107 protein-coding genes, 3 tRNA genes, 2 pseudogenes and 2 riboswitches (1 of these 114 only partly in view) are annotated in these 111264 nt (G+C 65.3%); of the genes and pseudogenes, 57 read left to right on the plus strand and 55 right to left on the minus strand.

The window, feature by feature from the left end:
• The 4 genes from rpoB to IWX65_RS01320 all read right to left on the minus strand — a co-directional run.
• Positions 1-2839, minus strand: partial view of a DNA-directed RNA polymerase subunit beta gene (gene rpoB, locus IWX65_RS01305; protein ID WP_196880652.1) — the 5' portion only. 671 nt of this gene lie to the left of the window's left edge; 2839 of the gene's 3510 nt are visible here — the first part of the coding sequence; its start codon is at positions 2837-2839; the stop codon falls past the left edge of the window.
• Between the two features lie 249 nt (positions 2840-3088).
• Positions 3089-4720, minus strand: coding sequence for a phytoene desaturase family protein (gene crtI / locus IWX65_RS01310; protein WP_196880653.1), 1632 nt, complete (start codon positions 4718-4720; stop codon positions 3089-3091).
• Positions 4717-5688, minus strand: a complete 972-nt coding sequence (locus IWX65_RS01315; RefSeq protein WP_334683574.1) for a phytoene/squalene synthase family protein — start codon at positions 5686-5688, stop codon at positions 4717-4719. The genes crtI and IWX65_RS01315 overlap by 4 nt, the downstream gene beginning before the upstream one ends.
• Positions 5618-6685 carry a polyprenyl synthetase family protein gene (locus tag IWX65_RS01320; protein WP_196880654.1) on the minus strand — a complete coding sequence of 356 codons (1068 nt, stop codon included), beginning with the start codon at positions 6683-6685 and terminating at the stop codon, positions 5618-5620. The genes IWX65_RS01315 and IWX65_RS01320 overlap by 71 nt, the downstream gene beginning before the upstream one ends.
• A 112-nt stretch (positions 6686-6797) precedes the next feature.
• Between IWX65_RS01320 and idi the strand changes: the two genes are divergently transcribed.
• Both idi and IWX65_RS01330 read left to right on the plus strand, forming a co-directional pair.
• Complete coding sequence (gene idi / locus IWX65_RS01325) at positions 6798-7382, plus strand: isopentenyl-diphosphate Delta-isomerase (protein ID WP_196880655.1); 585 nt, start codon at positions 6798-6800, stop codon at positions 7380-7382.
• Between the two features lie 79 nt (positions 7383-7461).
• Positions 7462-8667, plus strand: coding sequence for an acetyl-CoA C-acetyltransferase (locus IWX65_RS01330; protein WP_196880656.1), 1206 nt, complete (start codon positions 7462-7464; stop codon positions 8665-8667).
• Positions 8668-8787: 120 nt separating this feature from the next.
• Here IWX65_RS01330 and rplL read toward each other — a convergent pair whose 3' ends face one another.
• From rplL to IWX65_RS01370, 8 genes are all read right to left on the minus strand, one after another.
• Positions 8788-9168 (minus strand): 50S ribosomal protein L7/L12, encoded by a 381-nt coding sequence (rplL, locus tag IWX65_RS01335; RefSeq protein WP_196880657.1) that lies wholly within the window; start codon positions 9166-9168, stop codon positions 8788-8790.
• A 57-nt stretch (positions 9169-9225) separates the two neighbouring features.
• The gene (gene rplJ / locus IWX65_RS01340) at positions 9226-9813 is read right to left on the minus strand and encodes a 50S ribosomal protein L10 (protein WP_196880658.1); all 588 of its coding nucleotides are present in this window, start codon (positions 9811-9813) and stop codon (positions 9226-9228) included.
• 286 nt (positions 9814-10099) lie between these two features.
• Positions 10100-10546 carry a hypothetical protein gene (locus IWX65_RS01345; protein ID WP_196880659.1) on the minus strand — a complete coding sequence of 149 codons (447 nt, stop codon included), beginning with the start codon at positions 10544-10546 and terminating at the stop codon, positions 10100-10102.
• A gap of 582 nt (positions 10547-11128) precedes the next feature.
• Positions 11129-11836, minus strand: coding sequence for a 50S ribosomal protein L1 (rplA, locus tag IWX65_RS01350; RefSeq protein ID WP_196820947.1), 708 nt, complete (start codon positions 11834-11836; stop codon positions 11129-11131).
• Positions 11837-11982: 146 nt separating this feature from the next.
• The gene (gene rplK, locus IWX65_RS01355; protein WP_196820946.1) at positions 11983-12414 is read right to left on the minus strand and encodes a 50S ribosomal protein L11; all 432 of its coding nucleotides are present in this window, start codon (positions 12412-12414) and stop codon (positions 11983-11985) included.
• Positions 12415-12549: 135 nt separating this feature from the next.
• Positions 12550-13413 carry a transcription termination/antitermination protein NusG gene (nusG, locus tag IWX65_RS01360; protein WP_196880660.1) on the minus strand — a complete coding sequence of 288 codons (864 nt, stop codon included), beginning with the start codon at positions 13411-13413 and terminating at the stop codon, positions 12550-12552.
• An 86-nt stretch (positions 13414-13499) separates the two neighbouring features.
• On the minus strand, positions 13500-13757 hold the full coding sequence (secE, locus tag IWX65_RS01365; protein WP_196880661.1) for a preprotein translocase subunit SecE: 258 nt from the start codon (positions 13755-13757) through the stop codon (positions 13500-13502).
• Positions 13758-13908: 151 nt separating this feature from the next.
• A tRNA-Trp gene (locus tag IWX65_RS01370) sits at positions 13909-13981 on the minus strand.
• Positions 13982-14228: 247 nt separating this feature from the next.
• On the opposite strand from IWX65_RS01370, the gene IWX65_RS01375 reads away from it, so the two are divergent.
• The gene (locus tag IWX65_RS01375) at positions 14229-15464 is read left to right on the plus strand and encodes a pyridoxal phosphate-dependent aminotransferase (RefSeq protein ID WP_196880662.1); all 1236 of its coding nucleotides are present in this window, start codon (positions 14229-14231) and stop codon (positions 15462-15464) included.
• Positions 15465-15490: 26 nt separating this feature from the next.
• Here the strand turns inward: IWX65_RS01375 and IWX65_RS01380 are convergent, their stop codons facing one another.
• Both IWX65_RS01380 and IWX65_RS01385 read right to left on the minus strand, forming a co-directional pair.
• Positions 15491-16165 carry a LuxR C-terminal-related transcriptional regulator gene (locus IWX65_RS01380; protein WP_196880663.1) on the minus strand — a complete coding sequence of 225 codons (675 nt, stop codon included), beginning with the start codon at positions 16163-16165 and terminating at the stop codon, positions 15491-15493.
• Positions 16149-17384, minus strand: a complete 1236-nt coding sequence (locus tag IWX65_RS01385; RefSeq protein WP_196880664.1) for an ATP-binding protein — start codon at positions 17382-17384, stop codon at positions 16149-16151. The genes IWX65_RS01380 and IWX65_RS01385 overlap by 17 nt, the downstream gene beginning before the upstream one ends.
• Before the next feature lie 145 nt (positions 17385-17529).
• Here IWX65_RS01385 and IWX65_RS01390 point away from each other — a divergent pair, with 145 nt between their 5' ends.
• The 4 genes from IWX65_RS01390 (at position 17530) to IWX65_RS01405 (ending at position 20324) form a co-directional block, all read left to right on the plus strand.
• Entirely contained in the window at positions 17530-18930 is a 1401-nt protein-coding gene (locus IWX65_RS01390) for a PspC domain-containing protein (RefSeq protein WP_196880665.1), read from the plus strand.
• On the plus strand, positions 18927-19154 hold the full coding sequence (locus IWX65_RS01395) for a hypothetical protein (RefSeq protein ID WP_196880666.1): 228 nt from the start codon (positions 18927-18929) through the stop codon (positions 19152-19154). The genes IWX65_RS01390 and IWX65_RS01395 overlap by 4 nt, the downstream gene beginning before the upstream one ends.
• A 63-nt stretch (positions 19155-19217) precedes the next feature.
• A complete protein-coding gene (locus IWX65_RS01400; RefSeq protein WP_196880667.1) occupies positions 19218-19457 on the plus strand; it encodes a PspC domain-containing protein in 240 nt (79 codons plus the stop codon).
• A gap of 78 nt (positions 19458-19535) precedes the next feature.
• Complete coding sequence (locus IWX65_RS01405) at positions 19536-20324, plus strand: carotenoid biosynthesis protein (RefSeq protein ID WP_196880668.1); 789 nt, start codon at positions 19536-19538, stop codon at positions 20322-20324.
• A gap of 2 nt (positions 20325-20326) precedes the next feature.
• Here IWX65_RS01405 and IWX65_RS01410 read toward each other — a convergent pair whose 3' ends face one another.
• Genes IWX65_RS01410 through IWX65_RS01420 form a run of 3 tightly spaced genes read right to left on the minus strand, consistent with a single transcriptional unit; the run spans position 20327 to position 23353 of the window.
• Positions 20327-21019: an LmeA family phospholipid-binding protein gene (locus IWX65_RS01410; protein ID WP_196880669.1), complete on the minus strand. Its 693-nt coding sequence runs from the start codon at positions 21017-21019 to the stop codon at positions 20327-20329.
• 49 nt (positions 21020-21068) lie between these two features.
• Positions 21069-22526 (minus strand): phytoene desaturase family protein, encoded by a 1458-nt coding sequence (locus IWX65_RS01415; protein WP_196880670.1) that lies wholly within the window; start codon positions 22524-22526, stop codon positions 21069-21071.
• On the minus strand, positions 22523-23353 hold the full coding sequence (locus tag IWX65_RS01420) for a UbiA family prenyltransferase (protein WP_334683587.1): 831 nt from the start codon (positions 23351-23353) through the stop codon (positions 22523-22525). The genes IWX65_RS01415 and IWX65_RS01420 overlap by 4 nt, the downstream gene beginning before the upstream one ends.
• 222 nt (positions 23354-23575) lie before the next feature.
• On the opposite strand from IWX65_RS01420, the gene IWX65_RS01425 reads away from it, so the two are divergent.
• Positions 23576-24601, plus strand: a complete 1026-nt coding sequence (locus tag IWX65_RS01425; protein WP_196880672.1) for a 6-phosphofructokinase — start codon at positions 23576-23578, stop codon at positions 24599-24601.
• The gene (locus tag IWX65_RS01430; RefSeq protein WP_196880673.1) at positions 24601-25326 is read left to right on the plus strand and encodes a GNAT family N-acetyltransferase; all 726 of its coding nucleotides are present in this window, start codon (positions 24601-24603) and stop codon (positions 25324-25326) included. The genes IWX65_RS01425 and IWX65_RS01430 overlap by 1 nt, the downstream gene beginning before the upstream one ends.
• 52 nt (positions 25327-25378) lie before the next feature.
• Here the strand turns inward: IWX65_RS01430 and IWX65_RS01435 are convergent, their stop codons facing one another.
• From IWX65_RS01435 to IWX65_RS01450, 4 genes are all read right to left on the minus strand, one after another.
• A complete protein-coding gene (locus IWX65_RS01435; protein WP_196880674.1) occupies positions 25379-25771 on the minus strand; it encodes an ankyrin repeat domain-containing protein in 393 nt (130 codons plus the stop codon).
• Complete coding sequence (ygfZ, locus tag IWX65_RS01440; protein WP_196880675.1) at positions 25768-26859, minus strand: CAF17-like 4Fe-4S cluster assembly/insertion protein YgfZ; 1092 nt, start codon at positions 26857-26859, stop codon at positions 25768-25770. The genes IWX65_RS01435 and ygfZ overlap by 4 nt, the downstream gene beginning before the upstream one ends.
• A 5-nt stretch (positions 26860-26864) precedes the next feature.
• The gene (locus IWX65_RS01445; RefSeq protein ID WP_196880676.1) at positions 26865-27464 is read right to left on the minus strand and encodes an FABP family protein; all 600 of its coding nucleotides are present in this window, start codon (positions 27462-27464) and stop codon (positions 26865-26867) included.
• A 202-nt stretch (positions 27465-27666) separates the two neighbouring features.
• Positions 27667-28413, minus strand: coding sequence for a hypothetical protein (locus IWX65_RS01450; RefSeq protein ID WP_334683588.1), 747 nt, complete (start codon positions 28411-28413; stop codon positions 27667-27669).
• Positions 28414-28613: 200 nt separating this feature from the next.
• Here IWX65_RS01450 and IWX65_RS01455 point away from each other — a divergent pair, with 200 nt between their 5' ends.
• The 10 genes from IWX65_RS01455 (at position 28614) to IWX65_RS01500 (ending at position 38538) form a co-directional block, all read left to right on the plus strand.
• A complete protein-coding gene (locus IWX65_RS01455; protein ID WP_196880677.1) occupies positions 28614-29315 on the plus strand; it encodes a winged helix-turn-helix transcriptional regulator in 702 nt (233 codons plus the stop codon).
• A 215-nt stretch (positions 29316-29530) separates the two neighbouring features.
• Positions 29531-30538: a mycothiol synthase gene (gene mshD, locus IWX65_RS01460; RefSeq protein ID WP_196880678.1), complete on the plus strand. Its 1008-nt coding sequence runs from the start codon at positions 29531-29533 to the stop codon at positions 30536-30538.
• 80 nt (positions 30539-30618) lie between these two features.
• Complete coding sequence (locus IWX65_RS01465) at positions 30619-32841, plus strand: RNA degradosome polyphosphate kinase (protein WP_196880679.1); 2223 nt, start codon at positions 30619-30621, stop codon at positions 32839-32841.
• Positions 32841-33809: an NUDIX hydrolase gene (locus tag IWX65_RS01470; protein WP_196880680.1), complete on the plus strand. Its 969-nt coding sequence runs from the start codon at positions 32841-32843 to the stop codon at positions 33807-33809. Before IWX65_RS01465 ends, IWX65_RS01470 begins: the two co-directional genes overlap by 1 nt.
• A 25-nt stretch (positions 33810-33834) precedes the next feature.
• A complete protein-coding gene (locus IWX65_RS01475) occupies positions 33835-34662 on the plus strand; it encodes a thymidylate synthase (RefSeq protein WP_196880681.1) in 828 nt (275 codons plus the stop codon).
• Positions 34659-35234 (plus strand): dihydrofolate reductase, encoded by a 576-nt coding sequence (locus IWX65_RS01480; protein WP_196880682.1) that lies wholly within the window; start codon positions 34659-34661, stop codon positions 35232-35234. Before IWX65_RS01475 ends, IWX65_RS01480 begins: the two co-directional genes overlap by 4 nt.
• Positions 35235-35272: 38 nt before the next feature.
• Positions 35273-36430: an aspartate-semialdehyde dehydrogenase gene (gene asd, locus IWX65_RS01485; RefSeq protein ID WP_196880683.1), complete on the plus strand. Its 1158-nt coding sequence runs from the start codon at positions 35273-35275 to the stop codon at positions 36428-36430.
• 101 nt (positions 36431-36531) lie between these two features.
• Positions 36532-36960, plus strand: coding sequence for a hypothetical protein (locus tag IWX65_RS01490; RefSeq protein ID WP_196880684.1), 429 nt, complete (start codon positions 36532-36534; stop codon positions 36958-36960).
• 61 nt (positions 36961-37021) lie between these two features.
• Complete coding sequence (locus IWX65_RS01495) at positions 37022-37378, plus strand: DUF7793 family protein (protein ID WP_196880685.1); 357 nt, start codon at positions 37022-37024, stop codon at positions 37376-37378.
• Between the two features lie 197 nt (positions 37379-37575).
• Positions 37576-38538: an acyl-CoA thioesterase gene (locus IWX65_RS01500; protein ID WP_196880686.1), complete on the plus strand. Its 963-nt coding sequence runs from the start codon at positions 37576-37578 to the stop codon at positions 38536-38538.
• Between the two features lie 52 nt (positions 38539-38590).
• Here IWX65_RS01500 and IWX65_RS01505 read toward each other — a convergent pair whose 3' ends face one another.
• The 6 genes from IWX65_RS01505 to IWX65_RS01530 form a co-directional block, all read right to left on the minus strand.
• Positions 38591-39718 (minus strand): UDP-N-acetylmuramate dehydrogenase, encoded by a 1128-nt coding sequence (locus IWX65_RS01505; protein WP_196880687.1) that lies wholly within the window; start codon positions 39716-39718, stop codon positions 38591-38593.
• Positions 39715-40155 carry a MaoC family dehydratase gene (locus tag IWX65_RS01510; RefSeq protein ID WP_196880688.1) on the minus strand — a complete coding sequence of 147 codons (441 nt, stop codon included), beginning with the start codon at positions 40153-40155 and terminating at the stop codon, positions 39715-39717. The genes IWX65_RS01505 and IWX65_RS01510 overlap by 4 nt, the downstream gene beginning before the upstream one ends.
• Positions 40156-40157: 2 nt before the next feature.
• Entirely contained in the window at positions 40158-40607 is a 450-nt protein-coding gene (locus IWX65_RS01515) for an FAS1-like dehydratase domain-containing protein (protein ID WP_196880689.1), read from the minus strand.
• A 61-nt stretch (positions 40608-40668) separates the two neighbouring features.
• Positions 40669-40899: a hypothetical protein gene (locus IWX65_RS01520; RefSeq protein ID WP_196880690.1), complete on the minus strand. Its 231-nt coding sequence runs from the start codon at positions 40897-40899 to the stop codon at positions 40669-40671.
• Between the two features lie 69 nt (positions 40900-40968).
• Positions 40969-41535, minus strand: a complete 567-nt coding sequence (locus tag IWX65_RS01525; RefSeq protein ID WP_196880691.1) for a type 1 glutamine amidotransferase domain-containing protein — start codon at positions 41533-41535, stop codon at positions 40969-40971.
• Positions 41536-41627: 92 nt separating this feature from the next.
• Positions 41628-42209 carry a helix-turn-helix domain-containing protein gene (locus tag IWX65_RS01530; RefSeq protein WP_196880692.1) on the minus strand — a complete coding sequence of 194 codons (582 nt, stop codon included), beginning with the start codon at positions 42207-42209 and terminating at the stop codon, positions 41628-41630.
• A 105-nt stretch (positions 42210-42314) separates the two neighbouring features.
• Between IWX65_RS01530 and IWX65_RS01535 the strand changes: the two genes are divergently transcribed.
• Genes IWX65_RS01535 through IWX65_RS01550 form a run of 4 tightly spaced genes read left to right on the plus strand, consistent with a single transcriptional unit; the run spans position 42315 to position 45417 of the window.
• Positions 42315-43397, plus strand: a complete 1083-nt coding sequence (locus tag IWX65_RS01535; RefSeq protein WP_196880693.1) for an NAD(P)/FAD-dependent oxidoreductase — start codon at positions 42315-42317, stop codon at positions 43395-43397.
• Entirely contained in the window at positions 43387-44037 is a 651-nt protein-coding gene (locus IWX65_RS01540) for a class I SAM-dependent methyltransferase (protein WP_196880694.1), read from the plus strand. Before IWX65_RS01535 ends, IWX65_RS01540 begins: the two co-directional genes overlap by 11 nt.
• Before the next feature lie 21 nt (positions 44038-44058).
• On the plus strand, positions 44059-44238 hold the full coding sequence (locus IWX65_RS01545; RefSeq protein WP_196880695.1) for a hypothetical protein: 180 nt from the start codon (positions 44059-44061) through the stop codon (positions 44236-44238).
• A 9-nt stretch (positions 44239-44247) separates the two neighbouring features.
• Positions 44248-45417, plus strand: coding sequence for an RtcB family protein (locus IWX65_RS01550; RefSeq protein WP_196880696.1), 1170 nt, complete (start codon positions 44248-44250; stop codon positions 45415-45417).
• A 10-nt stretch (positions 45418-45427) separates the two neighbouring features.
• Here the strand turns inward: IWX65_RS01550 and IWX65_RS01555 are convergent, their stop codons facing one another.
• Entirely contained in the window at positions 45428-46087 is a 660-nt protein-coding gene (locus tag IWX65_RS01555; RefSeq protein ID WP_196880697.1) for a DNA alkylation repair protein, read from the minus strand.
• A gap of 104 nt (positions 46088-46191) precedes the next feature.
• Between IWX65_RS01555 and IWX65_RS01560 the strand changes: the two genes are divergently transcribed.
• Positions 46192-46935: a TSUP family transporter gene (locus IWX65_RS01560; protein ID WP_196880698.1), complete on the plus strand. Its 744-nt coding sequence runs from the start codon at positions 46192-46194 to the stop codon at positions 46933-46935.
• Positions 46936-46957: 22 nt separating this feature from the next.
• Here the strand turns inward: IWX65_RS01560 and IWX65_RS01565 are convergent, their stop codons facing one another.
• Positions 46958-48142 (minus strand): FAD-dependent oxidoreductase, encoded by a 1185-nt coding sequence (locus tag IWX65_RS01565; protein WP_196880699.1) that lies wholly within the window; start codon positions 48140-48142, stop codon positions 46958-46960.
• Between the two features lie 181 nt (positions 48143-48323).
• On the opposite strand from IWX65_RS01565, the gene IWX65_RS01570 reads away from it, so the two are divergent.
• On the plus strand, positions 48324-49334 hold the full coding sequence (locus IWX65_RS01570; RefSeq protein WP_196880700.1) for a threonine/serine dehydratase: 1011 nt from the start codon (positions 48324-48326) through the stop codon (positions 49332-49334).
• Between the two features lie 12 nt (positions 49335-49346).
• Here the strand turns inward: IWX65_RS01570 and IWX65_RS01575 are convergent, their stop codons facing one another.
• Positions 49347-49988: a MerR family transcriptional regulator gene (locus IWX65_RS01575; RefSeq protein WP_196880701.1), complete on the minus strand. Its 642-nt coding sequence runs from the start codon at positions 49986-49988 to the stop codon at positions 49347-49349.
• An 86-nt stretch (positions 49989-50074) separates the two neighbouring features.
• Here IWX65_RS01575 and IWX65_RS01580 point away from each other — a divergent pair, with 86 nt between their 5' ends.
• Positions 50075-50596: a DUF2306 domain-containing protein gene (locus IWX65_RS01580; RefSeq protein ID WP_196880702.1), complete on the plus strand. Its 522-nt coding sequence runs from the start codon at positions 50075-50077 to the stop codon at positions 50594-50596.
• Here IWX65_RS01580 and IWX65_RS01585 read toward each other — a convergent pair.
• Positions 50571-51329 carry an SDR family NAD(P)-dependent oxidoreductase gene (locus IWX65_RS01585; RefSeq protein ID WP_196880703.1) on the minus strand — a complete coding sequence of 253 codons (759 nt, stop codon included), beginning with the start codon at positions 51327-51329 and terminating at the stop codon, positions 50571-50573. The two genes, IWX65_RS01580 and IWX65_RS01585, sit on opposite strands and share 26 nt — an antisense overlap.
• Before the next feature lie 188 nt (positions 51330-51517).
• Between IWX65_RS01585 and IWX65_RS01590 the strand changes: the two genes are divergently transcribed.
• The 7 genes from IWX65_RS01590 (at position 51518) to IWX65_RS01620 (ending at position 58216) form a co-directional block, all read left to right on the plus strand.
• Positions 51518-52618, plus strand: coding sequence for an SDR family oxidoreductase (locus IWX65_RS01590; RefSeq protein ID WP_334683575.1), 1101 nt, complete (start codon positions 51518-51520; stop codon positions 52616-52618).
• 186 nt (positions 52619-52804) lie between these two features.
• Complete coding sequence (locus IWX65_RS01595) at positions 52805-53746, plus strand: siderophore ABC transporter substrate-binding protein (protein WP_196880705.1); 942 nt, start codon at positions 52805-52807, stop codon at positions 53744-53746.
• Positions 53747-53806: 60 nt separating this feature from the next.
• Entirely contained in the window at positions 53807-54847 is a 1041-nt protein-coding gene (locus tag IWX65_RS01600; protein WP_196880706.1) for an ABC transporter permease, read from the plus strand.
• Positions 54840-55856, plus strand: coding sequence for an iron chelate uptake ABC transporter family permease subunit (locus IWX65_RS01605; protein WP_196880707.1), 1017 nt, complete (start codon positions 54840-54842; stop codon positions 55854-55856). Before IWX65_RS01600 ends, IWX65_RS01605 begins: the two co-directional genes overlap by 8 nt.
• Before the next feature lie 61 nt (positions 55857-55917).
• Positions 55918-56676, plus strand: a complete 759-nt coding sequence (locus IWX65_RS01610) for an iron ABC transporter ATP-binding protein (RefSeq protein ID WP_196880708.1) — start codon at positions 55918-55920, stop codon at positions 56674-56676.
• A 76-nt stretch (positions 56677-56752) separates the two neighbouring features.
• A complete protein-coding gene (locus IWX65_RS01615) occupies positions 56753-57268 on the plus strand; it encodes a toxin-antitoxin system HicB family antitoxin (RefSeq protein ID WP_196880709.1) in 516 nt (171 codons plus the stop codon).
• Positions 57269-57337: 69 nt separating this feature from the next.
• The gene (locus tag IWX65_RS01620) at positions 57338-58216 is read left to right on the plus strand and encodes a DUF4097 family beta strand repeat-containing protein (RefSeq protein ID WP_196880710.1); all 879 of its coding nucleotides are present in this window, start codon (positions 57338-57340) and stop codon (positions 58214-58216) included.
• An 89-nt stretch (positions 58217-58305) separates the two neighbouring features.
• Here IWX65_RS01620 and IWX65_RS01625 read toward each other — a convergent pair.
• From IWX65_RS01625 to IWX65_RS01645, 5 genes are all read right to left on the minus strand, one after another.
• Positions 58306-58379, minus strand: a tRNA-Met gene (locus IWX65_RS01625).
• Positions 58380-58434: 55 nt separating this feature from the next.
• A tRNA-Thr gene (locus IWX65_RS01630) sits at positions 58435-58506 on the minus strand.
• Positions 58507-58635: 129 nt separating this feature from the next.
• Positions 58636-60576: a DEAD/DEAH box helicase gene (locus IWX65_RS01635; protein WP_196880711.1), complete on the minus strand. Its 1941-nt coding sequence runs from the start codon at positions 60574-60576 to the stop codon at positions 58636-58638.
• 406 nt (positions 60577-60982) lie between these two features.
• Positions 60983-61630 (minus strand): MOSC domain-containing protein, encoded by a 648-nt coding sequence (locus IWX65_RS01640; protein ID WP_196880712.1) that lies wholly within the window; start codon positions 61628-61630, stop codon positions 60983-60985.
• A 9-nt stretch (positions 61631-61639) separates the two neighbouring features.
• A complete protein-coding gene (locus IWX65_RS01645; protein ID WP_196880713.1) occupies positions 61640-62983 on the minus strand; it encodes a glycosyltransferase 87 family protein in 1344 nt (447 codons plus the stop codon).
• 151 nt (positions 62984-63134) lie between these two features.
• On the opposite strand from IWX65_RS01645, the gene IWX65_RS01650 reads away from it, so the two are divergent.
• The 3 genes from IWX65_RS01650 to IWX65_RS01660 all read left to right on the plus strand — a co-directional run bounded on the left by IWX65_RS01650 (position 63135) and on the right by IWX65_RS01660 (position 65290).
• On the plus strand, positions 63135-64343 hold the full coding sequence (locus tag IWX65_RS01650) for an amidohydrolase (protein WP_196880714.1): 1209 nt from the start codon (positions 63135-63137) through the stop codon (positions 64341-64343).
• A gap of 8 nt (positions 64344-64351) precedes the next feature.
• Entirely contained in the window at positions 64352-64780 is a 429-nt protein-coding gene (locus IWX65_RS01655) for a hypothetical protein (protein ID WP_196880715.1), read from the plus strand.
• A gap of 116 nt (positions 64781-64896) precedes the next feature.
• Positions 64897-64965, plus strand: a riboswitch (guanidine-III (ykkC-III) riboswitch).
• A 10-nt stretch (positions 64966-64975) separates the two neighbouring features.
• The gene (locus IWX65_RS01660; protein ID WP_026532556.1) at positions 64976-65290 is read left to right on the plus strand and encodes a DMT family transporter; all 315 of its coding nucleotides are present in this window, start codon (positions 64976-64978) and stop codon (positions 65288-65290) included.
• Positions 65291-65443: 153 nt separating this feature from the next.
• On the opposite strand, the gene IWX65_RS01665 is transcribed toward IWX65_RS01660, so the two are convergent.
• Complete coding sequence (locus IWX65_RS01665) at positions 65444-66610, minus strand: cystathionine gamma-synthase (RefSeq protein WP_196880716.1); 1167 nt, start codon at positions 66608-66610, stop codon at positions 65444-65446.
• Positions 66607-68013: a cystathionine beta-synthase gene (locus tag IWX65_RS01670; RefSeq protein WP_196880717.1), complete on the minus strand. Its 1407-nt coding sequence runs from the start codon at positions 68011-68013 to the stop codon at positions 66607-66609. The genes IWX65_RS01665 and IWX65_RS01670 overlap by 4 nt, the downstream gene beginning before the upstream one ends.
• Positions 68014-68340: 327 nt before the next feature.
• On the opposite strand from IWX65_RS01670, the gene IWX65_RS01675 reads away from it, so the two are divergent.
• The 3 genes from IWX65_RS01675 (at position 68341) to IWX65_RS01685 (ending at position 70362) form a co-directional block, all read left to right on the plus strand.
• A complete protein-coding gene (locus tag IWX65_RS01675) occupies positions 68341-69006 on the plus strand; it encodes an SDR family NAD(P)-dependent oxidoreductase (RefSeq protein WP_196880718.1) in 666 nt (221 codons plus the stop codon).
• A 64-nt stretch (positions 69007-69070) separates the two neighbouring features.
• Positions 69071-70045, plus strand: coding sequence for a DNA-3-methyladenine glycosylase family protein (locus IWX65_RS01680; RefSeq protein WP_196880719.1), 975 nt, complete (start codon positions 69071-69073; stop codon positions 70043-70045).
• 26 nt (positions 70046-70071) lie between these two features.
• Positions 70072-70362 carry a putative quinol monooxygenase gene (locus IWX65_RS01685; protein WP_196880720.1) on the plus strand — a complete coding sequence of 97 codons (291 nt, stop codon included), beginning with the start codon at positions 70072-70074 and terminating at the stop codon, positions 70360-70362.
• Positions 70363-70476: 114 nt separating this feature from the next.
• Here IWX65_RS01685 and trxA read toward each other — a convergent pair whose 3' ends face one another.
• Positions 70477-70875: a thioredoxin gene (gene trxA / locus IWX65_RS01690; protein ID WP_196880721.1), complete on the minus strand. Its 399-nt coding sequence runs from the start codon at positions 70873-70875 to the stop codon at positions 70477-70479.
• Positions 70876-70957: 82 nt separating this feature from the next.
• Here trxA and IWX65_RS01695 point away from each other — a divergent pair, with 82 nt between their 5' ends.
• Together IWX65_RS01695 and IWX65_RS01700 are read left to right on the plus strand one after the other, a co-directional pair.
• Entirely contained in the window at positions 70958-71437 is a 480-nt protein-coding gene (locus IWX65_RS01695; RefSeq protein ID WP_196880722.1) for a DUF6314 family protein, read from the plus strand.
• The gene (locus IWX65_RS01700; RefSeq protein ID WP_196880723.1) at positions 71427-72338 is read left to right on the plus strand and encodes an alpha/beta fold hydrolase; all 912 of its coding nucleotides are present in this window, start codon (positions 71427-71429) and stop codon (positions 72336-72338) included. Before IWX65_RS01695 ends, IWX65_RS01700 begins: the two co-directional genes overlap by 11 nt.
• On the opposite strand, the gene IWX65_RS01705 is transcribed toward IWX65_RS01700, so the two are convergent.
• Entirely contained in the window at positions 72335-73336 is a 1002-nt protein-coding gene (locus IWX65_RS01705) for an acyltransferase (protein ID WP_334683589.1), read from the minus strand. The two genes, IWX65_RS01700 and IWX65_RS01705, sit on opposite strands and share 4 nt — an antisense overlap.
• Before the next feature lie 854 nt (positions 73337-74190).
• Between IWX65_RS01705 and IWX65_RS01710 the strand changes: the two genes are divergently transcribed.
• Together IWX65_RS01710 and IWX65_RS01715 are read left to right on the plus strand one after the other, a co-directional pair.
• Complete coding sequence (locus tag IWX65_RS01710) at positions 74191-75195, plus strand: acyltransferase family protein (protein ID WP_196880725.1); 1005 nt, start codon at positions 74191-74193, stop codon at positions 75193-75195.
• A 551-nt stretch (positions 75196-75746) separates the two neighbouring features.
• On the plus strand, positions 75747-75950 hold the full coding sequence (locus tag IWX65_RS01715; protein ID WP_196880726.1) for a hypothetical protein: 204 nt from the start codon (positions 75747-75749) through the stop codon (positions 75948-75950).
• A 209-nt stretch (positions 75951-76159) separates the two neighbouring features.
• On the opposite strand, the pseudogene IWX65_RS17635 reads toward IWX65_RS01715, so the two are convergent.
• The 3 genes and pseudogenes from IWX65_RS17635 to IWX65_RS01730 form a co-directional block, all read right to left on the minus strand.
• Positions 76160-76534, minus strand: a pseudogene (locus IWX65_RS17635) (OsmC family protein); the annotation flags it as partial.
• Between the two features lie 149 nt (positions 76535-76683).
• A complete protein-coding gene (locus tag IWX65_RS01725; protein WP_196880727.1) occupies positions 76684-78066 on the minus strand; it encodes a hypothetical protein in 1383 nt (460 codons plus the stop codon).
• A 343-nt stretch (positions 78067-78409) separates the two neighbouring features.
• The gene (locus IWX65_RS01730; RefSeq protein WP_196880728.1) at positions 78410-79126 is read right to left on the minus strand and encodes a TetR/AcrR family transcriptional regulator; all 717 of its coding nucleotides are present in this window, start codon (positions 79124-79126) and stop codon (positions 78410-78412) included.
• 211 nt (positions 79127-79337) lie between these two features.
• Here IWX65_RS01730 and IWX65_RS01735 point away from each other — a divergent pair, with 211 nt between their 5' ends.
• From IWX65_RS01735 to IWX65_RS01785, 11 genes are all read left to right on the plus strand, one after another.
• Positions 79338-80834 (plus strand): amino acid permease, encoded by a 1497-nt coding sequence (locus tag IWX65_RS01735; RefSeq protein WP_196880729.1) that lies wholly within the window; start codon positions 79338-79340, stop codon positions 80832-80834.
• Positions 80835-80901: 67 nt separating this feature from the next.
• Positions 80902-81777: an urea amidolyase associated protein UAAP1 gene (locus IWX65_RS01740; RefSeq protein ID WP_196880730.1), complete on the plus strand. Its 876-nt coding sequence runs from the start codon at positions 80902-80904 to the stop codon at positions 81775-81777.
• The gene (locus IWX65_RS01745; RefSeq protein ID WP_196880731.1) at positions 81774-82439 is read left to right on the plus strand and encodes an urea amidolyase associated protein UAAP2; all 666 of its coding nucleotides are present in this window, start codon (positions 81774-81776) and stop codon (positions 82437-82439) included. Before IWX65_RS01740 ends, IWX65_RS01745 begins: the two co-directional genes overlap by 4 nt.
• Positions 82436-86176, plus strand: a complete 3741-nt coding sequence (uca, locus tag IWX65_RS01750) for an urea carboxylase (RefSeq protein ID WP_196880732.1) — start codon at positions 82436-82438, stop codon at positions 86174-86176. Before IWX65_RS01745 ends, uca begins: the two co-directional genes overlap by 4 nt.
• Positions 86173-88023, plus strand: coding sequence for an allophanate hydrolase (atzF, locus tag IWX65_RS01755; protein ID WP_196880733.1), 1851 nt, complete (start codon positions 86173-86175; stop codon positions 88021-88023). Before uca ends, atzF begins: the two co-directional genes overlap by 4 nt.
• 264 nt (positions 88024-88287) lie before the next feature.
• Positions 88288-88890 (plus strand): helix-turn-helix domain-containing protein, encoded by a 603-nt coding sequence (locus IWX65_RS01760; protein ID WP_196880734.1) that lies wholly within the window; start codon positions 88288-88290, stop codon positions 88888-88890.
• On the plus strand, positions 88887-89627 hold the full coding sequence (locus tag IWX65_RS01765; protein WP_196880735.1) for a B3/B4 domain-containing protein: 741 nt from the start codon (positions 88887-88889) through the stop codon (positions 89625-89627). The genes IWX65_RS01760 and IWX65_RS01765 overlap by 4 nt, the downstream gene beginning before the upstream one ends.
• Positions 89628-89741: 114 nt before the next feature.
• Positions 89742-90671, plus strand: a complete 930-nt coding sequence (locus IWX65_RS01770) for an EamA family transporter (RefSeq protein WP_334683577.1) — start codon at positions 89742-89744, stop codon at positions 90669-90671.
• Between the two features lie 36 nt (positions 90672-90707).
• On the plus strand, positions 90708-91604 hold the full coding sequence (locus IWX65_RS01775) for a dihydrodipicolinate synthase family protein (RefSeq protein ID WP_196880736.1): 897 nt from the start codon (positions 90708-90710) through the stop codon (positions 91602-91604).
• Positions 91582-92877, plus strand: coding sequence for an MFS transporter (locus IWX65_RS01780; RefSeq protein WP_334683578.1), 1296 nt, complete (start codon positions 91582-91584; stop codon positions 92875-92877). Before IWX65_RS01775 ends, IWX65_RS01780 begins: the two co-directional genes overlap by 23 nt.
• A gap of 82 nt (positions 92878-92959) precedes the next feature.
• Positions 92960-93988, plus strand: a complete 1029-nt coding sequence (locus tag IWX65_RS01785) for a nitronate monooxygenase (RefSeq protein WP_196880737.1) — start codon at positions 92960-92962, stop codon at positions 93986-93988.
• Positions 93989-94380: 392 nt separating this feature from the next.
• On the opposite strand, the gene IWX65_RS01790 is transcribed toward IWX65_RS01785, so the two are convergent.
• Both IWX65_RS01790 and IWX65_RS01795 read right to left on the minus strand, forming a co-directional pair.
• Complete coding sequence (locus tag IWX65_RS01790; RefSeq protein WP_196880738.1) at positions 94381-94821, minus strand: GNAT family N-acetyltransferase; 441 nt, start codon at positions 94819-94821, stop codon at positions 94381-94383.
• A gap of 255 nt (positions 94822-95076) precedes the next feature.
• The gene (locus IWX65_RS01795) at positions 95077-95952 is read right to left on the minus strand and encodes a GNAT family N-acetyltransferase (RefSeq protein ID WP_334683579.1); all 876 of its coding nucleotides are present in this window, start codon (positions 95950-95952) and stop codon (positions 95077-95079) included.
• A 137-nt stretch (positions 95953-96089) separates the two neighbouring features.
• Here IWX65_RS01795 and IWX65_RS01800 point away from each other — a divergent pair, with 137 nt between their 5' ends.
• A complete protein-coding gene (locus tag IWX65_RS01800; protein WP_196880739.1) occupies positions 96090-96797 on the plus strand; it encodes a class I SAM-dependent methyltransferase in 708 nt (235 codons plus the stop codon).
• Between the two features lie 191 nt (positions 96798-96988).
• Here the strand turns inward: IWX65_RS01800 and IWX65_RS01805 are convergent, their stop codons facing one another.
• Together IWX65_RS01805 and IWX65_RS01810 are read right to left on the minus strand one after the other, a co-directional pair.
• The gene (locus IWX65_RS01805; RefSeq protein ID WP_196880740.1) at positions 96989-97951 is read right to left on the minus strand and encodes an aldo/keto reductase; all 963 of its coding nucleotides are present in this window, start codon (positions 97949-97951) and stop codon (positions 96989-96991) included.
• A gap of 16 nt (positions 97952-97967) precedes the next feature.
• Positions 97968-98324: a hypothetical protein gene (locus IWX65_RS01810; RefSeq protein ID WP_196880741.1), complete on the minus strand. Its 357-nt coding sequence runs from the start codon at positions 98322-98324 to the stop codon at positions 97968-97970.
• A 125-nt stretch (positions 98325-98449) separates the two neighbouring features.
• Here IWX65_RS01810 and IWX65_RS01815 point away from each other — a divergent pair, with 125 nt between their 5' ends.
• Both IWX65_RS01815 and IWX65_RS01820 read left to right on the plus strand, forming a co-directional pair.
• Complete coding sequence (locus IWX65_RS01815; RefSeq protein ID WP_196880742.1) at positions 98450-99061, plus strand: TetR family transcriptional regulator; 612 nt, start codon at positions 98450-98452, stop codon at positions 99059-99061.
• Between the two features lie 605 nt (positions 99062-99666).
• Positions 99667-101277 carry an SLC13 family permease gene (locus IWX65_RS01820; protein ID WP_196880743.1) on the plus strand — a complete coding sequence of 537 codons (1611 nt, stop codon included), beginning with the start codon at positions 99667-99669 and terminating at the stop codon, positions 101275-101277.
• Positions 101278-101307: 30 nt separating this feature from the next.
• Here IWX65_RS01820 and IWX65_RS17640 read toward each other — a convergent pair.
• From IWX65_RS17640 to IWX65_RS01855, 8 genes and pseudogenes are all read right to left on the minus strand, one after another.
• A pseudogene (locus IWX65_RS17640) lies at positions 101308-101409 on the minus strand (HAD family hydrolase); the annotation flags it as partial.
• A 331-nt stretch (positions 101410-101740) separates the two neighbouring features.
• Positions 101741-102964 carry an acyl-CoA dehydrogenase family protein gene (locus IWX65_RS01825; RefSeq protein ID WP_334683580.1) on the minus strand — a complete coding sequence of 408 codons (1224 nt, stop codon included), beginning with the start codon at positions 102962-102964 and terminating at the stop codon, positions 101741-101743.
• A 175-nt stretch (positions 102965-103139) separates the two neighbouring features.
• The gene (locus IWX65_RS01830; RefSeq protein WP_196880745.1) at positions 103140-104381 is read right to left on the minus strand and encodes an acyl-CoA dehydrogenase family protein; all 1242 of its coding nucleotides are present in this window, start codon (positions 104379-104381) and stop codon (positions 103140-103142) included.
• Positions 104378-105808 carry an LLM class flavin-dependent oxidoreductase gene (locus IWX65_RS01835; protein WP_334683581.1) on the minus strand — a complete coding sequence of 477 codons (1431 nt, stop codon included), beginning with the start codon at positions 105806-105808 and terminating at the stop codon, positions 104378-104380. Before IWX65_RS01835 ends, IWX65_RS01830 begins: the two co-directional genes overlap by 4 nt.
• A gap of 4 nt (positions 105809-105812) precedes the next feature.
• Positions 105813-106823, minus strand: a complete 1011-nt coding sequence (locus tag IWX65_RS01840) for an ABC transporter permease (RefSeq protein ID WP_196880746.1) — start codon at positions 106821-106823, stop codon at positions 105813-105815.
• Between the two features lie 101 nt (positions 106824-106924).
• Positions 106925-107932, minus strand: coding sequence for an ABC transporter permease (locus IWX65_RS01845; protein WP_196880747.1), 1008 nt, complete (start codon positions 107930-107932; stop codon positions 106925-106927).
• The gene (locus tag IWX65_RS01850; protein WP_196880748.1) at positions 107929-109527 is read right to left on the minus strand and encodes a sugar ABC transporter ATP-binding protein; all 1599 of its coding nucleotides are present in this window, start codon (positions 109525-109527) and stop codon (positions 107929-107931) included. The genes IWX65_RS01845 and IWX65_RS01850 overlap by 4 nt, the downstream gene beginning before the upstream one ends.
• Positions 109511-110479 carry a substrate-binding domain-containing protein gene (locus IWX65_RS01855; protein WP_196880749.1) on the minus strand — a complete coding sequence of 323 codons (969 nt, stop codon included), beginning with the start codon at positions 110477-110479 and terminating at the stop codon, positions 109511-109513. The genes IWX65_RS01850 and IWX65_RS01855 overlap by 17 nt, the downstream gene beginning before the upstream one ends.
• Before the next feature lie 204 nt (positions 110480-110683).
• Positions 110684-110787, minus strand: a riboswitch (SAM riboswitch).
• Positions 110788-111264 lie beyond the last annotated feature (477 nt).

Raw genomic sequence — 111264 nt, forward strand, 5'->3', positions numbered from 1 at the left:
GATCCCCCTCGATCTTCCAGCCCTGCTTGGCGGCCCAGCCGAGGTGGATTTCGAGGACCTGACCGACGTTCATGCGTCCCGGGACACCCAGTGGGTTCAGGACGATGTCGACAGGGGTTCCGTCTTCCATGAAGGGCATGTCCTCGATCGGCAGGATCTTGGAGATGACACCCTTGTTGCCGTGGCGGCCGGCCAGCTTGTCGCCGTCCGTGATCTTGCGCTTCTGCGCAACATACACGCGGACCAGCTGGTTGACGCCGGGGGGAAGCTCGTCGTCGTTGTCGCGGTCGAAGATCCGGACGCCGATGACGGTACCCGATTCGCCGTGGGGAACCTTCAGTGAGGTGTCGCGGACCTCGCGGCTCTTCTCACCGAAGATGGCGCGGAGCAGGCGCTCCTCCGGCGTGAGCTCCGTTTCACCCTTGGGGGTGACACGGCCCACGAGGATATCCCCGGCCTCGACCTCGGCGCCGATGTGGATGATGCCGCGCTCGTCGAGCGCACCCAGCACCTCTTCGGAGACGTTCGGGATGTCGCGGGTGATTTCCTCGGCACCGAGCTTGGTGTCGCGGGCGTCGACCTCATGCTCCTCGATGTGGATCGAGGTCAGGACATCGTCGGAGACGATGCGCTGCGAGAGGATGATCGCGTCCTCGAAGTTGTGACCCTCCCAGGACATGAACGCCACGAGCATGTTCTTGCCCAGTGCCAGTTCACCCTGATCGGTGGACGGGCCGTCGGCGATGATCGTGTTGTACTCGACGCGATCGCCTTCGGCGACCAGCACGCGCTGGTTGTAGGCGTTGCCCTGGTTCGAACGGGCGAACTTCATGATCGGGTAGTTCGTCTCGGTGCCGTCGTCGTTGAGGATCGCCACCAGGTCGGCGGAGACCTCCTTGACCACTCCGGCCTTCGTCGCCGTGACTGCGTCTCCGGCGTCGACTGCCGCGTTCTTCTCCATGCCGGTACCCACGAGCGGACGCTCGGAGCGCAGCAGTGGAACAGCCTGACGCTGCATGTTCGCACCCATGAGGGCACGGTTGGCGTCGTCGTGCTCCAGGAACGGAATCAGGGCCGTCGCGACCGACACCATCTGGCGCGGCGAGACGTCCATGTACTCGACCTCGGTCGGCGTAACGAGCACGGGCTCGCCGGAACCACCACGGGTACGCACGAGGACCATGTCCTCGACGAACGTGTTGTCGGCTGCGAGCGGGGCGTTGGCCTGGGCGATCAGGCGCTCCACCTCGTCGTCGGCGGTCAGGTAGTCGATCTGCTCGGTGACGAGGCCGTCGACGACCTTGCGGTACGGGGTTTCGATGAACCCGAATGCGTTGATGCGGCCATAGGACGCCAGCGAACCGATGAGACCGATGTTCGGGCCTTCAGGGGTTTCGATGGGGCACATGCGGCCGTAGTGCGACGGGTGGACGTCTCGGACTTCCATACCTGCGCGGTCACGGGAGAGTCCACCCGGGCCCAGCGCGGACAGGCGGCGCTTGTGCGTCAGTCCGGCGAGCGGGTTGTTCTGGTCCATGAACTGCGACAGCTGGGAGGTACCGAAGAACTCCTTGATCGCGGCGACCACGGGGCGGATGTTGATCAGCGTCTGTGGGGTGATCGCCTCGACATCCTGCGTGGTCATGCGCTCGCGCACAACGCGCTCCATGCGGGACAGGCCCGTGCGGACCTGGTTCTCGATGAGCTCGCCGACGGCGCGGATACGGCGGTTGCCGAAGTGGTCGATGTCGTCGACCTCGACGCGCAGTTCGACGTCGCCGCCGTCGCGCTTGCCGCCGAGGGTCTTCTCACCGGCGTGCAGCGCGACGAGGAACTTGATCATCGCGACGATGTCGTCGATGTTCAAGACCGACGCATCGGAGTCCCCGAGGTTCTTGTCGATGCCCAGCTTGCGGTTGATCTTGTAGCGGCCGACCTTCGCGAGGTCGTAGCGCTTCGAGTTGAAGTACAGGTTGTCGAGCAGCGTCTGGGCTGCCTCGACCGTGGGCGGCTCTCCCGGACGGAGCTTGCGGTAGATGTCGAGCAGGGCGTCCTCACGGGTTTCCGTGGCGTCCTTCTCCATCGTGGCGCGGATCGAATCGTACTGGCCGAACTCTTCGAGGATCTGGCCTTCGGTCCAGCCGAGGGCCTTCAGGAGGACGGTGACCGACTGCTTGCGCTTGCGGTCGAGGCGGACGCCGACCTGGTCGCGCTTGTCGATCTCGAGCTCGAACCAGGCACCGCGGGAAGGGATGATCTTCGCGCTGAAGATGTCCTTGTCGCTGGTCTTGTCGGCGGTGCGCTCGAAGTAGGCTCCCGGCGAACGAACCAGCTGGGAGACGACGACACGCTCGGTGCCGTTGATGACGAAGGTTCCCTTGTCGGTCATCAGGGGGAAGTCGCCCATGAACACGGTCTGCTGCTTGATCTCGCCCGTGTTGTTGTTCATGAACTCGGCCTTGACGTATAGCGGAGCCGAGTAGGTCGCGTCGCGATCCTTGCACTCGGCCATGGTGTACTTCGGGTCGGCGAACTCCGGCTCGGAGAAGCTCAGGGACATGGTGCCCTGGAAGTCCTCGATGGGAGAGATTTCTTCGAAGATGTCAGCCAGACCGGAGCTGGTGGCTACACCCTGCAGTCCCTTTTCCAGCGCTTCCTCAACGCGGGCCTTCCAGCGCTCGTTGCCGACGAGCCAGTCGAAGCTGTCCGTCTGGAGGGCGAGAAGATTGGGAACATCAAGCGGTTCGTGAATCTTTGCGAATGAGAGCCGGGGTGCGGCGCCGTCGGCGTCGACCTGGCTGGTAGCGGTTGCATTATTAGAGGTGCTCGGGGCGACCAAGAGGGATCCTTCCACAGACCGTCAGGCTTGTCAGCGCTCCGCACTCAGCACCGCCACCGCAGGTACGTGCGGGGATCTTAGTGCTAACCTGTGTCCAGTCCCGCCATCAAGAACCGAATGGCCCGTTAAACGACGAGAGCAGAACAAAGCCCACCGCTATATGAAGGCTGAGGTTTAGAGGGAAGACGCAAATCCCTACATTACGGTACGTCTACCGTAATGTCCAATGCCGCGTCAACCCCACCAAGCTCAACTCGACCGGACCCGCGGCTCCTTCAACGGCCCGGTGCTGGTGTCGCCCCGGAGCCGCTTGATGATCAGCTCGGCGCTGATGAGGCACATGGGGATGCCGATGCCGGGGACCGTCGAACTTCCCGCGTAGTAGAGCCCCTCGACCCTCGCGCTCCGGTTCGACCCGCGGAAGAAGGCGCTCTGCTTCAGGATGTGCGCCGGTCCCAGCGAGGTTCCCCGCCAGGCGTTGAGGTCCTCCGCGAAGTCCTGTGGTCCGTAGCTGCGCCGCACGACGATGCGCTCGGCGAGGTCCGGGATGCCGGCCCAGCCGGCGATCTGCGCGATGACCTCGTCGGCCAGGTCCTCGACGCGCGCGTCTCCCCCGCCTTCGAAGCCGCCCTTGCCGATGGAGACGTCGGCCGGGATGGGGACGAGGACAAAGACGTTCTCGGAACCCTCCGGCGCCACCGACCCATCCGTTGCGCTCGGCCTGCAGACGTAGAGGGACGCCGGGGACGGAATGGAGGTGTCAGCGCCGAAGATGCGGCCGAAGTTGTCCCGCCAGTCGGTGGTGAAGAGGAGGGTGTGGTGTTCGAGCTGCGGCAGTCCGCCCTTCACTCCCAGGTAGAGCAGCAGCGCACTGGGGCCCGGCACCCTCTTCTGCCAGTACTTTTCGGGGTACGTCTGCTGCGCGGGCGGAAGCAGCGTCGTCTCGGTGTGGTGCAGGTCAGCCGCCGACACCACCACGTCGGCGTCGACAATGTGGACCGTCTCCCCCGTCCGGTAGGTCACGCTCCGCACCTGCGCCGAGCGGCGGGACGGCGTCCATCCGGTACGCCGCACCGGTGCGGCGTCGATCGATACGACGTCCGCGCCGGTGCGGATGTCGACCCCCGCTCCCTCGGCCACCGTTCTCATTGCCTCGATCAGGGTGGTGAAACCGCCCATCGGGTAGAGCACGCCGTCGTCGAGGTCGAGGTGGCTCATCAGGTGGTACATGCTGGGGGCCTCGAACGGGGAACTGCCGAGGAACACCGCCGGATAGCCGAGGATCTGCTGGAGCCGGGGATCCTTGAACCTCTTCGCCACGAACCCGTGCAGCGGCTGGAGCAGCAGCCGGACGATGCGGGGCAGCCGCGACAGGACGTCCGGCCGGAGGAACGGCAGGAAGGACTCGAAGGTGGAGTAGAGGAAACGTTTCTTCGCCATCGAGTAGGCGTCCTCGGCCGAATCGAGGTAGTCGGACAGGGCCTTCCCCGCACCGGCTTCCATCGATTCGAAAAGCTTGGTGACGGCCTCGCGGTCGGCGGGAACGTCAACGGTGTCGAGGCCCTGCTCGAAGATGACCCGGTAACCCGGATCCAGCTTGACGAGGTTCAGCTGCTCCTCGGCGCTGGTGCCCAGGAGCCGGAAGAAATGATCGATCACCTCGGGCATCAGGTACCAGGACGGCCCGGTGTCGAAGCGGAAGCCGTCCTGCTCCCACGATCCTGCACGGCCGCCCACCTGCTCCCGCCTCTCCAGCAATGTGACGGTGTGGCCTTCAGCCGCCAGCAGGGCGGCCGACGCCAGCCCGCCGATTCCACCGCCGACGACGACGACGCGCCTGCCTGCGACGCGAGGTCCGGTGCTGCCCTGCTGCGGAGTCATGATGCCTCTTCCTGCACGGCCGGGTCCGGGACCGCGCTTCCGGCGAGAGCCCGCGCCAGGATGCGCAGCTTGACGGGGTTGGGCACGCGGATCCGCGTGCCCAGCAGCTCCTCGGCCGGGGTCTTCCGCAGCCGAGCGGCAAGTTCGGTGAACAGGCCCTGCGCGAGGGCGACGGCGCGCCGGGGGGAAGCAGGCAGACCGGGTAGGGCCGCCGCGGAGATGCGAAGGTCCTCGTCGATGTCGTCGAGCAACCGGTGCTTGTCAGCCTCGTTGAAGTGTCCCGGCCGGATTCCCGGGAAGTAGCTGCGCCCCAGTGTGGAGAAGTCCTCGGCCAGATCCCGGAGGAAATTGATCTTCTGGAACGCGGCACCGAGGTGTCTCGCCCCCTCCACCAGCACTCGTTCCTCCCCGGGCGGGACCGTCCGGCCGACCAGGAAGACCTTCAGGCACATCAGACCCACGACTTCGGCCGATCCGTAGACGTACCGGTCGAAGGATTCCTGCGTGTGCTCGGTCTGCGTGATATCGGCGCGCATCGATGCGAAGAACGGTCGGGTGAGGGTGGCATCGATGCCATCCTTCCGGGCCGCGACTGCGAAGGCGTGGACCACGAGGTTGGCGCTGTAGCCGGTTCCCATCGCCGCCTCGGTCTCACGCTCCAGTGCATCGAGGAGCGCCTGGACCGCGGCGGGGTCGAGGCCGGCGCCGGCGGCCGCACCGTCGACGATCTCATCCGCCACCCGGACCAGCGCGTAGACGGCTTCGATGGAACCGCGTTTCCTGCGTTCGAGCAGCTTCGAGGCGAGGCCGAAGGACGTGGAGTAGCACCGGATGACCTCCCCCGAGGTCCTCAGGGCTGCGGCGTTGTAGCGTGCAAGCGAATCCTCGACGCCCATGTCAGCGGACCCGGTTGACGACGGCGCTGACCACTGGCTCGAGCGCTGAGCGGAGGCCTGGCGGTACGCCATCCGTTTCGAGGTGCCTGCGGGCACGCCCGGCGTAATCTTCGGCGAGCCCCACCGAGTAGTCCCTCGCCCCGGAGTCGACGAGCACCCTGCGGACGTATTCGGCGTCGGAGGCCGACATCCGCGGAGACCCGATCAATGAGGAAATGCTGTCCCACTCCGGACGGGCAGCGACGAAGGAAAGCAGTGCGGTGCGCTTGCCCTCGCGGAGGTCGCCCCAGTTCGTCTTGCCCGTTCGGGTTTCATTGCCGAATACCCCGAGGAGGTCATCAGCGATCTGGTAGGCGATGCCCGCGTCCCGGCCGAAATCCCCCAGCCTCGCGATGACGTCCTCCCTCGCTCCCGCGAGCACGGCACCAGCCTGCAACGGGCCCTCGAAGGAGTAGACGGAGGTTTTGAGCCGCGCCATCCTCACGATGTCCTCGAGCGGCGGAACTGTGGAACTGAGCGCCGTTTCGATATCGAGGAACTCACCTGCGGCGGAGGCGAAGACGGCTTCGTCGAGGATTTCATTGAGCCTCCGCCGGGTGGCGGTGTCGGCCTCGACCCAGTCCAGCAGCCGGTAGGCGTTGGACAGGGCAAGGTCTCCAGCGATGACGCCGGCGGAAAAGCCGATGTGCTCCGCCGTCGCAGCCGAAGCACCGGCAGCCTCCGCAACGCTGCGGTAGCGGCCGGAGACGTTCGGGATGCCGCGGCGGACGAAGTCGCGGTCGATGACGTCGTCGTGCACGATCAGTGCAGTGTGAAGCATTTCGAACGCCGCGCCCACTACGGCGGCGTTGCCGTCGTCGAGCCCGCCGAGCATCCGGTAGGCGGACATCACCATGCGCGGCCGGAACCGCTTGCCGCCGGCGGTGCATCCTTCGAGGGCCTCCCAGAGCCCGAGGTAACCGGGGCCGATCTTCGCGGCGCGCACTTTCGACTCATCGAAAAAGCGCTGAAGCACACCTTCAACCTGCTCGAGCCCTCCGGGCTCGACCAGCAGGCTGTCCATGTCCATAGGTAAAGTAAACACGGACAGAACGCCGCTGACGAAACAGGTCTCCTTCGGGAGTCCGAATGAGGCGCGGTCCGGGTTCGCGGATGCGGCAGGAAAAGTGGAAGAAGGCACCATGGCACGGCTTTCAGGCGGTAGCGCACCGGAGACGGAGTCGGTGGAGTTGGTGGTGTTGCTGGCCGAGGACGGCAGCCCCACGGGAACGCAGGAGAAGGCGACGGTCCATTCCGACTCCACGCCGCTCCACCTCGCTTTCTCGACCCACGTGTACAACGGCGAGGGGCAGATCCTCGTCACCCGTCGGGCAATGTCGAAGCGGGCCTGGCCCGGTGTCTGGACGAACTCCTTCTGCGGCCATCCCGGACCGGGCGAGAGTACGGAGCAGGCCATCGTCCGACGCGCGTCCCAGGAGCTGGGCATGAGCGTCGCCGGGATCGCGCCCGCCCTGCCCGATTTCCGCTACCGCGCCACCGACGCGTCGGGCATTGTGGAGAACGAGGTGTGCCCGGTCTTCACTGCAGTCATCGACGGCGACCTGGCGCCCTCACCGGACGAGGTCATGGACTGGAAGTGGGTGGAACCGGCCCAGCTGGTGTCCGCCGTCACCGCTGCGCCCTGGGCCTTCAGCCCGTGGCTGACGCTGCAGCTGCCGCTCCTCTATCCCTCGGGGCCCAAGCCTGCCGGACAAAATTTCGGTTAGCAGACATTAGCTGGAGCGTCGGCAACCGGCTAGCCTTGAAGAGGTCAGTTTTCGACGACGAAAGTGAGCACTGCAGCCCATGGCAACTCCAACACCCACTCCTCAGGACGTCGTCATTGTGGGCGGTGCCCGCACACCGACGGGCCGGCTCAATGGCCAGCTCGCCCCCTTCACCGCCGTTGAACTCGGCGCGTTCGCCATCACCGGCGCCCTGGCACATGCCGGCGTAGCCGCAGCCGACGTCGATGCCGTTATCCTGGGACACGTGGTGCAGGCTGGCTGCGGCCAGAATCCCGCGCGACAGACGTCGATCAAGGCCGGCATCGGCTGGGACGTACCGACGGTGACCATCAACAAGGTGTGCCTCTCCGGCCTCACTGCCGTGATCGACGCCGCACGGCTGATCCGCAGCGGCGAGGCGACCATGGTGGTCGCAGGCGGCCAGGAATCCATGTCGCGCGGCCCTCACCTTCTCCCGGGCTCACGCCAGGGCTGGAACTACGGCAACATCCAGGCGCTCGATGCCGTGGCGAACGATGGGCTGACAGATGCCTTCGACAACGAGTCGATGGGTGCTTCCACCGAACGCGGCAACACGGCCCTCGGAATCGAACGCACCGCACAGGACAACGTGGCTGCCATCTCCCACCAGCGCGCAGCCGCCGCAACGGAGGCAGGGGTGTTCGCCGACGAAATCGTTCCCGTTTCGGTACCCCAGCGCAAGGGCGACGATCTAGTCCTGACCACGGATGAGGGTATTCGGCCCACGACGACGACGGCGACGCTCGCCGGTCTGCGTCCGGCGTTCGACAGGGAAGGCACGATCACCGCAGGCAATTCCTCGCCCCTGTCCGACGGTGCCGCAGCGGTGATCGTGACCACGCGGCAGAAGGCCGAGGAAGCAGGGCTTTCGGTGATGGCGGTCGTCGGCGCGCCGGGTCAGGTCGCCGGTCCCGACAACAGCCTCCACTCCCAGCCGTCGAACGCTATTGCGCAGGCGCTGCAGCGGGCCCAGTGGTCGACGTCGGACGTCGACTTCATCGAGATCAATGAGGCGTTCGGGTCGGTTGCCTGCCAGTCCCTCAAGGATCTCGACTACCCGCTGGAGAAGTGCAACATCCACGGCGGGGCGATCGCCCTCGGGCATCCGATCGGGGCCTCAGGGGCGCGGCTTGCCCTGCATGCCGCTTTCGAGCTCAGTAGGCGCGGCAGCGGTAAGGCAGCCGTCTCGCTCTGCGGCGGTGGCGGCCAGGGCGAGGCGCTGCTGCTCTGGCTCGAGGAGTAGCTCCGACGCCACGTTCCCGACGGGGGCGACCGGCAGAACTGGCACTGGACGCAGAAACGGCCCTGACTCCGAAGAGTCAGGGCCGTTCCTGTGTCCAGGCAGCCAGGCTGCCCGAGCGGACTACTTGAGGGAGACGGTGGCGCCGGCAGCTTCGAGAGCTTCCTTTGCCTTTTCCGCGGCTTCCTTGGTTGCGCCTTCGAGGACGGCCTTGGGAGCGCTGTCGACAACGTCCTTGGCTTCCTTGAGACCCAGCGAGGTCAGGGCGCGAACTTCCTTGATCACTGCGATCTTCTTGTCGCCGGCAGCTTCGAGGACTACGTCGAAGGAATCCTTCTCCTCTTCGGCTTCGGCGCCTGCGCCGCCACCGGCGGGGCCGGCGACTGCAACTGCAGCAGCGGTGACATCAAAGGTCTCTTCGAACAACTTCACGAAGTCCGAGAGTTCGATGATGGACAGTTCCTTGAAAGCTTCGATGAGCTCTTCGTTGGTGAGCTTCGCCATGGCTAAGCATCCTTTCTTTGGTGGTGCACTGCACCGGAGTGTGATGGGTGAGGAGAACTACTTCTCTTCGGGTGCTGCGGCTTCCTCAGCGGGCGCCTCTGCGGGTGCAGCGGCCTCCTCAGTGGCAACGGGAGCACCGGCGTCTTCAGCTGGTGCAGCACTGCCCTCTTCGAGCTTGATGCGCAGGGCGTCAACCGTGCGGGCAAGGGCGGCCATTGGTGCCTTCAGCACACCGGCAACCCGAGAGAGCTGGAATTCACGCGACTCGAGGGCTGCCAGGGCAACAACCTCTGAAGCATCGAGGGGCTTGCCCTCGAAGATTCCGGTCTTGATGACGAGCTTGGGGTTGGCTTTCGCGAAATCCGTCAGGCTCTTCGCTGCAGCGATTGCGTCGCCCTTGATGAAAGCGATTGCGGTGGGTCCGGCGAGCTGGCCTTCGAACGCGTCGATGCCAGCTTCCTTGGCCGCAATGCCTGTCAGGGTGTTCTTGACGACGGCAAACTTGGTTTCCCCACCGAGTGAACGGCGGAGATCCTTGAGTTGTGCAACAGTGAGCCCACGGTATTCGGTCAGGACAGCAGCCGTGGATTCCTTGAAATCATTCGTCAGTTCCTCCACCGCAGTTACCTTTGTTGGCGTTGCCATAACCCTCCTTCCGGGGAATATAGGCCGGCTTTACAGCCCAATAAAAAACGCCCCGCGCAGATGCACGGGGCTACTCGACACCAAAGACGAGTTCGTCTTTAGCGGAGAAAAGCTTCGTTCACCTGCGCTGGCCGTCCCTTACGGGAACATTCGGATGTATCTCCTTACTCTTCCCATAAGAATGCTGAAAAGGAAAAGGTGGAGGACATCGACCGACGGTCTTTGGTTCTTCCAGCCTACGCGACGGGGCACGGACTTCCCAAATCAAGCCGCTCGCGCCCGCTTATTACAGCTTCTTCTGCCAGCCGGCAGTCGCGCCTACGGGCCGAAATCCGAGCTCGATGTTGACTGCAAGCATGAAGCTGTTCTCCGCGGCATTCCAGGTATACAGGCGCTTGACCTCGGGCCACTCGTCTCGGAGCCGCTCAAGATTCGCAGCCTTCATCCGGTATCCGAGCCGGTGTCCACGGTACCGGCGGAAAACCAGGGTGTTTTCCTGATAGGCAACATGCGGTGCGGCGGCGCTTGAATGAAGCACGGTGTGCCCGACGAGCGCCGCTTTCCTTCTCGACGGCGGCGCAGACGAGGCCGAGTCCACCGCCGGCAGCGTGGCGGGCCTCATCGGCGCGAATCCGTTCCTGATCCGACACCTCCTCCTCGAGGACAAAACCGCCCAGTGGTGTATCTGTACTTCTGAACCGTCGTAGTACGGCGTAGTGGTGACTGAGGTCATCAGGGACGCTGTTGCCCCAGAAAACCAGCGAAGAGCCGTCCTCCGCGACCGCCCCGCCGCGCCTCGGATCGGGATCACCCCGCTCGCAAAGACTCACCCGGTCCACCTGAGCCAGCCCGTAACCTTCCGCCAGGGCAAGCGCCGCTGACCCGCTATGCCTTGGATAGCCTCCTGCGCCGCTGTCCGGCACGACGAGTTCTCCGGCGTCAGGCGTGTCGGGAAGCCGCACTTCATTCCATCCCGTGATCACCGTACGACCGAGGCTACGTACTTGAGCGTCCGCCACCGAAGACAGTGCCCAGGCCACACCCTGCCGGCGTTCGCCGGGATGCACGAGGATGTCCAGATAGCACGCGGAAAGGTTGTCCGTCAGCGGGCGTCGAGCACAGCGCAGCCCACCAGTCGGCTATTGCTCTGCGTCAGGAACACATATCGCTCTTCATAACCGTTCGATCAGCAGCTCGGGCGTTGTCATTCCACCAGCGTAGGCTCACTGATTGGGAACTGCTAACTACTAGAGGTGGCTTGAGAAAAAGAAAACCCGCACCGGGAACCGGTGCGGGTTTTCTTCACGTGCTGGAACTAGACGACTGCCAGGACCTTGGTGACGTTCGGGTCGACGGGAATGCCCGGACCGAAGGTGGTCGATACCGTGGCCTTCTGGATGTACCGGCCCTTCGAAGCGGAAGGCTTCAGGCGCAGTACCTCTTCAAGCGCCGCGGCGTAGTTCTCCGCGAGCTTCTGGACGTCAAAGGACACCTTGCCGATGATGAAGTGGAGGTTGGAGTGCTTGTCCACGCGGAAGTCGATCTTTCCGCCCTTGATATCGGTCACTGCCTTGGCTACGTCTGCTGTGACAGTTCCGGTCTTCGGGTTCGGCATCAGGTTGCGAGGACCGAGGATCTTGCCCAGGCGTCCCACCTTGCCCATGAGGTCAGGGGTTGCGACGGCGGCGTCGAAGTCGACCCAGCCGCCGGCAACCTTCTCGATCATGTCGTCGGAACCGACGAAATCGGCTCCGGCAGCGATGGCTGCTTCGGCGCGGTCACCCGTGGCGAACACGAGGACGCGGGCGGTCTTACCCGTACCGTGGGGCAGGTTGACCGTGCCGCGGACCATCTGGTCGGCCTTGCGGGGGTCGACGCCGAGGCGGAATGCTACCTCGATCGTGGCGTCGAACTTCGACGGATTGGTTTCCTTCGCGAGAACTACTGCGTCGTACGGGGCGTAGTGGGTATCCGCCTCGATCTTCGCGGCAGCTCCCCGGTATGCTTTGCTGCGCTGTGCCATCTGCTTTTTCTCCTTATGCAGTCGTGGTCTGCGGACCGCGCTGGGCCCTGCCACACGCCGCCGTCCACCCGAGGTGGGACCGGCGCCGTTCTATGAATGAAATTGAGGATGAGGCAGCGGTGCCGCCCCGTCCGGGTAGGAAGGTGCTAGCCCTCGACCGTGATGCCCATGGAGCGGGCGGTGCCGGCGATGATCTTCGCTGCAGCCTTCACATCGTTGGCGTTGAGATCCTCCATTTTCATGGTGGCGATTTCCTCGACCTGGGCGTTGGTCAGGTTGGCGACCTTGACCGTGTGAGGGGTGCCGGAACCCTTGGGGACGCCGGCAGCCTTCTTGATGAGCTCGGCGGCCGGTGGGGTCTTGGTGATGAAGGTGAATGAACGGTCTTCGTACACCGTGATTTCCACGGGGATAACGTTTCCGCGCTGGGATTCAGTGGCAGCGTTGTACGCCTTGCAGAATTCCATGATGTTGACACCATGCTGGCCAAGCGCAGGACCGATGGGGGGTGCCGGGTTGGCGGCACCTGCATTGATCTGCAGCTTGATGAGGCCGGTGACCTTTTTTCTGGGGGCCATGAAAGGGTCCTTTTCTTGCATTACGTCCCCCGGGACAGGAGCGTCCCGTGGGTTTTCGGTCATCATGGCGTGATGACCAACCGCTCTCCCCGGCTAAAGCAGGCCGGGAAAAAGCGAAGCTGGAATTCGCAGGTCCTACTGGATCTTGGTGACCTGGCTGAATGAGAGCGTTACCGGAGTCTCACGTTCGAAGATCGACACCAGCACGACGAGCTGCTGCGACTCGGGCTTGATCTCGGAAATGGTCGCCGGCAGGGTCTCGAACGGTCCTTCATTGACCGTCACCGACTCGCCTACCTCGAAGTTGACCGTAACAGGCGCGAACTGCGGCTTGATCGGCTTGCCCGATTCGGCGTCCGTGTGGACCACCGTGTGTTCAAGCATGGAGAACACTTCCGTCAGGCTGAGCGGCACGGGGTTGTGGGCATTGCCCACGAAACCGGTCACGCCCGGCGTGTGGCGCACGGCACCCCACGATTCGTCGGTGAGCTCCATCCGGACCAGCACGTACCCCGGGATACGCACGCGGTTGACGATTTTCCGCGCCGTGTTCTTGATCTCCACGACCTCTTCCATGGGCACCTGGATCTCGTAGATGAAATCCTCCATGTCGAGCGTCTGGATGCGGGTTTCGAGGTTCGCCTTCACCCGGTTCTCGTAGCCTGCATAGGAGTGGATGACATACCAGTCACCGTCCTGGCGCCGAAGCTTGGCCTTGAAGGCGGCAACCGGATCTTCCTGCGCCGGAACCTCGGCCTCGGCTCCCTCGGCGTCCTCAGCCACCTCGACATCAGTTGCCTCGCCGACGCCCTCGTCGGCGTCAAGAACGCCGTCGACGTCTGGATCGACAACGGCGTCCGGATCAATATCCGCAGGAGCTTCCGCCGTCGCGTCGGTATCAGCGGCGTCGATCTCGACATCCGCCTCCGTTACCTGATCCTCGTTCTCCAGACCATCATCTTCAGTTGTGATCTGCCGTTCGAGTTCTTGCTCGGACACCTAGCCGCCTGCTTTCTGGAAATCTTCAGCCTTGCATTGCTTGTACTCGTTGAGCCACGCCGGGACGCCGCGGGGCCGGATCAGCGTCAGCTGTCTCCGAACACCCAGACGGCACCGGTGCCGAACAGGAAATCGAGCCCGGTCACGATGAGGATCATGATCACCACGAAGGTAAGTACGGTGATGGTGAACCTCACCAGCTCCCGGCGTGTGGGGGTGACAACCTTCCGGAGCTCGGCAATCACCTGGCGAACGAAGAGGATGATGCGCCCGAAAAACCCGCGCCTGGGGGCTTCCTTCTCGGAAGGGCTTCCCTTGGAGCTGCTCGCAGCCGTATCGGTCACCTTCAACCTCATCAATCTGTGTGGTTTCCCAGCCGGACCACCGAAAGCGCCCCCAGCTGGTTCTGTGTACTGCCGGGCAGAACCGCTGCCTGCACCGAAGCTTCGTGATCTTTTCCTGCCGCACCGCCGCATCTACTGCGTCGGCTATGCGCAGGGCAGACAGGACTCGAACCTGCAACCTGCGGTTTTGGAGACCGCTGCGCTACCAATTGCGCCACTACCCTTTGTGCTGTACTTGCACTCCTGCATCCTGCAACACAGGTTTCTTACCAAGCGCCAACGGTTATCCCGGGCGCAGTGCATTCCGGTGTTCGAACACCGAGGATCAAGTCTACGCAATCGCCGCCGTTCCGTCGAACCGGACACCCCGGACGGGCGCCGTCACGCATGGTCCGATGTCATTTTCCTTTCTCCGGGTGGGCGACCACCTAAACTGGGTGCGGCAATACCCTCTTGAAGAAACGGGACCCGATGAACGCGACCACCGACGATTCGACGCGCAAGAGCCTTCCGCGTATCTCCCGCAGGATCGCGTCCATCGCGGAATCCGCCACGCTTGCCGTCGATGCGAAGGCGAAGGCGCTCAAGGCAGCCGGCCGGCCGGTCATCGGCTTCGGGGTTGGCGAGCCCGACTTCCCCACTCCCGACTACATCGTCGAGGCCGCGGTCGACGCCGCGCGGCAGCCCCGCTTCCACCGCTACTCCCCTGCCGGCGGGCTTCCTGAGCTCAAACAGGCGATCGCGGACAAGACGCTGCGCGACTCCGGCTACAGCGTCGACCCGGCCCAGGTCCTCGTGACCAACGGCGGCAAGCAGGCCGTCTACCAGGCGTTCGCCGGGCTGCTCGACCCCGGGGATGAGGTGCTCGTTCCCTCGCCCTTCTGGACCACGTACCCCGAGGCGATCCGGCTTGCCGGTGGCGTCCCCGTCGAAGTGTTCGCCGGTCCCGAGCAGGGCTACCTCGTCACCCCGGAGCAGCTCGACGCCGCGATCACCCCCCGGACCAAAGTGCTGCTGTTCGTCTCGCCGTCGAACCCGACCGGCGCCGTCTACGGTCCGGACCAGGTGAGGCGGATCGGCGAGTGGGCTGCGGCCCGCGGACTGTGGGTGGTCACCGATGAGATCTACGAGCACCTGACCTACGACGGCGTCCCGTTCACCTCGATCGCCACGGCCGCCCCCGCGCTGGGAGACAAGCTCGTCATCGTGAACGGCGTCGCGAAGACCTACGCCATGACGGGCTGGCGTGTCGGCTGGATGATCGGGCCGAAGGACCTCATCAGGGCGGCCACCAACCTCCAGTCCCATGCGACGTCGAACGTCGCGAACGTGTCGCAGATGGCCGCGCTCGCCGCGGTTTCCGGTCCGTTGACGGCCGTGCAGGAAATGAAGGTCGCGTTCGACCGGCGGCGCCGCGCGATGGTGGCCGGTCTCGGTGCGATCGATGGCGTCGAATGTCCCACGCCCCACGGCGCGTTCTATGCCTACGCCGACGTGCGCGCCCTGCTCGGGCGCTCGCTGGGCGATTCCACCCCGACGACGTCGGCGGAACTTGCCACCCTCATCCTTGAGAAGGTGGAGGTTGCGGTGGTGCCGGGCGAGGCGTTCGGGCCGAGCGGCTTCCTCCGGTTGTCGTATGCGCTGGGCGACGAGGACCTCGCCGTGGGGGTCGGCAGGCTGCAGGAATTCCTGTCCTCGGCCCGTTGAGGGGAACCGGAGCGGCTGCGGACCAGTCAGAGCAGCCGCCGCTCCGCCGCCCATCGGGTGAGTTCGTGACGCGAGGAGAGCTGGAGTTTCCTCAGCACGGCCGAGACGTGGGTTTCGACGGTCTTCACCGAGATGAACAGTGCCTTCGCCACTTCCTTGTAGCTGTAGCCGCGTGCAATCAGGCGCATCACCTCCACTTCGCGGGCGGACAGGCGGTCGAGTTCGGAATCGACGGAAGCAACCGCGGCAGTGCCGAAAGCGTCGAGGACGAAGCCGGCAAGCCGCGGGGAGAACACCGCGTCCCCCGAGGCGATCCGTTGGACGGCGTCGGTGATCTCCGCACCGGAAATGGTCTTGGTGACATAGCCGCGCGCCCCAGCACGGATGACGGCGACCACATCCTCCGCTGAATCCGAGACGCTGAGCGCGAGGAACCGGGTGTCGCTGCCCAGGCGTGAACAGCCATGGATCACTTCGGCGCCACCACCGCCCCTGCCTCCCGGGAGGTGCACGTCCAGGAGCACCACCTGAGGGCGGTGCTCCCGGATCACGGCGATCGCTTCTTCCACGGACGCAGCTTCACCGAGCACGGCAATGCCTGGCCCGAGGTCCGACTTGAGACCCGAGCGGAAAATCGCGTGATCATCGACGACGACGACGCCGATCCTCGTGCCGGTGATTGTTTCAGGAACCCTGTCCATTGCTCTCCCAGCGGTCCTTTGCAGTGTGTTCTGGCATGCTCAGCGTGACTTCGGTGCCGTCCGGCCCGCTGCGGATCGAGGCATGGCCGCCGTGCCGCGAAAGCCGTCCATGAATGGACTCCCGGATTCCAAGGCGGTCCGGCGGCACCGCAGTCTCCTTGAAGCCCGTGCCGCGGTCGCGGACGAACACTTCCGAGCCCTGCGCGCCGAGTTCAAGGTACACCGATACCGGAACACGGGCATGTTTGGCGGCATTCAGCATCGCCTCCCGTGCCGCCTGCGCGAGGGCCTCATTTCCCGGCGTCAGCGGGGCGTCACCCACCGCCACCACCGTCACTGAATAGCCGTAGGCGTCCTCCACCTCGGCAGCGAAGGCGCGGATCCGTTCCGCGAGGGTGCCGGCCTGGTCCGCATGGTCCGCATAGAGCCACTGGCGCAGCTCGCGCTCCTGCGCCCGGGCCAGCCGGATGACGTCCGATTCCGACGTGGCCCGGTTCTGGATCAGCGCCAGGGTCTGCAGCACTGAGTCATGGAGGTGAGCAGCGAATTCGGCGCGCGCTGCCTCGCGTACACGGCCGGCCCGTTCCACCTCGAGGTCGCGCCAGAACTTCAGGCCCCACGGCGCGAGAACGAGGCCCACCCCGCCCAGGACTGCAGCAGTCGCAACGAGGGTGGCCCAGGTCAGCGACCACGGAATGGATCCCGACACCATGACCAGCACGCCGATGATCACCAGGACGAGGCCCACCAGGAGCCGCGCCAGTCCACTCGCCCGGTGCGCGCCGGCCTGGTCCATCAGACCGGCCCGACGAACGTCGTCGAGCTGCGCCCAGGCCAGCGCTGCCCCCGCAGCCACCACCCCCAGGGGAAGGAGGGTGCCCCACTCCACCGGAAGGCCCAACTGCTGGGCGGCGAAGGCCGCCGCAAGCAAGAGCATCACCGCGCCGAAAAGGAATTCCTTGCGGCCAGCCCGGCGTGCAGGGTGATCGTTCATGAACCGTGCAGGCCCGTTCCTCACCTTCACCGCGGCTGCGCTGTCCGTTGAAGACGGCACGAAGATCCACAGCCACGCATACAGGAGGGCTCCGGCTCCCGACGCGAAGGTCAACAGCACCATGGCGATCCGCACGAACCGGAGGGAGAGACCGAGATGTACTGCAAGACCCGCGCACACCCCTGCGATCACGCCGTCGGGCGAGCGCAGCAGTGGGGGTCTCATGGCTCAATAGAAGCACGTCCGCCAGTCTTTTCATGGCCCTCCCCATCCTTCTCAGGGGTTGTCCCTCGAATGCCGGGGGACACTCAGGGAGGACTCAGGGCTGGCCCCGATTCCGTAGCCGGATTGCTGCTGGCAGGATCGGAATATGACCTCAGAACCCGCACCAGAAGGACAACCCCGCTACGCAGGAGCGCATGCCTCGGGCAGAACGGGCGGGCAGGCCCAGTCCGGGCCGGTCGCTTCCAGCTCCCTTCCGGCCTCGAATTCGTTCTTCGCCTGGCTGCGGGGTCTCGGCATAGTCCGGGCTCCCGACCGTTGGATCGGCGGCGTGGCCGGCGGCCTCGCCCAGCGGACGGGGCTCGATGTCGTCCTCGTGCGAGGCCTGCTGGTGATACTCGCTGTTTTCGGGGGGATCGGCGTGCTGCTGTACGGGCTCGCCTGGGCACTCCTGCCTGAACCCGACGGGCGCATCCACACCGAGCAGGCCGGGCGTGGTGTTTGGACCGGTGGCATGACGGGAGCGGTGGTCCTCTCCGTGATGGGGCTGTGGCGCCCCAACCTGCCCTTCTTCGGTGACAGCGGAGCCGGGCCGTTCCTCTGGACGATCGCCTGGGTGGGAGGCGTGGGATTCATCATCTACTGGGCCGTCGGCCAATCACGCAATCGCGAGAATCCGGCAGCCGGATTTCCCGCGGCCGGTTATCCCGCCGCCGGTTTCCAGCAGGGCGCCTACACCGCAACTCCTCCGGGATCTACACAGGCGGGGCCCATGGATACGGCTCCGATGCCGACACCACCGCTGCACACACACCCGATGCCGATGGGTCCCCTCCCGACCGGCACCCGGCCCTATCTACCGCCACCTCCCCGCGTTCCCGGCACTCCGAGACGCCCCATTCCGCGACCCTCCGGCAGCGAAACCGCACTCCACCTCGGCGGAGCCCTCACGGTGGTCAGCATCATCCTCGCGCTCGACTACACGGGAGTCCTCGACCTCGGCGACTCAGCGGTGCCCGTAGCACTCGCAGCAGGTGCCATGACCCTCGGCATCGGGATCGTGATCCTGGGAATCCTGGGCCGTACTTCGGGTTTCATGGGCCTTGCCGGCTTCCTGACGGCCCTCGCCGCCGTCGTACTTCCTTTGGAGCTGCCGCAGGGGCGGTGGATCGTCGGGGCCTCCGGGAGCACCGCGGCCACCGACATGACGACGGCGGAGCGCGGTTACACCGCCGTGGCGGCCGAAAGCACCATCGACTTGACGGGGCTCGGAGAATTGCGGAATGACGTTGTGATTCCGATCCATTCGGTCGCCGCTGATGTCGACATCGTCGTTCCCAGCGGAATTCCGGTGGAGGTCAGGTCCCGGCTGTTCCTCGGAGCAACGCAACTGACGGACGGCGCTGACAGTTCCACGTCGGAGGGCGTGTGGCAGCCGGAAACCCTTGAACTCGACGGACAATCCTCCGAACCAACCATCGTTCTAGAAGTCAGCGGCGCCGTCAGCGACGTCACCGTGACCGCCCAGGAGACAGGAACCACACCATGAGTCCGCAGGAAACCCCCTCCACCCGGCGGCCCGGGCCAGGAACGATCGTCTGGGGCGCAGTGATCCTTGTCATCGGGTCGCTCGTCCTCCTGAACCAGCTCACCGATATCCAGTTCGACACCGGTATCGTCCTCATGGGCCTGCTGGTGGGAACCGGGGCCGCACTCGTGATCGGCGGTGCACTGGCCATGGCGCGGAAGGACCGGACCGAACCGCCGTCGTGAGCGCCCACCCTCCGCCCCGCGGCCTCATCTGCACACCTACCGCCTATCAGAAAGCCTGAGATTATGAATACCTTCTACCGCGTCCTCCGCTCCTCTCCCCTCAAACGGGCCCCCGGAGGCCTTGCAGGCGGCATCGCCTCCGGCATCGCACTCTCCTTCAACTGGCCCGTGGCGTACGTACGTATCGGGATGCTCCTGAGCTTCCTCCTGCCGGTGGTCAGCCTTCCGCTCTACGGCGTCCTCTGGCTTCTGCTTCCGAAGACGGACGGCACCATCGCCCTGGAAAAGCTGCTCGGCCGTTAGATGTCCGGCGGGCGAGCGGTGGTCGCCGAACCGGGCCTGCGGTTTGAGGCGGTGACCCCACCTGAGAGGATGGGAACCGTGCCGAGAACCGCAGTCGCCCGCCCTGTCCCGCGGATCCTCATCGCCGCTTGTGTCTTCCTGTTCCTCTCGGGCTTTTTCGTGGTCGAGTTTCCCGACGTCCCCGGGGCAAGCGTGGGGTCCTACGTCTTCAACGTACTGATTGCCCTGCCGGCCTTCGTAGCTCTCCGGCAGCAGTCGGGAGCGGCGCGGGCAGTTTCCGCACTCGTCGCCGTCTCACTGTTCGGGTACCTCATCGAAGGCTTCGGTGTGGCAACCGGCCTTCCCTACGGTGAGTTCCACTACGGAGATCCGCTCGGTCCCAAGGCCTTCGATCTCGTGCCCTTCCTTCTCCCCCTCTCCTACGTTCCCCTGGTGATCGGCACGGTTGCCGTCTTCGCCGGCACTGGGAGCACGCTACGCCGGATCATCGCCTCCGCACTCCTCCTCGTGGCGGTGGACGGCGTCCTGGACCCCGGAGCGGTCTCGCTGGGGTTCTGGGTGTGGCCCGACGGCGGCCCCTACTATGGCGTGCCGCTGTCCAACTACGGCGGCTGGCTGATTTCGGGCCTGCTGGCTTCAGCGATACTCACCGCGGTGGGCGGCGCCCGATTCGACACCTCACCGATCCGCCCCGGACTCCTGGACAGTCTCATCCTGTCCCTGAGCCTGTGGCTGGGGGTAACGGTCTTCTCGGGCCTCGTGTTCCCGGCTGTCCTCGCCGCGGCCCTGCTCGCGTTCCTGCTCGTCCGGCGGACTCAGCTGGTCCGCGCCCTGCGGCGTCACCGTTCGGTTTCCCTGCCCGTCTGAAGTTACGGGACGAGTTCGACGTCCTCGCCCCGGAAGTTGGCACGGAAGCCGTCGCCCTGGACGGCGACGTCCTGGAGCACGAGTCCCTCGGGCAGGCCCTCGATGTCGTGCTCGATGGTCACGAGCCTGCGCACGACGCCGGCGACGGCGTCGGAGAGGAAGTCCGGCCCACCGAAGTCGATCGAGCGCGGCTCGACGACGAGCCTGCCGGCCTCGACCTCGACCGTGCCGGTGGCGACGACGCGCATCTCGCGGCCCATGACCTCCACGGTGCGGACCACCGTGGCCCGGCCGCCGTCGGCGGCACGGACCTCGGTCCCGTCACCGAGCTCGTCGGCGACAACCTCGAACGGCACGGTCACGTCCACGGCGAGGCGTCCAGCGACCAGCCCGTCCGGCCCCGTGACCACGTCCTGCCCGACGGCCCGGACGTCACGGAGCATGGAGCCCGCGGTCACCACTGTCCCGGCGTCCAGCGCAAGGTCGGCGAGCCACACCTCGTCCTCGCGCAGGTCGGCGGGAGGCCCTGCGCCCGGTGGGCTCCCGGCGCCCACCGTCGGCGCCGGCACGGGCCCGGTCTCGCCCTGGCCTGCTGGATCGCTCACCACCCACCAGAGAATTGCAAGCGCGACACCAAGGACGAGGACCATCCCGGTAGCACCGATCAGCCAGTCCTTCGCACGCGTCCACTCCATGAGGACAGTCTGATGGCTTGCCGTCGAGGGCGCGAGACCCGTAGCCGGTTCAGCGGGCCATCGAGGCGACGCAAGCCTGGACCGGGGTGCGCGCCAAGTACTGCAGCAACTTCTCCGTGGACATCATCGCCCCGCCGAGCACTGCCGGAAGCCCTCCGCCCGGGTGGACCGACGCACCGACGCGCCACAGCCAGGGCCGTAGCGGGCTGGTGTGGGCTGGAGTGTGGAAGGGCCCGCTCATCCACGACGGACGAATGGCCCCGTACAGCGCACCGCCCGCTGATCCCGCCTCGCTGAAGTAGCCAGGATCGAGGATCTCGTAGCTCGAGAAGTAGTTCGCGAGCGGCTCCGGGAGTCCCATCACCCGCGTCACCCGGTCCAGCTCGCGCTCCACGAAGGGATCCTTCAGCGAATACGTCCGGCCGTTCGGTGGCGCCGTCAGGAGCAACGCCAGCGTTCCGGAGCTGTTGGGGTACACCTGGCCGGCCGGGTAGTAGTTGGCGAAAACCATGGTCTGCTGCGGTTCACGGTTCACCTCTAGGCTCGAATACAGTTCCTGTGGCTCGTCGGGCAGCAGGACGCCGTGCCGGGGCGTTCTGGCGGGAAGCTCCCGCTTCAGCACCGCGTACACGCCGATGGCCGAACACGTGAGTTTCCGCGGCCTGCGCGGCGCCCGACCGCTGAGCAGCGCGCCGAGCCGGTTCGCGTCGAGGCCGCTGACGACGGCGTCGGCCGGGTAGGTGCCCAGCTGCGTCGTGACGCTGTGTGGCCGGATCCGGGCGACGGGTTCTCCGGTGCGGATTTCCACGCCCGCAGCGACGGCGAGCCTGTGCAGTGCCTCCACCAGTTCGTAGATACCGCCTTTCGGCACCCATACGCCGTCTTCGGCCATGACCGCGGGCATGCTGGCGTAGAGCGCAGGCGTCCGCGTGGGACTCACCCCCGCATTGAGCGTATGGATGGCGATTATCTCCCGCAGGCCCTCCGGCAGCCACGGCAGGCTGTCGAGGTAGCTCCTCGTCGTCAGCCGTGGGCCGTACAGCCCAGCGAGTTTCGCCAGTGCCGGCCGGGACGCGCTCTCGAGCGGCCCGGTCGTCAGCAGCCGGGCGATGTCTGCGCCGAGTCCACCGTGCAGGGCAGCGAAGCGTTCCCAGGCCGCATGCCAGGGATGGCCGGGTGGAACGGGAAGGGAGCATTCCTGGCCGCGGTAGTAGTAGGTGCCCACTTCCTGAAGCCGCTCGAGTTCAAGACCGGCGGTACGGCGCGCATCGACGCCGGGGCCCGCCCGAACGGCATCGGTTCGGCGCAGGAGCTCATCCCACACGGCAGGGAAGGTGAACAGCGAGGGACCCGTGTCCATCCGCTGACCCGCGCTCTCGATGCGCCGGCTCTTTCCGCCGAGGTGGTCCTCCGCCTCGAGAACGGTGACCGAGTGGCCCGCGGAACCGAGTAGCACGGCAGCAGCCAGCCCTCCGACGCCGGCCCCTGCCACCACGACCCGGCTCATGGGTACAGTCCGAGGGTCAGCGCGATGACGAGCTGCATGCCCGCGACCGTTCCCGCTACATAGGGAAACGCGATCGAGTACCGGTACAGCCGGTGGCCGGTCTCGGGCGACGGCGAGCGCAGCAGCGACACGAGCAGCCAGCCGGCGATCAGCGCATTCACAACGGCGACGGGCAGGTTCACCAGCGCGAAACACGCCGTGGAAAGAAGCCACCAGGCCCCGCTCCAGGCAACGACGCCGCGGGCACCGAGGCGCACCGCCGTCGTCGTAATTCCCGCTTTCCGGTCTTCCTCGATGTCCTGTACGGCGTCGAAGGTGTGTTTCGCGGCACTCCACGCCATGAGCCCCAGGGCCGCCGGCCAGACGGGCCCGGCATCCAGCGCATAGGGCAGGAAGACCAAGGGAAACGCGTAGGCGGCGTTGCTGATCGAGTCGAGGTAGGCGCGGGCCTTGAAGCGGAACGGCGGCGCCGAATAGAAGACGAAGACCAGCACGTACAGGGCAATCCACAGCAGCGCTGCTGCGGGAAGGGTTCCCAGGAAGTAGACGAGGAACGGGATGTTCGTGGCGAGGACCCAGCACCAGATGGACCGTACCTCCGCCGACCGGATGCGCGCGCCTTCAAGGGACCCCTTGCGGGGGTTCAGGGCGTCGGTGTCCTGGTCGAAGATGTCGTTGACGCCGTAGATCAGCAGATTGAACGGCAGGGTCAGCCAGATCAGCAGGGCAGCCGCCTCCCACTGCCAGAGACTGCCCGTCAGCCACATCCCCACTACGCCGGTTCCGAGGGTGTTGATCCAGAGGACCGGCCGGGAGATATGGACCATCCGGCGGGCTGCTGGCACTAGTCCTGCCTGGGGCACGGCGGTGTCCCTCCTGGGAATCGGAATCGGAGTATCGGTTACAACATTGGTAACGCAACCCTACGTGCAGGCCCGGCGGCCTGGGCCTGACCGGCCAGGAGAGAGGATGTGTCTAGAATCATACGTGGGCCCGACGAAGCGCTCAGCGATCACTCGTCCACCAACGCTGAAGGAACGTATCCCCCCATGAAGATCGGAATTCTCACCAGCGGAGGCGACTGCCCCGGTCTGAATGCGGTCATCCGCGGAGCGGTGCTCAAGGGCATCAAGACCCACGATCAGGAGTTCGTGGGATTTCGTGACGGCTGGCGCGGAGTGGTGGAGGGGAACATAATCGACCTCCCGCGTCACGCTGTCCGTGGCATCTCCAAGCAGGGTGGAACGATCCTCGGGACATCACGCACCAACCCGTTCGACGGCAACGGTGGCCCCGACGCGATCAAGGACACGCTGGCCCGGCTGGGCATCGACGCGATGATCGCGATCGGCGGCGAGGGCACGTTGGCGGCGGCCAAACGCCTTACCGATGCCGGGCTGAAGATCGTCGGTGTCCCGAAAACGGTGGACAACGACCTCGACGCCACCGATTACACTTTCGGGTTCGATACCGCGGTGCAGATCGCCACCGAAGCGATCGACCGCCTGCGCACCACGGGCGAATCCCACAGCCGCTGCATGATCGCCGAGGTCATGGGCCGTCACGTCGGCTGGATCGCCCTCCATGCCGGAATGGCGTCCGGCGCCCACGCCATCCTCATTCCCGAACAGCAGACGAGCATCGAGCAGATCGCCGCCTGGGTGTCGGAGGCGAACGCGCGCGGCCGCGCGCCGCTGGTGGTCGTGGCGGAGGGTTTCGTGCCGCTGCATATGGAGCAGGCCCACTCCGAGCGGGGCCTCGACACGTTCGGCAGGCCGCGCCTCGGCGGCATATCGGACCAGCTCGCACCCGAACTCGAAGCACGCACCGGCATCGAGACCCGGGCCACCATCCTCGGGCACATCCAGCGCGGCGGGGTTCCGACGTCGTTCGACCGCGTTCTGGCCACCCGCCTGGGCATGGCAGCCGTGGATTCGGTCAAGGACGAGCTGTGGGGCACCATGGTGTCGCTCAACGGTACCGAGATTGCGCATGTGGGCTTCGATGCTGCACTGGGGAACCTGAAGTCCGTGCCGCAGCACCGGTATGACGAAGCCGCGATCCTCTTCGGCTGATGGAACCGGCCGAGCTTGACCCCGGAACCGTCGCGATCATCCAGCTCGCGTGGTCGAGGGTGCTCGGTTTCGAGGACACGGCGTTTGCCGACGAAGCGACCGTGCGGATGTACCGGTCGACCAATGACGCGCCGGTGCTGACGTTCGTGACGCTGTTCGGCAAGGAAGCCCTGGTCGGCCCCGACTGGGCGGTGGCCGCGGCACAGGACCTGCCCGGCACGGCCCTCCGGCAGCATTCGACCCTCCTCACGCTCAGCCACGCGTACGGTGGGCGCGGGCTCGGCGAGGCGCAACTGTTCTTCTGCGATGCGCTTCCCGCTCTCGAACCAGACCCGTCGGCCGCAGTGTCCAGCGAGCCTGCGTTCGTTACGCGGCTCGAACGCCTGTGTCCGCCGGATGACTCCGCCGAAGCCGGACTGTCCTCCGCAGAGCATCCCTTCGTCCTCGTGGACGACTCGGGTGAAGGGGACCCAGCACCCCTGTCGGGAGCCGGGTACGACGTCTGGAGCGGGATCCTTGCCCACCTCGGCGTCCTGACTCCTCCGGAGCACCGCCGTCGCGGTTTCGCCCAGCGCATCGTGGCAGTGGCGGTGGAGGAAGCCATGGCCTCAGGGCTCGTTCCGCAGTGGCGCGTGCGGACTGACAACACTGCGTCCCAGCGGACTGCGCGGCGGGCGGGCTTTCACTTCGCCGGCACGCAGACCTCGGTGATGCTCGGCGCATAGCGCTGTCGGCGCCTCCGGCCATGCCGGAGCCAACCGGCGTTCGAGCGGCCGTTCAGCCGAACAGCTGCTCCAGTTCGGTCCTTCCGAACATCCCCGCAGCCGCGCGGGCCGTCGGCGTTCCGGCGTCCGGGTCCGCCCCTGCGGCATGCAGGATGCGCACGACGTCGAGGTGGCCCTTGAAGACGGCGCCTGCAAGCGGGGTCTGGCCGCGGTCATTCTCCCGATCGACGTCCGCACCGCGGTCGACGAGGTCCCTCACCAGGGCGGGGTGTCCGTTGTAGGAGGCCAGCATGAGCAGCGTGTCCCCGGCGGAATTCGTCAGTTCCGGCGGCACTCCAGCATCGAGATACCGCCTCAGCGTTCCGGCGTCGCCCTGGCGTGCGGCGTCGAACAGTACCGAGGCAAGGGCGAACGCCGCCTCCGCACCGGGCTCATCGGCAGTCATCGCGGGCCCCGGAGGAAGCCGGTGGCACGGCCCACCACCTGCCCGGCATCAGGCGCAACGATGACCTCCTGCGCCGCCGCATACAACTCATCGTCGTCCTGCACCACCAGGGTGGCGGCTGGATCCACCGACCGCTTGATAACGGCGAGGGCTATGGGCCCCATCTCCCAATGGTGCGCCACCGACGTCGCACGGCCCACGACTCTGCCGTCGAGGACGACGGCACTGCCCTCCTTCGGAAGCGTGTGCTGGCTGCCGTCGAGGTGGAGGAAAACGAGCCGGCGGGGCGGATGCCCGAGGTTGTGGACGCGGGCCACGGTCTCCTGGCCCCGATAGCAGCCCTTGGCGAGGTGGACTGCCGTTCGGAGCAGGTCGAGCTCGTGCGGAATGGCCTTGTCGTCGGTTTCGAACCCTATCCGGGGGCGCCAGGCGGCCACCCGAAGCGCTTCGGATGCCATGGTGCCGGCCGCTCGGTGATCCCCCAGTGAGGTGACCGCCGAGTACAGGGAGTCCTGCGGAACGAGGTATTCGGACCAGGGGCGCTCCCGTCCGGGATGCGCAGCTTCCTGCACCGCTGAATAGGGAAATCCGCCGCCGGTGACGTCGGGCCAGGGGTCCACCCAGACGGCATGGTCGGCGAGACCGGCGACGGGCCCCACCGATCCGACCACTGCCCAGTCGGCCGAGGCATCGGCGATCTCGACACGCAGCATGAACTTCATCCGCTGGAGCCATCCGGCCAGCCCCTGCGCTTCGGATCCCTCGACGATCAGCCAGGTGGTGGCGCCGTCGTCGAGCAGCCGTGCGCCGTACTCGATGCGTCCCTGCACCGTGAGCAGCAGCGTCTCGGTGCTGCGTCCGGGTGGAAGGTCCAGCAGGAGTTGGGAGGTGAGGGAGTTGAGCCAGCTGAGGCGGTCCGGTCCGGAGACGGTGACGACACCGCGGTGGGACAGGTCGACCACTGCGGCGCCCTGTGCAAGGCTCCGCTGCTCACGGAACGGGTCGCCGTAGTGGGCGGCCACGCCCGCATCGGGGCCTCCGCCTTCAACGGCACCGGGCAGGTCGAGCAGGGGGCTTGAATACGTCATGGGTATCAGGAAAGTTTCTTGAGGATGGCCGAGGCGTGGGCTTCGAGCGCCTTGCCGTTCGCGGCAACGTCCCAGCGCCAGTACAGATCGCCCTCCACCAGCCCGAAGAGCCGGGTGGCAGCCGTGTATTCCTTGGAGTTCTGGCCACGCATCACGAGGTCGGTCGACAACTGGATCTGCGGGCCCTTGATGCTGCCGTAGTACAGCTCGGCAATCCCGCCCGGGTGCACGATGGTCGCGGTGATGTCGAACCCGCCCGCCGCGTTACGGAACTGCTCCACCTCGTCCGCGGTCTTGAGCGCGGGGACGATGTCGGCCGGCGACAGTCCGGGCCCGACGTCGGCGTCGTTGAGCCTGCGGTCGAGCGCCCAGAAACCGGTCTCGACCGACAGGGGGCGCAGCCGGGCGCCCTGCTCGTCGACGAGCCAGCTTTCGGCCGTGTACTGGAGGTAGGGAAGGCCGTGCTGGGCGAAGGACACCTGCTGGACGAAACGTTCCGAGTCGGCGGTGCCTTCACCGAGCATCCCGGTTCCTTCCCACGTGCCCAGAAGCCACGAGAGGGGAACAAGCTCGGGGGTCAGGTCGGTGGGTAGCTCGATCGACATGGGTGTGGCTGGTCCGACCGGCTACTTCTGGCCTTTGTACAGGCGTGTGACGACGAGCGCGGCGAACCCGGCCATGCCGAGGCCAGCCACGACCAGCAGGGCAATGAAGAAGATTTCGAGTGCAAGGATCGACATACCCTCATCCTATCCCGCCTCCAGGGCCGGGAAGACACGGAGCCGGTCGCCCCGGGCGAGGAGAAGCTCAGGCGAAGAGGAATTTGTCGAGGAAGTAGACGATGGCACCTACCGAGAGGACCGGGGTGAGCCCCACCGAGAGTGCGGCCAGTGCATTCAACGGTGCCTCGCGCACCACCAGCAGGCGTCGGACACTCACGATCACGGCGCCGCACACAGCGCCCAGCACGGCCGCGGGCACTGCCGGCACACTGGTGAAGAGCAGCGCGCCCAAAGGTCCGGCCAGGACGGCGAGAGCAAGGCCCAGCGGTGCAGTGAGCCGGTCAGGCCAGGGCAGCAGCGAAACGGCGAGCGCCGCCAGAATGCTGATCCCGGTGACGAGCATCATCCCGGAGTTGGTCGAATTGACCGTCAACCGGTCGGCCGCAGCCCAGCCCGAACCGAGGGTTATGGCAAAGACACCGGAGCTGGCACCGAAGGTGGATTCGAGGCGGAGGCTCTGCCCTGTTCCGCGGAGGAGTTGGATCAGGAAGACGGCTCCTACCCCGAGGGCCACCGCGGCCGGGAACCAGACCATGTAGTTCGGGCCCGCCGAAGACGCGGCCGCGGTGACGGCAAGCACGGCACTTCCCCCGATTGCGACAGATTGGCTCTTCTTGGCGGGGACTCCCAGGACGTGCGGCCATCCGATGGCTGCGGCCACGCACAGCAGTCCGGCGAGAACCGCAACCGACAGTGCCGAGACGTACGACGCGCCCACGAGCCCGACGACTGCAAGCCCAGCCGCCCCAGCCGCCAAGGCCGCACTCCGCATCTCCACCCTGCAATACTGCCCTATCGCGGGAACCCCTGGGAAACCTGACGGCGCGGTCCCCCGGCCCGGAGGACTGCTGCTACCCGGCAGTGTGGGGAGGCTACGGGTATACTTGGTCAAATTCTTAACCGGGTGTTCCCGAACCGCCCGGAGGAATTCATCGCCCGATGATGCGCGTTTTTCCGACAAGTGGAGGATTCATGCCGCACATCCTGATGTTGACCAATACCACCGGATCCTCGGTGGACATCCTGCCCGCCCTGGAGCTCCTCAACCACAAGGTCCCTGTCCTTGCGGCAGAGCCGACGGCACTCCTCGACGCGGCGCCCTGCGACGTCGTAATGGTCGATGCGCGCCGCGACCTCGTGGGTGCGCGCTCGCTGACCCAGCTCCTCAAGGCGACCGGCCTCAGCGCACCGCTTCTGCTCGTCCTCACGGAGGGCGGAATGGCGGCCGTCGCAGCCAACTGGCTCGCAGACGACGTCGTCCTCGACTCGGCGGGTCCCGCCGAGGTCGAGGCGCGCCTGCGCCTGATCATCGCGCGGTCCGCCGCGGGTGGAGAGGTGAGCACCGAGATCCACGCATCGGGCGTCGTGATCGACGAGGCCAGCTACACGGCACGCGTCAACGGTGAACCGCTCAACCTCACCTACAAGGAATTCGAGCTCCTGAAGTATCTCGCGCAGCATCCGGGACGGGTCTTCACAAGGGACCAGCTGCTCCACGAGGTGTGGGGCTATGACTACTACGGAGGCACGAGGACCGTCGACGTCCACGTCCGGCGCCTGCGCGCCAAGCTCGGCACCGATCACGAGCAGCTCATCGGCACGGTGCGTAACGTCGGATACCGCTTCACCCTGACCCGCACACCGGAGGGCCGGAACTCCAACGTCAACGCCTGACGACTCGAAGTCCTGAACAACAGAAGAACCCCTCCGCCGAAAGGTGGAGGGGTTCTTCTGTTGCCTTGCGGCCTTGGTGGAGGACATACGGGTCGAACGTATCGCGGGCACCCCACTGGTGCATCCCCCCTGAACGAGAAGCCACGTTACCCCAGATGTTCGGCCCTTTCCAAACCGGCCCGCTGCGGCGCCGTGGGGGGCACTAGGCTGGGCGCATGACCGCCACTGCTTCGAACCCCACCTGGACCGTCACCCGGAACGAAGGGGTACCCGAAACCCGGGTACTCGAGGAAATCCTTGCGCTCGCCTCGGCATCGGCGGAGGCCGACGGCAACCCGCCCCTGTCGGAGCAGACCCTGGTCAATCTCCGCGCCCACGCCGGCAAGGCATCGCGCGTGATGGTCTTCACCGCCCGGCCCGGGGCGGCAGGCGGCGGAGGCACCGACGACGACGGTGAACTCGCCGGGGTCGCGGTCCTGAGCCTCGCAGGGATTGCCGGAGGCGCAGTGGACTCCGGGGTCATGGAACTGGTGGTCGCCCCCGACTACCGCGGCGAAGGAGTGGGCACCGCCCTGGCCGAGGCCGTCCACGCGGAGAACATCCTGGGGCTCAAGGCGTGGTCCCATGGGAACCATCCTGCCGCCGTGGACCTGGCGGCCCGGTTCGGATTGACGCCCGTCCGGGAGCTGTGGCGGATGCGGTTGACGCGGGCCGCCCTCGAAGAAGCGGCACCGGAACTAACCCTGCCCGACGGCGTGCGCCTCCGCGCCTTCGTTCCCGGCCAGGACGAGGAAGCATGGCTCGAAACGAACCGGGCGGCGTTCGCCCACCATCCCGAGCAGGGATCGACCACACTGGCGGATCTTCGCGCCCGGATGGCCGAGGACTGGTTCGACCCGGAAGGGTTCCTCCTTGCCGAGCGCCAGGGCGTTCCCGGCCTGCTCGGCTTCCACTGGACCAAGGTGCACCCGGCGGTGGGAGCACATCCGTCGATGGGCGAGGTCTACGTCGTGGGGGTTGCACCGGAGGCCCAGGGCATCGGTCTGGGGAAGGCACTGACGGTCGCCGGCATCAACCACCTCCACCAGCGCGGACTCCAGGCCATCATGCTGTACGTCGACGCCGACAATACTGCCGCCGTCGCTCTCTACCGCAGGCTGGGTTTCACCCGGTGGGACGTCGACGTCATGTACGCAGGTGGCGGAGGCACCGCCAGCTTGTAAGGTTGGTTCGAGCAGGGGATACCCGCCTCAGCCCCGCCACGGACACCGCAACAGGCACGTTGAGAACCGCAGGAGACAGCATGGAATCCGAGATCACCGTCCGAGTCCCCTCACGCTACGGTTCCTCCGAAACATCACCGGCGCGAGCCACCCAGGACCGCATCGACATCCCCGACTTCGCACCCAGCCTGCTGCCCTCCGGTGACATCGGCCCGGATCGCTTCCTCGACCGGGAGATCAGCTGGCTCGACTTCAACGCGAGGGTCCTCGAGCTGGCCGAGGACCCTGATCTTTTCCTCCTGGAGCGCGTGGGCTTCCTGTCGATCTTCGCCTCGAATCTCGACGAATTCTTCATGGTCCGCGTGGCGGGCCTCAAACGGCGCATCGCCACGGGGCTCGCGGTTCCCTCGGCCGGCGGCCTCAGCCCGATCGAGCAGCTCGAGAAAATCATGGGCGACGGCTACCGCCTCCAGCAGCGCCATGCGGCAGTCTTCGCCGACCAGATCCGGCCGGCGCTGGCCGAGGAGAAAATCCACCTCACCACCTGGGAGGAACTGGACGGCCCGGCCCGGGAAGAGCTGCACAGGCTGTTCGCGGAGAAGGTCTTTCCCATCCTGACGCCGCTCGCCGTGGACCCGGCCCACCCCTTTCCCTACATTTCCGGGCTTTCCCTCAACCTGGCCGTGGTGGTCCGCAACCCGATCAGCGAGAAGGAGTTCTTCGCCAGGGTGAAGGTTCCCGACCAGTTGCCCCGCCTGGTCTCGGTGGACGGCCCGCGTGCCGGCAACGTGGCCGGACGAACAGCCCGCTTCATCCCGCTCGAGGAGATCATCGCCGTCCACCTCGACCAGTTGTTCCCCGGCATGGAAGTACTCGAGCACCACACCTTCCGCGTAACGCGGAACGAGGATCTCGAGGTGGAGGAGGACGACGCCGAGAACCTCCTGCAGGCGCTCGAGAAGGAGTTGCTGCGCCGCCGTTTCGGGCCACCCGTGCGCCTCGAGGTCACCACCGACATCAACCCGAGCATCCGCGCCCTCCTGTCCCGGGAGCTGGGCGTGGAGGAGGACGAGGTCTTCAACCTGCAGGCGCCCCTTGACCTCCGCGGCCTCAGCGTCATCGGGAAGATCGACCGCGGTGACCTGCACTACCCCAAGCACGTCCCGCATACGAGCCGCCACCTCAATGAGAGCGAAACCTCCAAGGCCGCCAATGTCTTCGCTGCGATGAGGCGGCGGGACATCCTCCTGCACCATCCCTACGATTCCTTCTCCACCTCGGTGCAGGCGTTCCTCGAGCAGGCCGCCAATGATCCGAAGGTGCAGGCCATCAAGCAGACCCTGTACCGCACCTCGGGTGATTCCCCCATCGTCGATGCCCTGATCGATGCAGCCGAAGCAGGCAAACAGGTGCTTGCACTGGTGGAGATCAAGGCCCGCTTCGACGAGCAGGCCAACATCTCCTGGGCACGGAAACTCGAGCAGGCCGGCGTCCACGTGGTGTACGGGATCGTTGGCCTCAAGACGCACTGCAAGCTTTCCCTCGTCGTGCGCCAGGAAATCGACGGACTTCGCCGCTACAGCCACATCGGCACCGGCAACTACCACCCGCGCACCGCCCGCTACTACGAGGACCTCGGGCTGCTGACCGCCAACGACCAGGTGGGCGAGGATCTCTCGCGCCTGTTCAACCAGTTGTCCGGCTACGCGCCGAAGTCCACCTTCAAGCGCCTCCTCGTGGCGCCGCGTTCCGTGCGCTCGGGTCTGATCGACCGCATCGAGAAGGAGATCGCGAACCGCAATGCGGGGCTGGCCGCCCGCGTGGTCATCAAGGTGAACTCGATGGTGGACGAAGCGATCATCGACGCGCTGTACCGCGCCTCGCAGGCGGGTGTGCGGGTCGACGTGGTCGTCCGCGGTATCTGCTCGGTCCGCCCGGGGGTTCCCGGGCTCAGCGAGAACATCACCGTCCGGTCGGTTCTCGGCCGCTTCCTCGAGCACTCCCGCATTTTCGCCTTCGCGAACGGCGGGGAGCCTGCGGTGTTCATCGGATCCGCCGACATGATGCACCGCAACCTCGACCGACGCGTGGAGGCCCTGGTCCAGCTCAGCACTCCCGAGGACATCGCGTACCTCATCGCACTGATGGACCGGTACATGGATCCGATGACGTCGAGTTGGCACCTCGACGACACCGGGTGCTGGTCCCGCCAGCACAAGAACGAGGACGGCTCTGCCCTGAACGACGTCCAGTCCTGGCTGCTGGCGTCCCGCTCGCGCCAGCGCGCGGTTTCCCGGCGTTGATGGCGCTTTCGGGGCAGGCCCGGGCGGCGGTCGCGACGCCCCGGGGGACGCCCGACGTCGTCGCTGCCGGAACACTCTGCTGGCGCACCGAAAAGGGCAGGCTGGAGGTACTCCTGATCCGCCGCCCCCGGTACAGGGACTGGTCCTGGCCGAAGGGAAAGCTGGACCCGGGCGAAACCACGCCGGAGTGCGCGGTCCGTGAGACCTTCGAAGAGATCGGGCTGCAGGTCCAGCTCGGAATTCCGCTGCCCTCGATCTGGTACGCCGTTCCATCCGGCCTGAAAGTGGTGCATTACTGGGCTGCCCGTGCGGATCGGTCCACGCCGGTGCCCGACGGCAGCGAAGTGGACGAAATCCAGTGGTGCACTCCCGACAAGGCCCGCGAACTGCTGAGCAACCCGTCCGATGTCGAGCCGCTCGAAGCGCTCGTGGACGCGCACACCCGCAAGGATCTCCTCACCTGGCCCCTCCTCGTGGTGCGGCATGCCAAGGCCAAGCCGCGGTCCTCCTGGAGCCGGGCGGAGGGTGAACGGCCGCTCGCCGCCACCGGCCGCCGTCAGGCGGTAGCGGTCAGCCGGTTGCTTCAGGCGTGGAGTCCCGAACGGGTGATCAGCAGCCCCTGGGTGCGTTGCGTCCAGACCATCTCGCCCTACGTCACGAAGCGCGAGGCAAAGCTGAAACTGGTGGATGCCCTCACCGAGAGCGATGCCGCACGCAGGCCCGGACGGGCGCGCGCTGCCGTGGAGAAGATTTTCGACAAACGGAAGTCCGTGGCAATCTGCACCCACCGCCCGGTGCTGCCCCTGGTGTTCGAGGTGCTCCGCACCCACATGACAGCGCGGCTCTCGGCGCTCCTTCCCAGCGAGGATCCCCACCTGTCCCCCGGTGAGGCCATCATCTGCCAGGTCAGCGGCACCAACCACGGGCGGATCGTCTCGGTGGAGCAATTCCGGGCCTACGACGACTGAGGACAACCGTCATTAGACTGGCAGGGTGAGCAATTCCTTCCCCACCCCCTATGAAGACCTGCTGCGCGACGTTCTGGCGAACGGTGCAGTGAAAAGCGACCGTACGGGAACCGGGACGCGTAGCGTCTTCGGCCGGCAGCTGCGTTTCGACCTCAGTGAATCCTTTCCCCTGATCACCACCAAGCGGGTCCATTTCAAGTCCGTGGCCCTCGAGCTCTTGTGGTTCCTGCGCGGTGAATCGAATGTGTCGTGGCTCCAGGACCAGGGCGTGTCCATCTGGAACGAGTGGGCGGACGACGACGGCGAGCTCGGTCCGGTCTACGGCGTCCAGTGGCGGTCATGGCCCACCCCGGACGGTGGCCACATCGATCAGATCGCCCAGGTCATCGAGGGCCTGAAGACCAATCCGGATTCCCGGCGCCACCTGGTTTCTGCATGGAACGTGTCAGAGCTCTCCGACATGGCTCTGCCCCCGTGCCACGCGTTCTTCCAGTTCTACGTCTCCCCCGGGAAGGACGGCGGTCCTGGCAGACTCTCCTGCCAGCTGTACCAGCGCTCCGCCGACACCTTCCTCGGCGTTCCCTTCAACATCGCCTCCTACGCCCTGCTGACCCTTCTGGTGGCCGAGCAGACCGGCCTGGAGCCCGGTGAATTCATCTGGACCGGCGGCGACGTACACATCTATGACAACCACGTGGACCAGGTGAACGAGCAGCTGTCACGGGAGCCCTACGCCTACCCGCGACTGCGCATCAGGACCAAGCGGGACAGCATCTTCGACTACTCACTGGAGGACTTCGACGTGATCGACTACCAGCACCACCCCACTATCAAAGCGCCGATCGCCGTATGAGCGGGCAACTGAACGCACGGGACGTAGTGGGCTCGGGTCCCGTCATCGGCATGATCTGGGCACAGACCGAGGGCGGCGTGATCGGCAGGGACGGCGGAATCCCCTGGCACGTCCCCGAGGACATGGCACATTTCAAGAGCACGACGTCGGGTCATCCCGTGGTGATGGGACGGCGGACGTGGGAGTCGTTCCCCGATCGATTCCGGCCGCTGCCCGGACGCACGAACATCGTGGTGACGAGCGCCGATGCCATCGGGGGCGCCGTCGTCGTCGACTCGGTCGACGCCGCGATCGACACTGCGCTGGAAAGTGCCGGCGGGGAGGAAGTATGGATCATCGGAGGCGGCCAGGTGTACGAGACTGCTCTCGCCCGCGCCAATGCCGCTTTCGTCACGGTGATCGAAGCCGAGGTGGAGGGTGATACCTTCGCTCCTTTGCTCGACTCCGACTGGAAGCTCAGTGCCCTGACACCCGAGACGGGCTGGCTCACCGCGGAGAACGGGACGCGATACCGGATCAGCCTCTGGACGCGGGTTTCCTCGTTTCGTCCGCCGGACGAGGGAACGTCATGAACTCCGGCCCGCCGGACCACCCCACGTAAACTGGAGGCATGACTTCAGCAGATGCTTCCCCCCTGCCCTCGCTCCTGCCCTCAGTAGGGTTCGTCGGCTGGCGCGGCATGGTGGGCTCGGTCCTCATGCAGCGGCTTCAGGACGAAGGCAACTTCGGCCTCGTCAACCCCGTCTTCTTCTCGACGTCGAACGCCGGCGGAGAGGCGCCGTCGTTCGCCGCCGGTGCCGGGCCGCTCGAGGATGCGTACGACGTCGAGACCCTCGCCAAACTGAACACCATCGTCACGGCGCAGGGCGGCGACTACACGGCTGAGGTGTACCCGAAGCTGCGCGACGCCGGCTGGGACGGCCTCTGGCTCGATGCGGCGTCGACGCTGCGGATGGAGCCGAGCTCCATCATCGTGCTCGACCCCGTGAACCGGGATGCCATCGATGCCGGCCTCGCCCGCGGGGTTCGGGACTTCATCGGAGGCAACTGCACGGTCTCCTGCATGCTGATGGGCCTCGGCGGACTGTTCCGCAACGGGCTCGTCGAGTGGGGCACGTCCATGACCTACCAGGCCGCATCCGGCGGCGGCGCGCGTCACATGAGGGAACTGCTGACCCAGTTCGGGGCCATCCACCGGAGCGTAGCGGTGAACCTCGACGATCCGGCGTCTGCCATCCTCGATATCGACCGCGCAGTGCTGGCGCAGCAGCGGCATCCGGAGCTGGACGCCACCCAGTTCGGCGTTCCGCTGGCCGGATCAGTGATTCCCTGGATCGACGCCGACCTCGGGAACGGGCAATCCAAGGAGGAATGGAAGGCCGGCAGTGAAACGAACAAGATCCTCGGCACGGATCTTACCGGCGGGCGGATCCCGTTCGACGGCCTGTGCGTGCGGGTCGGAGCCATGCGTTCGCACTCGCAGGCGCTCACACTCAAGCTGACCCAGGACCTTCCCGTGAACGAGATCGAGCAGATCATCGCAGCGGACAACGAATGGGTGCGGCTGGTGCCGAACACCAAGGAAGCCACCGTGGCGAAGCTGACACCGGTTGCGGCGACGGGAACCCTCGACATCCCCGTGGGCCGGATCCGCAAGCTCGACATGGGACCGGAGTACATCAGTGCCTTCACCGTCGGCGACCAGCTGCTCTGGGGTGCCGCGGAGCCGCTGCGCCGCATGCTGCTGATCGCCACGGGCAACCTCTGACCCTTTCCTGCATCCGAGCCCGATCCAGTCCGCCCGCCGCTTCCGCGTCGGCCTCCACGGGGGGTTCCCGGAATGTCAGAGGGCGCAGGGATGATGTGCGCATGGACCCCGCGAACGTAGATTCGATCCTGAAGCGCTTCTTCGCCGCAAGCGGCCAGACGAGGCATCCGGAAACACAGCTGCGCTACGCGCGAGTACAGAAGCATCTGCGGTCCTTCCTGGAAAAGGATGGCGTTGCCCTGCTCAGCTCCCCGAGCGCCCGGCTTCTGGAGCTTGAGGCACAGTTCCAGACCGATTCGGTCTATGCGCGCGTGATGGGTGCTGAAGAGCTCCTGCACGCCCTTCCCACGTTCCTTACCGGACCGCATCTGCTGCCCGACTTCCACGACCGGCTGGCGCAAATCAGCCTGGCATCCCGGCTTGCCCAATGGCTCTGCTCCCGGCAACTGGTCGAGCGCACGTCGTCCTGGGAGGATGTGGTCCTCACCCGGGCAGCAGCGGAGCGCGCGCGCAGGTCCTCGGTGACGTGAATTCCCGGCGGCCCGTTGCTAGTATCCTCAGCTTCACCCCCCGTTCGACGAAGGAACGCCCGTGCCGCAGGAACCAGGAAAACCGTTCAGTGTCTCCCGCGAGGAGGATTTCCTTCGGCTCCGCTGGATGCCCGGAACGGTAATCACCCACGCAATCGGTGTCTCGGCCGCTTCGGCGCTCGCCGATCTTCACGGCCCTTCGATACTGCCGTTGCTGGTGAACATGACTGGCATCAGCATGGTGACGCCTGAGGCGCGGGAGGGCATGATGAACTACAGGAGGTTCTCCCATGTCGCCCTGATCGGCGAAGATCCGGTCGACGAGGTGATGGCCGCGTTTTCCCACCGTTCCCCCGTGCCCACCCGCTACTTCACCTCCGAAACCGACGGGTTGCACTGGCTGGTGAACAGGAACTAGAGACACGTTCGGGTCCACCTGCAAAATCGATTACATGATCAATGCGGGGCCTGCCGTTGAGTGCGAGGGGCTTGCGCGCCTCTTCTGGCCATGCCCGCGAGTGGGCGGGCTGCGCAACAATCGAAGGCGGCGCCCGAACGGTGGTAGGAATGTAACGAGACGCACCAGCAGGGTCCGTTGCCATTGGAGACGACACCATGACAGAAACAACCAACAAGTCGGTTACCCTTCGCTTTCTCGCTGCGCCAACGGACCTTGGCCATAGCGGGTCGGTCGACGCCGGCACGGTGCTGGAGTGGGTGGACAAGGCCGCTTACGCGGCGGCCGTCGGCTGGGCGAAGTCCTACTGCGTGACTGCCTACGTCGGCAATATCCACTTCGCCGATCCCGTCAAAGTGGGTGACATGGTGGAAGTGCAGGCCATCATCGTCCACACCGGGCGGTCCTCGATCCATATCCAGACGGTGGTCTCCTCGGGTGATGTCAAGGGCGACGAGGCAACCATGCGCAGCCAGTGCCTGGTGATCTTCGTAGCAGTAGGTCCCGATGGAAAACCGGATCCCGTCCAGCCTTTCGAGCCCTCGACGCCGGAGGAGATCCAGCGCAGGGACAGCGCTGTCGCCCGGATCGCGGTCCGCGAGCAGATCGTGGCGGCCATGAACAAGCAGGAATATACCGAGGAAGGAACAGCGGAACGCGTCACCCTCCGATTCCTCGCCGCGCCCACCGACGTCAACTGGGGCGGAAAGGTCCACGGCGGCACAGTGATGGCGTGGATCGACGAAGCCGCATACGTGTGCGCGTCAAGGTACTCGGCCAGGCATACCGTGGCGGTGTTCTCCGGTGGGGTGAGGTTCTACCGGCCGTTGCTCATCGGCGACGTCGTGGAAGTCGAAGCACGCCTTGTCTATACGGGAAACAAGGGAATGCACATTGCCGTGCATGTCCGGTCAGGCGAAGCGACCGGGACTGAAATGCACCTCACCACGTATTGCCTCACCGTCATGGTCGCCCGCGATGACAGCGGCACCGCTGTTCCCATACCGGCGTGGTCGCCCCGCTCGGAGGAGGACAAGCGGTTGGCGGAGCATGCCCGGGAGCTTCTCGAGATTCGTGGACGAGCTCCGGGGAACCGGCTGCCGAACCACCTGCTCGGCTGATGACGGTCCCGGCCATACCGCCACAAAGCGGGGCCCGCAGGCCGGATCGGCTTCATAGGGAGCAATTGATCAGCAGCGGCTCCGGGTGCAGGCGTATCCCGAACGCCCGCTCCACCCCGTCGGCCACGAGCCTCGCAACGCACAGCAGATCCTCGGCACTCGCTTCCCCACGGTTGGTCACCGCGAGGGTGTGTTTCGTGGAGAGCGACGCCCGACCGCCCACAGCGGCGACGCGGATGTCGCGGTCCGATTGGTTGGCCGGACCCTTGTCCCGGGAAGATTCCAGGCCGAAGCCCTTAGCGAACCCGGCATTCTCGATCAGCCAGGCAGCACTGAGCTTGACCTTGCCTTCCTCACCGGCCGGGAATCGCGGTGCGTCGACGGGCAGGGCTGACGCGACCGACTCCGGAACAATGGGATTGGTGAAGAACGAGCCCGTGCTCCAGGTATCACGGTCCGGTGGATCGAGCACCATCCCCTTCGCGGACCGCAGCTTCAGCACCGCGCGCCGCACATCATTCGCATAGGCGCGGCCGCCAACGGGGAGGTCAAGGGCACGGGCGAGCTCGGCGTACTTGATGGGCTTGCCCATCCGTCCCAGTCCGAGCTGGAACTCGACGCTCAGCACAACGTAGCGGGGCGATCCGTTCACCGTGCTGCGCTTCAGCAGCGAGGTCCGGTAGCCGAATTCCAACTCGAAGTTGGTGAAGCTCTTGATGGTGCGGGTCTCGCGATCCCAGGTGCGTACGGTGGCGATCGTCTGGGACACGTCCGAACCGTAGGCGCCGACGTTCTGCACCGGAGTCGCCCCGGTGGAACCCGGGATGCCGGACAGCGTCTCGAGGCCGGAGAAAGCGTGGAGGACGGTGTACTCCACCAGTTCGTCCCAGTCCTGGCCCGCCTGCACCTTGACCATCACACCGCCGCACGAGGCGTCGTCGTCGTTCATCGTGAAACCCGAGGAGGTGATGCGGACTACCGTGCCTTCGAAGCCCTCGTCGGAGATGATGAGATTGGATCCACCCGCGAGGATGAGCAGCGGCTCCGCCGCATCATCGGCCGCTCTGACGGCGTCGATGATCTCCTGTTCGGAACCGGCCTCGACGAGCTTCCTCGCCGGTCCACCCACGCCCGCGGTGGTGAGGGAACCGAGTCCCACACCTGCAACCTGCTCTGTCATGGAAGCTTCACGACTGCCTGTGCCTTGACCAGTACCTTCTGGCTCCCGTACGTCACCGTGAGGTCCACCCGCACGGTCTTCTCCTCCGCATTGACGGCTCCGAGGACTCCCCGGACTTCGATGACGGCTCCCGGCGCGCCCGGCTCGGCCGTCGTGTCCTCCACGATCACCGGCTTGGTGAAGCGCGTCTGGTAGTCGACGACGGCGCCCGGGTCGCCGATCCAGTCGCTGACGAGCTGCACGGCGGCGCCCATGGTGAACATGCCGTGCGCGATCACGCCGGGCAGTCCCACGCCCGTCGCAAAGGCCTCGTTCCAGTGGATGGGGTTGAAGTCGCCGGACGCACCCGCGTACTTCACGAGGTCCTGGCGGGTGATGGGAATGATGGCGGACCCGATTTCCTGGCCCACTTCAAGGGTCTCGAACTGAACAGCCATGGCTACTGCTCCTCTCCGCGCACCAGGAGGGACGACGTCGTCGTGGCCGTTTTTTCGCCGTCCACCGTGAAGATCTCGGCACGCGTGGTGATCATCGCGCCGCCCCCCATCGCGCGGACCTGGTCCACGTGCAGCTCGGCGACGAGCTCGTCACCGGCGACGATGGGCCGGTGGTGGACGAAGCGCTGGTCAGCATGGACCACGCGCGTGAAGTCGATACCTGCGGACGGATCCGCGATGAGCTGGGCATCCGCACGCTGTGCCACGATGATGGCGAAGGTCGGGGGCGCTACGAGATCGCGGTGGCCGAGCGCCTGCGCGGCTTCGACGTCGTAGTGTGCACGGTTGCCCGCTTTCACCGCCCTGGCGAAGTCCCGGATGGCTTCCCGCCCGACGGTGAAGCTCTTCCCGGTGGGGTAGCTCCGCCCCTGCAGTTCTGGATCGATGGTCATGGATTTCCTCCGAAGGGGGCGTGATGAAGCCGAGGCCTTCATCAGGATTAGTCGAGCGGGGTCAGCGGCGGGTGCCCGAGCGGCGTCGCACGTCCCTTGCGCGAACCACCATGCCGGCGATGTGGCATGTCAGGCCTGCAACGATGACGGGCATCGCCGCGAAGACGAGGGCATTCGATCCGGAAGCCGAGCCGGAAACGGCGAGAAGGATGCCGACGCCGGTGATCACCAGTGCGGCGACCAGAAGCCTTCGGTACAGGGCCGAGCCGGTCTCCCACGGGGTATTGAGCATGATCCAAGCCTACTGGTTCCGAACTGATGGATCCGCGGCACGGCTTCGACCGCCCTCCCGAGTTGTCTCCTAGGCGGTCTGGCCCTCGTGCGGACCCTCGGCTATCTCTTCGAGGAGTTTGTCGTTGAAAGCGTCGAGGTCACCGGGATTACGGCTGGTGACCAGGCCCTGGTCGACCACCACCTCCTCGTCGCTCCAGTTCGCACCCGCATTCCGCAGATCGGTGGCCAGGGTGTGATAGGAGGTGACATCGCGGCCGCTGACGACTCCCGCCTCGATAAGCAGCCACGGGCCGTGGCAGATCGAGGCGACAGGCTTGTGCTGCTCGAAGAACGCCCGCGTGAACTGCTGCGCATCCTTGTCGACGCGCAGGAAGTCCGCGTTCACCACGCCGCCTGGCAGCACGAGCGCGTCGAAATCTTCAGCCTTCGCATCGCCCACCGCCAGGTCGACCGAAAAGGTCTCGCCCTTGTCCAAGCCGTCGAAGCCCTGAAGGGTGCCGGTCTTGGGGGAAACGAGAGTCGGTACTCCACCGGCTTCCTTGACGGCATTCCAAGGGCTCGTCAATTCGATCTGCTCAACGCCGTCGGTGAGGAGGAAGGCTACCTTCTTGCCTGGGATATCGTGCGTGGACATGTTTTCTCCAATGGGTAGAGTCGCGATGCCTTACCTTTCAACCCTAGGAAGCGCCCCGGTTCCGGGCAAGCCGACCAGATGGTTGACGGAAATCAGGCCCGCGGTTTCGCCCGGACGTGCATGCGCTCGCCCTGGTGTCCGAACAGGCTGAGGAGCTCCACGGGATGCTCATCGGCGCTCGCGAACCAGTGGGGGGTGTGGGTGTCGAATTCCGCGGCCTCGCCCGGCACCAGCACGAAGTCCTCATCCCCCAGCACAAGCCGAAGCCGGCCGTTCAGGATGTATACCCAGTCATAGCCTTCATGTACCTGCAGATTCGGCGCTTCGCTGCCGACACGTCCGGGGAGCACCATCTTGAAGGCCTGCACCCCGCCCGGTCTGCGCGTGAGCGGAATGACGGTCGCGCCGGAATGGCTGACCGGACGAAGATGGATGCGGGGATCACCGGTCGACGGAGCGCCGATCAGCTCCTCGAGCGGGGTTCGAAAGAGTTGTGCGAGTGGCAGGAGAAGCTCGAGATTCGGCCGCCGCTGGCCCGATTCGAGCCGCGAGAGCGTACTGACCGAGATCCCGGTGGCAGTAGACACTTCGCCAAGCGTCAATTCGCGTCGCTGGCGAGCGCTTCGGAGCCGCGGCCCGACGCCGTCGAGCACTTTGTCGTAACTGGGAATCATCGTCCTAGTTTGCCATACTGGCAACCATGTTTGCCAGTGCGGCCATCACGTGCCAAGAATTGATCCTGTCGGCACCACTGCCGCATCAGTACACAGGAGATCGAGATGGACAAACAGTTCCAGTACGACGTCGTCATCATCGGCGGAGGGGCAGCGGGACTCAGCGCTGCGGTGACTCTGGGCAGGGCGCTCCGCTCGGTGCTCGTGATCGACGCGGGACAACCGCGAAACGCACCCGCCGCGGGCGTGCACGGATTCCTCTCCAGGGACGGCATGAGCCCCCTGGAACTACTGTCGATCGGCCGGGAGGAAGTATCGACCTACGGCGGCGTGATCCTGCAGGGAACTGCCGTGTCCGCTCGAGCGCTGCATTCGCAGGCCGGCGAGCTACAGCCATGGAAATCGGGATTCGAGGTGCTGCTCGAGGACGGCGGACCCGTCACGGCGCGGCGCCTGCTGCTCACGACGGGGTTGGTCGATGAACTGCCGGATATTCCGGGGCTCCGCGAACAGTGGGGGCATGGTGTGGTGCACTGCCCGTACTGCCATGGCTGGGAGGTGCGGAACCGGCCCATCGGAGTCCTCGCCTCGGGGCCCATGGCAACCCACCAGGCGCTGCTGTTCCGTCAGTGGAGCGCCGACGTCACCCTGTTCCTCAACGACGCAGGAACTCCTACCGAAGAGGAGTGGGAGAAGCTGGCGGCCCGGTCGATCCGGGTCGTCGAGGGAGCCGTGCGGGAAGTCCAGGCCGACGCGGAGGGCGTTACCGGTGTGGTTCTGGAATCGGGCAGGGCTTTCGCGCTGGGTGCCCTGGTGGTCGGGCCCCGGCTCACCGCCCGCTCGCCGGTGGCGACGTCACTCGGGCTGCTGACGAAGGAGCATCTCCTGGGAATGGGCGCCTCCCTTGAGACTGACGCCCGGGGAGCTACGGCAGTCAAGGGGGTGTGGGCGGCGGGGAACGCAACCGACCTTGTCGCCCAGGTCATCAGCTCGGCGGCAGGGGGCGTTGCGTCCGGTGCGGCCATCAACGCCGACCTGATCGACGAGGAGACCACCGCCGCTGTCGAGGCCCGGAAGAACGGCTTCCCGGCAGCCACTGAGGCGCGCATTTCGGAGCTGATTCTTGGCAACAAGCGCCACGGCCTCGAGACTGTACTCACCCCTACCCTGGAGCACCATGCATCCTGAATCCGAGCACAACGAGTTCGAGCACGCTGTCTTCGACCAGGAATTCTGGGACAGGCGGTATGCCGGCCAGCACCGGGTGTGGAGCGGAAACCCGAATCCCCAACTCGTGACCGAGACCCATGAGTTGCCCCCGGGCCGTGCACTGGACGTCGGATGCGGAGAGGGCGCCGACGCCATCTGGCTCGCGGAACGCGGCTGGCAGGTCACCGGCGTCGACATCTCCCCCGTCGCCCTGGTCCGGGCGCGGGAACAGGCGGACCTGGTCGATAGAGGACTGCGCATCGGGTGGCGCGCCGAAGACCTGCTGTCCTGGGAGCCCGAGCCCCGGGCCTACGATCTCGTGTCAGTGCAGTTTCTGCAGCTTCCGTCGGCGGCCCGAACTCCCCTGTTCCAGAGGTTGGCGGCGTCGGTTGCACCAGGCGGCATGCTCCTGATCGTGGGCCACCACCCCTCGGATCTCCAGACGACGGCGCACCGGCCCCGGACTGCCGACCTGTTCTATCCTCCCGAGGAAATTGCCCTCCTGCTCGACGCAGGTTGGACGGTCACGGAGTGTGAGGCACGCCCCCGCCCGACCACCGACCCCGAAGGAAAATCCGTGACCATCCACGATTCAGTACTGGTGGCCCTGCGCAGTTGACCGCATTGGCCTACTGGCGCCATGGATCTTCCCGAACGGCTGTCTCCGGAGGCATTCTGGGCCATGTATGACGACGGCGAACAGCAGGTGCGCCGCGTCGCTGCCGGCACCACCACTTTCGGGTTGGCGGGGTGGCCCGGAGGAGACAAGGCCACCGGCGAGTGGGACCGGCCCTATCCCCAACTCAAACCCTCTGGATAGGCTCCACCCATGGAACAGGTCAACGAGCGGTACCTCAACTTCGCCAGCAGAATCGACAGGCTGACGCTCGAGCAGAACAGAATGACGAGCACCATGCCGTTCATCTACCCGCACTTCGCCTCCATGCCCGACGCCCACCTCGGGAAAGGCTGTGCCGTCGGGTCGGTCCTGCCCACCCTCGGCGCCATCGTCCCTGCAGCCGTGGGGGTGGATATCGGGTGCGGCATGGTCGCGGTCCGTACCGGCCACAGTGCGGGCGACATTCAGCACCTCGACCGGAGGGCGCTGCGGAAAGCCATCGAGCACGCCATCCCGCTCTCCGCGGGAAACAACAACCGCAAGGTGGCGGTGACGGCCGAACCGCGGATCCGCATCCTGGAGGAGGAGGCCGCAGCGGCCGGTTTCGACCCCGCGGCGTATGTCAGCAAATGGCGTCTCCAGCTCGGGACGCTGGGGTCCGGCAACCATTTCATCGAGGTTTCGCTGGATGAGAACGACGACGTCTGGCTCTTCCTCCACTCGGGGTCCCGGGGGATCGGCAACCGGATAGCGCAACACCACATCAAGGCGGCCCAGGCCTACTGCAGGCAGCACGGGATCCAGCTGCCGCACCCCGACCTCGCCTACCTCGTCGAGGGAAGCGAACAGTTCGACCGTTACATCAATGAACTGCTGTGGGCCCAGGAATTCGCCCTGCTGAACCGCGAGGAGATGATGGACCGCGTGGTCCATCAGTTCACGGAATGGGTCGGTAAACCGGTTGACGAGCGGGAGCGGATCAATTGCCACCACAACTACACGGCGAAGGAGACCCATTTCGGCAAGGAGGTGTGGCTATCACGAAAAGGTGCCATCGCCGCTGACGCAGGACGCCCCGGACTCATTCCCGGTTCCATGGGCACCCGGTCCTATGTGGTGACGGGAAAGGGTTTCGCTCTCTCGCTGAACTCTGCTCCGCACGGAGCGGGCAGGGAGTACTCGCGCAACGCGGCACGGAAGCATTTCACCTATGACCAGCTCCGGAAAGCGATGAAGGGCATTGAATTCCGCGACACTGATGCTTTCCTCGACGAGATACCCGGGGCCTACAAGGACATCGACGTGGTCATGGAGGATGCTCGGGATTTGGTGGGCATCCGGCATACGCTGCGGCAGATCGTGAACGTGAAGGGCGACTGAGACGCTCCCGTCAGCGGTCCGGTAAGGGCAGCTTCAGTTCGGGCCTGGTCCTCTCCAGTTCCGTGAGCACCAGGGAGACCGCCGTGCGGTCGACGCCGCCGCCGTCATCTTCCCGGTCGACCGGCCGCGAAAGGACGGCTCTGGCCGAGCGTGTGAACGCCGTCCAGTTCCCGCCGCCCGTCCGGAGCGCACGAAGCGGCGCGAGCAGGGCGGCGCGCCGCAGCCAGGCGTCGTCGTCGTGCGCCCAACGGTCCAGGACGACGTCGGCGCGTGCCCGCGCGGGTGGATCCAACCTTTCCATCAGGGGCCCGGTGACATCGACCGCGAGCGGGTCGACCAGCACCTGCAGCCGAGCTTCGCGGACAAAGCCCTCGATCCGCGTCAGGTCGGAGTTCCCCAGCAGACGGAGATTCGATTGCAGCAGGACGACGGCCGCGAGGCGTCGCTCGAACACCGGGGCAGCCCATAGCTCGGAGCTCAACGCCGTCACCTCGTCGTGCGTCAGGCGCGGGTAGCGGCGCAGGGTGTCCCGAACGGTCCCCCGGACCGCTCCCACCGACGAACCATAGGACCGCAGGCCGTTTCCGAGCTCCGCTTCCGTCTCTGCCGCCCGCTCCTCTGACCCCTCACGTTGCAGCGCGGCATCCACGAAGTCTGCAGGATCGCTCATCAGGCCATTCTCCCGTCTCCGCGGAGCCGATCGATAACCGACGACGACGTCGCGGACTGTGCCACGATGAGAATCCCGCTTCAATCCAGCGCAAGGAGGACGGTATGGAGATTCCGGTCATCGCGGGGCTGGCAATTTTCATCGGCACCGTCCTGCAGCGGATTTCCGGCACGGGTGTGGGGCTGGTGGTCTCCCCTGTCCTCGCGCTGCTCCTCGGCCCGTCCCTCGGGGTCCTTGCCACCAACGCCACGACCACGGTGACCGGGTTCCTCATCCTGCTCTCCGTGCGGCGGCGCGTCGTCTGGCGACGGGCCTCGGCCTTGATCGCGTCAGCGGCCATCGGCATCGTCATCGGTGCGGGTCTGGTGGCGACCATCCCCGCCGCCTGGTTGCAGATAATCATCGGCACGGTGGTACTCGCCAGTCTCGCGCTGACGCTGGGCGCGCCGCGGCTGCCGTACCTGATCGGCAAACGCGTGACCTTCACTGCCGGCGCCCTTGGAGGATTGCTGAACGCGACTGCCGGTGTCGCGGCCCCGGCCATGGTGATCTATGCGCAGGTGACCCGGTGGGAGCAGCGGACCTTTTCTGCGTCCCTGCAGCCGATCTACATGAGCATGGGGGCGATGTCCGTCGTCGCCAAGACCGCGATCGGCGGAACAGGCATCGAGGCCCTGCCGCCCTGGTGGGTGGTCCCCGCCGCCGTCGGTGTGGTTGCCGCCGGGATTCTGGCCGGAACCGTGCTCGAGCGGAAGGTTCCACCCGCCGTGGCCCGGACGCTGGCGATCACCCTCGCCGGCCTCGGTGGGGCAGCCGCGATTGCCAAGGGCATTCTTGAGCTGATCTAGCTGGACGTCCACGGTGCGACCTTCAGAGCGGCGCTCTCCAGGACAGGACCGAAGCCCCTGCGGCGGCGGCAGGGCCGGCGGGGACTGCCTTCATCAGGGTGTTGCGGGCAGCGACGGCGAACCGTCCGCGGATGTCCGCTCCCAGCAGTCCGGTGGCATGGGAACGACGCGCAATCTGCTGCGTGCGTGGGCGGCGCTGGGCGTCGAAGTGCTGGAGTGCGGTTGCGAGCGGTGTACCCGCATTGACCGCCCGGCCGATCAGGAGGCCGATGCAGACCCTATCCTCCAGGGAGGAGTTGGCGCCCTGTCCCATGGTCGGCACCATGGCATGGGCGGCATCGCCGATGAGCACCGTGCGTCCGTGGACGTAGGTCGTGAGTCGCGGTGCGAGCGAGTAGACGTTGTGCCGCAGAACCTGGTCCGCCGTCGTGGCGTCGATGAGCGAGGGAACCGGGGCCGCCCATCCTGAGAAGTGGTTTCCGGCCGCCGACTTCTCGTTCGGCCATTGCGTCTTTTCGGCGGTATGGGTGTACCCGTACCAGTACACCTGGTCCACGCTGATGCGGACAGCGCCGAATTCGGTACCGGGCCCCCAGATCACCGCGAAATCGCTTGATATGAGGGAGTCGTCCTGGACGATGCCCCGCCACGCGGATTTACCGCTGTATCGGGCCAGAGTTGCAGGTGCGACTTGCTTACGTAGCGTGCTGCGCAAACCGTCGGCTCCCACCACGAGGTCCGCCTCGTAGTTCCTGGTGCCGCTTGCTGTGCTGCACTGCACTGAGGCTCTGGCACCGTCCGGGTCGCCTGGATCGATCCTCGATACCTGTGCCCCGCTCACGAGGCATGCCCCGTCCGTGGCTTTCCGCAACAGCCGATGCAGCTGCTGCCGGTGAATCCCGTAGACCTCCTGTGCAGGCTCCCCCGAGCGGCTCCGGGGAATGCGCATCAGCCAGTCCCCGCAGTGGTCCATCGTTCCGGCCAGGCGCAGCCGGTGACCTGCGCTGCGAACTGCGGAGTCGATACCGAGGGAGGCAAGAGCGGACAGACCATTGGACGTGATGCTGAGGCCGGCCCCGACTTCGGTGATCCGGTCCGCCTGCTCGAGCACTGTCACGGTCCATCCCTGGCGAAGGAGGGACGACGCGGCCGTCAGGCCGGCAATGCCGCCTCCAACAATCACTGCCGTGCGCTCGGGCCCGATCACAAATTCCCTTTCCCAAGTTCCCTATGCGACAACCTAGTGCCTTCCGCTGTCCGAACGGGCCTAGACCATCGCTCCGTCGTCAGCGCGCTGGAGTCGAATCTGCCTTGCCATTGGACAACGAGCCCTCCAGCTACACGCTATTCTTACGAATCGCACAAACGCGCACGCAGAGGGAGAATCGGTGATCATCCGAAGCGATGTACTCGAGGCAGAGAAGCGCATCAGCGGCTATGTTCGGCGCACGCCCCTGTTCCGCGCGGGCACAGCGGCTGTGCCGCTGTGGTTCAAGTGCGAATTTCTGCAGCACACCGGTGTTTTCAAGGCCCGCGGGGCTTTCAACCGTCTCCTGGCAGCACGCGAGCGCGGCGAACTCGACCCCGCTGTCGGGGTGGTGGCAGCCTCCGGCGGCAACGCGGGCCTGGCCAATGCCTACGCCGCGGCGGCGCTCGGTGTTCCGGCAACCGTGTTCGTGCCGGCCACTGCCCCTCGCGTGAAGGTGGATCGCCTCCTCGGGTATGGGGCAACTGTCCGTCAAATCGGTACGGAATACGCGGAGGCCTACACAGCGGCGATGCAGTATGTCGAAGCGAGCGGGGCGTTGTTCTGCCACGCCTACGACCAGCTTGAGATCGCAGCGGGAGCGGGCACCATCGCCGAGGAGATTCTCGAGGATGAGCCCGGCATCGACACGATCATCGTCGCCGTCGGCGGGGGCGGGCTGTATGCGGGCGTCGCAGCAGCAGCCGAGGGCCGGGCGTGCGTCGTCGCGGTCGAACCTTTCAGCATTCCGACCCTGCACGCGGCCCTGAAGGCCGGTCGGCCGGTCGACGTACCCGTTTCCGGAATTGCAGCGGACTCCCTGGGTGCCCGACGAGTGGGTGAGATCGCTTTCGGCATGGCGTCGCGGATGCCGCCGGCCTCGGTGCTCGTCGATGACGCAGCCGTCGTCTCCGCCCGGTCGCAGTTGTGGAACGAGTACCGCATCCCCGCCGAATACGGCGCGGCGACGGCCTTCGCCGCCCTCACGTCCGGAGCCTACACTCCCTCCGAAGGGGAACGCGTAGCAGTGATCATCTGCGGAGCGAACACCGATTCGCGCACGCTGGAGAGCCCTCCCGAAGCAGTCGTCGCCAGGGAGCCGGGCGATACCCGAACTGCGCGAGCGGGGAGCGGCGACACCGGGCACGAATAGGCGCAGTCCTGCTCATTCCCCAGTCCCGCGCGGGAAATCGCGCCCGCCGTACCGCCGGATGGCATGGCTGGCCTGCGCCAGGGCGAGCATCTTCAGCACGAGCTGGCTATGCATGTGCATTCCGACAGCGGCGGTGAGCGCCAGTTCATCGAGTGTCGGTTTCGAGCCCGTGATGTCAAGGTCCAGGCCGGCGATCGCATCAGCGGCAGCGGCATAAGTCCTGAGCGTTGCAGGGTCCAGGGACACTCCCGCCGTCGCCATCGCGGCGAGATGCGCGTTGAGGGCGTTCCGCGCCTCGCTTGGCTCGTCGGGCCACCCCAGCTCCGTGACAACCGCATCACCTTCAACCGTATGCACCTCAGGGCCCTGGAGCTTCAGCACGGTTGACTGGATAACCCCCAGCAGTTCAAGCGTCTGCTCCGCCGAACCGTCGGCGTCGTCGAGGGCGTCGACGATGATCGTGATTTCGCGAAGCCCCAACCCCACCACTTGCCGCAGCCCCTGGATGAGCCGGAGGCGCTGCAGATGCTCCGGGCCGTAGGCGGAGCGGGTCGGGTTCAGCCGCGCCCCCGGCTGGAGGATCCCACTCCTCAGGTAGAACTTGATGCTCGCAGCGCTGACCTCGGAGGCCTTGCTGAGTTCAGCTAGCTGCATCAGGTACTGCCTTTCTGGTTGGATAGCGGACCAGTGGTTCGATATCCAGATATACAACTGTCGGATAGTACTCCTATCCTATGAGCATGGAATGGAACACATTACTGGCAAGCCACGTAATCGTCGCCCTGTACGTGCTCGCGCTGGGGCCGGTGAATATTCTCCGACGACGGCGCGACCGCAGGCACCGCATCCTTGGTTACACCTGGGTTGCCGGCATACTCTACGTGTGTCTCAGCAGCTTCTGGATCGTCCCTTCCGGGCACTTCACCTGGCTCCACGGACTGTCCGCATTCACCATGGTGACGGTGTCGCTCGGCCTCGCCGCTGCTATCCGCAGGAACGTCCGGGGGCATCTTTTCAACATGATCGGCAGTTACCTCGGCATTCTGATTGCATTCATCTTTGCCGCTACCCTGCCCGACCGGCTCATTCCACGACTTCTGGCCGACGATCCGCTGACCGCCGTCGTCGTGGCGGTCCTTGTCCTCGCAAGTACAGCCGCACTGTACTTCACCGTTCGTCCGCACAGGACGCGGATCCCGCCTGTTCGGGCGGACGTCCATCCGGCCACGCCAAGGGTCAGCGCAGGTAGGATGCACCGTTGACGTCGATGACGGTGCCGCTGACCCATTCGGGCGCCGTGGTTGCGAGCCAGGCGACGGTCGCAGCGACCTCGGACGGCTCGGCGACCCGGCCGAATGGGCTTTGGGCCCGAACGGCATCCCCGTCCGGCCCGTCGAGTACGGGGCGGCCCATGTCCGTATCGACGAATCCGGGAGCTACGGCGGCCGCGAAGATCCCGGACGGGGCGAGTGCAACCGCGAGGGACTGGGTCATCGCGTGCATTGCCGCCTTGCTTGCGCCGTAGGCCGGGGTGGTCGGCTCGCCGCGGTAGGCTCCCCGCGAGCCGACGCTGACCAGGCGGCCCCCCGCGGGGCCGCGCGTGCGGTGCAGCAGGTGGTTGACCATCAACCAGGACAGGTTTGCCGGCCCGAGCAGATTGACGTCCAGGGTGCGGCGCCACGCCTGCTGCCAGTCCGCGTAGGTGGTGCTGTCCACGGGATGTGCTTCGAAGACCCCGGCATTGTTGACCAGGACATCGAGGTCACCGAGTTCGGCGACCACCTCGCCAAAGATCCGCTCGCACGCCTCGGGCGAACTCAGGTCCCCTACCACCACAGCGTGCCCCGCCCCTGGCAAGCCTGCCACGACGCGGATCGCGGCCGCCTCATCGGATCCGGTGTGCACAGCTATCCTGTGCCCTGCCTCGGCCAGGGCCTGTGCCACAGCGGCACCGATACCGCGGCCCGCTCCCGTGACAAGAGTGCAAGTGTTCATCTCCGCGACACTACCCAATGGCCTCGTAGTCGCGCTACAACGTGATTCCGGCGCCGGAGCCGGGGCCTCGAGTGAACCCGGGAGTTCAGGACTCGATCGAATGGGGTGGAATTTTTCGGGGCACCGCAAGCTTGCTTCCCGTAGGACAGGCATGAAGTTGCCAAATGGAACCGGTGAGGAGAACGCTAGTGAGTTCGGTTGAATCGACCACAGAATCCAACGATCAAGGGGAGCCGACCGCGCTGGTGGTCGGTGCGTCCGGTATTGCAGGTTCGGCCCTGGTGGACAAGCTCACAAGTGAAGGCTGGCAGGTGCTGGCGATGTCGCGCAGTGCCGGTCAGCCGAGGAGAAACGTGCGCTACGTCCAGGCTGACCTCTCATCACCGCAATCCGTTGCTGAGGCTCTGGCCCCTGAACTGCCCACCCACGTCTTCTTCACGGCCTGGGCACGCCAGGACACAGAGGAGGAGAACATCCGGGTCAACGCGGCCATGCTCCGGAACCTCCTTGCAGCTCTCGAGAACAAGCAGGTCGCCCACGTAGCGCTCATGACCGGGTTGAAACACTATCTCGGTCCTTTTGAGGCCTATGCAGCAGGAGAGATGGCAGACACGCCGTTTCACGAGGAGGAACCCCGCCTGCCCGTCCGGAACTTCTATTACGCCCAGGAAGACGAACTGTGGTCAGCGGCCGCCACCCAGGGCTTCACGTGGTCCGTGCACCGCGCCCACACCGTGATCGGACACGCGATCGGCAACGCCATGAACATGGGCCTGACCATCGCCGCCCAGGCTTCACTCTGCAAGGCGGCAGGGCGACCGTTCATCTTTCCCGGGTCGGAAACCCAATGGAACGGCCTGACCGACATGACCGACGCCGGCCTTCTCGCGGACCACATGCTGTGGGCTGCGACCACTCCCGCCGGAGCTGACGAGGCCTTCAACATAGTCAACGGCGACATCTTTCGTTGGCGGTGGATGTGGCCGCGCCTGGCCGCGTATTTCGACGTCGAGCCCCAGGGTTACCTGGACGAGCCAAGGCCGCTGGAGGGTCAGATGGCCGGGACGGAGCAGTTATGGCACCAGCTGGCCGAGACCGAAGGACTCGCGGAGTCCCGCCTGGATCGGGTGGCGTCGTGGTGGCACACTGACGGCGACCTCGGCCGGAACATCGAGGTGGTGACGGACATGAGCAAAAGCCGCGTTGCCGGATTCACCGGGTACCGGAGAACCCTCGATTCTTTCACCGACCTGTTCGACCGCTACCGGGCGGACAACCTCATCCCCTGAGCCCACCAGCGCAGCTACCGCAGGTATTCTGCAGGACCGTCGTTCCGCAAGCAGTAGGCCGAGTTGTGTTAGGTATACCTAACAAGATAGTTTTCAAGGGCGCGCAGAATTAGAAAACACTTTCATGCCCTATTCGCCGAAGTACCCGCCCGTAGCGGGATGGCCCTTGAAAACTGGAGCAACATCATGAAAACCCCCCTGAAGTCCCGCCTGACGGCCGGCGCCGCCGCTGCTTCGATGCTCGCCCTCAGTGCGTGCGCCCAGGAGGCGGAAGCGGGATCCAGCTCCGAATCCACGATCTCGGTGGATCACGCACAGGGGACCACCGAGATCCCCTCCGACCCGGACACCGTCTACACCTTCGACCTCGGCGTGCTGGACACCCTCGACGCCCTCGCGGTCCCGGTTGCAGGCGTCCCCCAGGCCAGCCTGCCCGAGTCCCTCTCCCGGTACGGCTCCGAGGACGTCGCCGACATCGGCACGCTGCAGGAACCCGACTTCGAGGCAATCAGCGCAGGGAACCCCGACCTGATCATCATCTCGGGCCGCACCGCGGACTACTACGAGGAGTTCAGCGACATCGCCCCGACCATCGACCTCAGTGTCGATGCTGCGGAGCCGATGCCTTCCTTCGAGGAAGTCACCACCACCCTCGGCACCATCTTCGGCAAGGAGGACGAGGTGGAGGAAAAGCTTGTTGCCCTCGACTCTCGCATCGAGGACACCCGCACTGCCGCCGTCGACGCCGGAACCGGCCTGATCGTGATGACCAGCGGTGGAGAAATGACCGCCTACGGAGCGGGTTCGCGCTTCGGTCTCATCCATGACGTCCTTGGCGTCGCAACCGCCGCCGACATTGCAGCGGACGGCAGGCACGGGGAGTCCATCTCCTTCGAGTTCATCGCTGAGAAGGATCCGGACCACCTGTTCGTCATCGACCGGGATGTCGCCGTCGGCGAGGCCGGTGAAGCGGCATCTGCCGTGCTGGACAATGACCTCGTCAACGGCACCAGGGCCGCAAGGAACGGCAACATCACCATGCTCGACTCCACCGCCTGGTACCTCGTCGGATACGGCCTGAACAACGTGGACGCCATGGTTTCCGCTGTCCAGGACGCGACAGCCTAACGACTCCCCAGCCCCGGAGCCGGCGCCGTACCGCCGACTCCAGGGGAAACGGATTGAGATATGACCGCCACCGCCGCGCCGACCGGAAGTCCGGCTCCAGGATCCGCCGCCGTCGTTCCCGATGAACGACGGCGCTTCTCCCGCGCCGCCGGCCTGGCCGCTGCCGCTACGGCAGTCCTCTGCCTCGCCGTGGTGAGCATGTTCGTGGGCGTCAGCGACGTCTCGGTCAGCACCCTGCTCGCAGGGGACCCAGTGGCCTGGGACGTCCTCTGGATCAGCCGGGTACCCCGCACCCTCAGCGTGATCCTGACCGGAATGGCCCTCAGCGTCGCCGGGCTCATCCTGCAGCTCATGGTCCGCAACAAATTCGTTGAACCCTCCACCGTCGGCACGGTGGAGTCGGCGTCGCTGGGCATCCTGGTCGTGACGGTGTTCCTGCCAGCCGCCTCACTCTTCACGAAGATGACCACGGCGGCGGTTTTTGCCGCGGCGGGAACAGCACTGTTCCTGCTCGTGCTGCGGCGGATCCCCCTGCGCAACACGTTGGTGGTGCCCCTCGTGGGAATCATGCTCGGCGGCGTCATATCCGCCGTGACCACCTTTTTCGCCTACCGTACGGACCTGCTGCAGACGCTCAACAGCTGGATGGTCGGTGATTTTTCCGGTGTACTGCGCGGCCGCTACGAGCTGCTGTGGATCGTCGGCGCACTGACCCTGATCGGCTACCTTGCCGCTGACCGCTTCACGGTTGCCGGCATGGGGCAGGACTTCACCACCAACCTCGGCCTGAACTACAACCGCGTGATGACCCTCGGACTGGTGATCGTGTCCCTCATCAGTGCCGTGGTGGTGGTGAGCGTCGGCTCCATTCCCTTCCTCGGCCTGATCGTGCCGAATCTGGTCTCCCTGCTGATCGGCGACAACGTCCGCCGGTCAGCTCCCTGGGTTGCCGTCATCGGTGCCGGTTTCGTCCTGGTCTGCGACATCATCGGCCGGACCATCCGTTACCCCTACGAAATCCCGGTAGGCGTGATCGTTTCCGCCGTCGGCAGCGTCCTGTTCCTCTACCTGCTACTTCGCCGGAGGGGTTCCCATGCCTAGGGTGTCCACCGAAGCCCTCCCTCCCGCGCTCAGCCAGCAAGGCCGCCGCCCGGTCCGCAGCATTCCTCCCCGGACCTGGATCATCTGCCTCTCCATCCTTGCCGCTGCCCTGGTGGCAGCGTCCCTGACCATCGGGCTGCAGGGCAACGTCGGCTACGTCCTGCCGCGCAGGGCGATCAAAGTGGGCTCGATGATCCTGGTGGCATACGCCGTCGGCGTCTCGACGGTCCTGTTCCAGACGGTCACCTCCAACCGCATCCTCACCCCCTCCATCATGGGTTTCGACGCGCTCTACGTGCTGATCCAGACGATGCTGGTCTTCGCGCTCGGCGGCGGCGCACTGCTCTCCCTCAGTGACCCTCTGCGGTTCGGGATCGAAGTAGTGCTGATGATCGGCTTCTCCTTCCTGCTCTACCGGTGGCTGTTCACCGGCGGCGGGAAGTCGCTGCATCTGATGCTGCTGGTCGGCATAGTCTTCGGCACCATGTTCCGCGGGTTCTCGTCGCTGCTGCAGCGGCTTATCGATCCGAGCGAATTCCTCATCCTGCAGGACCTGTTCTTCGCCAGTTTCAACAACGTGGACGGCATTCTGCTGGGTTGTGCCGGCACCGCCGTCGCACTGGTCAGCGGCGTTGCCTGGCGCATGCGGCACTCCTTCGACGTGCTGGCCCTGGGGCGGGACACCGCGGTGAATCTGGGGGTGGACCACAAACGGTCCGTGACGGCCATCCTGGTCATCTGCTCGGTACTGGTGGCCGTCTCGACGGCGCTCGTCGGTCCCGTCACGTTCTTCGGCCTGCTGGTCGCGAGCCTTGCCTACCAGCTGTGCTCGAATTTCCGCCATGCCGCAGTCCTGCCGATCGCCGTCCTGCTGGGCGTGATTGCGCTGGTGGGCGGGCAGTTGGTGCTGGAGCGCATCTTCGAGTTCGATACCGCGCTCAGCATCGTCATCGAATTCGTCGGCGGGATCGTCTTTCTCATCCTGCTGTTGAGGGGCGCTGTGAAATGATGCGGCACGATTCAACCACGGCTGCCGGGCATTCCCACCGCCTCCAGAAAGGCCTTCGAGCATGATCTCCGTGACCGGCGTCTCCAAACGCTATGGAACCTCCACCGTTGTGGACAACGTGAGCTGCGAGATCAAGGAGGGCGGCGTCACCTCGATCATCGGACCCAACGGAGCCGGCAAATCGACCCTGCTGTCCATGGTCAGCAGGCTGCTGCCGATGGATGCCGGCGTCGTGTCGGTGGACGGCCTGGATGTCACTGCCACCCAGGGCCGGGAACTGGGCCGGAAGATGGCCATCCTTCGCCAGGACAACCAGCTCGCGGTCCGGTTGACCGTTCGCGACCTCGTGGGATTCGGCCGCTACCCCCATCACGGTGGGCGCCCCGGACCGGGCGACCGGGCGCAGGTGGAACAGGCGATGGACTACGTGGATCTGGCGGACCTCGCGGACAGGTTCGTCGACGAGCTCTCCGGCGGCCAACGCCAGCGTGCCTTCATCGCCATGGTGCTCGCCCAGGACACCGACTACCTGCTCCTGGATGAACCGCTGAACAACCTGGACATGAAGCACTCGGTGGAGATGATGCGCCTGCTGCGCCGCCTCACCAATGATCTCGGCAAGACCGTGGTGCTGGTGATCCACGACATCAACTTCGCTTCCTGCTACTCCGACGACATCATCGCCATGTGCGAGGGACGAATCATCCATCAGGGACCTCCGGCCCGGATCATGCAGCCGGAGGTGCTGCAAGACATCTACGACATCGATATCCGGATCGAGGAGATCGACGGCAACCGGATCGGCGTGTACTTCGCCTGACCGCTCAGTGTCCCACCACTTCCATCACCGCCGAATGATGCTTGACATGACGCCGATGTGACGTCACTGTGGTGTCATGGATCTACAGCGATATGTCGAAGACCTTCAACAACAGCTGGGCGCCGCGGCCGAAGCAGGCGGCCAGCAGGCACGCGAGCTCGCCGACCGCCTCACCGCGCCACTGGAAACAGCGACCCGGCTGGTCCTGCTGGAGGCACTGGCCGCGGCAGCAGGTGAGATCACACGGGAACTGGCGCCGGGCTCCGTCGATGTCCGTCTCCGTGGACGCAACCCCGAGTTCGTGGTGACGCCACCGGCAACGAGCGCGGATTTCGAGGGCGGCTCGGACGACTCCGATGCCCCCTCTCCCAGCGCTGCCGGCGCCGAGGAGACAGGAACGTCACGGTTCACCCTGCGGCTGCCGGACCAGCTCAAATCGCGGATCGAGGAAGCCGCCGCACGTGAGAGGCTCTCGGTCAACTCATGGCTCGTCCGTTCCGTCACCGCCTCCCTCGACCAGGTCGGCCCCGGTTCGCGGGCAGGTGCGCGGAAGCCGTCCAGTGGACGCCGGTACAGCGGATGGGTGCAGTGATGCCCCACCCTGCGGCTCCCCCGTCCTTCACCTTTCCAGGCATCAACCAACCCGATCAGGGGAATTCCCATGTCGATCTTCCCAACTCCCGAGCCGATCACCCTCATCGTCGACCTCAGCGTCGGAGAGGTCCGGATCACGGCAAGTGACCGCAGCGACGCCGTCGTCGACGTACGACCGAGCAACGAATCAAGGGCGTCCGACATCAGGGCCGCAGAACAGACACGCGTCGAATTCTCCAACGGCACCCTGATCATCCAAGGGCCCGAAGAACGGAAACGGTATGCGATTCTGAGGGAGAACGGTTCCGTCGACGTCACCGTTGATGTGCCCTCGCACTCCGAGATTCGGGGCGACGCCGGAATGGGCCGCTTCGAATGCGAAGGAGCACTTGGACGATGTGACCTCAAAACAGGCTTGGGCCGAATCCGGCTCGACCACACCGGCGCGGTACGAGCACAGACTGGCTATGGCGATATCACCGTCAACCAGGCAATCGGCGACGTCGACGCCAGGACCGGGTCGGGTGAAATCGCCGTTCATGACGTGGACGGCTCTGCCACCATCAAGAACTCCGACGGGGACATCCATGTGGGCGAGATCACCGGCGACCTTCACATCAAGGCCGCGAACGGAAATATTTCGGTCAGCCGCGCACAGGCCTCCGTGGCCGCGAAGTCCGCCAACGGCAACGTCCGGGTCGGCGAGGTCGTTCGCGGCTCCGTCGTCCTCGAAACGGCCGCCGGGAATGTTGCGGTAGGCATCCCGGAAGGGACTGCGGCATGGCTCGATGCAAGCACCCAGTACGGGAAGGTGCGCAACTTGTTGAGCGCATCCGAGGGGCCCGGGGGATCGAAGGAGACGGTCGAGGTCCGCGCCCGCACGTCCTACGGGGACATCGAAGCCCACCGCTCGGGGACGAACCGCGCCAGGCGCGGAAGGGGATGAACCCCGCTACTCCAGGCAGCAAATCCGGCGCTACTGGGAACCAAAAGCAAAACCTCCGGAAGCCGTCGGCTTCCGGAGGTTTACATTTGTAGCGGTGCCGGGACTCGATCCCGGGACCTCACGATTATGAGTCGTGCGCTCTAACCAGCTGAGCTACACCGCCATAAATGAGTTTGCCCGCAACCACCATTTTACCGGATGCGGGCCCCTCATTTTCGAGCCCCCCACCGGAATCGATCCGGTGACCTCGTTCTTACCAAGAACGCGCTCTACCACTGAGCTAGGGGGGCAACAGCAAGAAACTTTACCAGTTCCCCACCGCTGGCGCGAAATCGAAAGCCGCCCTTGTCGGCGACATCCCGATTCCCCTCCGGATCCCCGCTATTGCAGGCATCCGGAGGGGTAGGTCTAGCTGATTCCTACCACTGGTCGGTCTGTGCACTCGGCCGTCCGGCGCCGGCGCCGGCGCCCTTTCCGGTACGGGCCTTGCGGGCACCGTCTCCGCTGAATCGGGTGTCGCCGTCGCGCTTCTTGGAGTCGTTGTTGAAGTCCTTCTTGAAGGGCTTCTTGAACTCGCCTGCACCGCGGGCCCCGGCAGGCTTGCGGCCCTTGTCGAGCTCGAGGTGAATCAGTTCGCCGCCGATACGGGTCTTCGACAGTGCTCGCAACTGGTCCTTGCTGAGATCCGCGGGGAGCTCGACCAGCGTGTGATCGGCGCGGATGTCAATGCCGCCGATCTGCGCCGAGGAAAGTCCGCCCTCGTTGGCGATGGCACCCACGATCGAACCGGGCATCACCCGCTGGCGGCGTCCCACAGCGATGCGGTACGTGGCATTGCCTTCGGTGAGGGTGCGTGTCGGCCCGCGTGAACCGAAGGCATCCTTGCGTCCCTCGGAGCGCTCGCGCTGTCCCGCCGGTGCGACCGGGATGTCCTTGACGAGGATCGGATTGCCGTTTTGTGCCATGACGGCCAGCGCGGCAGCAATCTCCGCCGCGGGAACGTTGTGCTCCTGCTCGTAGTTCGCGATCAGGTTACGGAATTCGGAGACGTCCTCGCCCGCCAGGGTTTCGGTGATCTTGCCCGCGAACTTGACCATGCGCAGTTCGTTGATGGTCGCCGTGGAGGGAAGCTGCATCTGCTCGACGGGCTGGCGCGTTGCCTTCTCGATGGAGCGCAGCAGGTACTTCTCACGAGGGGTGATGAAGAGGATGGCGTCACCCGAACGGCCCGCGCGACCGGTACGGCCGATGCGGTGCACATAGGACTCGGTGTCGTGCGGAATGTCGTAGTTCACGACGAGCGAGATCCGCTCCACATCGAGTCCACGGGCTGCGACGTCGGTAGCCACGAGGATGTCGATCTTGCCGTCACGCAGGGCCTCGACCGTGCGCTCACGCTGCTGCTGGGGAATGTCTCCATTGATGGCTGCTGCCGAGAAGCCCCGTGAACGCAACTTGTCCGCCAGATCCTCGGTGGCCATCTTGGTGCGCACGAAGGCGATGATGCCGTCGAATTCCTCGACCTCGAGGATGCGGGTCATGGCGTCGAGCTTGTGGGGGCCCATGACCTGCAGGTAGCGCTGACGCGTGTTGGTGCCGGTGGTGGTCTTGCCCTTGACGGAGATCTCGGCGGGATCGTTCAGGTACTTCTTGGCGATCCTGCGGATGGCTCCGGGCATGGTGGCCGAGAACAGTGCAACCTGCTTCTCTGCCGGCGTTGACGAGAGGATCTGCTCTACATCTTCGGCGAAGCCCATGCGGAGCATCTCGTCGGCCTCGTCGAGCACTACGTACTCGAGGTTCGAAAGGTCCAGTGAGCCCTTGGAGATGTGGTCGATGACACGGCCGGGGGTACCGACGACTACCTGGGCACCACGGCGCAGGCCGGCGAGCTGCGGGCCGTACGGTGATCCGCCGTACACCGGAAGAACCGTGAAGCCGTCCATGTGGCGTGCGTAGGAGGTGAATGCCTCGGCGACCTGGAGCGCGAGCTCGCGGGTCGGTGCGAGCACCAGGACCTGGGTGTGCTTGCTGGGGCCGCCGTTGATGTCGGCGAGCTCTGCCATCTTCGACAGCGCGGGAATAGCGAATGCTGCCGTCTTGCCGGTACCGGTCTGGGCCAGACCGACGACGTCGCGTCCTTCGAGGAGCACCGGAATGGTGGCGGCCTGGATGGGTGACGGCTTTTCGTAGCCGACGTCGGTCAGTGCGGCGAGCACGCGGCCGTCGAGGTTGAGGTCAGCGAAACGGATGTCGACGCCGTCGTCCTCCGCGGGGGCCTCGGCTGCGGAGGCAGCAGCAGCCGGGGCCTCGATTGCTGAGTTGTTTTCGGTGTTTTCCAGGGACAGATTTTCAGGCATGAGGGAAGGACCTTCAGATAGATGCCGGACGGCCCGGATGGCGGGAGCCTACAGGTGCCGTATGTACATAGAAATCCGGCACTGTTTCAATCCCGCGGCAGGACTTCTCGTCACAACTGGTTCGCTGCTCTCTCAGCAGTGATGTGTGACGTTTTCTTCTAGCCGGCGCTCCCTGATGAATCTGCCCGCCTGTTCAGCAGCGGGCCCCAAACACAACCTATCCAGCCCTTGAAGGGGCGAAAATAAAGGGAATACCGGTGTGGGGGATGTTCCAAGTCTACTGCACGCAAGGGGCGTGGAACATCAGGAAGCCCGACGACGGCGGGTGACCTTCCCCACGTCGGCTTTCATCCGGCCGATTCAACCGAGCTGCAGGTTGGGAGTCAGCCGAGCTGCAGGGCTTGACTCAGCCGGTCCGGAGGGCTTGGAGCGCTGATTTGCGCACCTGCGGCGACAGGGCCGGTTCCCTCGCCGCATCGGCGTCGAGCAGTCGCTGGGCGGAGACCGCGTCCAACCCGGCAAAGACCTGGGCGGCAGTGATGCCGTGGGCGGGCACGCTGAGAACCTGCACGCTGTCCCCCGCCGCCATGGCACCCCGCTGGACGACTCGAAGGTAGGTGCCCAGCCGGTTGGCCTCGGCGAACCGTTTCACCCAGTTCTTCTCGCCGAGGCGGCGTGCGAAGTTGACGCACGGGGTGCGTGGCATGGTGGCTTCAAGGATCAGGGTGTCCCCTACCAGCCAGCGCTCTCCGATGACCGCACGGCTGGCGTCGACGCCGGCTACCCGGAGGTTCTCCCCGAAGAGGCCGGGATCCACGGTGCGGCCGAGTTCGTCGCTCCAGTAGTCGGCGTCGTCCTGCGAATAGGCGTAGACGGCCTTCAGCGGGCCGCCGTGGTGCTTGCGACTGGCCTGGATATCGCCCGTCAACCCAAGGGCGTGCACGTTCACCTCGCCGTTCACCGGCCGCTTGTCGATGGCGGTAACTCCTGTGGAATCACGCGTGGGAAGGAGTTCATGCACGCGGCATACTGCCACCACGGAACCAGTCGTCATGCCGATATCCTATGGCGCCGGACTGGTTGGTATCGTCGCCGGACGCGCCGCGTGAGCCTTCTCGGTGTTCCCACCGGCGATATTCGCCGTGGCTCGCTTTCCGGCTGCAGAACCGTCTGCCGCTGGACGGAGCGCCCGCATCAGCAGCGCCCAGAACACCAGGATCGCCAGGCCGCAGAAGACGCCGGCACTGGAAGCCATGAGCCACCCGGTGGTCAGCTGGGAGTTGAGGTCCTCGGCACCGAGCAGCGTGCCGATGGTCTTGGGCGAGTAGACGAACACGGGCAATGTGACCACGAACAACACCCCGGCGGCGTAGCGGTAGGCCTTCCGGCTCTCCGGCAGGGAGAAGAACTGGGCAGCGAGGACCGGAAGGATGATCGCGATCCATACCCAGTGGTGCGACCACGAGATGGGCGAGATGAGGAGCATGAGCAGCGCCGTCGCCATCATCCCCGTGAAACGGTCGTTCCGCGCACGGGCGCCACGAATCACGTACGCCGCCCCGCCGACGAGCGCAAGTGACACAGCGAGCCACGGGAGAAAGGACGGGAAATCAGGGCCACCGAAATGCAGGATCGCTCCGCGCACCGACAGGTTGTCCACGTACCCCTCCCCGCCGATCCGGCCCGTGTCCCGTAGCATCTGCAGCCAGTAGATTGCGGATTCCGACGGGAGCAGCAGGAAGCCGAGCCCGATGGTCCCGAAGAATCCGGCCGCCATGTTCCGCAGTTCGCGCCACTCGCCCCGCATCAGGAAGTAGAGGCCGAAGACCAGCGGGGTCAGCTTGATGCCGGCGGCGATTCCGGTGAGCATTCCCGTGGGCCACCTGCGGTGCGGCCCCGACAGCAGGTCCACGATGATCAACGCGAACAGGAGGATGTTGATCTGCGCGAAGGCCATGGTCTCGCGCCAGGGCCCCAGCAGGCAGATCAGCCCGGCACCGGCGATGGCGGCCGGCAATGCCACGGGATGGTTCAGCACCGCACGCACGCTGGGAAGGCCCGTCAGGTAGCGGGCCGCATGGACCGCCGTCGTGAGCGCAGTGAGGACGGAGAGAGCCACGAAGATCGCCGCGCCGGTTTCGGCGGTCACCAGGGTCAGCGCAGTGAACAGCAGGGCGGCGAAGGGCGGGTAGGTGAACAGGAGCGATCCCTCACCCTCACCGAACGAGCGGGTATACAGCGAACCGTCGCCGTCCACCACGCTCTGGCCGCCCATTCGGTAGACCCGGAAATCCAGGCCGATGAAGTTGGCCCACGCGAGCGACCACAGCACAAGAGCCGCGAAAACGACGACGGCGGCAATGAGGGTGAGCACCCGGACCACCGGTGGGCTGCTGCTCGAACGCATGAATAATCCTTCGTCGACGGGTTTGCCGCGGGACCCTCCTGATGATCCGATCCATCGCCCGGCGGCTCATCCAGTGTAGCCAAGCACCCGGCGGTCGCGACCAAGCGGGTATGTTGGAAATTCCTCACCTACCGCGAAAGGGCCCTCCTCAATGACCACGTCCCCGCTCGGAAAATCCGCTTCACGGCCCCTGACCGCAGTCGTCAACGCGCACGTGGTGCCGATCGATGGCGATCCCTTCGACGGCACTGTGGTGTTCGACGACGGCACGATCACCGCACTCGGTGCGGACGCGGAGGTGCCCGAGGGTGCAGCCGTGATCGATGCCGACGGCAGATGGCTGCTGCCCGGATTCGTCGACGCTCATGTGCACCTGGGTACTCATGAGGAAGGCGAGGGCTCCGCGGGAGACGACACCAATGAGATGACCGATCCCAATACCGCCGGTGTGCGTGCCCTTGACGCCATCAACCCCTACGATCCCGGCTTCGACGACGCACTCGCAGGCGGCGTCACCACCGTCAACGTCAATCCGGGTTCCGGCAACCCCATCGGTGGCCTTGCCGTTGCCATCCACACCCACGGCCGGTATATCGAGGAAATGCTGCTGCGCTCCCCCAGCGGCCTGAAATCCGCCCTGGGCGAGAACCCCAAGCGTGTGTACGGCGACAAGAAGCAGACGCCGTCCACGCGCCTCGGCACGGCGATGGTGATCCGCAAGGCGTTCATGGAAGCACAGAACTACATGGGCAAGGCTGACGAGAACGCGCGCGATCCAAAACTCGAGGCACTGGCCATGGTGCTCCGCCGGGAGATCCCGTGGCGCCAGCACGCCCACCGGGCAGATGACATCGCCACCGCCATCCGCCTCGCTGACGAGTTCGGGTATGACCTGGTGCTGGACCATGGCACTGAAGCGCACCTGCTGGCCGATGTGCTCGCAGAGCGGGGCACGCCCGTGCTGATCGGCCCGCTGTTCACCACGAAGTCCAAGGTGGAATTGCGCGGGCGCTCGATCGCCAACCCCGGCAAGCTTGCGGCGGCCGGCGTCGAGATCTCGATCATCACGGACCACCCCGTCATCCCGATCAACTTCCTGGTGCACCAGGCAACGTTCGCCATCAAGGAGGGGCTGGACCGCGAAACGGCGCTCCGCTCGATCACCATCAACCCGGCGAAGGTACTGGGTCTCGACGGGCGCCTCGGGTCGCTGACCGTGGGCAAGGACGCCGATGTGGTGCTGTGGAGCGGTGACCCGCTCGATGTCATGCAACGCGCACTGCAGGTCTGGATCGGGGGCCGTGAGGTCTACCGCTACGACTCCGCCACCCGCAGCGGCGTCGTCACAGCCCGCGGTTGACAGCGATCATGCCCAGCCGCAGGCCCGCACTTCCGCCGAAGCCTTTCACACTGCGCGCTGCCTTCGCAGTGTGGCTCGTGGTGGGCGTCCTACTCCTCGTGGCGGGAGGCACCTTCCTGTTCTCCGCGGCGGCCCAGGAGGAGGACCGCGCCGGGTTCCTCGGCCTGGGGGCGCTCCTCGCGGTGCTCGCCGTCGTGCAGTTGGCGCTTCTGCTGCGCCTGCGACGGGGAAAGCGTAACGCGCGGGAACTCCTGAGCACGCTGGGGATCATTGCGGGCGTGCCCGTACTGGTGCGCGGGACCCCCGGCCTGTCGGCGATCGCCGTTGCGATGCTCTTGGCAGTGCTGTTGATGTGGCTGCCGCAGAGCAGCGACTATTTCCAGCTCACCGAGCCGAAGGCGAAGAAGAAACTGCGCTTGCCGTGGCAGCGGCGTTGACGCGGTTCCGACGCGCCGACCGGGTCCCGAGCGCTACCGGCAGTCATCCTTTCGGTGGTCGAGCTATGCGTGGCCCGACGTTCTTGGCCTTCCCGCATGATGCGTGAAAAAATGGGCGCGAGTCCCTGATCAGGGCACTCCCGGACGATGGGTGCCGTACCCGGTGTGCGACAAGACGGCCCGTGGGAGATTGTCGTGGCATGGATCGTTCTCGTCATTTCCGGTGTACTGGAAGCAGTGTGGGCCACGGCCCTCGGTAAGTCCGAAGGCTTCAGTAAGCTCGGACCCACCCTCGTCTTTATTCCCTCGATTCTGGCCAGCATGGCTGGTCTGGCCTACGCGATGCGGGACCTGCCCACCGGAACGGCCTACGCCGTCTGGGTCGGCATCGGCGCGTCCCTGACCGTCGTGTACGCCATGGTCACCGGCGCCGAGGCGTCATCCCTTCTGAAGGTCGTGTTCCTGGCCATGATCGTCGGCGGCGTCGTTGGACTCAAACTCAGCCACTAGGGGCACCGGCCCAGGACATCGGTGACAGTCGGGGCGCCGCCGAGGAAAATCCCGGCGGCGCATCGCATGCCACCTTCCTGCACAATGGCACCGAACGAGCCGCCGCGGCGGAGCTGTCGCGATGGCTCGTGGCCGTCGTTCCAGAGGATCGCGCTAGCTGCGCAGTGCGGTGAGCGCCTGCTCCAGGTCCGCCAGGAGGTCCTCGACGTCCTCGATGCCCACCGACAGCCGGATCAGGTTTTCGGGTACGGCAAGTTCGGTGCCCTTGACCGACGCGTGGGTCATGTCCGACGGATAGTTCATGAGCGACTCGATGCCTCCGAGGGACTCCGCCAGCGTGAACACGGAGGTGGCTTCGGCCACCTTTTTCGCCGCTTCGGCTCCGCCCTTGAAGGTCACCGAGATCATGCCGCCGAAACTCTTCATCTGGGACGCGGCGAGGTCGTGGCCCGGGTGGTCGGCGAGGCCGGGATAGTACACATGCTCCACTTCGTCCTGCTCCAGGAGCCACTGCGCGATTGCCGTCGCGTTGGATGAGTGGCGGTCCATGCGGACGCCGAGCGTCTTCAGGCCGCGCGTGGTGAGCCACGCTTCCATGGGCGCCGACACCGCACCGACGGCGAACTGGATGAAGCCCACCTTCTCGGCGAGACCGTCGTCGTCCACCACGACAGCGCCGCCGCTGGCGTCCGAGTGCCCGCCGATGTACTTGGTGGTCGAGTGCACCACGACGTCGGCGCCGAAGGTCAGCGGCTGCTGCAGGTAGGGCGAGGCGAAGGTGTTGTCCACGACGAGGAGCGCGCCGGCGTCGTGCGCGAGCTGTGCGATGGCGGCGATATCGGTGATCTTCATCATCGGGTTCGACGGCGTTTCGACCCACACCATCTTCGTATTGCCATTCGCGATTGCCGCACTGACGGCGTCGAGGTCGGCCATGTCCACCGCACTGTTGGTGATGCCCCATTCGGACAGGACGCGGTCGATCAGCCGGTAGGTTCCCCCGTAGGCGTCATTGCCGAGCACGATGTGGTCACCCGGCCGCAACGCTGCGCGGATCAGCGCGTCCTCGGCTGCGAGACCCGACGAGAAGCTGAAGGCGTGCTTGCCACCCTCGAGGGCGGCAAGCTGGGTCTGCAGCGAATCGCGCGTCGGGTTGGTGCCCCGGCCGTACTCGTAGCCGTTGCGCAGCTTGCCGATGCCGTCCTGGGCGAAGGTGGTGGTCTGGTAGAGCGGCGGAATGACCGCTCCCGTGGTGGGATCCGGTGTCTGGCCGGCGTGGATGGCGCGGGTGTTGAAACCCTGGGCGTCAGAATGCGTCACGATGCTCCTGAGAATGGGGGTGGTTGGATGCTCATATAGGTCAGCAAGTCCTGGCGCGTAAGAATTCCCACCGGCGAACCGATCTGCGTCACCATGAGGGTGTCATGGTGCCGGAGCCGCTCGCGGGCCGCGTCGACGTCCTCGGATGAACCGATCAGCGGAAGCTTGCCGTCCATGTGGTCCGAAATCACGTCCGTCGGCTTCGCTTCGCCCTGGAAAATTTTCGCAGTGAGCGAGCGCTCATCCACCGAGCCCAGCACCTCGCCCATCCTGACCGGTGGCTCGTGCGAGAGGACCGGAACGCTCGATACCCCGTACTCGCCCATCATGGCGATGACGTCGCGCACCGTTGCTGACGGCCGGGCGTACACCAATTCCGGGGTGGTTCCCGTTTTCGAGTCCAGGACCTTCCCCACCGTGTGGTCGCCGCCATCCCCGTTCGAGAAACCGAGGGACTTCATCCAGTCGTCGTTGAAGATCTTGCCGAGGTAGCCACGGCCGCCATCGGGCAGCAGGACCACGACGACGTCGTCGGCCGTCAGGTTCCTGGCCACCCGCAGGGCGGCCACCACGGCCATGCCGCACGATCCGCCGACGAGCAGCCCCTCCTCACGGGCGAGGCGTCTGGTCATCTCGAAGCTCTCCGCATCGGTGACGGCGAGGATCTCGTCTGCCACCGTGCGGTCATAGGCATCGGGCCACATGTCCTCACCGACGCCTTCCACGAAGTAGGGGCGTCCCGTGCCGCCGGAATATACCGAGCCGTCCGGATCGGCGCCGATGATTCTCACGGCGCCGCCTTCACGGCCGGCCGATACCTCCTTGAGATAGCGTCCCGTTCCGCTGATGGTTCCCCCGGTGCCGACCCCGGCGACGAAGTGCGTCAGACGCCCATCGGTGTCATTCCAGATCTCCGGACCCGTGGTCTCGTAGTGGCTCAGGGGTCCGTTGGGGTTCGAGAACTGATCGGGCTTCCATGCGCCGGGGATTTCGCGGGTCAGCCGGTCGGAGACGCCGTAATAGGACTCAGGGCTCTCGGGAGCAACGGAGGTCGGGGTCACCACGACCTCCGCGCCGTAGGCCTTGAGGACGTTGCGCTTGTCCTCGCCCACCTTGTCCGGCACCACGAAGACGCACCTGTAGCCGCGCTGCTGGGCCACGAGGGCAAGGCCGACGCCGGTGTTCCCGGAGGTCGGTTCGACGATGGTGCCGCCGGGCCTGAGCTTGCCCTCGGCCTCGGCTGCATCGATCATCTTCGATGCAATGCGGTCCTTCACCGATCCGCCCGGGTTCAGGTACTCGACCTTCGCCAGGACCGTTGCGGCGATCCCCTCGGTCACGGTGTTGAGTTTCACCAGTGGGGTGTTGCCGATCAGGTCGACTATCGAATTTGCGTACTTCATGCCTACAAAGTTACCAAGCGGCACGACGGCAGGGATCCACAGGTTACGCCGGAGGACGTTCCCGGACCTTTCGAAGCCCTTCGGGGGCGTCGCCGGCGGCATTCCCGCGACGCTGCAATCGTTCGTATGGTCCTGCACTCCTTTCAGCTCTACCTCAAGCGTGTCGCTCAAGACACGCCGCGTTTCGGGTGTCGATTCCGGGAAACGCGGCAAATCCGGTTCAGCATCCGGCGCCACAACGCCGACCGCCGCTGCTTCCGACTCCCGGGCCGCGTCCGCACTCTGGACCGGCGGAATACTCAGCCTGCCGACGGTCTTGCAGAAGATATGACTACTATCGCGATTATCGGAGCAGGATCAGGTCTCGGAGCAGCAGTAGCACGGCGGTTCGGTGCCGAAGGATTCGCTGTGGCCCTCATTTCCCGGAACCAGGGGCGCCTCGATGCGCTGGCCGAGGAACTGGGAAAGGAGGGCGTCCACGCGAAGGGCTTCACCGCCGATGTGCGTAATCCGGCGTCGATTTCCAGTGCACTCGAGCAGGCAACCGAAACCCTCGGCCCGATCGAGGTGCTGCAGTACAGCCCGCTGCCGCAGAAGGACTTCATGCGCCCCGTGCTCGAAACGACGCCGGCGGATCTCGTGGGGCCCATCGAATTCTCGATCTACGGGCCCGTGGCCGCGGTGCATCAGGTGGTTCCGGGCATGCGCTTCCTCGGCGAGAACCGCGGCACCATCCTCTTCGTCAACGGCGGCTCGGCCGTCAAGCCCGGCCGCAACGTGACCGGCACCTCGGTGGCCTTCGCCGGGCAAGCCGCCTACGCGGAACTCCTGCACGAGGTGCTGGGCGAAGAGGGCATCCAGGTGTCCCAGCTCATCATCGGCGGGCGCATCATCGCCGGCGATCCCGAGAAGGATCCGGATGTCCTCGCCGGCATCCTGTGGGACCTGCACACCCGGCGGGACCGTTTCCGGTACCAGGTCAGCGAGGACTGAGCCGGGGCCGCGGGCCCTGCGGCAGCACCGATCCTGTTCAGCAATCCCGTGGGACGATTAACGGGTGACCGTCCTGCCCACCTCCATCCGCACCGCCGGCCTGTCCGCGGTGTGGGAGCCGGAGGGTGCGTACAACCTCACGCGAACCATCGGGATTCTCCAATGTGGCGCGCAGGACCCGGCGCACCTCATCACCGGGGGCGTGCATTGGCTGGCTTTCCGGAACGACGACGGCGCCACCACGCTCCGGCTGCTGCCGCGCGGCACGCTCAACTCCGCGCGGATCGAAGCAGCGGCATGGGGCCCGGGATCGGAGCTCGCTCTGGAGAGCCTCCCCCGGCTCCTCGGAGCTGCCGACGATTGGTCGCAGTTCGACGATCCCGCCTACCGCGAGACCCTGCCCGCGCTCGCCCGCAAGGGCCGCTACCTCAACCCCGGCCTCCGCTTACCCACCACAGGCCGGATGCTTGACGCCGTCGCCCGCTCGGTCCTCGAACAGAGGGTGACCGCGCTTGAAGCGAAACAGTCGTGGCGGTACCTGTTGAACCATTACGGCGATCCCGCTCCCGGCGCCGGCGATTACGCTCCGACCGGGCTCCGGCTCCCCCCGACCGCCGGTCAGTGGCGCCGCATCCCTTCGTGGGAGTGGCACAAAGCAGGCGTGGATGCCCAGCGCTCGGGAACCATCCTGAAAGCAGCGCTGGTGGGCTCCGGACTCGAACGGCTCGCGGGCCTTCCCAATGCGGAGGAACTTCGAACCGGACTCCGCTCGGTTCCGGGCATCGGCGTCTGGACGGTGGCTGAAGTGCTCCAGCGGACACACGGGTGCCCCGATTCGATTTCAGTGGGTGATTTCCACCTTGCCGCCTACGTCGGCGCTGCCCTCACCGGCAAGCGGACGGATGACGCCGGCATGGTCCGTCTGCTGAAACCGTGGGCAGGCGAGCGGCAACGCGTGGTGCGGATGCTGTATGCAAGCGGTTTCCGGAAGCCCACCTTCGGCCCGAGGCTGCCCCCGGAGGACCACCGGCGAAGGTGAGGGATCACTCCGGCTAAGCTCGGGGAATGAGCAAACCTGTCGATGTCCTTGCCGTCTTCACCCCCAACGAGGGCGAGTTCTTCCGCGTGAAACTCGCGCTCGAGATCGCCGTGGAGCGGGTCACCGAGGAACCCGGCTGCATTCAGTACGAAATCACCGATGCCGCCCAGGACCGCATCGTGCTGACGGAGAAGTGGGAATCAACGGAACTGCTTGATTTGCACCTCGGGGGCCCTGCGGTTCAAGACCTGGGGGAGTCACTCAGCGCGCTGCTGGCCAGGCCCGCCGAAGTCACGCGCTCGGACAAGCACTCCTGACCTACACCCCGAACGACGGCTCCGCCCGCAAATGACGGTTCCGCCCAGAAACGAGGAAGCCCCCGCTCACTGGCGGGGGCTTCCTCGAAATCGGCTCGGTTCTCCTGCGAAGGATCAGTTCTCCTGCGAAGGAGCGGCCTGTCCAGTGCCGGCCGTCGCCTGCTGGGCGACCTGTTCGTGGACTGTCTTCATATCGAGGCCCTTGACGGCGTCGACGAGTTCGGTGAACTGGCTGGCGTTCATGGCTCCGGGCTGCGAGAACACGAGCACCTTCTCGCGGAACGCCATCAGGGTGGGGATCGAGGTGATGCCCGCTGCCGCGGCGAGGGACTGCTCGGCTTCGGTGTCGACCTTGGCGAAGGTGACGTCGTCGTGCTGCTGGGAAACGGCATCGTACACCGGCGCGAACTGCTTGCACGGGCCGCACCACTCTGCCCAGAAGTCAACGAACACGATGTCGTTGCCTTCGATGGTTTCGGGGAAGCTTGCTTCGGTGATATTGATTGTCGACATGCTTTAACGCTAGCGAAGATGCCCCTCGATGTCGCCCTCTGTTCGCTGAGGATGAAGGGGGCCGAGGATCAGGAGGACACCCTTGCCCGTCGAAACGCAGAGCTGCTTCCCGGTCGCCGATGCCGCAGCGTTCCTCCTCGGCACCTGGGAAGCCGAGCGCACCCTGATGGACAATGCGGGGAGCCGCCATGGCAGTTTCACCGGCACCACAACCTTCACGCCCGACGACGCCGGCCGCCTCTCCTGGTTTGAAACGGGTACGGTCTTCTGGCCGGATTTCCGTGGACCCGCCTTCCGGGAGTACCTTCTGGAAGCGGGACCTGTGCCTTCCAACCTCCGCGTGCTGTTTCCCGACAAGCGGCCGTTCCACGACCTGGACCTTTCAACGGGTTCCTGCACTGCGGAACACTGGTGTTCGCCGGATGCCTACCGAATTCGATTCACCGTCCGCACACCGGACATTATCGAGTATTCCTGGGATGTCCAGGGGCCAGCTAAGGACCAGTTGCTGACCACCGTGCTCCGACGTCGGAGTTTCCCGGCGTTGCCGCATGAGCTTTGAGGCCTCCGGCCGGGTGTCCACACCGGTCCTTGAGATCGCCTACGAAACGGCGGGGCCGGTGGACGGCCTGCCTGTGGTCCTGCTGCATGGCTTTCCCTACGACGTTCGCGCGTTCGACGACGTCGCCCCGCTCCTCGCGGAGCGCGGCCACCGGGTCCTGGCCCCCTACCTCCGCGGATTCGGTGCCACGCGCTTCCACGAAAGCGTCCCGGAGGGCGACGTCCCGCGGTCGGGACAGCAGGCAGCCCTCGCACAGGACCTCCTCGACTTCCTTGACGCCCTCGGGATCGGAAGCGCCGTCCTGGCAGGCTACGACTGGGGCGGCCGCGCGGCGTGCATTGTCGCCGCACTTTCCCCGGGGCGCGCGTCAGGGCTGGTGACGGCAGGCGGCTACAACGTCCAGGACATTGCACGGGCCATGGAACCGGTGGACCCTGAGGTTGAACGCTCCTACTGGTACCAGTACTACTTTTCCACCGAGCGGGGCCGCCGCGGCCTCGCAGCGAATCGGGACGCACTGTGCGAACTGCTGTGGCGGACCTGGTCGCCCGACTGGCGGCGCGCGTCGTCGTCGTTCCCCGCGAGCGCACCGAGTCTGCACAATCCCGATTTCGTGGATGTGGTCATCCACTCCTATCGGCACCGCTACGGCCTCGTCGAGGGTCATCCCCGCTACCAGGAGCTGGAGGATCGGATTGCGGCGCAGCCGGTCATTCCGGTGCCTACCATCGTGCTCGAGGCCGGGAACGACGGCGTCGGCGGTGCGACCAGCGCTGGAGACCGGCATCACTTCCGGGGACGGTACGAGCTACGGAACCTACCCGGAGTGGGTCACAATATCCCGCAGGAGGCGCCGGACGCCTTCGCCCGCGCGGTTCTTGACCTGCTCCCGCCCGGTTAGGCCTTGGCCCGTCGCGTGCCCCGTCCTAACCGTGGGATCCGCAGAACGCGCGGAAACTCGAACAGCAGCGTGACCGACGCGTGATCGCCCCGGCTGTAGACGTAGGCGACGCCCAGCGGGATACCGATCCCGAGGATCAGCAGCAACGGATACAGCAGCCAGGGGCTGGACAGCCCGACGGCATCGGCAAGTGCCACGGTGATCATGATCGGCGCGAGGTGCGTGACGTAGAAGACGATCGAGTTCCGGCCGACGAACTCGAGCGAGCGCCCGGTGCGGCCGGAAGGAATCAGGGGGAAGAGCCACGCTGCGAGCACCAACGCGCCCACCACGCCCCAGACGAACTGCGTCTGGTACAGCACCCCCACCTCCATGGTGCTGAGCCACGCGACGCTTGCGGCGGCCGCTGCGGAAAGTGCGACCACCCACCAGCTCCGGGTGAACCGCAGCGCCGCGTCCCAGTGCTGAGCGGTCCAGGCTCCAAGGAAGAAAAAGCCGAGAAGGAAGGTCAGCATCCCGAACATACCGCCGTTCGGCAGCACCAGGGAGGCAAGGAAAGCAGCGAGGGATGGGTACAGCGGTGGAATCCTCCGCAGCGGGAAGGCAACCGCGTAGAACACGAGGAGGAACCAGAGATACCAGAGGTAAGTGGGAGGGAAGTAGGCGATTTCCGCAAGGTTGGCCGGCGTGAGGTTGGCGCTTGCCCCCAGGATGATGACCGACCAGATGAGGTAGGGCCAACCGACCCTGGCACCCTTGCCGGCGAAGTAGGTGCCGGCGGGCTTGCTCAGGGATCGTGGCAGGAGGATCCCGGACAGGAACATGAGCACGGGGATGCGGAAGGGTTCAAGGAATTGGTTGAAGGCCTCGATGGATGCGGGAATGCCGCCGTCCGTGAACCGCAGTGCCTCTCCGGCGTGGAGGACGACCACCAGCAGGATCGCTGCTCCACGCAGGCTGTCGAGCCAACCGATTCTCGTGCCCGTCGCTGCTTCGATTGCACTTCCCCGTCGTCAGCCCGCTCCTCTTGCTCTTGCTCTTCAGCCTAGGTGTTCTGCAACAGGAAATGGTCCCCCTAACCCGGTCTCAAGAGGCAGGGGGACCATCCGGCGTCTATAGCCGCCTAGGAGCAGCTCGACCGCTGCGGTGCTGGGGTAGCCGCCGCGGGAACTACTCCCGGTTAAACAGTGCGCTTACCATTAACAGCAGTCAATCCCACACGGGCGGCGTACGCCAAGGGAGAAATCGGAAACTTTTCCGGGCCGACCAATTCCTGCAGATCGGCTGGAAGCGTGTACGGAAAACTGCCCTAAAACTGCGGATGGCGCTATTGTCGGCCGTTACGGATGGGGATACTGTGGCAGCTGTTACTGCTTCGGGTCTCAGGAATGTGCGAGGAAGTAACAGGGGGGTCCGTCCGGTGCTGGAGACAGGGGCGGGCCCCTCCTTTTACCGTCCTGGCAATGACGCGAGTGTTAGGAGACACGTTGTGATCATCACCCTCCCCGTCGAAGTCGGCGAGCAAGTAGCCTGTCCCCACCAGTATGTGGGTACCTGCCCGGACTGTCCGAAGAAGCCGTAGCGGCGCCGTTGTCCGCCGCTTCCGGAGGGTAAGAAGAGACCCGTCAGGGCTTTTCCTGCAGCCCGAACGAGACCAACGGTCGTCATCACTGCCTCGCGGGAATCGGCAGGTAGGAGACTCGCTTCTGCCGTAGGCAACGGATGGGGCACCGGGAAAGGTCTCCCCGGTGAGCAGACAAAAGGCAAACCCAAGAGATCACCCAGATTCGAAGAATCACCCAAGGGGCCTCGCTTACCCTTAATACGGATCGATTCGACCTGGGAGGAATGCTTGGCGACCCTGCACGCAACAACACCAACCGCCACTGTGGCCCGATCCGGAGCCATCGATGCTCTCCGCGTCTTCGCGGTCGTCGGGATCGTTACCGGGCACGTCTGGACGGGCCCCCTCATCGACGCCGGCCTCTACACATGGCACGTACCTGCGTTCTTCCTGCTATCCGGGTACCTCTGGAAGAGCCGGAAACCGGACGCCCGACGGGCTGTCGCAGCGGAAGCGAAGAAGCGATTCCGGACCATTCTGACGCCCTACTTCGCATGGTTGGTCGTGACCCTCCTCGTTCACGTCGCCATCCACAACCACCGCGGCACGCTTACTCCGGAAGCTGTGACCCTGCCTCTTATCGGCGGGTCCCTCAACGCGGGGCCCTTCGGGGCCTACTGGTTCATGCCTGCACTATTCATTTCGGCCGTCATGTTCCGGGCACTCGAGCGTGTTCCCCTTGTCCTTCGGGTCGCGATCATCGGCGGGATCACAGTTGTCACCCACCTCTTCGGGGACGTTCTCGCCCTGCTGCCCATGTCGCTCGGGGTCGCCGGATCCGCGCTCATCTTCATGCTCGCAGGTCAAGGACTGCAGCACTTCCGTGCCCGGGTGCAGGGGCCGATCCGATTCGGAGCGGCGTGCCTCCTTGTGGGTACCGCCCCTATCCTCGCCGGGATGTCAGCACCACTGGACATGAAGTACGGCGAGCTCGGCACGCCTGTTCTCAGTGTTGTCGCAGCGGTGCTGATCAGCTTTGGCCTCCTCTTGATTCTCGAGGGCGTGTTCTCCCGGCTGCCCGGATGGGTTCACGCGATTTCCACGAGGCTTGCCGTGGGGTGCCTGATGGTGGTGCTGACCCACACGTACGTCCTATGGTTGCTCGCGATTCCAGACACGGGGCGATCCTTCTGGGTGCTGATCGCCGCGGTGGTCTTGCCATGGGCAGTCGCTATGATCCTCAACCGGACGACGCTCTCCCAAGTCTTCCTCGGAACACCACGCGCCGCTTGAGCGTGAAGGGCACCCACCCGCACGAGGAGGACGGGACAACCTTATGTAACTCCAGCGTTTTCCCGCGCTGGCGCGCCGGAGCAAGCGGTCCGAGCTTCCACGCTGCTAGCCGTCCCGGTGGCGTTCGCTCCCGGCACCTGGCGGCGACGATCATGCTGCAGAACGGCCTACCGCTCCCGGTGGTATCCCGGATCCTCGGGCACTCCACAGGAACCGTGACTGCGGATCTGCACTTCGACGTCGTCATGGATTGGAAGCTGACGGGCGACGTAGGGACTGCTGAAGGTTGGGTCAACCAACCCTTCAGCAGTCCCGTTGGTCACTGGGATGGTGGTTGCAACCAGTACACGCTCCGGAATGACTCAGGCCCTCTCAGTCTGCGAGGCGCTGCCAGGCCCCACTCTCAAGAGGCAGTATTGACCGCCGCGCGATCCTGACCGACACGGACTCCAATCTGCCCCGTTTGTCACATGAGACCCATCAGAATAGGTGCATCATCGGGGACTGGGTTGGGGAGCATTATGCGGTGGATCAAAGAGAACAGAAGATTCATGCCGCCGGCATTCGCGCTCACCGCGGTGGTCGTGTTCTGGATCGTCGGAGCCGCCGGTGGGATGGGATTCCTGCACGACGCGCAATCGGCGATGGACATGCTGACCGGGCTTTATCTGATGCTCGCGGTGGTGGCCGTCTCGCTCATCGTGACGGTGCTGGCATTGATGGACCTGGCACACATCACCTCTGCCCGGAGGTAACGGACCGTCGCCTAGAAGCGGCTGATGCAGACCGGAGACGCCCTAGGTGTAGCCGTTGATCCCCCGCTCGCTGCACAAACTGATGATCCGCAGGGAACACATACCTCCATCACTGCCGAGGACCTAAATCTCGGGTGGAGCAACCTCCAGCCCGGAATTGACGTAATGGGCCCTTACCGGCGTTTCACTGAAACAGGCTCACGCCGGGTTCACTCCAAACCGCGTGGTCCGATCCGATGATCATGCAGCAGCTCGCGGTCTCCCCACGCAAGTAGCACCCGCTCCAATGCACGACGAAAGGCCCCAACTCCTGCGGGGGCTTTCGTCATCCAGGTGATACGAATCAGTCGACGGTGACCTCGATGTTGCCGCGGGTGGCGTTGGAGTACGAACAGACCCTGGTGCGCCTGCTCGACGAGCCTGTCCGCCGTCATCTGGTCCACGCCGCCGATCTCGGCATGCAGGGCGACGGCGAGCTGGAACGCACCCCCGTCGACCGCGTTGATGCTCACCTCAGCGGTCACGGCCGTATCGCTGATCGCGGCTTTGCTGCGACTCGCTACAAGCTTCAGCGCGCTGTGGAAGCAGGCAGCACACCCGACCGCGAAAAGCTGCTCGGGATTCGTCGCACCCCCTGAGCCGCCATCTCCGAGGGAACGGCGAGGTCAACGGCGAGCTGCCCGTCATCGGTGTGAGCCTTGGGACCGCCGCGGCTACAGTGGTTCTGCTCGTCTTATCCCTCGTCCTCGGCGTGGTCGTCGCCGTCGGCGTGCTCATGGGCGTGGTTGTGATCGGAGGCTTCTGCGTCGCCGGTCACGATGGCTAGCTCGTTAGGCGTCTCGGGCAGGTCGACGCTGAACAGGAGGGTGCCGGCGGCGACGTCGATCACGTGCAGTTTCTTGGCCGCTGGTTCTGTCACATAGGCGAATCCGTCAGCGCCGACTTTTACCGTCGGTGCGGGCGACTGCCATTCCTCGGGCTCCTCCCACGGCTCGACGACCTTGACCTCGTGAATGATTTCCCCGGTCTGCTCGTCGAGGATGTTCAGCTCCCCGTCGTAGGTCAGGACCATGGCTTCGCCCTCTGCCCCACGGGCCAGAGAGCGGAACGAGTACGCCGAACCGACATCAGCTGTCGTCATTGAGGCGGTGAGGGTATCGATCAGCCCGATGCGGGTGGGTCGCTCCTGCACGGCATCAGGGTCCGTCTTGTAGTCGACCAGTACGATCGGTGACTCGTGGCTGCCGAACTGGTTTCCCGAACGCTGGTATGCCTCCTCCACTGGCACCTTGTGGAATGCACCGTCACGGTAGACCACCGGTCCGTTCTCACAACCCAAGGAAACGACATCTCCCATGGAGGTGGGCATCGCGGTGGCTTCTCCGTGCACGCCTGGGCAGTCCGTCGTTTCTGCAAGGACCTCCCCGTCAGAGGAGACGACCTGGACGGTATTGCTCGATTCCTCCGTGCCCTGCGTCAGAAGAAGATCCCCGCTGCTCAGCGGAACGGCAACGCCGTGGTGCGCAGCGTCCGCGGAACGTTCCTCAACCTCGTCCGCGCTCACCTCACCGTCGCTGAACGCGGCGGAGTCCATCACGGTGATGCCTCCGCTTCCGTCAGCGAAGAGCGCCGTTTTACCTTCGTGCGTGACGACGTGTCCGGCCTCGGGGGCCTCGACAGCGGAGCCGGTCAGCACCGGTGCCTGCTCATAGTAGTGATCGTGATCCCCGTGCCCTTCAACGATCAGACCGCTGTCGAACACGCGGAACTCCTCGCCTGCACTGACAAGGACGTGCCGCCCGTCGCCGGCATTGTTGAGCCGGAGGTACCCCTCCGACTCGGTGCTGGCCAGCACCTCACCGGTCTCGGTGTCGACGGTCACCAGACCACCGTCGTACGTCAGCACCGCGCGGGGGGCCAGAGCATCAACTTCCTGACGGCCAGTGGCCCCAGCAGAAGCCTCAGCAGTGGGTTCGGCGGTGTTCTCTGTGGCAGCGGAGGAATTCGTGGACGAATCGGCGTCCGGCTCGGATGAACCGGCGGTAGAACAGGAGGTCAGGACCAGGGCAGCAACCATGGCTGAGGACAAGGAAAGAGTTCGAGGGAAAATCGGCATGACAACAGGCTAAATGCAAATGTTTCTCATTACCAATAAGACGCAATCGTTCGATACTGCTCACTTCCCGTCATCGCGAATCATGCCGCAGGTAGAGCATCCCTCGCGCAGCAGGGCACCGCGACACCGCAGATTGTTGCACTGGAGTGTCCGTCAAAGGAATCCTGGGTTCAGCCGGACGCTCTCCGCTTCGACTGCATCATGCTTTCACGACCCCGGTTCCGTTACGCATGGCATTCGGAACTTCAACGAATGAAGGGCCGTGGTGAAGAATTCGTCTTAGCCGCTCTCGTCGTGTGCAATCCCTCGAGGTGTAGATACGGGTCCGAGACCGCCTCCTGCCCTAGCCCTGGTGCGCCCCGACCTCGGCGAGGTCCGGCAACTCTCGTCCGAGCCGCACGATGAGGGACCGGCTCTGCTCGCGGATCGTTCCGAGGATGCTGCCGGCACCGCACAGCACTAGGGCGGCGTCGGCCACCTGCAGCGGTGAGTGCGGCGTCACCTGGCCGTCGGCCCGGAGGCTCACGAGGGATTCGACCAGGCGGAAGGCCAGCTCGCCGTGGTGCCGGGGATCGCCCGGCCAGAGCGGTGCGGGAACAACCGCCTTGCCGAGCCGCTGATATAGTCCCCGCAACTCCTCCCGATCCGCGAGGAATGTGCTGAAGCGCTTATCCCGGGCTTCCGGCAGGTGGTAGAGGACCCCGATATTCCACCGCCCACTGCACAGCTGAGTCCCGTCAAAAAGGGCCACCGCGTGGAGCCGCGCAACGGGAGAGCTGGCGTCGTCCTCGTCGGCAGCGGAGGTTGCACGCGCGAAGGCCAGCCCTTCTGCGACCGTCCCGGCCAGGAGCGCCTCGAGGATGTCATCCTTCGTGGCGAAGTGGTGATAGAGCGATGACTGGCGGATACCGACGGCGCCGGCGATGGCGCGCGTCGAGGTGGTGGCGTAGCCCTGCGTAGTGAAAAGCTCGGCTGCCGCGTCGAGGATCTCCTCGCGGGCGGTTGCTCCGGGTCGGGTCGATTGTCGCGTACGGGGACGTCCCGGTCCGGTGAGGGTCACGCCCCTCATTCTTGCACCCGAAGAAACGGCTCCGGCGCGAGGCCGCTCCGCCGGAACCGCGAAACATAACGGTAACAAGCCCCTCATGAGCTTTTTACTTCCGTGAAACCCGTGTGGGACCTCGGATTGGAAAACTATCAAGTGACCGGTATTAGTCAGCACTCCCATCGCACCCACCGGCACCCACCCCGTTCACACCACGGAGACCCCGATGACGATTCCCACCGCGACACCCACGGACGACGCCGACCTCACCGCCCTCGGGTATGAGCCCTCCCTGCACCGCAAGCTGGGCCGTTATGCGTCCTTCGCGGCGGGCTTTTCCTTCGTCTCCATCCTCACCACCATCTTCCAGCTCTTCGCCTTCGGCTATTCGTTTGCTGGCCCCGCGTTCTTCTGGACCTGGCCCATCGTCCTCGTCGGCCAGTTGCTCGTAGCGCTGAACTTCGCCGAACTTGCCGCCCGCTATCCTCTGTCGGGCGCGGTATACCAGTGGGCGCGGCGCGTGGGCGGCGAGACGGTGGGCTGGTTCGCTGGCTGGTTCATGGCCGTGGCTCAGGTGGTCACGGCCGCCGCCGCTGCCATCGCCCTCCAGGTCGTGCTGCCGCAGCTGTGGAGCGGTTTCCAACTCGTCGGCGGCGACCCCGCCCTCAACACCGTTACGGGCGCCGCGAACGCCGTCGTCCTCGGCGCCATCCTCCTGGTAGCCACCACCATCATCAACGCGATGGGCGTCCGGCTCATGGCGCACGTGAACTCCGTCGGCGTAACCTGCGAGATCGTTGGCGTCATCGCCGTCGTCCTCGCCCTCATCACGGCGGCGCAGCGCGGGCCCGACGTCGTTATGGATACCACGGTGTTGCAGGGTTCGGATCTCGGCGCCGTGGGCGCGTTCCTGGTCTCCGGCCTCATGGCCGCCTACGTCATGGTGGGCTTCAACTCCGCAGGTGAACTCTCCGAGGAGACCAAAGACCCACGGCGCACGGCCCCGCGCACCATCATCTCCGCCCTGGTGATCTCCGGGATCGGTGGAGCCCTCATGATCATCACCGCCCTCATGGCGGCACCCAGTCTCGACGACGGTCGCCTCGCCACCGAGGGGCTCCCCTATGTCCTGACCGCGGTCCTCGGCACGTTCTGGGGCAAGGTGCTGCTGGTCGACGTCGCTATCGCGATCTTCGTCTGCACATTGGCCATTCAGACCGCCGGCTCACGCCTGGTCTTCTCGATGGCCCGGGACGGCAAGCTCCCCGCCTCCACACTGCTCTCCACTGTGCACCCCCGCCGCGGCACCCCGATGTGGCCGTCCATCGTCATCGGCGCCCTCGCCGTCGGCGTCCTGGCCATCAACGTCGGCAACGCGGCCCTCTTCACCACGCTAACCAGCGTCTGCATCGTCATGGTGTACATCGCGTACCTGCTCGTCACCGTGCCCCAGTTACTCAACCGGCTGCGCGGCGACTGGGACCGTGTGGGGCAGATCATGCCGTCCGGCCTCTTCTCTCTCGGCCGCTGGGGCCTGCCCGTGAACGTCCTCGCCGTCCTGTACGGAGCCGTCATGGTGGTCAACCTCGCCTGGCCCCGCCCCGAGGTCTACGATCCCACCGGCGAGAACGGGATCCTCCTCTACTCCGCGCCCCTGATGGTTACCGTCGTGCTGCTCCTGGGTTTGTGGATCCGCCGGAGCACCGCCGCCCGGGCCTCCTAGTACTTCGCTCGCAGGCACCAACTGCGCACCCGCTGCCGCACCTACCAACAGGATTGACAGGATCGATATGACACAGACCACTGAGACCCCGGCGGGCACGGCCACCACGGCCGGGGCCCGGGCCCACGCCCGTGACCAGCACAGCCGCACGGCGGACACCATGCTCCACGTTCCGGTCACGACCGCGCCCTTACAGATCACGGACACGCTACCCGACGGCGCCACCGATCGCCTCGTCTGGTCGGAGACGCTGGCCTTCGGCCGCTACACGACAATGCACCTGGCCCGTGGCAGCCGCCTCCGGCTGACGGACACGGGTGACGCCTGCGTGCACACCCTCCTGTACCGCGCAGGCGCCCTGCACGAACGCTTCAACGCTGCCGACACCGTCAAGGTCCCATGGCAGGCCTACCCCGGAACAGGGCATCCCCTCCTGTCCGACGCCGGCCGCGTCCTGGCCACAATCGTCGAGGACACCTCGGGCAGCCACGACGCACTGACCGGTGCCACCACCCTGGCCGGGAACACCGCGCGGTACGGAGCCGGGACGGCCCACAGCACCTCCCCGGCCGCGCGCGAACTGCTGGTCCTCGGCGCGCTCAAGAACGGACTCGGGCCAAGGGATGTCGCTCCGTCGCTCTCGCTCTTCAAGGGCATCCGGGTCGATCCCGACGGCAGCATCCGCTTCACCGGGAGCGCCGGACCCGGGTCATACGTGGACCTGCTGCTGCACCTGGACACCGTCGTCGTGCTGGCCAACACCGCGCACCCCCTGGACCCGCGCACCGACTTCACCGGCACCGCCGTGGAGATCGCCGCCTGGCGGTCTCCCGAGGACCTCGCCGCACTGGCCGGCGGAAGCCTGATCGGGCCGCTGGCGCCCGAACACCTTCAGGCACTGAACAACACCGAGCACGACTTCGCCGCAAGGAGCACCCGATGACCACCATCCTTTCGCAGCCGGCGAGCAACGTCGCCCTCGCACCCGGCGCCGTCGTCCTCGATGAGTACGTCGAAGCACGCGGCCCCTGGTCCGCCGTCGTTACCGCAGGTGATGTCCTCACCATCGTCGACCTCGACGGCAACCAGGCCGTCGACTGCCTGCTCTACGCCGCAGGGGACACCGCCGTCCGGTACTCCGCACCCGTGACCATCGCGCAGCAGCGCTCAATCGTCCTCACCACCGGTTCCGTGCTCCGCGCCGATACCGGCCTCGCCCTCATGACGGTCGTCGCGGACGAGGTGGGCGTACACGACACCATCGGCGGCGCCTGCTCGCAGGAATCGAACACCCTCCGGTACGGCCAGCACACCCGCGAGCAGCACGCCTGCGTGGAGAACTTCCTCATCGAGGGCTCCCGCTGGGGACTCGGCAAACGTGACCTCGTCTCCAACATCAACTGGTTCATGAACGTTCCCGTGGACCCCGATGGTGCCCTCGGGATCGTCGACGGCCTCTCCGCCGCCGGCAAGCGCCTGGCGCTCCGGGCCGAGGTGGACACCCTGGTGCTCGTCTCGAACTGCCCGCAGGTCAACAACCCCTGCAACGGCTTCAACCCCACGCCCGTCCGCATGATCGTCACACGCCCGGAGAGTACCCGATGAGCCGCTTCGATACCCTCCTGGTGGCCAACCGCGGAGAGATCGCCTGCCGCATCATCGAATCGGCCCGGAAGCTGGGCCTGCGCACGGTCGCCGTGTTCTCCGAGGCGGACCGCGGCGCACGCCACGTCCGGCTCGCCGACGAGGCCGTCCTCCTCGGCCCGGCACCGGCCAAGGAATCCTACCTGCGCGTCGACGCACTGCTCGCCGCAGCGGCGTCCACCGGTGCCGGCGCCATCCACCCCGGCTACGGCTTCCTGTCCGAAGACGCCGACTTCGCGAAGGCCGTCGAATCGGCAGGACTCGTCTTCGTCGGCCCCACGCCCGAGCAATTGCGCATCTTCGGCACCAAGCACACCGCCCGTGACGCCGCACAGGCCGCCGGTGTCCCCATGATCGCGGGCTCCGGTCTGCTCGACGGCGTCGACGACGCCCTGGCAGCCGGGGCGTCCATCGGGTTCCCGCTCATGCTCAAGGCGACCGGCGGCGGAGGCGGCATCGGGATGACCGTCTGCCGGACCGAGGAGGAACTCGCGGAGAGCTTCCCCCGGGTGGCCCGCCTCGCCGGAGCCAGCTTCGGCACGGCCGGTGTCTTCGCCGAGCGCTACGTGGAGAACGCCCGCCACGTGGAGGTCCAGGTCTTCGGCGACGGCGAGGGGCGGGTCGTCAGCCTCGGCGACCGCGACTGCTCCCTGCAGCGCCGGCACCAGAAAGTCCTCGAGGAAGCACCCGCACCGGACCTGCCGGACGACCTCCGCGAGGAATTGCACCGCAGCTCGCGGGCGCTGTGCGCCTCCCTCGGCTACCGCTCGGCCGGGACCGTGGAATTCGTCTACGACTCCCTGCGCCGAGAGGCCTCATTCCTCGAGGTGAATGCTCGCCTGCAGGTCGAGCACCCCGTCACGGAGTCGGTCACCGGCATCGACCTCGTCGAGTGGATGCTCCGCCTCGCACAGGGCGGACCCGACGCCGAGGCCGTCCTCGCCTGTGTCCCCGACAGCGTCCCGGTCTCCGGCCACGCCGTCGAAGCCCGGGTCTATGCGGAAGACCCCGCCCGCGGCTTCCAGCCCAGCGCCGGCACGATCACCAACGCCACCTACCCCGAGGCGGACCACGTCCGCGTGGACACCTGGGCCGAGACCGGCAGCGAGGTCTCCACCAACTACGATCCCCTCCTGGCGAAGATCATCACCTCCGGCAGCAGCCGCGACGAGGCCTTCGACCGGCTGGCCGGCGCCCTCACCGGCACGCGGATCGACGGCATCGAGACCAACCTCGGCATGCTGCGCGCCGTCAGCACCCTCGACGTCGTCCGCGCGGCAGGGCACTCGACCAGCACCCTCGACACGGTGGGCGACCCTGAACCGCGCATCACCGTGGAGCGGCCCGGGCTGCAGACCAGCGTGCAGGACTGGCCGGGCCGCACCAACCTGTGGCAGGTGGGCGTCCCGCCGAGCGGCCCGATGGACGACCTCTCCTTCCGGCTGGGCAACCAGGCCCTCGGCAACCCGGAAGGCGCCCCCGGCCTCGAATTCACCGTGACCGGGCCCAGCCTGACCTTCTCGCACGGGACCACCCTGTGCGTGACCGGCGCCGAAGTCCGCGTGACCGTGGACGGCGTCGAGGTCGCAGCCTGGGAACCGGTCACGGTCCCCGCCGGAGGAACGCTCGACGTCGGAACCGCGGAAGGTGCGGGCCTGCGCGGCTACATTCTGTTCGCGGGCGGCCTCGACATCCCGCTGTACCTCGGCAGCGCGTCCACCTTCACCCTGGGCCAGTTCGGCGGGCACGCCGGGCGCGTCCTCCGCACCGGCGACGTGCTTCGAACCGTGCAGACGGACGTGCCCGCCGGGGCTGCCACCCCGGTGGCGCTCGACGCCAGGCCCGCCCTGACCTCGCGGTGGGAGCTCACCGTCGTCGAAGGCCCCCACGGCGCCCCCGAGTTCTTCCAGCGGGAGGACATCGACGAGCTTTTCGCCACCGACTACGAGGTGCACTTCAACTCCGCGCGGACCGGCGTCCGGCTCATCGGGCCCAAGCCACGCTGGGCACGCAACGACGGCGGCGAGGCCGGCCTGCACCCCTCCAACATCCACGACACCGCCTACTCGGTGGGTGCGCTGGATTTCACCGGAGACACGCCCATCCTCCTCGGACCGGACGGGCCCAGCCTCGGCGGGTTCGTCTGCCCCGTAACGGTTGTGACCGCTGATCGGTGGAAGCTCGGGCAGCTCCGCCCTGGTGATACCGTGCGCTTCGTCCCCGTTCGGGCCGTCCAGGCACCCTCGCTGCGCGACCTCGGCCCGGGACGGCAGCTGATCCTGCCGGACTCCCCGGAGCTTCCATCCGGCGCGAGCACCTCCGCCCTGCACGGGCAGCTGCTTCGCGGCGGGGACGGCGACGACGGCGTGCTGGCGCGCGTCGCGGAGGAACCGGGCAGGCCCGCCGTGACCTACCGGCGCTCGGGCGATGACAACCTCCTCGTCGAGTACGGCGACATGGTCCTCGACCTCGGCCTCCGGGCGCGCGTGCACGCCCTGCACCAGGCCATCGCGCAGATGCGGCTCCCCGGCGTCGTCGACCTAACACCCGGGATCCGCAGCCTGCAGATCAAGGTGGACCCCTCCGCCCTGTCCACCCGCCGCCTGCTGCAGGTGGTCCAGGACATCGAGAGCGCCCTGCCAGCCAGTTCGGAACTCGTGGTGCCCAGCCGCTCGGTGCGCCTACCGCTGTCCTGGGACGACCCGGCAACCCGCGAGGCGATCGAGCGGTACATGGCCGGAGTGCGCGACGACGCCCCGTGGTGCCCGTGGAACATCGAGTTCATCCGGCGCATCAACGGGCTGGACTCGGTGAACGAGGTCTTCGACACCGTGTTCGACGCCGAATACCTGGTCCTCGGCCTGGGTGACGTGTACCTCGGAGCGCCCGTCGCCACTCCCCTTGACCCGCGGCACCGCCTCGTCACCACCAAGTACAACCCGGCCCGGACTTGGACACCGGAGAACGCCGTCGGCATTGGCGGTGCGTACATGTGCATCTACGGGATGGAGGGACCCGGCGGCTACCAGTTTGTGGGCCGCACCACCCAGGTCTGGTCGCGCTACGCCGACTCCGCACCGTTCGAGCCGGGATCCCCCTGGCTGCTGCGGTTCTTCGACCGCATCTCCTGGTACCCGGTCAGCCCGGAAGAGCTGCTCGACCTGCGCGCCGACATGGCGGCAGGCCGGGGCCGGGGCGTCGAGATCGAGGAGGGCACGTTCTCGCTCGCCGAGCACGAACAGTTCCTCGCCGAGAACAGCGAATCCATCGCGGAGTTCCGCGTACAGCAGTCTGCCGCCTTCGCCGTCGAACGCCAGGCATGGGCCGACGCCGGTGAATTCGACCGCGCCGATGCTGCCGCCGCCGTCGTGCCCGATACGGAGGACCTCGTGGTGCCCGACGGCGCCACGCTGGTCTCCGCGCCCTTCGCCGCCAGCGTCTGGAAAGTAGATGTAGCACCGGGCGACTCCGTACTGAAGGGGCAGCCCCTCGTCTCCCTCGAGGCCATGAAGATGGAGACCGTCCTCAGCGCGCCCTGCGACGGCCTGGTGCTGCAGGTACTTCCCATCGCTGGGTCCCAGGTCGTGGCCGGCGAGGCGCTGGTGGTCCTGGGCGCGTCACCTGAAAGGTTGCCCGAGCCGTCGACCGCGCCGGACCGGGAACCCCAAGCAAGCAAGACAGAAGAGGTAGCTGCATGAGCACCAAGGCAACCGCCCGCGTACGCGCGGCACTTGCGGCCATCGAAGCCGTGGACCGCCCCGAGATCTGGGTGACCCTGCGGACGGCGGAGGATCTCCTCGCCGAAGCCACCGCCGTCGACGCCCGGGTCAGCCGGGGCGAAAACCTTCCCCTGACGGGGCTGCTGCTCGCCGTGAAGAACAATGTGGACGTGGCGGGCATCCCCACCACCGCGGCCTGCCCGGGCTTCTCCTACCTCCCTGAGCAGGATGCAGAGGCGGTGCGTCGCCTGCGTGCCGCGGGTGCCGTGGTGCTGGGCGCGACCAACCTGGACCAGTTCGCCACCGGACTCGTCGGTACGCGCAGCCCCCACGGCGCTGTGCGCGATGCCCGCCGGCCAAAGTACATCTCGGGCGGATCCAGTTCCGGCTCGGCCGTCGCCGTCGCCCTCGGCCTGGTGGACATCGCCATCGGCACCGACACCGCCGGTTCCGGGCGGATCCCCGCCGGACTGCAGGGCATCGTGGGCATCAAGCCCACGCTGCACGTCGTCTCCACGGACGGCGTGGTCCCCGCCTGCCGTTCCTGGGACGCGGTGACCATCCTGGCCCGGGATCTGTCCATGGCCGAGCGGGCAATGGGCGTGATGGCGGGAGGTGCGCGCGCGTGGCCGTCCGAGGTTCGCCTCGCGGCCCCGAGTCGACCACGCGTCGCCTACCCTGCCGACCTACCTGAGCTCTCGTCCGCCTGGGCCGCTGAATTCAGCCGTCAGGTCACGCGGCTCGAGGCGGCGGGTGTCGACGTCCAGCCCCTTTCGATCGACCTGTTCCTGCAGGCCGCCCGCCTCCTCTATGACGGCGCCCTCGTCGCGGAACGCTATGCGGCCGTGGGCGCCTTCGTCGACGGCGCTCTCAGGGACGGCAATCCCGCCGGCCTCGACCCCACCGTCACCGGCATCATCGGCCGTGCAGGGACGCTCGCCGCCCACGATTACGTGGCGGACACGGCGCGGCTGGCGGACCTCAAGCGGGAAGCACTCGCTCACCTCGAGGGCTTCGACGCTCTCCTGGTACCCACAGCACCCCTGCATCCCCTCCTTGCCGAGGTGGCTGCGGATCCGGTCGGAGTCAACTCACGCATGGGCACCTACACGAACTTCTGCAACCTCTTCGACATGTGCGCGGTAGCCGTGCCGGTGGGCGAGGTCGAAGACGCCCAGTTCGGCGTGACCGTCGTCGGTCGCATGTTCGACGACGCCGTCGTAGCTGACATCGCCCGCCGGATCGAACGAACTCCTGCACCTCCTGCCCTGTTTGCCTCCGGAGCCGTCGGCCGGACAGATACCGGTCAACCATGGCCGCTGGCCGCAGGAGCAGCCGGCGTCCCGCTCGTCGTCGTCGGCGCGCACCGCCGCGGCCAGGTACTCGCCCGTGAGCTCGAGGAACTGGGCGGTTTCTGGGACGGTCCTGTACGCACGGCCGCCCGCTACCGGATGGTGGCGCTGGATACGCAGCCACCGAAACCGGGCGTGTACCGGTCGGACGAGGGCACGGAACTCGTCGCCGAACGGTGGATTCTCTCCGAAGCGCCACTCGGGCAGTTCCTGGCGGCGCTGCCCGAGCCCATGCTGCTCGGATCCGTGGTCCTGAATGACGGCACAACCGCCGTCGGTTTCGCCTGTGACGCTGTCGCCGCCGCTGCCGGCAAAGACATCACCCACTACGGCGACTGGCTCGCCGCAACAGCCTCGCCCCGGCCGGAGGATTCCGGGCGGAAGACTGCAGGACAGCGATCCCATGGCCCCGTCCGCGACTTCCTCCTGACAGCGCTCTCGCGCGGTTCCTACGCACCCACCAGGCGCCAGTAGTCGTGGCGGCTTTTACTGACGGGACCCGCCACCGGTGAGCAGAAGCGGAGCATAAATTTTGGCACTGAATATCGCTACAAAGAACGAGCATCTACGAGCGTATCGGCTGCGTCGACGACTCGTATAGCGAGAACCTTCGAATCCGCTACAGCACGGAATCGTGAGAAGACTTGTCTCGATGTCCTATGCGTCCAACTCGGAGGGCTGCTTAGATGTAAGGACGTCCAAGCGTTCAGTGCATTAAAAGTGCAGTATGATGCACTAATGGATACGAGCACTTCTGCCCTGGCGGCAGCAATCGGTGGGCGAGTGCGGCAGGAGCGGCAGTCGCGGGGGTGGACGCTGGACCAGCTGGCAGAGGCCGCGGGGGTGAGCCGACGAATGCTGGTCAATGTTGAGCAGGGTGCCGCGAATCCCAGCGTGGGGACGTTGTTGAGGCTCAGCGACTCTCTAGGCGTTGGATTGCCGGCGTTGGTGGAGTCGCCCCAGCCCAAACCGGTCAAGGTGATCCGGGGTGGTGAGGGTGCGGTGTTGTGGAGTGGGGAGTTCGGCGGCCGAGGGGTACTGGTGGCCGGTACCGAATCGCCGGACGTGGTGGAGCTCTGGGACTGGACACTGGGTCCGGCGGACCAGCACGAAAGCGAGGCTCACGCATCGGGCACGAAGGAACTGCTGCAGGTGCAGCAAGGCACGGTCACGGTGATCACCGCAGAGCAGTCCGTGATCCTTGAGGCCGGGGACGCACTCGCCTTCCCGGGCGACGTCGCCCACTCCTATACCAATCCGGGTACCGAACCGGCACGATTCTCCCTGGCGGTCTTCGAACCCGGTGTGGGGTCCGGACACCGGCCGGAGGTGACCCGATGACCGATTCGGGCGCCCTTCAGAAGTTCCTTGACGGCGTCGTCGTCGACGCAGCGGTGTTTTCGTTGCGGCCGGATTACCGTGCTGTCCTGCTGCCCGTCGACGGGCTCGTTCCCGGGCCGAGCGATGAGGCCAGTGAGGCACTGCTCCAGGCGGCGGAAGCCTCGGCCCGCGAAGCACTGGCCGGCCGGACCGTCGAGGACCTGCCGCACGTGGTTGCGTGGCGCGAGGCGTACAAGTCGTTCGGCGCGAAGCCGCAGCGCACACGCAACAGCCTGGAGGCCTTGCTGCGCCGCGCCGAAGCCGGGCTGCCCCGGGTCAACCGCCTCACCGATCTCTACAACGCCGTCTCGGTGCTCCACCAGGTTCCGCTGGGCGGGGAGGACCTGACCGGGTACGTCGGCGCGCCCCGCCTTGTCCGAGCCACCGGTGCGGAATCCTTCGACACCGTCGCGGGCGGTGTCCCCGTGGTCGAGCACCCCGATGCCGGCGAAGTCATCTGGTGCGACGACGCGGGGGTGACATGCAGGCGCTGGAACTGGCGCCAGGGACGCCGCACTCATCTGACGGACGACACCACGACAGCACTGTTCATCTTCGACGCACTCGAACCCATGAGCGATGAGGCGCTTCAGACGGCAGCTGATGACCTCGCCGCGCACCTGCTGCGCCTGGGCCCCGATGTCCGCATTGTCCGCCGATTGATCGCCAATGACATGACCCACCCCGAAGGAACCTGACATGCCCCTCCACCCGCACGCGCCTGCAACGCCTCAACATGACCGCCACTTCGGCACCGGTGACCGCGTGATCCGGGGTTTCCTGGGCTACAGGGCGATTCAGGACCGCCGGTCATGAGCACGCCCCTTTCCTCCCCTTCATTGGGCGTAAAGCCTCGCGCGGGGGTTCCAGTGCCGGCGTGGGGGCTGGCGGTGGGAGCGATGTTGTCGATCCAGCTCGGTTCCGCGTTGTCGATGGACATGATCGCGGCCGTAGGCCCGGCCGGCACCGGGTGGTTGCGCCTGAGTCTGGGGGCGCTCATCCTCCTGGCACTGGTCCGTCCGCCGCTGCGTGCTATCCGCCGCCGGGACGTGCCAACCCTGCTGGCCCTGGGTATCGCGACCGGTTTGATGTCCATCGCGTTCCTCGCCGCGATCGAGCACATCCCACTCGGCACGGCCGTCGCGATCGAGTTCCTGGGCCCGTTGACCGTCGCCGCCATCCGTAGCCACAGTGCGCAGGCGCTTATCTGGCCGGTCGTGGCGCTGGGCGGCGTCGTGCTGCTCACCGAGCCCTGGCACAGCGACTTCAACGCTGTCGGCGTCGGCTTCGCCGCTCTCGCGGCCCTCGCCTGGGCCTTCTACATTGTGCTCACCCAACGGATCGGTGACCGCTTCACCGGCATCGGAACGCTCTCTCTCACCGTGCCCATCGCGGCCATCACCGCTGCCGTCATCGGGATCCCGCAGGCCGCCGGGCACATCACGCCCGGGATCCTCGCCGCCGCGGCCGGGCTGGCCCTGCTGCTACCCGTCCTGCCGTTCGCACTGGAGATGCTCGCCCTGCGCCGGATGACGCCGACCGCGTTCGGGACCCTGATGGCCCTGGAACCGGCCCTCGGTGTCCTGCTGGGGCTGCTGATCCTGCACCAACAACCCTCCGCCTTCCAGTTCGCCGGGATCCTGCTCGTCGTCCTCGCCGGCGCTGCCGCGCAACGCGACGGCAAGCGTTACCAAGGCCTCGAACAGGCGGAGAACCACGCCGATCTCGACAGCATCCACTAGCTCGACAGCATCCAGTAGAAGGAGCGAACACGGACGATGTTCACCGGTTTGAGTGCTTTCCCCCTGACCCCACTGGTAGATGACGCGGTCGACGAGGCAGCTTTCGTCGGCCTGGTCGAACGGCTCACCGAAGCGAAGGTCGACTCGATCACCGTGCTTGGATCCACCGGCTCCTACGCGTATCTCAGCACGAAGGAGCGGAACCGCGTCGCCCGTATCGCCGTCGAGCACGCTGGCGGGACGCCGGTCTTCGTGGGTGTCGGGGCGCTGCGGACCTCGCACATCCTCGAGCATGCAGAGAACGCAGAGCAGGCGGGAGCTTCCGGACTCCTGCTCGCCCCGATGACCTATCAGCCCCTCACCGACGATGACGTGTTCGAGCTCTTCCGTACCGTCACTGAGCGCTCATCGCTGCCGGTCATCGTTTACGACAACCCCGGCACCACCCATTTCACCTTCACCACCGAGCTCTACGGGCGCATCGCTGAACTGCCCGGAATCGCGTCCATCAAGATCCCGGGAGTACTGGCCGAACCAGCCCAGGCAGAAGCCAGAGTCCAGGAAATCCGGGCCGTGGTGCCCGCGCACGTGACCATCGGGGTTTCCGGTGACGCCAAGGCCGTCGCCGGCCTGGCCGCCGGGTGCGACGCCTGGTACTCCGTCATCGGCGGGACCCTGCCCGCCCCCGCCCTGCGGATCACCCGGGCCGCCCTCGACGGAAGGACCTCCGAGGCGATGGCCGAGTCCGAACGCCTCACACCCCTCTGGCAGCTCTTCACCGAGTTCGGTGGAAGCCTTCGGGTCATTGCGGCCATAGCAGAACAGCTCGGACTGGCCACACGGTCGTGTCTGCCGCTACCCATCCAGGGACTCACCAAGGGCCAGCGCGCCCAGGTCGGCAGGGTCGTCGATGAGCTCCAGCTCCGGCAATAACGACCGCCCCGGCGTACCCCCACGAATGTCAGCCGGGTCTCTTCCCGACGATTTCCCCAGTGTTCAGTTCGGGGTTCAGTCCGGGAAGGGCCGCCGGGTGGGGGCGTTGGCGCGTTACGTCTTCGCCGCGACGCTGGTTCGCAGCGCTGACGGCGGAGCGGTCGTGGCCATCGTGCTCCTCGCACATGCCCAGGGGATGCCGGGCTGGGTAGCCGGACTCCTCGGAGCATCAATCACCGCACCCCACCTGCTGGGCCCGTTCATCGCACGACGCCTCGACACCGCCCGCGACGGGCGCACGGTGATCGCATTGTCCGCCGTCCTTCACGGTGTGTTGCTCGGCGCAGCCGCGTTGCTGCTGCCAGTCACAGGGGCGATCTGGCCGGCCGTGCTGCTCTTTGTCTCCGGCATCTTCGGTCCGATGCTCACCGGTGGGATCAGCAGCCGGCTGCCCTCCATTGCCGGCCCCGGGCAGCGCAGCCAACGCAGGGCACAAAGCTGGGACGTCGCCAGCTACGGACTCAGCGGAACCCTCGGGCCCGCAGCCGTGGCATGGATCGCGGCAACATCAGACCCACTCACCGCCACCCTGGTCCTGGCCGGTGCCGCCGTCGTCGGTGCCGGCGCCGTCCTCGCGCTTCCCAAACAGGAACCCCCCGGCAATCCGGAGGATGTCCCCTCGCCGGTACGGACACTACTCCTCATCTGGAACCGGGGTCCGCTGCGCCGTACGCTCGCGCTCACCGTGACCGTCGCCTTCTCAGTCGCCGCGCTACCCATCTACGCCGTCGCGGTGGCTCCAGCGTTCGGCGGGGCAGCAGCTGGCGGAACACTGGTCGCCGCGTACGGGATAGGTAATCTCCTCGGATCGGCAGGGCTCATGATCCGGCCACTGCGCCGCGACGCAGACCTCCTCATGAGTTCCCTCGCCGCCGTCGTCGCGGCGACACTGGTCCTGGTGATGTTCACCCCGACACTGACCACAGCCCTCCCCGCCTTCGCCCTGGCAGGGATCGCCAACGCGATGTTCTTCGCGGCGACACTCGCCGCACGCAGCGAGTACGCACCCACCGAGATCCGCGGGCAGGTCTTCATCTGGGTAGGCGCACTCAAGATCACCGCAGGATCCGCAGGGACAGCCGTTGCAGGGGCGGCCATCACGCACACCGTGTGGGCCCCACTTCTACTGGCGACAGTATTTACAGCAACAGCAGCGACCACTACGACCCTGCAACGACACCATTCACAACGGGCTAGCAACCAGAGTCCCTGATCCCACCAACGCCTCCGCCCAACCACAAGTGTGTAACAAACCGCCATCCCATAGCCATTGAGTCAGAAAAGGAGTCTTGCGCATGAGCCCGTCCCATACTGCATCCCTGCCGTTCGATCTGAAGCGACCGATTATCGGTGCGCCCATGGCAGGCGGGATCTCCACACCGGAACTTGTCGCTGCCGTCACCAACGCCGGCGGGCTGGGATTTCTCGCCGGCGGGTACAAGACACCCCATCAACTCGCCGAACAGATCATCGCGACAAGGGCACTCACCTCCGGCCCGATCGGGGTGAACCTCTTCGTCGTGGCCGCGAACGACGTCGACGAGCACGAGCTCGAGACGTACCGGCAGGAACTGAAGTACTACGCCGACCGGTACGGCATCGAGGTCGGCACACACAAATGGGACGACGACTCCTGGCACGGCAAGCTCGACGTTCTCCAGGACCTGAAACCCGACGTTGTCTCCTTTACTTTTGACTGCCCTGAAGTCGAGGTACTCGACGAGTTGAACGCGCTAGATATCCACACCGCGGTCACTGTCACTTCCACGGACGAAGCCCGTATAGCCGCCGAGCGCGGCGCACAGATCCTCATCGTGCAGGGAACCGACGCCGGCGGTCACCGGGCCACCTTCGACCCCGCCGCGGAACCCGGTACCGAACCACTTCCCGACCTGATCACCGCCATCAGGAACACCACCGACCTCTCCCTGATCGCAGGAGGCGGCATCAGCACCCGTGAACAGGTCCGCACTGTCCTCGATGCCGGTGCGGCCGCCGTCCAAGTCGGGACCGCCCTGCTCCTGGCGGATGAAGCAGGAACCAATTCAACTCACCGCTCAGCCCTGCAGGACCCGACATTCACCGAAACCAAGGTCACCCGGGCCTTCACCGGCAGGCCCGCCCGGGGCTTGCGGAACAGGTTCATGGACGAGCACGACCGCAGCGGACACGCCTACCCGCAGATCCACTACATCACCGCACCACTGCGCGCAGCAGCAGCAGCCAACAACGACCCGCACGCCTTGCATCTCTGGGCCGGCACCGGCTACCGCACCACCCACACCGGACCGGCAGCCGACATCATCGCCGACCTCACCCCCTGACACCTCAATACGGTGATGCTTCGGCATCGACACTTCAAAACATCCACTAGGTCTTTCGTACACATCGACATCCCTGACGGCCGCACCCCCGAACAAACCCGTGGACCCAACAACGCCAGCCTTGAGGCCGTTATCGATACATACCGGATTTCCGAAGGCATCCCCCTACGTACCGCACGTCGGGCAGCGTTGCGTGAGATCTAGACCCTCGATCGCTTCTGTTGCACAAGCTTTCACAGGACCCTAGAGCAACGTGATTTGTGAGTTTTCGCGAAGATGGCGGGGTTTTGGCGGTGAAGTTGGCGGGGTCAGCAGTCGCTCTAGCGCCGACGTCCGTAAGCGGATCCCGCATCGTCCGTCTTCGTGGGCAGAGGCCCTGCCACCTGGTGCCGCTAGGGATGGGTGACGCGGCGTAGAGCCAGGGATCGAGCTTCGGAGAATCCCAAAGATCGATAAAGACGCTCAGCATCGGGGGTCGCGTGGAGATCCACGATCTCAGCACCCATCTCATTGAGCCATGAGAGTCCCGCGGAGACTACTGCACGGGCTAAACCGCGCCCACGGTGTTCTGGTGTCACGAAGACGGATGACATCGACCCGCTCGTCCCGCGGGGGAACCCGGGCCCAGGAAGACGATCCTCGAGCGTCACCATGGCGCAGGCCAGCACCAATGCCCGCCCGTGGTTCTCGCCGACGTCGGACTTCTCGTCGTCGATGACGAAAGCGGCTAGAGAACCCCGTGTGATACGTGAAGCTATCGCCGCTTGTGCCGCTGGGTGCCACGAGGTGTCATCGACTTCTTGGGGTCGGCCAGCGGCGCCTGCCTCGGCCATCGCCCGGAACATTGCGTGTCTCAGTCTTACTAGCTCCGGTGCGTCCTCTGGCTCTGCTTTTCTCACCAACGTGAAATCCATCATGGAAACCATTGTGTAGCCCGTTGGCCGTCATCAACGCAGGCCCCTAGGTTCGGTGGAGGATCGGTATACGAGGCAGGATTCAATCGATCCGTGATGGCGCAGCCCAGCGCAGGTGGATCGGCACACTCAACGTCATTCACTGCTATACAGGATGCCCAAGGAGGCCATTCTTCACGCGGCTCTGTGTAGGTCGGCTATCTGCTGGTGTGCGGTGAACCCGGCAGCGACGTAGGTGGCCACCGCACCGGCGTTGGAACTCTCAGCGCACACGATAGCGCTGGATGATCCCATTTCCTGTAGGGCTGCAGCGGCCGCCACGGTGATGGCAGTGCCGTACCCGCGCCCCCGATGGCCTTGATGCACCCCCATGGGCTCCACGAGTCCAGGGCGGCCGGCTCCAGCCGACCAGACAGTGGCCACTGCTACGGCGTTATGGTCGCCGTCGAGGACGGCTAGGCTGCGAGCCGAGTTGTAAAAAGGGCCGGCGGCCATCGTCTGATACAGGCTCAGGAAGCGGCGGCGGTCCTCGGCTGAGAACGGCGTGCCGCGAAACGCCGACCAGTGAACTTCAATCCAACGATCAGCCTGGTCCGGGTTGATGACCTCGACACGTACGCCGGCATCTTGTACCGGTTCGGACAGATCGCGATGCAGCGGTATCCACGGCGCATCCGGTTGCCATCCGCTCTCGGCCAGCAACCGCATGAACCGGGCGGCGCCTCGTGCTTCGATCGTTGCATCACCAGCATTCAGGACCCCGTTTTGCGGGTCGTCGATGTCGCGGAGGAGCTGGCGTGCCAGTTCATCGTCGTCATGCAGGGCGGGGTTGAGGGCCATGCGCAACAGCTGAGGCCCGTCAAGAAGTCCGACGGCCACGATCTTCTCGCCACGCGACCAGGTCCGCACCGCTGCAGCGGTAGCGTCAGCACCCTTCAGGGAGTACCAACCCAGATCACCAGGATGCAGATGCAGCGGCCCTTCGTCGTATTGCCACTCGCCGAGTGCCTGCGCTACACGGTCGAGCACTGGAACGGTCGGGGTGCTCATCACGATGGTCACAATCAATTGGACTCCACAAGCCACCTGGTTTCATGCTGATTAGCCGTGAACCCTGATCGCGCCGCGCCACACTCGCGGACGCTGACGGATCCGCTTATGCCTCAGTCCATGAAAGGGTTGAAGTCATGCTCACGGATTTTGTTAAAGCCTGGAATCAGGGACAGAACGTCGACCTCTACGAGATAGAGAACGACGCGATCGACCATGAGGAGACCCTGTGGCGGGCACTTCGCTCTGCCGCCCCATGGGACGGGAAAGACCTCCTCGATTTGGGCTGCGGCACCGGCTACTGGCTGTCTCGGTACGCCAGAACCACAAGCACGCTGTACGGAGTAGAGCCGGATACCGACCTGCTCGAAGCGGCAGCACGAGGGACGGCCGACGCTACAGTCCTGCACGGGTCCGCTGAACACATCCCGCTCGATGATTCATCCGTCGACGTCGTCCACGCCCGCTTCGCTTACTTTTTCCCCTCACCCACTAACGACTGCTCCGCAGGACTACGCGAAACACTCCGAGTCCTCCGTCCCGGCGGCTCACTGGTCGTCATCGACAACGACCAGAAGAACGGCGACTTCGCCGACCTGCTGCGGGCTGGCAACACCGCGGAGCACCAAGGCCCAGGCGACTTCATCCTGCAGTGGTGGCAAGACCAAGGAGCCACCACCCAAAAAGTCATGAGCAGCTGGACCTTCAACTCCCCCGAGGACCTGGCCAAGGTCGTTGCCATGGAGTTCCCTAACAACACTGCCAACACCTGGCTCGATGCTCACGCACAACAAAGCGCGCTCTCGTACGGCTATCTCTTACACATCATCAGCAAGGCAGCCTGAAGCCGAACGTGCTCTCCCTGCGCCGAGTATCCGGTGCAGGACCGGCTTACGGGCACCATGCTTATAGGCGCTCGGGTGTCATGAAGTTCAAGCGGGGGCGAGTGGTTGATTCAACACTTCTCGATGGCACGAGCGAAGGCGCGGGGCCCGTTGTGAGTCCCGCGCCTTCTGCCGTCGTCGTCGTTCGGGTGTTACTTCCAGTTCGGGTTCATGCCCTCGGGGTAGCGGGAGCCGAATCCTCCTTCGGGGAGGATTTCCTTGATGCGTGTGAGGTCGGTGTCGGAGAGGGTCAGGTCGGCGGCGCCGATGTTCTCCTCGACGCGCTTGGCGCTGCGGGTGCCGGGGATCGGAACAATGTGTTCTCCCTGCGCGAGCAGCCAGGCGAGGGCGAGCTGCGCGACGGTCGCGTCCTTCGAGGCGGCGAGTTCGGTCAGCTGGCGTGTGGCTTCGACGTTCTTCTCGAAGTTGCCGGGCTGCCAACGCGAGTCCCAGCTGCGCATGTCCGCCGCGTCGTACTCGGAGGCCGGCTTCGCGGTGCCGGTGAGGAACCCGCGGCCCAGGGGCGAGTACGGGACGAAACCGATGCCGAGCTCGTGCAAGGTCGGGAACAGGACCTCTACTTCGCGCTCGAAGAGGGAGTACTCGGTCTGCAGGACCGAGACGGGCTGAACGGCGTGGGCACGACGCATCGTTTCGGGTCCGGCTTCGCTGAGACCGAAGTACTTGACCTTGCCGGCGTCGATAAGTTCCTTCACGGCCCCGGCGACGTCCTCGATGGGGACGTTGGGGTCAACCCTGTGCTGGTAAAGGACGTCGATGTGGTCCATGCCGAGGTAGCGCAGGCTGTTGTCGACGACTTCCCGGATGTGCTCGGGGCGGCTGTCGAACCCGTAGTCGTGGGTGAAGCCGAACTTCGTGGCGATGACCACGTCGTCGCGGAAGTTTTTCACCGCTTGTCCTACGACCTTTTCGTTCTCTCCCCAGCCGTACAGCTCGGCGGTGTCGAAGAACGTGACGCCGAGGTCGTAGGCGCGCTGGATGGCGGAGGATCCGCCTTCGGCGTCTGCTGCTCCGTAGGCCATGGAGATGCCCATCGAACCGTAGCCGATGGCGGACGTGGTCAGGCCCTGTGTGCCCAGTGTGCGTGTCTGCATGGGATGTGTCCTTCTGTTATCGGTTGATGGACTCGTAGCGGTCCCACCAGGAGGCGATGGGTTCCAGCGCGTTCTCGGTCCGGAACTTCTCGCTGAGGGGCCCGACGAACCGGATGTCGGTGAGTTCCGTGGACTGGCCCCACATTTTCTGGCCGTCAGCGGTCAGGGCGAGGTGACGCGTGATCGCTTCCTCGTTCTCGTACCGCTCGTGCTGCAGGATCGTCCCATCAGCGTTACGGGCCAGGTTGTACTCCAGGATGTACGGCTCGTCCTGCTCGGTGACGGGGAGCACTGTGGTGAGGTACTGCTCGAAGAGGTCCTGATCCAGGACCCGGTAGGTGAAGAAAACGTCGATCTGATCAGGGGTTGGCATGACTTGTCCCTCAATATGTGAGCTGGGCGTCGCGGTCCTCATCAACAAGGCGCGATTTGGTGTGCTCTAACAGCCTACGCCCTTTGTGTCAGTCACTGTCAACTTGGACGTTGTATGCTGTTTCCATGAGTACAGGTAGTGGTGTGGTTGGGTTGCGGCAGCGTACCCGGGATCTTGTGCGTCAGCAGATCGCCGATGTCGCTCTGGTGATGTTCGATGAGCAGGGCTTCGACGAGACCACCGTCGATCAGATCGCAGCCGCGGTCGGCATCTCGCCGAGGAGCTTCTTCCGGTACTTCGCCTCCAAGGAGGACGTCGTCCTCGGGGACCCGATGATCTACGGCGAACCCGTTCGAGAGCGCCTAGCCCAGGCCCTGGAATCGATGCCGGCCTGGGAGGCCCTGCGATCAGGGTTCGAGGTCGTGGCGGAAACAGTCGAGTCGAACCCCGAATGGGCGTTACGAGCAACGCGAGTCATGATCAGCACTCCCTCGCTGCGAGCCCGGAACACCGAAAAACATTTGGCGTGGATGACCGTTCTCGTACCCCTGATCGCCGGCGCCCTCGCCGGGCCCGAAGCCACACGGCAGTACCGCGCACGCGCAATCACCCTCAGCGCCATCACCTGCCTCGACCTGTCCTCAACCGAACTCGTACACCGCAATGGAGCGGCAACCACCCGTCAGCTACTCAATGAGGCCTTCCAACTACTCAAGCCCACAGCACTGGTCGACTAGACACCTGCCAGCAGAACTCCCCCGGCGATGTCCAACACCACTGGCGCCATCCGACACTGCCCGTTTGCCGATCCTTGGGTTCTTTACCCGGACACTCGTCGGGATTCTAGGCGCACAGTTGGAATTCGCGAGATTGCTAGTCGTGCCGATTCCCGTATGCCCTGTCCGAGATAATGCCCGGCGAGAGTGTCATATACGGGACGCCCGGCGGCGTCAGTTCGGGGCTGCCACCGTCGAATTGACCAAGTCCACGACAGAGCGGGGATCCTCGACACTGAGATAGAGCCGTTGGAAGCGCGGAGCTGTCGTTATCGGCGTTTCGCTAAGCAGAAGAGAGTATCTACCGACAATTCATTTGCACATCTATCCCAGACTCGTATGTCGGGGGCATTGAGAAGTGCTCAAGGGTGGCCGGTAGAACTGCTCGGTGATGGCCAACAAATCCGCCCGCCGGCATACTAGCCGCGTGCCGGCCCGCTGGTCGAGTGCCCTCACAACAACCGAGCGATGAGGGTGCCGAGTCATACGGGTGAGTTTGTTGTTAGGTCACCCTCGGACTGTTAGGTTTTGGGAGTATCCACACGACGGCGTGCAGAGGCGGAATCATGAGTGACCGGACACCAAAAGCTACCTCGCGCAAGGGCGGGCCGCCGGCAGCGGAAGACGACGCACCAGCCCGGTCCGCTTCCCGCCAATGGCTGATGCGGGGCATCGGTATCGCCGTCGCGCTGACCATCTACCTCCTGCTGGGCGGCTCCGATCTCTCCAACGACGCACGCGTGGTGGCCGCCATCGCGGGACTCATGGCCGTGTGGTGGATGACCGAGGCGATCCCGCTGTCCGTCACCTCGCTCCTGCCGATAGTGCTGCTGCCCGCGCTGACCGAGGGAACCGTCGCCGAGGCAACCGCGCCATACGCGAATCCCATCGTGTTCCTGTTCCTTGGCGGATTCCTCATCGCGATCGCCATGCAGAAGTGGAACCTTCACCGGCGCATCGCACTCCTGACCCTGCGCCGCGTGGGCACACACCCCCGCCGCATCATCCTCGGGCTCATGATCTCCACCGCGTTCCTGTCGATGTGGGTATCCAATACTGCCACCACCCTGATGATGCTTCCCATCGCGCTCAGTGTCCTCACCCTGGTGGTGGAGAACAGCCATGGCTCGACGGCGGCCGAGGGTGAGACGAAGAAGGACCTCGCAGCGGGAAAGGCGGTCAGCGAGCTCGTCCAGGACAAGGAGGTGCGGATCTTTGGGGTCGCCCTGATTCTCTCCATCGCCTGGTCGGCGACCATCGGCGGTCTCGGCACCCTACTCGGCAGCCCGCCCAACGCTATTGTTGCTGGTTACATCAGCACCGAGCTCGGTGAGACTGTGGGTTTCGTGGAGTGGATGCTTCTTGGCGTACCCATCGTCGTCGTGTTCATCGGGCTCGCCTGGCTCCTCATCACCCGGGTCATCTTCAAGTTCAACCTCGAGGAGATTCCGGGAGGCGCGGAACTGATCAATGACGAAATCCGCGCGCTCGGCCGAATGAGCCAGGGCGAAAAGACAGTGCTCGCCGTCTTTGCCGGTGCCGCCTTCTGCTGGATCGTGCCCGGTCTAATCTTCAACATCGGCGCTGTGGCCGAGGCGTTGCCGTGGCTCGGGTCCTTCGACGACACGGTGATCGCAATCGCCGCGGGAATCATCCTCTTCATGATCCCCGCCGACAAAAAGGGAAACATGACCCTCGTCTGGAAGGACGCCGAGGACGGCCTTCCCTGGGGTGTCCTCCTGCTGTTCGGCGGAGGCCTCTCCCTTGCGGCGGCTGTTGCCTCCACCGGCCTCGATGCCTGGTTCGGAGACCAGGTGAGCGGACTGGGTGCGCTGCCCATCGTCCTGCTGCTGGCAGCCGTCGTCACGATCGTCCTGCTGCTCACCGAGATCACCAGCAACACCGCCACCGCCGCAACGTTCATCCCGATCCTCGGCGGGGTGGCCATCGGCATCGGCATGGACCCGCAGACGCTCCTCATCCCGGCAGCGCTGGCTGCGACCTGTGCGTTCATGCTGCCGGTCGGCACGCCGCCGAATGCGATCGTCTACGCGACAGGCAATGTGAAGATTTCAGAAATGGTTCGGGGCGGCATCGTCCTGAACATCGTGGGCGTCATCCTCATCACCATGTTCACCGTCCTGATCGGCCCGTTCGCGCTGGGCTTGGTGCTCTAGGTCTGGTGCTTCAAGGGACACGCGGCCCCACAGCAGGGAGCGGAGCACCTTGGCGGCACCGTCGTCATACCCCGAACACGTGACCTCCGACGCCGCGGCCAGCATTTCCTCGAATGCCTGTCCCATCGCAACTCGTACTTGGCCGGGACCGTTCCCGTTCCCGTTCGACCCGTCTGAGATGATGCCCAGCGAAAACCCCGTAGACGGACGCCGGCTGAACCTGAGGTTGGCATCGTTCATGTTTCCAAAACCTGAAGGTTCTCAAGACACCTCGTCGGGCGGCAAGAGCAGCATCTACTTCCCCGGAATTGCGGGACTGCTTTTGTCTCGAAAACTTGTCTTGCCGTGTTTCGTCTCGGAAGTACTGTCGTTAGGACTTTGTGAGTCAGAATGCCAGCATGAAACATCTCGGGTACACCCGCGTTGGTACGTCAACCCGGGATGCGCAGCTGCAACTCGAGGTTTAGCCTTTTGTGACTTCCGCGACGGCCTCGGTCCGGGACGCATCCGTTTCGGCCACACCGATGGTCCAGATGAAAGGCGGCGGTGTCGCGTTGACTGCCCAGTCCCCCACGATCCTGGCCTTATAGATGAACGGGTTGTGGGTGGCTGTGGTGCGCGCGTTGCGCCAATGCCGGTCCAGTCCTTTGCTGGTGCTGGTGGAGGATGCGCCCAGGACGTTGAACAGGGCCCCTGCGGCTTCCGGAATCAGGGTACTGAGCACCACTTGGGCCTGGGCTGTGGCCAACTCCGCCGCAACATTGGCCGCCTTTTCGGCTGCACCGCCTTGTAGTCGTGCTTGGTAGACGTCCTCTAGAGCTTCGGCCACGCGCAGCGTTGTCGCCTCCGCGGCATAGACTTTCGCCGAAATTTCGCCCACCACTTGAAGCACCTGAGGATCGTGGTGGACTAGTGAGGCACTGCCGTGGCTGAACGCACGGTCCCGTCCGCGCACCTGTTCTGCTACCTCCAGTTTTGCGGCCTTGCCGATACCGGTCAGGACGACCAGCAGAATGTGCTGGTATAGCGCTGTCTGGTAGGGGAAGCGCGTTTCGAAGGCAAAAACATTTTCCGGGTCCACCGGTGCTCGATCAAAGATCGTGGTTCCGCTGCCGGTGAGCCGCTGCCCGAATCCGTCCCAATCATCCAGGGTCATCACGCCGGTCGCCTTTGTGGAGACGATCACCGAAACGTCGGTGCCGTCGGGCCGTTGGGCGGTGACGTCCACCCAGTCCGCGAAGATGGTCCCTGTGGTGTAGAACTTGCGGCCGGTCAGGCTCAGCACGCCGCGGGATTCTTCGAGCGCGGTCGAGGTCCCGCCTTTGCCCGGCTCCGTCCAGGCGTTTCCGGCGATTTCCCCGGCGGCGAAGCGCTTGAGCCAGACGCTGCGGTCCTGCCGGTGGTGGTGGTAGAGGTTTTCCTCAACGAGGGCGATATGTCCCCGCAGGGCCTGAGGAATGTTGCTGTCCGCAGCTGCCAGCTCGATCAGAAGTCGGGTGAATTGCGGCCAGGTAAGCTCGTCCCCGCCGTACTCGGTAGGCACGCGCGCAGCACCGAAACCGGCATCCTTCAGCCAGCCGATCTGCTCGAACGGCAACACGCGGTCTTGTTCCCGTTCTAGCGCTCCTGCCGCAATACGCTCAAATATGGGGCGGTACTTCGCCGCCACCAGCTCATACTCAGTCATGGTCATGCTCCTGTCTCGGGTTTACTTCACGCTGCCGTCGGTGAGGGCGCCCACCAACCAGCGTTGGGAGAAAACGGTTACCGACTTGTTCCGCGATTTCCTGCCTCGGGTTGTTCCTTCGCCGATAGCTCATCGACAAAGTGCCGTAGACAGTGTTGGGCGGTTTACGACGGTATTAGGTGTACAGGGAGATGGGCTGGACCTCTCCGAGCAGGTAGTTCGCTCCCACTTCGATCTTTTTGTAGTCGACGGGGTCGTGCAGGGAGTGTGTTCGGATGTTGCGCCAGAACAGGTCGAGTCCGACGGTGTTGCTGGTGGAGCTTGATCCGGTCACTTCGAAAATCCGGTGGGCGACGTCCAGACCCACCTCCGTGGAGACGACTTTCAGTTGGGCTATGAGAATGGCCAGTTCGGCTCTTTCCTCGGCGGTGATTGTCGGGCCCTTTGCGAGGGCGTCGTCGAACTTGCGGTTCAGCACTCCGGCAAGGGCTTCGACTGAGGCAGTGCGGGCGACGAGTTCTCCGACCGTCCGCTGAAAGATGGGGTCCTGCGCATAGGACTCGGCTGAGCTGAGGAACCAGGAGTTGGTGCGGCCTCGCAGGATCTCACGGCCTTTGGCCAGTGCCCCTTGCGCAACGCCGAGGTAAAAGTTTCCGAAGGCCAACTGAATGCCGGGAGTCACCAGAGTGGAAAAGGGCTCATCGCTGACCTCACCCAAAATGTCCTCAGGATGGACGCTGACGTCGTTGTACCGCACTGATCCGCTGGCCGAAAGCCGCTGACCCAGGAAGTCCCAGTCTCCCTGCAGTTCCAGGCCAGCACGTCCCCGCTCGAGAACGAAGGCCAGAATTCTTCCGTCGTTCGTTCCACCGTTCACTGCGGCGTTGATGATGATGACATCACCTACGGAGGATCCGGTGGAGAAGCGCTTGAACCCGTTGAGGCGGTAACCGTCGCCGTCCGGAACGAGCTCAAGGGTCGGATCGACTGGGTTGACCGAGTCCCCCCACACCCATTGCCCTTGGGCTGAGCGGCGGAACCAGTCTGCCTGGGCGGCCGGTTCGCCGTAGAACACGATCGACCCCTGGTTGATGTAGTGGTAAGCCACGAGTTGGGCAATGGAACCGTCGGTGGTGGCCAGGATCCGGATCACGTGCAGGGCGGTCTCCCAGTGCGCGCCTTCACCGCCGAGTTCATTGGGCACCAGTAGGTTAATCAAGTTGTGCTTGCGTAGCAGTTCCACTTCCTGGAAGGGGTCCTTGTTGGCGCGGTCGCGTTGCAGCGCATCGGCTGCGAGCTCGTCCGCGGCCTGCTGTGCAACCTGCTGCCAATGGGTAAGTTCTTCGTCGTTGGCGTTGCCCTGCCAGGGTGAGCGTGGTGCGCCGGCGGTTGTCGTGTCGTTAATGGTCAGGCTCATACTGTTTCCTCGATCAGGATCGGGCGTGCAGGAGAATCGGCGGCGCTGGGGGCCCCGATGTAGGCGTTGCGGTACTGGGCTGCGGGGTGCTGCTGGCTCACATAGCGGTTGCCGGCGCCGTTGAGGTACTCGCGGAGGGTTGATCCCTCATAGTCCTTCCAGACACGGCCGCGCTTCTGGAGCTCCGGGACCACCAGTTCCACGAAGGCCTCGAAGGATCCGGGGGTGACCACGTACGCCAGGTTGATGCCATCCAGACCTGCGTCGTCCACCCAGCGCTCGACTTCGTCGGCGACGGTTTGTGGGCTGCCCACCAGCACCGGTCCGATGCCCCCCACCCCCAGGTAGTGGGCGATGTCCGTAGGAGTCCATTCACGGGTGGGATCGGCCTTGGTGAAGATGGACAGGGCGGAGCGGACGGCGTTGGTGTCCACGTACTTCAGCGGTTGATCCGGGGCGTATCCGGATAGATCCAGCCCGGACCAGCCACCGTAGAACGTGAACGCACCTTCAGAGCTGCTGTAGGAAAGGTATTCCTTGTGGAGCTTTTCCGCAGCCGCATCGGAATCGGCGATGACGGCGGTCATGAGCGAGAAGATCTTCACCGAATCGCGGGACCGGCCCCGCCGCTCGGCGCGGTCCCGGATGTCGTCGGTGACCTTGCGGGTCAGATCCGGGCGGATGCCGTTGGTAAAGACCCCTTCGCCGTGCTTGGCCGAGAACTCGCGGCCCCGGGGGGAAGCTCCCGCCTGAAAGATGACCGGACTGCGCTGGGGGGACGGCTCGGACAGGTGTATCCCTGGTACTTGGAAGTATTCGCCCGTGTGGTTGATGGGGTGAACCTTGGCGGGGTCCGTGTAGATGCCTCGGACACGGTCCTTGATGACCGCCCCGTCCTCCCAGGAGCCTTCCCAAAGCTTGTAGGTGACGTCCAGGAACTCATCGGCAAGGTCGTAGCGCTGATCGTGGTCGAGTTGATCGGTCGGGCCCAGGTTCCGGGCGGCGCTGTCGAGGTAGGACGTGACAACGTTCCAGCCAATCCGGCCGCGGGTGAGGTGATCCAGTGTCGAGAATTTCCGGGCCAGCGAGTACGGCTGTTCGTAGGTCAAGGCCGCGGTGACCGCGAACCCGAGGTTTTTGGTGACGGCGGCCATCGCCGGCACCTGAAAAAACGGATCATTGAGGGGGACCTGGTCGCCGTCCCGAAGTGCCGGTGCCGAAGAATTTTTATAGACGTCGTAGATCCCGAGTACGTCCGCCAGGAACAGGGCATCGAACTTCCCCCGCTCCAGGGTCTGCGCTAAATCCGTCCAGTATTCCAGTGTGTTGTACTGGTCGGCCCGGTTCGCCGGATGCCGCCACAACCCGGGGCTCTGATGGGTCGGGCACGTCATGTCGAAAGCATTGAGGCTGATGCGCTTGGTCACAGGGCTACCGCCCTTCCGTAAGAATTGGTGCTGATTCAGTGGTCAATGGTGTGAAGAGGCGGACAAGTGCAGGCGGTGCCGTTGAAACCCGTGTGAGGACGATGCCCAGCAGCAGTACGAGCAGCAGCGCCACACCGCGGGCCAGTCCCTGCCAGAAGAAGGACAACCCGATGAGGTTCATACCGTTGGCCAGCAGGGCGAAGATCAGGACACCGACGAGAGTGCCCGGCACGGACACACGATTGAACCGGCTCAGGGTGGCACCGATGAAGACGGCGCCGATGGCATCCATCACGTACAGCTGCCCACTGGCAGGAATGAAGGCGTAGGTCCGCGAAGCCAACACCACTCCCCCCAGTGCTGCCATTCCGGCGCCAAAAAGATATGCCGACATTGCAAGCCATGAGACTCGTTTACCGGAGATCCGGCTGGCGGTGCGTTGTTCCCCAGTGACCGTGAGCTCGCGCCCCCAGCGGGTCTTGTCCAGCCCAAGGTAGACAACGGCGCCGACCAGTACCGCGAGTACTAAGGGGATAGGGATGCCCAACACGGCCCCGTTTCCCCAGAGCACGAAGCCCTCGGGGACCTGCGACTTCTGCAGGTAGATGGGGGCTCCTCCCCCGGTCAGCAGTTGCTGAACACTGGTGCCGATGAACCACACACTCAACGTCGCCATGAAGGAAGGAATACGCAGAACCACGATCAGAAAAGCGTTGACCAAACCCACAGCCAACCCGAAGGCGAGGCCGACAGTCAGCGCAACCCAGGGCCGGTAAGCCCCGGCAATGGCCGCCGCTGCCCCCAAAGCCGCAAGATCCAAGGCCACGCCGATGGAAAGATCGATTCCCCCGGCACGCACCACCACGGTCATCCCGATCGCCACCAGGGCCAAAATAGCCGCCTGGTTCAACACGCCCATCAGGTTTTCACCGGAAAGAAACACCGGGCTGAGTGCGGAAAAGAAAATCAGGATGCCGGCCAGTACGACCGGCGCGATGAGTCGGGGAAGGACCATAGCTATACGGGATCCACGAGATGCCGGTGATAGTGCAGCCGGTGGCGGCGAGGGACGTTCGGAGGTTCCCTGGCCCGGATTGACGGAATGGATATCGGTTGTCACTTCGCTATTCCCCGTCCACGTACGGCCACAACGGCCAGAACCACCAGAATTAGGACGCCCTTCGCCGCACCGACCCATTGGCTGGCTACTCCCACCAGGGTGAATCCGTTGGTCAGCGCGGCGACGAACAGGGCCGCGACGAGGGTACCTCCAAGGGAGACGACGAGCCTGCGCGAGAACACCACGGACATGAAAGCCACCAGGACGATGTCCAACAGGATCTGGTCCCCCAGGCCGGGCACGGCGGAGGACAACCTCGAGGCGAGCAACAGGCCGGCGATACCCGCCAATCCAGCCGAGATGACGTACCTGACAAAGACATAGCGGGCCGGGTTCAAGCCCGCTACGCGAGCCGCGATCGGGTTCTGACCGACGGCGTAACTGCGGATGCCCCATCGTGTCCTGCTCATCGCGAGGCCCACGATGGCGAAGACGAGCAGCATCACTGCCACGGCTACCGGCAGTCCGGCCAACTGCCCGTCCCGCAACCATTCAAAGGTCGTGCCCGTCAAGGGCACTTTGACGTTACTGCTGATCACGAGATTCAGGCTGCCCGCGATGCCCATCATCGCCAGGGTAGCCAGCAACGGCCTCAAACCGATGACCACGGCACTGCCGTTGATCACCCCTGCTGCCACCGACACGAGCAGGGCCAAGGCAATGGCGGGCCCGGGCTGCAGACCGGACTGCGCTGCAACTGCGGCGACCGTTCCGGCCAGACCCGCAACAGCACCCACCGACAGGTCGATACCTCCATTGACGACATCATCCCCACCGGTAATGATGACCACGGCCAACCCGAATCCTGCCACCGCGAAGACGGCGGCCTGGTTGAGTGTGGCACTGATGTTGCCAGGCGCCAGGAAGGCGGAAGACGAAACAGCAAAAGCCACGACAACAAGCACCACAGCCCCATACCCTGCCCAGGCCAACCATCTCGCCGCCCCACGACGTACCGGTTTCAACATCCGTGCCCTCGGCAGGATGGTCGTTGCTGCACTCATGCGTGTTCTCTCTCGATAGTGCGGATCCCGCCAGGGACCCCGGAAACGCTACTGGTCCGCTCCTGCTGATCGGTACCCGATGCCAGAGAAAGGATCCTGTCGGTGCTTGCCTCACCACGCGATAGTTCAGCCACGACACTGCCCCGGTAGAAAACCAGGATCCGATCAGCCAGGCCTACCAATTCCTCAAGGTCGACCGTCACGAGCAGCGCACCCGCACCAGCATCGACCAGGTCATTGATTTGGGCATATATCTGCGCCCGGCTGCCGACATCGACTCCCGACGTCGGCTGATCGAACACCAGGAAGCGTGAACCTGCAGCCAGCCAGCGGGCCAGAACAGTCTTTTGCTGGTTCCCGCCTGAAAGCTCACCCGCCACGGCCTCGGCCCGGGCAGGGCGGATATCCAATTGGGTGATGAACCTGTCGGCGAGTTCTTGCTCCCTCCGCCGGTGAATCAGGCCCAGAGGGTTGCTGAGCGTGCGCAGAGTGACCAGACTGATGTTCTCGCGGACGGTATTGCGCACCAGCACGCCGTTTTTCCGTCGATCGGCCGGAACGTAGGCCCCTGAAGCCCGAACGAAAGCGTGGGACGAGCGGATCGTCCGGCCATGCAAGCGGACCTGCCCCGCGTGGGGCATATTGCCCGTGATCGCATCGGCCAGTACGTCCACTCCCGATCCCACCAACCCGGTAACACCAAGGATTTCCCCGCCCCGGACGGTGAAGCTGAGATCAGTGAGTGCACCCGGGACGGCAAGCCCTGTCACCTCAAGCGCCGGAGTCGGATCGGCCGGTAAACGGGTAGCACGTGGCGGACCGAATTCGTCGACTCCGGTGCCGATCATGAGCTCGATGACCCGATCAAGGGCATTGTGTTCCTCTTGCAGGTCGACGTTTCCTGCGTTGTTGCCGTTGCGCAACACCGTAACCTCACCGCTGATCTGCCGTAGTTCCTGTAGGTAGTGGGATATGTAGATGATAGGAACGCCGGTTTCCTGCAGCCGCTGGATGGTTCCGAAAAGTTGCTCCACCTCGGCCGCCGCTAATGGTGCCGTTGGTTCATCAAGCACCAGCAAGCGCGGCTCGGCGAGGACTGCCCGGGCGATCTGCAGCAACTGCTGTTCCGCGACGGTCAGTTCATCCACCAGCAGGCGCGGGGGAATCTCCAGGCCCACCGTACGGCGCAGGTCCTCCGCCGCCCGACGGTTGAGGACGGTGCGGGAGACCCAGCCTCCACGGCTTTCGCTCCGGCCAAGGTAGAGCTGCTCCGCGACCGTCAACCGGCCGGCCAGGTGGCGGTCCTGATGGATGACATGGATCCCCAGCCGTTCCGCATCAGCTGGAGACGTGATGACGACTGGTTCGCCCTCAAGCTCGATGATGCCCGAGTCCGCGGAGTACAAACCGGTGAGGATCTTGATCAGGGTAGATTTACCCGCCCCGTTTTCGCCCACCAGCCCTCGGACCTCGCCAGCATGGATCGAAAAGGACACATCGCGCAGTACATGTGCGCTGCCGAAGGACTTATTGATCCCCCGCATCGACAAAAAAGGCACAGCTTCAGGGCGTGTGGGCTTAGATCCCAAGCTCATTGCGCACCTCGTCGACGTTGTCCTTGTCGATGAACACCGGCTCCAGGTAACTGGTGGTGGGCACCTCCTCCGTGGCGCCGGAGAGGAACAAGGCGACATTGTCCGCGGACTGGGTGCCCATGGCCGTGGTCTGCTGGGCCACCGTGGCGGTGAAGGATGACTCGGGATCGGCGATCATATCCAGCGCACCCGGTTCGGCATCGACACCGTACACCTTGATCTCATCCCGTCCCGCGGCATCAATAGCCTGTGCCGCGCCGATCTGGGGGATATCCCAGCAGGACCAGACAGCGTCGATCTCGCCCTCGGGGAACCTACGTAGCGCATCGTTGACCTGCTGTTTGGCGTCCTCGACGGTGCCTTCGTACTTATCCTGCAGCTCCGGCTGAATCAGCTTGACCTTCGGGTAATCCTCCAGAACCACCTCGAGCTCGCTGTAGCGGATGCGGCAGGGAGTGACTCCCGTGAAACCGTTGAACACCAGGATCTGGCCCTCACCACCAATGTCCTCGGCGATAGTGCGTGCCACAGTTGAGCCAATTACCCAGTTATCGCTAGTAACATTGTTGACGGAGTACTCCGACTGAAAATCGATCGTGAACAACGGAATACCCGCTTCGTTCACCTTCTCCAGGGCCGGGCCCAGAGTGGTGGTGTCTCCCAGGATCACGATGATTGCGTCCGGCTTTTGCGCAATGAGGTTCTCGACGTCGGACACGTGCTTGTTTTCCTTCGCCTCGGCCTGGGTGGCAATAACCTCTCCACCCAGTTCCTCAACCCGCTCCTGGACCGTGTCGTACACGACGCGGCTGAAGTCATGGACGATGTCCTTCGCGGCGATACCGACTGTTTTCCCCTCGAGTGACGGAATGTCAGCGGCCGAGGCCTGCTCCGCGGCAACACCGCCGGACGCTGCGGGCACGGGGGTGGCGGTGCTTGACGGCTCCTTCAAGGAACAACCAGTCAGAACCAATCCGAAGGCAGCGGAAAGAACCAAGGATTTGAGGGAAAGGGAACCGGCAAATGTACCGGTGCGAGTGTTCTTCATGACTTCTGCTCCTGGATCATCGTCCAATGGAGCAGACACACAAGCACTCAAAGGCACTGGTCGACATACGCAGAAGCGCGCCGATCAGACCAACGAAAGCTGGAAGCTTCTCCATCGGTCCTGGCAGTAGCACCTTTTCTCCGCAATGGAAGCTACGAAGAGGGTTGCTGCGGCGTCATCGATCCAGGTCTCTCGGCCGCTCGGGATGGTTACGCTCCTATATAAACCGGGCGACCATCCACAACGCAAACCCCACGTCACATACATTCACGCCCGAAGCCACAAACAGGAACAACGAACAAGATTCAACCGAACCTTCAGCAGTCCCAACGCGAACGCGTCAGCGACTTCAACACCAAACGCCGCAGCGCCGGGATGGACCTCGGCGGGCGACGTCCGATCTTCAGCGACCGTTAGATCGCCAACGCCCGCTGACTCGTCAAACAGGGCCAGCCCACTACCCATGTCGCCCGTGGCCTCGGCATGTCTAGGAAGACCCTCTGCCGACGCATCGGGGACTGTCTGAATAACGGTGTGTGAGGGTCTGGCCTGATCCGAGAGGAGATGGCCGTGAACGACTTCACGACCGAAGTGTCAGAGGTGATGATCGATCCTGTGACGGGAGAAATCATTGATCAGAAGGACCTAGCCGAACGGCTGCTCGCCCAGGCAAAGGAGCAGGGCGTGAG

The sequence above is a fragment of the Arthrobacter sp. CAN_A214 genome, from assembly GCF_015751955.1.
Classification (GTDB): Bacteria; Actinomycetota; Actinomycetes; order Actinomycetales; family Micrococcaceae; genus Arthrobacter_D.

Coding starts and splice junctions, on each gene's coding strand:
- crtI (WP_196880653.1), bottom strand. CDS start 4,720: ATGACTCCGCAGCAGGGCAGCACCGGACCTCGCGTCGCAGGCAGGCGC.
- IWX65_RS01315 (WP_334683574.1), bottom strand. CDS start 5,688: ATGGCGTACCGCCAGGCCTCCGCTCAGCGCTCGAGCCAGTGGTCAGCG.
- IWX65_RS01320 (WP_196880654.1), bottom strand. CDS start 6,685: ATGGACATGGACAGCCTGCTGGTCGAGCCCGGAGGGCTCGAGCAGGTT.
- idi (WP_196880655.1), top strand. CDS start 6,798: ATGGCACGGCTTTCAGGCGGTAGCGCACCGGAGACGGAGTCGGTGGAG.
- IWX65_RS01330 (WP_196880656.1), top strand. CDS start 7,462: ATGGCAACTCCAACACCCACTCCTCAGGACGTCGTCATTGTGGGCGGT.
- rplL (WP_196880657.1), bottom strand. CDS start 9,168: ATGGCGAAGCTCACCAACGAAGAGCTCATCGAAGCTTTCAAGGAACTG.
- rplJ (WP_196880658.1), bottom strand. CDS start 9,813: ATGGCAACGCCAACAAAGGTAACTGCGGTGGAGGAACTGACGAATGAT.
- IWX65_RS01345 (WP_196880659.1), bottom strand. CDS start 10,546: ATGACCTCAGTCACCACTACGCCGTACTACGACGGTTCAGAAGTACAG.
- rplA (WP_196820947.1), bottom strand. CDS start 11,836: ATGGCACAGCGCAGCAAAGCATACCGGGGAGCTGCCGCGAAGATCGAG.
- rplK (WP_196820946.1), bottom strand. CDS start 12,414: ATGGCCCCCAGAAAAAAGGTCACCGGCCTCATCAAGCTGCAGATCAAT.
- IWX65_RS01375 (WP_196880662.1), top strand. CDS start 14,229: ATGAACGCGACCACCGACGATTCGACGCGCAAGAGCCTTCCGCGTATC.
- IWX65_RS01380 (WP_196880663.1), bottom strand. CDS start 16,165: ATGGACAGGGTTCCTGAAACAATCACCGGCACGAGGATCGGCGTCGTC.
- IWX65_RS01385 (WP_196880664.1), bottom strand. CDS start 17,384: ATGAGACCCCCACTGCTGCGCTCGCCCGACGGCGTGATCGCAGGGGTG.
- IWX65_RS01390 (WP_196880665.1), top strand. CDS start 17,530: ATGACCTCAGAACCCGCACCAGAAGGACAACCCCGCTACGCAGGAGCG.
- IWX65_RS01395 (WP_196880666.1), top strand. CDS start 18,927: ATGAGTCCGCAGGAAACCCCCTCCACCCGGCGGCCCGGGCCAGGAACG.
- IWX65_RS01400 (WP_196880667.1), top strand. CDS start 19,218: ATGAATACCTTCTACCGCGTCCTCCGCTCCTCTCCCCTCAAACGGGCC.
- IWX65_RS01410 (WP_196880669.1), bottom strand. CDS start 21,019: ATGGAGTGGACGCGTGCGAAGGACTGGCTGATCGGTGCTACCGGGATG.
- IWX65_RS01415 (WP_196880670.1), bottom strand. CDS start 22,526: ATGAGCCGGGTCGTGGTGGCAGGGGCCGGCGTCGGAGGGCTGGCTGCT.
- IWX65_RS01420 (WP_334683587.1), bottom strand. CDS start 23,353: ATGGTCCATATCTCCCGGCCGGTCCTCTGGATCAACACCCTCGGAACC.
- IWX65_RS01425 (WP_196880672.1), top strand. CDS start 23,576: ATGAAGATCGGAATTCTCACCAGCGGAGGCGACTGCCCCGGTCTGAAT.
- IWX65_RS01430 (WP_196880673.1), top strand. CDS start 24,601: ATGGAACCGGCCGAGCTTGACCCCGGAACCGTCGCGATCATCCAGCTC.
- IWX65_RS01435 (WP_196880674.1), bottom strand. CDS start 25,771: ATGACTGCCGATGAGCCCGGTGCGGAGGCGGCGTTCGCCCTTGCCTCG.
- ygfZ (WP_196880675.1), bottom strand. CDS start 26,859: ATGACGTATTCAAGCCCCCTGCTCGACCTGCCCGGTGCCGTTGAAGGC.
- IWX65_RS01445 (WP_196880676.1), bottom strand. CDS start 27,464: ATGTCGATCGAGCTACCCACCGACCTGACCCCCGAGCTTGTTCCCCTC.
- IWX65_RS01450 (WP_334683588.1), bottom strand. CDS start 28,413: ATGCGGAGTGCGGCCTTGGCGGCTGGGGCGGCTGGGCTTGCAGTCGTC.
- IWX65_RS01455 (WP_196880677.1), top strand. CDS start 28,614: ATGCCGCACATCCTGATGTTGACCAATACCACCGGATCCTCGGTGGAC.
- mshD (WP_196880678.1), top strand. CDS start 29,531: ATGACCGCCACTGCTTCGAACCCCACCTGGACCGTCACCCGGAACGAA.
- IWX65_RS01465 (WP_196880679.1), top strand. CDS start 30,619: ATGGAATCCGAGATCACCGTCCGAGTCCCCTCACGCTACGGTTCCTCC.
- IWX65_RS01470 (WP_196880680.1), top strand. CDS start 32,841: ATGGCGCTTTCGGGGCAGGCCCGGGCGGCGGTCGCGACGCCCCGGGGG.
- IWX65_RS01480 (WP_196880682.1), top strand. CDS start 34,659: ATGAGCGGGCAACTGAACGCACGGGACGTAGTGGGCTCGGGTCCCGTC.
- asd (WP_196880683.1), top strand. CDS start 35,273: ATGACTTCAGCAGATGCTTCCCCCCTGCCCTCGCTCCTGCCCTCAGTA.
- IWX65_RS01490 (WP_196880684.1), top strand. CDS start 36,532: ATGGACCCCGCGAACGTAGATTCGATCCTGAAGCGCTTCTTCGCCGCA.
- IWX65_RS01500 (WP_196880686.1), top strand. CDS start 37,576: ATGACAGAAACAACCAACAAGTCGGTTACCCTTCGCTTTCTCGCTGCG.
- IWX65_RS01505 (WP_196880687.1), bottom strand. CDS start 39,718: ATGACAGAGCAGGTTGCAGGTGTGGGACTCGGTTCCCTCACCACCGCG.
- IWX65_RS01510 (WP_196880688.1), bottom strand. CDS start 40,155: ATGGCTGTTCAGTTCGAGACCCTTGAAGTGGGCCAGGAAATCGGGTCC.
- IWX65_RS01515 (WP_196880689.1), bottom strand. CDS start 40,607: ATGACCATCGATCCAGAACTGCAGGGGCGGAGCTACCCCACCGGGAAG.
- IWX65_RS01520 (WP_196880690.1), bottom strand. CDS start 40,899: ATGCTCAATACCCCGTGGGAGACCGGCTCGGCCCTGTACCGAAGGCTT.
- IWX65_RS01525 (WP_196880691.1), bottom strand. CDS start 41,535: ATGTCCACGCACGATATCCCAGGCAAGAAGGTAGCCTTCCTCCTCACC.
- IWX65_RS01530 (WP_196880692.1), bottom strand. CDS start 42,209: ATGATTCCCAGTTACGACAAAGTGCTCGACGGCGTCGGGCCGCGGCTC.
- IWX65_RS01535 (WP_196880693.1), top strand. CDS start 42,315: ATGGACAAACAGTTCCAGTACGACGTCGTCATCATCGGCGGAGGGGCA.
- IWX65_RS01540 (WP_196880694.1), top strand. CDS start 43,387: ATGCATCCTGAATCCGAGCACAACGAGTTCGAGCACGCTGTCTTCGAC.
- IWX65_RS01545 (WP_196880695.1), top strand. CDS start 44,059: ATGGATCTTCCCGAACGGCTGTCTCCGGAGGCATTCTGGGCCATGTAT.
- IWX65_RS01550 (WP_196880696.1), top strand. CDS start 44,248: ATGGAACAGGTCAACGAGCGGTACCTCAACTTCGCCAGCAGAATCGAC.
- IWX65_RS01555 (WP_196880697.1), bottom strand. CDS start 46,087: ATGAGCGATCCTGCAGACTTCGTGGATGCCGCGCTGCAACGTGAGGGG.
- IWX65_RS01560 (WP_196880698.1), top strand. CDS start 46,192: ATGGAGATTCCGGTCATCGCGGGGCTGGCAATTTTCATCGGCACCGTC.
- IWX65_RS01575 (WP_196880701.1), bottom strand. CDS start 49,988: ATGCAGCTAGCTGAACTCAGCAAGGCCTCCGAGGTCAGCGCTGCGAGC.
- IWX65_RS01580 (WP_196880702.1), top strand. CDS start 50,075: ATGGAATGGAACACATTACTGGCAAGCCACGTAATCGTCGCCCTGTAC.
- IWX65_RS01585 (WP_196880703.1), bottom strand. CDS start 51,329: ATGAACACTTGCACTCTTGTCACGGGAGCGGGCCGCGGTATCGGTGCC.
- IWX65_RS01595 (WP_196880705.1), top strand. CDS start 52,805: ATGAAAACCCCCCTGAAGTCCCGCCTGACGGCCGGCGCCGCCGCTGCT.
- IWX65_RS01600 (WP_196880706.1), top strand. CDS start 53,807: ATGACCGCCACCGCCGCGCCGACCGGAAGTCCGGCTCCAGGATCCGCC.
- IWX65_RS01605 (WP_196880707.1), top strand. CDS start 54,840: ATGCCTAGGGTGTCCACCGAAGCCCTCCCTCCCGCGCTCAGCCAGCAA.
- IWX65_RS01610 (WP_196880708.1), top strand. CDS start 55,918: ATGATCTCCGTGACCGGCGTCTCCAAACGCTATGGAACCTCCACCGTT.
- IWX65_RS01615 (WP_196880709.1), top strand. CDS start 56,753: ATGGATCTACAGCGATATGTCGAAGACCTTCAACAACAGCTGGGCGCC.
- IWX65_RS01620 (WP_196880710.1), top strand. CDS start 57,338: ATGTCGATCTTCCCAACTCCCGAGCCGATCACCCTCATCGTCGACCTC.
- IWX65_RS01635 (WP_196880711.1), bottom strand. CDS start 60,576: ATGCCTGAAAATCTGTCCCTGGAAAACACCGAAAACAACTCAGCAATC.
- IWX65_RS01640 (WP_196880712.1), bottom strand. CDS start 61,630: ATGACGACTGGTTCCGTGGTGGCAGTATGCCGCGTGCATGAACTCCTT.
- IWX65_RS01645 (WP_196880713.1), bottom strand. CDS start 62,983: ATGCGTTCGAGCAGCAGCCCACCGGTGGTCCGGGTGCTCACCCTCATT.
- IWX65_RS01650 (WP_196880714.1), top strand. CDS start 63,135: ATGACCACGTCCCCGCTCGGAAAATCCGCTTCACGGCCCCTGACCGCA.
- IWX65_RS01655 (WP_196880715.1), top strand. CDS start 64,352: ATGCCCAGCCGCAGGCCCGCACTTCCGCCGAAGCCTTTCACACTGCGC.
- IWX65_RS01670 (WP_196880717.1), bottom strand. CDS start 68,013: ATGAAGTACGCAAATTCGATAGTCGACCTGATCGGCAACACCCCACTG.
- IWX65_RS01675 (WP_196880718.1), top strand. CDS start 68,341: ATGACTACTATCGCGATTATCGGAGCAGGATCAGGTCTCGGAGCAGCA.
- IWX65_RS01685 (WP_196880720.1), top strand. CDS start 70,072: ATGAGCAAACCTGTCGATGTCCTTGCCGTCTTCACCCCCAACGAGGGC.
- trxA (WP_196880721.1), bottom strand. CDS start 70,875: ATGTCGACAATCAATATCACCGAAGCAAGCTTCCCCGAAACCATCGAA.
- IWX65_RS01700 (WP_196880723.1), top strand. CDS start 71,427: ATGAGCTTTGAGGCCTCCGGCCGGGTGTCCACACCGGTCCTTGAGATC.
- IWX65_RS01715 (WP_196880726.1), top strand. CDS start 75,747: ATGCCGCCGGCATTCGCGCTCACCGCGGTGGTCGTGTTCTGGATCGTC.
- IWX65_RS01725 (WP_196880727.1), bottom strand. CDS start 78,066: ATGCCGATTTTCCCTCGAACTCTTTCCTTGTCCTCAGCCATGGTTGCT.
- IWX65_RS01735 (WP_196880729.1), top strand. CDS start 79,338: ATGACGATTCCCACCGCGACACCCACGGACGACGCCGACCTCACCGCC.
- IWX65_RS01740 (WP_196880730.1), top strand. CDS start 80,902: ATGACACAGACCACTGAGACCCCGGCGGGCACGGCCACCACGGCCGGG.
- IWX65_RS01745 (WP_196880731.1), top strand. CDS start 81,774: ATGACCACCATCCTTTCGCAGCCGGCGAGCAACGTCGCCCTCGCACCC.
- uca (WP_196880732.1), top strand. CDS start 82,436: ATGAGCCGCTTCGATACCCTCCTGGTGGCCAACCGCGGAGAGATCGCC.
- atzF (WP_196880733.1), top strand. CDS start 86,173: ATGAGCACCAAGGCAACCGCCCGCGTACGCGCGGCACTTGCGGCCATC.
- IWX65_RS01760 (WP_196880734.1), top strand. CDS start 88,288: ATGGATACGAGCACTTCTGCCCTGGCGGCAGCAATCGGTGGGCGAGTG.
- IWX65_RS01765 (WP_196880735.1), top strand. CDS start 88,887: ATGACCGATTCGGGCGCCCTTCAGAAGTTCCTTGACGGCGTCGTCGTC.
- IWX65_RS01770 (WP_334683577.1), top strand. CDS start 89,742: ATGAGCACGCCCCTTTCCTCCCCTTCATTGGGCGTAAAGCCTCGCGCG.
- IWX65_RS01775 (WP_196880736.1), top strand. CDS start 90,708: ATGTTCACCGGTTTGAGTGCTTTCCCCCTGACCCCACTGGTAGATGAC.
- IWX65_RS01780 (WP_334683578.1), top strand. CDS start 91,582: ATGAGCTCCAGCTCCGGCAATAACGACCGCCCCGGCGTACCCCCACGA.
- IWX65_RS01785 (WP_196880737.1), top strand. CDS start 92,960: ATGAGCCCGTCCCATACTGCATCCCTGCCGTTCGATCTGAAGCGACCG.
- IWX65_RS01790 (WP_196880738.1), bottom strand. CDS start 94,821: ATGGCCGAGGCAGGCGCCGCTGGCCGACCCCAAGAAGTCGATGACACC.
- IWX65_RS01795 (WP_334683579.1), bottom strand. CDS start 95,952: ATGAGCACCCCGACCGTTCCAGTGCTCGACCGTGTAGCGCAGGCACTC.
- IWX65_RS01800 (WP_196880739.1), top strand. CDS start 96,090: ATGCTCACGGATTTTGTTAAAGCCTGGAATCAGGGACAGAACGTCGAC.
- IWX65_RS01805 (WP_196880740.1), bottom strand. CDS start 97,951: ATGCAGACACGCACACTGGGCACACAGGGCCTGACCACGTCCGCCATC.
- IWX65_RS01810 (WP_196880741.1), bottom strand. CDS start 98,324: ATGCCAACCCCTGATCAGATCGACGTTTTCTTCACCTACCGGGTCCTG.
- IWX65_RS01815 (WP_196880742.1), top strand. CDS start 98,450: ATGAGTACAGGTAGTGGTGTGGTTGGGTTGCGGCAGCGTACCCGGGAT.
- IWX65_RS01820 (WP_196880743.1), top strand. CDS start 99,667: ATGAGTGACCGGACACCAAAAGCTACCTCGCGCAAGGGCGGGCCGCCG.
- IWX65_RS01825 (WP_334683580.1), bottom strand. CDS start 102,964: ATGACTGAGTATGAGCTGGTGGCGGCGAAGTACCGCCCCATATTTGAG.
- IWX65_RS01830 (WP_196880745.1), bottom strand. CDS start 104,381: ATGAGCCTGACCATTAACGACACGACAACCGCCGGCGCACCACGCTCA.
- IWX65_RS01840 (WP_196880746.1), bottom strand. CDS start 106,823: ATGGTCCTTCCCCGACTCATCGCGCCGGTCGTACTGGCCGGCATCCTG.
- IWX65_RS01845 (WP_196880747.1), bottom strand. CDS start 107,932: ATGAGTGCAGCAACGACCATCCTGCCGAGGGCACGGATGTTGAAACCG.
- IWX65_RS01850 (WP_196880748.1), bottom strand. CDS start 109,527: ATGAGCTTGGGATCTAAGCCCACACGCCCTGAAGCTGTGCCTTTTTTG.